General features: G+C 61.6%; 96 protein-coding genes, 1 tRNA gene and 1 pseudogene (1 of these 98 only partly in view). 62 read left to right on the forward strand and 36 right to left on the reverse strand.

The annotated features are described in order from the left end of the window. The 5 genes from GTP27_RS14215 to ltrA form a co-directional block, all read right to left on the reverse strand. Positions 1-209: the start of an FAD-dependent monooxygenase gene (locus GTP27_RS14215; RefSeq protein ID WP_229633909.1), read on the reverse strand. The gene continues 889 nt to the left of window position 1, outside the view; the window shows 209 of its 1,098 coding nt (coding positions 1-209); the start codon lies at positions 207-209; the stop codon falls past the left edge of the window. A 138-nt stretch (positions 210-347) separates the two neighbouring features. Next, entirely contained in the window at positions 348-1,682 is a 1,335-nt protein-coding gene (locus tag GTP27_RS14220) for an aminopeptidase P N-terminal domain-containing protein (protein WP_161039926.1), read from the reverse strand. A gap of 17 nt (positions 1,683-1,699) precedes the next feature. After that, positions 1,700-2,425 carry an N-acetylmuramate alpha-1-phosphate uridylyltransferase MurU gene (gene murU / locus GTP27_RS14225; protein ID WP_161039835.1) on the reverse strand — a complete coding sequence of 242 codons (726 nt, stop codon included), beginning with the start codon at positions 2,423-2,425 and terminating at the stop codon, positions 1,700-1,702. Between the two features lie 9 nt (positions 2,426-2,434). After that, a complete protein-coding gene (locus GTP27_RS14230) occupies positions 2,435-3,511 on the reverse strand; it encodes an aminoglycoside phosphotransferase family protein (protein ID WP_161039836.1) in 1,077 nt (358 codons plus the stop codon). 124 nt (positions 3,512-3,635) lie between these two features. Beyond that, positions 3,636-5,339, reverse strand: a complete 1,704-nt coding sequence (ltrA, locus tag GTP27_RS14235; protein ID WP_161039837.1) for a group II intron reverse transcriptase/maturase — start codon at positions 5,337-5,339, stop codon at positions 3,636-3,638. Between the two features lie 1,114 nt (positions 5,340-6,453). Between ltrA and GTP27_RS14240 the strand changes: the two genes are divergently transcribed. The 4 genes from GTP27_RS14240 (at position 6,454) to rsmA (ending at position 12,193) form a co-directional block, all read left to right on the forward strand. Next, entirely contained in the window at positions 6,454-8,727 is a 2,274-nt protein-coding gene (locus GTP27_RS14240; protein ID WP_161039838.1) for an LPS-assembly protein LptD, read from the forward strand. 87 nt (positions 8,728-8,814) lie between these two features. Beyond that, the gene (locus GTP27_RS14245; RefSeq protein WP_229633887.1) at positions 8,815-10,284 is read left to right on the forward strand and encodes a peptidylprolyl isomerase; all 1,470 of its coding nucleotides are present in this window, start codon (positions 8,815-8,817) and stop codon (positions 10,282-10,284) included. 63 nt (positions 10,285-10,347) lie between these two features. Further along, positions 10,348-11,418, forward strand: coding sequence for a 4-hydroxythreonine-4-phosphate dehydrogenase PdxA (pdxA, locus tag GTP27_RS14250; RefSeq protein ID WP_161039839.1), 1,071 nt, complete (start codon positions 10,348-10,350; stop codon positions 11,416-11,418). A gap of 7 nt (positions 11,419-11,425) precedes the next feature. Next, on the forward strand, positions 11,426-12,193 hold the full coding sequence (gene rsmA / locus GTP27_RS14255; protein ID WP_161039840.1) for a 16S rRNA (adenine(1518)-N(6)/adenine(1519)-N(6))-dimethyltransferase RsmA: 768 nt from the start codon (positions 11,426-11,428) through the stop codon (positions 12,191-12,193). 322 nt (positions 12,194-12,515) lie between these two features. Here the strand turns inward: rsmA and GTP27_RS14260 are convergent, their stop codons facing one another. From GTP27_RS14260 to GTP27_RS14270, 3 genes are all read right to left on the reverse strand, one after another. Then, a complete protein-coding gene (locus tag GTP27_RS14260; RefSeq protein ID WP_161039841.1) occupies positions 12,516-13,166 on the reverse strand; it encodes a hypothetical protein in 651 nt (216 codons plus the stop codon). A gap of 57 nt (positions 13,167-13,223) precedes the next feature. Continuing rightward, positions 13,224-13,829, reverse strand: a complete 606-nt coding sequence (locus tag GTP27_RS14265) for a hypothetical protein (protein ID WP_161039842.1) — start codon at positions 13,827-13,829, stop codon at positions 13,224-13,226. A gap of 169 nt (positions 13,830-13,998) precedes the next feature. Continuing rightward, a complete protein-coding gene (locus GTP27_RS14270; RefSeq protein WP_371865928.1) occupies positions 13,999-15,423 on the reverse strand; it encodes a metallophosphoesterase family protein in 1,425 nt (474 codons plus the stop codon). Positions 15,424-15,568: 145 nt separating this feature from the next. Between GTP27_RS14270 and GTP27_RS14275 the strand changes: the two genes are divergently transcribed. Together GTP27_RS14275 and hrcA are read left to right on the forward strand one after the other, a co-directional pair. Beyond that, the gene (locus GTP27_RS14275; RefSeq protein WP_161039843.1) at positions 15,569-16,273 is read left to right on the forward strand and encodes an HAD family hydrolase; all 705 of its coding nucleotides are present in this window, start codon (positions 15,569-15,571) and stop codon (positions 16,271-16,273) included. A gap of 111 nt (positions 16,274-16,384) precedes the next feature. Further along, positions 16,385-17,401, forward strand: coding sequence for a heat-inducible transcriptional repressor HrcA (gene hrcA, locus GTP27_RS14280; protein ID WP_161039844.1), 1,017 nt, complete (start codon positions 16,385-16,387; stop codon positions 17,399-17,401). 45 nt (positions 17,402-17,446) lie between these two features. Here hrcA and fur read toward each other — a convergent pair whose 3' ends face one another. After that, a complete protein-coding gene (gene fur, locus GTP27_RS14285; protein ID WP_161039845.1) occupies positions 17,447-17,875 on the reverse strand; it encodes a ferric iron uptake transcriptional regulator in 429 nt (142 codons plus the stop codon). 272 nt (positions 17,876-18,147) lie between these two features. On the opposite strand from fur, the gene GTP27_RS14290 reads away from it, so the two are divergent. The 5 genes from GTP27_RS14290 to GTP27_RS14310 are packed head-to-tail and all read left to right on the forward strand — an operon-like array spanning position 18,148 to position 21,010. Then, entirely contained in the window at positions 18,148-18,720 is a 573-nt protein-coding gene (locus GTP27_RS14290; RefSeq protein ID WP_371865929.1) for an outer membrane protein assembly factor BamE, read from the forward strand. Between the two features lie 11 nt (positions 18,721-18,731). Next, positions 18,732-19,541 carry a 4-hydroxy-tetrahydrodipicolinate reductase gene (gene dapB, locus GTP27_RS14295; RefSeq protein ID WP_161039846.1) on the forward strand — a complete coding sequence of 270 codons (810 nt, stop codon included), beginning with the start codon at positions 18,732-18,734 and terminating at the stop codon, positions 19,539-19,541. Continuing rightward, the gene (locus tag GTP27_RS14300; RefSeq protein ID WP_161039847.1) at positions 19,538-20,212 is read left to right on the forward strand and encodes a MotA/TolQ/ExbB proton channel family protein; all 675 of its coding nucleotides are present in this window, start codon (positions 19,538-19,540) and stop codon (positions 20,210-20,212) included. Before dapB ends, GTP27_RS14300 begins: the two co-directional genes overlap by 4 nt. Before the next feature lie 44 nt (positions 20,213-20,256). After that, positions 20,257-20,682: an ExbD/TolR family protein gene (locus GTP27_RS14305; protein WP_161039848.1), complete on the forward strand. Its 426-nt coding sequence runs from the start codon at positions 20,257-20,259 to the stop codon at positions 20,680-20,682. Position 20,683: 1 nt separating this feature from the next. Further along, entirely contained in the window at positions 20,684-21,010 is a 327-nt protein-coding gene (locus tag GTP27_RS14310) for a barstar family protein (RefSeq protein ID WP_161039849.1), read from the forward strand. 7 nt (positions 21,011-21,017) lie between these two features. Here GTP27_RS14310 and map read toward each other — a convergent pair whose 3' ends face one another. The 3 genes from map to GTP27_RS14325 all read right to left on the reverse strand — a co-directional run bounded on the left by map (position 21,018) and on the right by GTP27_RS14325 (position 23,170). Then, positions 21,018-21,875: a type I methionyl aminopeptidase gene (map, locus tag GTP27_RS14315; protein WP_161039850.1), complete on the reverse strand. Its 858-nt coding sequence runs from the start codon at positions 21,873-21,875 to the stop codon at positions 21,018-21,020. 45 nt (positions 21,876-21,920) lie between these two features. Then, positions 21,921-22,286, reverse strand: a complete 366-nt coding sequence (locus GTP27_RS14320) for a VOC family protein (protein ID WP_161039851.1) — start codon at positions 22,284-22,286, stop codon at positions 21,921-21,923. A 92-nt stretch (positions 22,287-22,378) separates the two neighbouring features. Next, positions 22,379-23,170 (reverse strand): helix-turn-helix transcriptional regulator, encoded by a 792-nt coding sequence (locus GTP27_RS14325; protein WP_161039852.1) that lies wholly within the window; start codon positions 23,168-23,170, stop codon positions 22,379-22,381. 140 nt (positions 23,171-23,310) lie between these two features. On the opposite strand from GTP27_RS14325, the gene leuS reads away from it, so the two are divergent. The 12 genes from leuS (at position 23,311) to GTP27_RS14385 (ending at position 39,754) form a co-directional block, all read left to right on the forward strand. After that, positions 23,311-25,953 (forward strand): leucine--tRNA ligase, encoded by a 2,643-nt coding sequence (gene leuS / locus GTP27_RS14330; RefSeq protein ID WP_161039853.1) that lies wholly within the window; start codon positions 23,311-23,313, stop codon positions 25,951-25,953. A 12-nt stretch (positions 25,954-25,965) separates the two neighbouring features. Next, complete coding sequence (locus tag GTP27_RS14335; RefSeq protein WP_371865930.1) at positions 25,966-26,517, forward strand: LPS-assembly lipoprotein LptE; 552 nt, start codon at positions 25,966-25,968, stop codon at positions 26,515-26,517. An 8-nt stretch (positions 26,518-26,525) separates the two neighbouring features. Further along, the gene (gene holA / locus GTP27_RS14340) at positions 26,526-27,542 is read left to right on the forward strand and encodes a DNA polymerase III subunit delta (protein ID WP_161039854.1); all 1,017 of its coding nucleotides are present in this window, start codon (positions 26,526-26,528) and stop codon (positions 27,540-27,542) included. Positions 27,543-27,561: 19 nt separating this feature from the next. Further along, on the forward strand, positions 27,562-28,833 hold the full coding sequence (locus GTP27_RS14345) for a glutamate-5-semialdehyde dehydrogenase (protein WP_161039855.1): 1,272 nt from the start codon (positions 27,562-27,564) through the stop codon (positions 28,831-28,833). A 9-nt stretch (positions 28,834-28,842) separates the two neighbouring features. Next, entirely contained in the window at positions 28,843-29,259 is a 417-nt protein-coding gene (locus tag GTP27_RS14350) for a CopD family protein (protein ID WP_161039856.1), read from the forward strand. Between the two features lie 76 nt (positions 29,260-29,335). Continuing rightward, positions 29,336-30,538, forward strand: coding sequence for a THUMP domain-containing class I SAM-dependent RNA methyltransferase (locus GTP27_RS14355; protein WP_371865931.1), 1,203 nt, complete (start codon positions 29,336-29,338; stop codon positions 30,536-30,538). A 9-nt stretch (positions 30,539-30,547) separates the two neighbouring features. Beyond that, entirely contained in the window at positions 30,548-31,783 is a 1,236-nt protein-coding gene (locus GTP27_RS14360) for a multidrug effflux MFS transporter (RefSeq protein WP_161039857.1), read from the forward strand. A 127-nt stretch (positions 31,784-31,910) separates the two neighbouring features. After that, the gene (locus GTP27_RS14365) at positions 31,911-34,058 is read left to right on the forward strand and encodes an HDOD domain-containing protein (protein ID WP_229633898.1); all 2,148 of its coding nucleotides are present in this window, start codon (positions 31,911-31,913) and stop codon (positions 34,056-34,058) included. A 7-nt stretch (positions 34,059-34,065) separates the two neighbouring features. Beyond that, on the forward strand, positions 34,066-36,327 hold the full coding sequence (locus GTP27_RS14370; RefSeq protein ID WP_161039933.1) for a putative bifunctional diguanylate cyclase/phosphodiesterase: 2,262 nt from the start codon (positions 34,066-34,068) through the stop codon (positions 36,325-36,327). Between the two features lie 13 nt (positions 36,328-36,340). Then, on the forward strand, positions 36,341-37,936 hold the full coding sequence (locus GTP27_RS14375) for an SEL1-like repeat protein (protein ID WP_161039858.1): 1,596 nt from the start codon (positions 36,341-36,343) through the stop codon (positions 37,934-37,936). Positions 37,937-38,007: 71 nt separating this feature from the next. Further along, complete coding sequence (locus GTP27_RS14380) at positions 38,008-38,178, forward strand: YgdI/YgdR family lipoprotein (protein ID WP_161039859.1); 171 nt, start codon at positions 38,008-38,010, stop codon at positions 38,176-38,178. A 118-nt stretch (positions 38,179-38,296) separates the two neighbouring features. Beyond that, positions 38,297-39,754 carry a flagellin N-terminal helical domain-containing protein gene (locus tag GTP27_RS14385; RefSeq protein ID WP_161039860.1) on the forward strand — a complete coding sequence of 486 codons (1,458 nt, stop codon included), beginning with the start codon at positions 38,297-38,299 and terminating at the stop codon, positions 39,752-39,754. 31 nt (positions 39,755-39,785) lie between these two features. On the opposite strand, the gene GTP27_RS14390 is transcribed toward GTP27_RS14385, so the two are convergent. Beyond that, positions 39,786-41,060: a M28 family metallopeptidase gene (locus GTP27_RS14390; RefSeq protein WP_161039861.1), complete on the reverse strand. Its 1,275-nt coding sequence runs from the start codon at positions 41,058-41,060 to the stop codon at positions 39,786-39,788. Between the two features lie 210 nt (positions 41,061-41,270). Between GTP27_RS14390 and GTP27_RS14395 the strand changes: the two genes are divergently transcribed. From GTP27_RS14395 to GTP27_RS14410, 4 genes are all read left to right on the forward strand, one after another. Then, a complete protein-coding gene (locus GTP27_RS14395) occupies positions 41,271-42,197 on the forward strand; it encodes a Gfo/Idh/MocA family protein (protein WP_161039862.1) in 927 nt (308 codons plus the stop codon). A gap of 348 nt (positions 42,198-42,545) precedes the next feature. Then, positions 42,546-42,863 carry a hypothetical protein gene (locus tag GTP27_RS14400; protein ID WP_161039863.1) on the forward strand — a complete coding sequence of 106 codons (318 nt, stop codon included), beginning with the start codon at positions 42,546-42,548 and terminating at the stop codon, positions 42,861-42,863. A gap of 13 nt (positions 42,864-42,876) precedes the next feature. After that, complete coding sequence (locus GTP27_RS14405) at positions 42,877-43,200, forward strand: hypothetical protein (protein ID WP_161039864.1); 324 nt, start codon at positions 42,877-42,879, stop codon at positions 43,198-43,200. A 167-nt stretch (positions 43,201-43,367) separates the two neighbouring features. Beyond that, positions 43,368-43,441, forward strand: a tRNA-Gly gene (locus GTP27_RS14410). 68 nt (positions 43,442-43,509) lie between these two features. Here the strand turns inward: GTP27_RS14410 and GTP27_RS14415 are convergent. Next, positions 43,510-45,093: a tryptophan halogenase family protein gene (locus GTP27_RS14415; RefSeq protein ID WP_161039865.1), complete on the reverse strand. Its 1,584-nt coding sequence runs from the start codon at positions 45,091-45,093 to the stop codon at positions 43,510-43,512. Between the two features lie 241 nt (positions 45,094-45,334). On the opposite strand from GTP27_RS14415, the gene GTP27_RS14420 reads away from it, so the two are divergent. From GTP27_RS14420 to GTP27_RS14430, 3 genes and pseudogenes are all read left to right on the forward strand, one after another. Beyond that, positions 45,335-47,761: a TonB-dependent receptor gene (locus GTP27_RS14420; RefSeq protein ID WP_161039866.1), complete on the forward strand. Its 2,427-nt coding sequence runs from the start codon at positions 45,335-45,337 to the stop codon at positions 47,759-47,761. Positions 47,762-48,045: 284 nt separating this feature from the next. Beyond that, positions 48,046-48,441: pseudogene (locus tag GTP27_RS14425) on the forward strand (type II toxin-antitoxin system RelE/ParE family toxin); the annotation flags it as partial. Beyond that, positions 48,374-48,676, forward strand: coding sequence for a helix-turn-helix domain-containing protein (locus GTP27_RS14430; protein ID WP_161039867.1), 303 nt, complete (start codon positions 48,374-48,376; stop codon positions 48,674-48,676). The pseudogene GTP27_RS14425 and the gene GTP27_RS14430, both read left to right, overlap by 68 nt. Before the next feature lie 16 nt (positions 48,677-48,692). Here the strand turns inward: GTP27_RS14430 and GTP27_RS14435 are convergent, their stop codons facing one another. Both GTP27_RS14435 and GTP27_RS14440 read right to left on the reverse strand, forming a co-directional pair. Next, positions 48,693-50,045 carry an MFS transporter gene (locus GTP27_RS14435; protein ID WP_161039868.1) on the reverse strand — a complete coding sequence of 451 codons (1,353 nt, stop codon included), beginning with the start codon at positions 50,043-50,045 and terminating at the stop codon, positions 48,693-48,695. Positions 50,046-50,148: 103 nt separating this feature from the next. Further along, complete coding sequence (locus tag GTP27_RS14440) at positions 50,149-51,477, reverse strand: GH1 family beta-glucosidase (RefSeq protein WP_161039869.1); 1,329 nt, start codon at positions 51,475-51,477, stop codon at positions 50,149-50,151. 239 nt (positions 51,478-51,716) lie between these two features. Here GTP27_RS14440 and trmB point away from each other — a divergent pair, with 239 nt between their 5' ends. Continuing rightward, positions 51,717-52,397, forward strand: coding sequence for a tRNA (guanosine(46)-N7)-methyltransferase TrmB (gene trmB / locus GTP27_RS14445; protein WP_161039934.1), 681 nt, complete (start codon positions 51,717-51,719; stop codon positions 52,395-52,397). A gap of 82 nt (positions 52,398-52,479) precedes the next feature. On the opposite strand, the gene GTP27_RS14450 is transcribed toward trmB, so the two are convergent. The 17 genes from GTP27_RS14450 to GTP27_RS14530 all read right to left on the reverse strand — a co-directional run bounded on the left by GTP27_RS14450 (position 52,480) and on the right by GTP27_RS14530 (position 70,848). Next, complete coding sequence (locus tag GTP27_RS14450) at positions 52,480-52,989, reverse strand: hypothetical protein (RefSeq protein ID WP_161039870.1); 510 nt, start codon at positions 52,987-52,989, stop codon at positions 52,480-52,482. A gap of 46 nt (positions 52,990-53,035) precedes the next feature. Further along, the gene (locus GTP27_RS14455) at positions 53,036-54,844 is read right to left on the reverse strand and encodes an amidohydrolase (protein ID WP_161039871.1); all 1,809 of its coding nucleotides are present in this window, start codon (positions 54,842-54,844) and stop codon (positions 53,036-53,038) included. Between the two features lie 94 nt (positions 54,845-54,938). Continuing rightward, the gene (gene recQ, locus GTP27_RS14460) at positions 54,939-56,762 is read right to left on the reverse strand and encodes a DNA helicase RecQ (protein WP_161039872.1); all 1,824 of its coding nucleotides are present in this window, start codon (positions 56,760-56,762) and stop codon (positions 54,939-54,941) included. A 28-nt stretch (positions 56,763-56,790) separates the two neighbouring features. Continuing rightward, positions 56,791-57,627, reverse strand: a complete 837-nt coding sequence (locus GTP27_RS14465) for an undecaprenyl-diphosphate phosphatase (RefSeq protein ID WP_161039873.1) — start codon at positions 57,625-57,627, stop codon at positions 56,791-56,793. Between the two features lie 124 nt (positions 57,628-57,751). Further along, complete coding sequence (locus GTP27_RS14470; protein ID WP_161039874.1) at positions 57,752-58,012, reverse strand: YkgJ family cysteine cluster protein; 261 nt, start codon at positions 58,010-58,012, stop codon at positions 57,752-57,754. A gap of 41 nt (positions 58,013-58,053) precedes the next feature. Further along, on the reverse strand, positions 58,054-58,818 hold the full coding sequence (locus GTP27_RS14475; RefSeq protein ID WP_161039875.1) for an alpha/beta fold hydrolase: 765 nt from the start codon (positions 58,816-58,818) through the stop codon (positions 58,054-58,056). Beyond that, entirely contained in the window at positions 58,818-59,822 is a 1,005-nt protein-coding gene (locus GTP27_RS14480; protein ID WP_161039876.1) for a M14 family zinc carboxypeptidase, read from the reverse strand. The genes GTP27_RS14475 and GTP27_RS14480 overlap by 1 nt, the downstream gene beginning before the upstream one ends. Positions 59,823-59,885: 63 nt before the next feature. Beyond that, positions 59,886-60,056 (reverse strand): hypothetical protein, encoded by a 171-nt coding sequence (locus GTP27_RS14485; RefSeq protein WP_161039877.1) that lies wholly within the window; start codon positions 60,054-60,056, stop codon positions 59,886-59,888. A 146-nt stretch (positions 60,057-60,202) separates the two neighbouring features. Further along, on the reverse strand, positions 60,203-61,453 hold the full coding sequence (locus GTP27_RS14490) for a sugar MFS transporter (protein WP_161039878.1): 1,251 nt from the start codon (positions 61,451-61,453) through the stop codon (positions 60,203-60,205). Between the two features lie 100 nt (positions 61,454-61,553). Beyond that, a complete protein-coding gene (locus tag GTP27_RS14495; protein ID WP_161039879.1) occupies positions 61,554-62,801 on the reverse strand; it encodes a beta-ketoacyl-[acyl-carrier-protein] synthase family protein in 1,248 nt (415 codons plus the stop codon). Continuing rightward, a complete protein-coding gene (locus GTP27_RS14500; RefSeq protein ID WP_161039880.1) occupies positions 62,798-63,049 on the reverse strand; it encodes a phosphopantetheine-binding protein in 252 nt (83 codons plus the stop codon). Before GTP27_RS14500 ends, GTP27_RS14495 begins: the two co-directional genes overlap by 4 nt. Before the next feature lie 11 nt (positions 63,050-63,060). Beyond that, positions 63,061-63,891, reverse strand: a complete 831-nt coding sequence (locus GTP27_RS14505; RefSeq protein ID WP_161039881.1) for an alpha/beta hydrolase — start codon at positions 63,889-63,891, stop codon at positions 63,061-63,063. A gap of 53 nt (positions 63,892-63,944) precedes the next feature. Then, positions 63,945-64,679 carry a MipA/OmpV family protein gene (locus GTP27_RS14510; RefSeq protein ID WP_161039882.1) on the reverse strand — a complete coding sequence of 245 codons (735 nt, stop codon included), beginning with the start codon at positions 64,677-64,679 and terminating at the stop codon, positions 63,945-63,947. Continuing rightward, the gene (locus GTP27_RS14515) at positions 64,672-65,067 is read right to left on the reverse strand and encodes a hypothetical protein (protein WP_161039883.1); all 396 of its coding nucleotides are present in this window, start codon (positions 65,065-65,067) and stop codon (positions 64,672-64,674) included. Before GTP27_RS14515 ends, GTP27_RS14510 begins: the two co-directional genes overlap by 8 nt. Further along, positions 65,064-66,575 carry an efflux transporter outer membrane subunit gene (locus tag GTP27_RS14520; RefSeq protein ID WP_161039884.1) on the reverse strand — a complete coding sequence of 504 codons (1,512 nt, stop codon included), beginning with the start codon at positions 66,573-66,575 and terminating at the stop codon, positions 65,064-65,066. Before GTP27_RS14520 ends, GTP27_RS14515 begins: the two co-directional genes overlap by 4 nt. Continuing rightward, positions 66,572-69,685 carry an efflux RND transporter permease subunit gene (locus GTP27_RS14525; RefSeq protein WP_161039885.1) on the reverse strand — a complete coding sequence of 1,038 codons (3,114 nt, stop codon included), beginning with the start codon at positions 69,683-69,685 and terminating at the stop codon, positions 66,572-66,574. The genes GTP27_RS14520 and GTP27_RS14525 overlap by 4 nt, the downstream gene beginning before the upstream one ends. After that, positions 69,682-70,848: an efflux RND transporter periplasmic adaptor subunit gene (locus GTP27_RS14530; RefSeq protein ID WP_161039886.1), complete on the reverse strand. Its 1,167-nt coding sequence runs from the start codon at positions 70,846-70,848 to the stop codon at positions 69,682-69,684. Before GTP27_RS14530 ends, GTP27_RS14525 begins: the two co-directional genes overlap by 4 nt. A gap of 101 nt (positions 70,849-70,949) precedes the next feature. Between GTP27_RS14530 and GTP27_RS14535 the strand changes: the two genes are divergently transcribed. From GTP27_RS14535 to GTP27_RS14570, 8 genes are all read left to right on the forward strand, one after another. Further along, positions 70,950-71,636 carry a response regulator transcription factor gene (locus GTP27_RS14535; RefSeq protein WP_161039887.1) on the forward strand — a complete coding sequence of 229 codons (687 nt, stop codon included), beginning with the start codon at positions 70,950-70,952 and terminating at the stop codon, positions 71,634-71,636. Continuing rightward, positions 71,633-73,045 (forward strand): sensor histidine kinase, encoded by a 1,413-nt coding sequence (locus GTP27_RS14540; RefSeq protein WP_161039888.1) that lies wholly within the window; start codon positions 71,633-71,635, stop codon positions 73,043-73,045. The genes GTP27_RS14535 and GTP27_RS14540 overlap by 4 nt, the downstream gene beginning before the upstream one ends. A gap of 787 nt (positions 73,046-73,832) precedes the next feature. Beyond that, positions 73,833-74,174, forward strand: coding sequence for a hypothetical protein (locus GTP27_RS14545; RefSeq protein WP_161039889.1), 342 nt, complete (start codon positions 73,833-73,835; stop codon positions 74,172-74,174). Then, complete coding sequence (locus GTP27_RS14550; protein ID WP_161039890.1) at positions 74,164-74,970, forward strand: DUF6036 family nucleotidyltransferase; 807 nt, start codon at positions 74,164-74,166, stop codon at positions 74,968-74,970. The genes GTP27_RS14545 and GTP27_RS14550 overlap by 11 nt, the downstream gene beginning before the upstream one ends. Positions 74,971-75,089: 119 nt before the next feature. Then, positions 75,090-75,734: a TetR/AcrR family transcriptional regulator gene (locus tag GTP27_RS14555; RefSeq protein WP_161039891.1), complete on the forward strand. Its 645-nt coding sequence runs from the start codon at positions 75,090-75,092 to the stop codon at positions 75,732-75,734. A 169-nt stretch (positions 75,735-75,903) separates the two neighbouring features. Beyond that, entirely contained in the window at positions 75,904-76,557 is a 654-nt protein-coding gene (locus GTP27_RS14560) for a protein-L-isoaspartate O-methyltransferase family protein (protein ID WP_161039892.1), read from the forward strand. Between the two features lie 17 nt (positions 76,558-76,574). Continuing rightward, positions 76,575-76,898, forward strand: coding sequence for a rhodanese-like domain-containing protein (locus tag GTP27_RS14565; RefSeq protein WP_161039893.1), 324 nt, complete (start codon positions 76,575-76,577; stop codon positions 76,896-76,898). A gap of 68 nt (positions 76,899-76,966) precedes the next feature. Further along, on the forward strand, positions 76,967-78,295 hold the full coding sequence (locus GTP27_RS14570; protein ID WP_161039894.1) for a TolC family outer membrane protein: 1,329 nt from the start codon (positions 76,967-76,969) through the stop codon (positions 78,293-78,295). An 85-nt stretch (positions 78,296-78,380) separates the two neighbouring features. Here the strand turns inward: GTP27_RS14570 and gloA are convergent, their stop codons facing one another. After that, positions 78,381-78,788 carry a lactoylglutathione lyase gene (gene gloA, locus GTP27_RS14575; protein WP_161039895.1) on the reverse strand — a complete coding sequence of 136 codons (408 nt, stop codon included), beginning with the start codon at positions 78,786-78,788 and terminating at the stop codon, positions 78,381-78,383. A gap of 65 nt (positions 78,789-78,853) precedes the next feature. Next, positions 78,854-79,111 (reverse strand): hypothetical protein, encoded by a 258-nt coding sequence (locus GTP27_RS14580; RefSeq protein ID WP_161039896.1) that lies wholly within the window; start codon positions 79,109-79,111, stop codon positions 78,854-78,856. Positions 79,112-79,273: 162 nt separating this feature from the next. Here GTP27_RS14580 and GTP27_RS14585 point away from each other — a divergent pair, with 162 nt between their 5' ends. From GTP27_RS14585 to hemH, 5 genes are all read left to right on the forward strand, one after another. Continuing rightward, a complete protein-coding gene (locus tag GTP27_RS14585; RefSeq protein ID WP_161039897.1) occupies positions 79,274-81,736 on the forward strand; it encodes a polysaccharide lyase 8 family protein in 2,463 nt (820 codons plus the stop codon). A 133-nt stretch (positions 81,737-81,869) separates the two neighbouring features. After that, the gene (locus GTP27_RS14590; protein WP_161039898.1) at positions 81,870-82,886 is read left to right on the forward strand and encodes a DUF3667 domain-containing protein; all 1,017 of its coding nucleotides are present in this window, start codon (positions 81,870-81,872) and stop codon (positions 82,884-82,886) included. Positions 82,887-83,041: 155 nt separating this feature from the next. Further along, positions 83,042-83,950 (forward strand): NAD kinase, encoded by a 909-nt coding sequence (locus GTP27_RS14595; protein WP_161039899.1) that lies wholly within the window; start codon positions 83,042-83,044, stop codon positions 83,948-83,950. A 14-nt stretch (positions 83,951-83,964) separates the two neighbouring features. Further along, positions 83,965-85,617, forward strand: a complete 1,653-nt coding sequence (recN, locus tag GTP27_RS14600) for a DNA repair protein RecN (RefSeq protein WP_161039900.1) — start codon at positions 83,965-83,967, stop codon at positions 85,615-85,617. Positions 85,618-85,702: 85 nt separating this feature from the next. Beyond that, positions 85,703-86,812, forward strand: a complete 1,110-nt coding sequence (gene hemH, locus GTP27_RS14605) for a ferrochelatase (RefSeq protein WP_161039901.1) — start codon at positions 85,703-85,705, stop codon at positions 86,810-86,812. A 12-nt stretch (positions 86,813-86,824) separates the two neighbouring features. Here the strand turns inward: hemH and GTP27_RS14610 are convergent, their stop codons facing one another. Further along, entirely contained in the window at positions 86,825-87,829 is a 1,005-nt protein-coding gene (locus GTP27_RS14610) for a TraB/GumN family protein (RefSeq protein ID WP_161039902.1), read from the reverse strand. Between the two features lie 294 nt (positions 87,830-88,123). On the opposite strand from GTP27_RS14610, the gene grpE reads away from it, so the two are divergent. From grpE to GTP27_RS14700, 18 genes are all read left to right on the forward strand, one after another. Next, entirely contained in the window at positions 88,124-88,666 is a 543-nt protein-coding gene (grpE, locus tag GTP27_RS14615; RefSeq protein ID WP_161039903.1) for a nucleotide exchange factor GrpE, read from the forward strand. Positions 88,667-88,759: 93 nt separating this feature from the next. Next, positions 88,760-90,703 (forward strand): molecular chaperone DnaK, encoded by a 1,944-nt coding sequence (dnaK, locus tag GTP27_RS14620; RefSeq protein ID WP_161039904.1) that lies wholly within the window; start codon positions 88,760-88,762, stop codon positions 90,701-90,703. Positions 90,704-90,864: 161 nt separating this feature from the next. Continuing rightward, complete coding sequence (dnaJ, locus tag GTP27_RS14625) at positions 90,865-91,989, forward strand: molecular chaperone DnaJ (protein WP_161039905.1); 1,125 nt, start codon at positions 90,865-90,867, stop codon at positions 91,987-91,989. A 92-nt stretch (positions 91,990-92,081) separates the two neighbouring features. Then, positions 92,082-92,759, forward strand: a complete 678-nt coding sequence (gene can / locus GTP27_RS14630; RefSeq protein WP_161039935.1) for a carbonate dehydratase — start codon at positions 92,082-92,084, stop codon at positions 92,757-92,759. A 65-nt stretch (positions 92,760-92,824) separates the two neighbouring features. Next, complete coding sequence (locus tag GTP27_RS14635; RefSeq protein ID WP_161039906.1) at positions 92,825-93,448, forward strand: ANTAR domain-containing response regulator; 624 nt, start codon at positions 92,825-92,827, stop codon at positions 93,446-93,448. 380 nt (positions 93,449-93,828) lie between these two features. After that, complete coding sequence (locus GTP27_RS14640; protein ID WP_308495287.1) at positions 93,829-95,037, forward strand: CmpA/NrtA family ABC transporter substrate-binding protein; 1,209 nt, start codon at positions 93,829-93,831, stop codon at positions 95,035-95,037. Positions 95,038-95,048: 11 nt separating this feature from the next. Further along, positions 95,049-95,930 (forward strand): nitrate ABC transporter permease, encoded by an 882-nt coding sequence (ntrB, locus tag GTP27_RS14645; RefSeq protein ID WP_161039907.1) that lies wholly within the window; start codon positions 95,049-95,051, stop codon positions 95,928-95,930. Positions 95,931-95,945: 15 nt separating this feature from the next. Continuing rightward, on the forward strand, positions 95,946-96,752 hold the full coding sequence (locus GTP27_RS14650; protein WP_161039908.1) for an ABC transporter ATP-binding protein: 807 nt from the start codon (positions 95,946-95,948) through the stop codon (positions 96,750-96,752). A 74-nt stretch (positions 96,753-96,826) separates the two neighbouring features. Next, positions 96,827-97,423 carry a methyl-accepting chemotaxis protein gene (locus GTP27_RS14655; protein WP_371865932.1) on the forward strand — a complete coding sequence of 199 codons (597 nt, stop codon included), beginning with the start codon at positions 96,827-96,829 and terminating at the stop codon, positions 97,421-97,423. A gap of 10 nt (positions 97,424-97,433) precedes the next feature. Beyond that, positions 97,434-98,201 (forward strand): uroporphyrinogen-III C-methyltransferase, encoded by a 768-nt coding sequence (cobA, locus tag GTP27_RS14660; RefSeq protein WP_161039910.1) that lies wholly within the window; start codon positions 97,434-97,436, stop codon positions 98,199-98,201. A gap of 261 nt (positions 98,202-98,462) precedes the next feature. After that, on the forward strand, positions 98,463-99,782 hold the full coding sequence (locus GTP27_RS14665; protein WP_161039911.1) for an MFS transporter: 1,320 nt from the start codon (positions 98,463-98,465) through the stop codon (positions 99,780-99,782). Positions 99,783-99,805: 23 nt separating this feature from the next. Further along, positions 99,806-102,337 (forward strand): nitrite reductase large subunit NirB, encoded by a 2,532-nt coding sequence (nirB, locus tag GTP27_RS14670; protein ID WP_161039912.1) that lies wholly within the window; start codon positions 99,806-99,808, stop codon positions 102,335-102,337. A 10-nt stretch (positions 102,338-102,347) separates the two neighbouring features. Next, positions 102,348-102,695: a nitrite reductase small subunit NirD gene (gene nirD / locus GTP27_RS14675; RefSeq protein ID WP_161039913.1), complete on the forward strand. Its 348-nt coding sequence runs from the start codon at positions 102,348-102,350 to the stop codon at positions 102,693-102,695. Further along, positions 102,692-103,909, forward strand: coding sequence for an NAD(P)/FAD-dependent oxidoreductase (locus tag GTP27_RS14680; protein ID WP_161039914.1), 1,218 nt, complete (start codon positions 102,692-102,694; stop codon positions 103,907-103,909). The genes nirD and GTP27_RS14680 overlap by 4 nt, the downstream gene beginning before the upstream one ends. Positions 103,910-103,930: 21 nt before the next feature. Then, entirely contained in the window at positions 103,931-106,654 is a 2,724-nt protein-coding gene (locus GTP27_RS14685; protein WP_161039915.1) for a molybdopterin-dependent oxidoreductase, read from the forward strand. 53 nt (positions 106,655-106,707) lie between these two features. Further along, on the forward strand, positions 106,708-108,078 hold the full coding sequence (locus GTP27_RS14690) for a glutamine synthetase family protein (RefSeq protein WP_161039916.1): 1,371 nt from the start codon (positions 106,708-106,710) through the stop codon (positions 108,076-108,078). A 146-nt stretch (positions 108,079-108,224) separates the two neighbouring features. Next, positions 108,225-109,364, forward strand: coding sequence for an ABC transporter ATP-binding protein (locus GTP27_RS14695; protein ID WP_161039917.1), 1,140 nt, complete (start codon positions 108,225-108,227; stop codon positions 109,362-109,364). A gap of 14 nt (positions 109,365-109,378) precedes the next feature. Continuing rightward, positions 109,379-109,955, forward strand: a 577-nt coding sequence (locus tag GTP27_RS14700) for an ABC transporter permease (protein WP_503826530.1), incomplete at its 3' end; no start/stop codon positions are given.

Below are 109,955 nucleotides of genomic sequence, written 5' to 3' on the forward strand. Positions count from 1 at the left end.
CCGAACTGGCCGCGGCGCGAAACGTGGATCTGTTCGATAGGCGTGGCCACGGCAGGCCAGGCGTGGATGGCATCGAGTATCTGCCGGCTGCCCCATGCCAGAGCCAGCGAACGGGGATCATCGCTGGCCTGTGCCAGCGAACGGGCGTCGATCAGCACGATGCGCCGGGCGGCCATGCCGCGCTGGTGCAGCAGCAGGGCCAGCGCCATGCCGGCCGGGCCGGCGCCGCAGATGGCGACATCATATTCAGGGCTGCCGCTTGCGGCGTGGCGTGTGCCGGTGTTACTGACGTTGCTGGAATTCGGGGTAGTGCTCATGATTGCTGCATTTCGGGTTGCTGCATCAGCTCAGGGGTGAGGGCGCTGCTGCATGAGGTGTTCGATGTCGGCCACGCTCTTGGGCGCGGCGGCGCTCAGGATGGTGTAGCCGCGGTCCGTCACCAGCACATCGTCTTCGATGCGGATGCCGGTGTTCCAGTAGCACTCGGGCACGTCCGGTGCGGGGCGCACGTAGATGCCCGGTTCCACCGTCAGCGTCATGCCCGGCTCCAGCGGGCGCGAAGGCTTGTCGCTGGCCGTGATGTCGCGGTAGTGGCCCACGTCATGCACGTCCAGTCCCAGCCAGTGGCCGGTGCCGTGCATATAAAACTTCTGGTGGTGCTGATTGGCGATCACGTCGTCCACCGTGCCGTGCACATGGGCCTGTAACAGTCCCAGATCGAGCATGCCCTGCGCCAGCACTCTGACGGCTGCCTGATGCATGTCGGCATAAGGGCGGCCCGGTGCAATGGCGCCCAGTGCCGCCGATTGCGCGGCCAGCACCAGTTCGTACAGGCGTTTCTGCGCAGCGCTGAAGCGGCCATTGACGGGATAGGTGCGCGAAATATCGGCGGCATAGCTGTTGTACTCGCAGCCAGCGTCGATCAGCAGCAGTTCGCCATCGAGGCAGGGACCATTGTTGGCGCTGTAGTGCAGCACGCAGGCACGCGCGCCGCTGGCGACGATGGAGTTGTAGGCCGGCGCCTGTGCGCCGCTGCGGCGGAAGGCATACAGCAGTTCCGCTTCCACTTCGTATTCGTACATGCCGGGGCGGGTGGCCAGCATGGCACGCAGGTGCGCTTGCGCGGAGATGTCGGCGGCGCGCTGCATGCAGGCCAGTTCTTCGGCGTCCTTGCGCAGGCGCAGTTCGGCCAGCAGGGGCAGCAGGTCGACTGCGCTATCGGGTGGCGTCACGCCTGTGCGGGCACGCGCGCGCAGGGCCGAGCGCCACACCTTGACCTGCGTATCGAGGCTGCTGCCCAGCGGGTAGTACAGGGCCGGGGCATCGGCCAGCAGGCGGCTCATTTCGCCATCGAGGTCTTCGATGGCGTAGGCGGCGTCCATGCCGAAGGCCACGCGGGCAGCTTCCGGCCCGTAGCGGTAGCCATCCCAGATTTCCCGTTCGGGGTTTTTCTGGCGGCAGAACAGGATGGCCTGTGCGGCGCTGCCGGCACGTGCGGACACCAGTACCAGCACGCTGTCCGGTTCGGTAAAGCCGCTCAGGTAGTAGAAATCGCTGTCGTGGCGGTAGGGGTATTCGTTGTCGGCGTTGCGCACCACTTCCGGCGCCGTGGCCAGCACGGCGATGGCGCCCGCCGGCAGCTGCGCCAGCAGCGCTGCACGGCGCGCCGCGCAGGCCGCCATCAGGCTGGCCGCGCTGCTCACTGGATGGACGCCGGCCGCAGCGACAGCGGGGCGTTCAGTTGTTCCAGCTGCTGCACGGTGCCGAGGTTGTGCCACGGTCCCGTGTAGATTTCGCCGCCCACCTGTCCGCGCTCGGCAGCTTCGCGCAGCAGCGGCCCCAGTTTGGCGTGGCTGCCCGGCGTGATCGCGTCGAACATCTCCATGCGGTACACGCCGATATTGCCGAAGGTGTAGCGCGGCGTGCCGTGGTTATTGACGGTGTACAGGGTCAGGCCGAAGTCGCCGTCCGGATGGAAGTCGGGATTGGGCACCAGATACAGCCAGCACAGGTCGCGTTTTTCGGCCGGATAGGGATTGCCCCACAGGTCTTTATCGTGCAGCACGTCGAGCACCTGGCTGAAGTCGAACTGCGGGATGAACAGGTCGGCCGAAACAGCGAGGAAGGGCTCTTCGCCCAGCAGGTGGCGCGCGGCGGCCACACCGCCCGCCGTCTCCAGCGCCGTGCCTTCGCGCGAGTACTGGATGTTGGCGCCGTACTTGCTGCCATCGCCGAGCAGGGCTTCGATCTGCTCGCCCAGATGGGCGTGATTGATGACGATGTCGGTGATGCCGGCTTTGACCAGATTGACCACGTGCCAGACGATCAGGGGGCGGCCGCGCACCACCAGTAGCGGTTTGGGGGTGGTGTCTGTGAGCGGGCGCATGCGCTCGCCGCGACCGGCGGCGAAGATCATTGCTTTCATGGCCGTCCCTTAGAAGGTGTAGCCGACTTGCGGCGCCTTGTTTTCCAGCGTGTCGAGCAGGCGCAGCAGCGGCTTCAGCTCGGGGTAGCGGCCTGCCGTTTTGCGCACATATTCGAGCACGGTAGGCAGGTCGTTCAGATACTGGGCTTTGCCGTCGCGGTAGTTGAGGCGGCAGAACAGGCCGAGAATTTTCAGATGGCGCTGCAGGCCCATGAACTCGAAATCCTTGTAGAAATCGTCGATGTCGGCCGCCACCGGCAGGCCCAGCGACTTGGCGTGCTGCCAGTAGCGGATTACCCAGTCCAGCACCAGTTCTTCATCCCACTGCACGTAGGCGTCGCGCAGCAGCGAGGCCAGATCGTAGGTCATGGGACCGTACAGGGCATCCTGGAAGTCCAGCACGCCGGGATTGCCCACGTCGATCTGCATCAGATTACGCGAATGGAAATCGCGGTGCACGAATACCTGCGCCTGCGCCGTCACATTGGCGAGGATGGCATCGAACACGCCCTGCAGCGATTTCTGCTGGGCTTCGGTCAGGCTGGCGTTCAGGTGGCGGCCGATATACCACTCGGGGAACAGCGCCATTTCGCGCTGCAGGAAGGCGCGGTCGTATTCGGGCAGCACGTCGGGCACGCTGGTGAGCTGGAAGCGGCTCAGGGCTTCCAGCGCTTCGGCGTACATGATGGAGGCGTTATCGTGGTCCAGCACCTGCAGATAGGTGGTGGTGCCCAGATCGGACAGCAGCATGAAACCCCGTTCGTAGTCGGTAGCGATAATGCGCGGTACGCTGACACCGGCCTGGCGCAGCATTTCCGCCACCTTGACATAGGCGAGCACGTTTTCGCGTTCCGGCGGCGCGTCCATGGCGATCAGGGTGCTGCCCAGCGTGGCTTGCTGTTCTGGCAATACGTCGAGACGGAAGTAGCGGCGGAAGCTGGCGTCGGCGGAAGCCGGGCGGGCACTGGCTGCTGCCACCACGTTCAGGCCGGCCAGCCACGCGGTGAGAGCGGCCAGACGCAGATCGGGGCTGTTGGCATCAGTGTTAGCAGGCGTATCAGATGGTAAATTCTGTAATAAAGACATGGAGCGGACGGCGGAAACCGGTATAGACTGAGGAGGGTAGGAGAGACCCATTACTGGAATCTCTCCCCCCTAAGAACCGTGCTTGCGACTTTCATCGCACACGGCTCAAGCATAATAAAAGTTCCTATTCAGGAACCGGCTTAACAACTTTTAAATTTCGGCTATGCACTTGAGCATGGCATGTTGGGTGTAATAATACGCGATTTCCAAGAGCATTGGACCCACCGTTGACTCTGTAGTCTAGGTGGTGGTCGTGCCATCCAGTGTCCATGTCCATCGCGTTACCACAAACCGCGCACAAGCCTTTCTGGTCTACGTACAGTCGAATCCACTCCTTCCGATAACTCATGCTTTCCAGCATGCGTTCCTGTCGAAGTGTCTCACCGTACATTTCCCATTGAGGGTCATAGGGGTGATACGTTCCTTTGATTTTCTTGTGGCGGACGATGGGAGTACTCTGTAGTGAGTACAGATCCAGTCTTCCTTTAGTGCCTTCCTGTGTGTCGATGTCCGCAGCAAATACCTGACTCCGCCCGTCGATTGGACGCCAGTACTTCCGGCTGATCCATGCGTCGTTCTTCTTCGGGTGTCTGCGTTTGGCCCATCGCCGTAAGCGCCAAAATAGCAGCGCTTCCATACGTGAGAATGCCTCTTTAGCTACGACGGGGCTGTGATACTGCGCCCAGCCTCGAAGCATCGGATTGAGTAACTGAATTAACTGTTCCTGTTTGATTCCGATGTTTTCGCTGATTGTCTTTCTGAGCTTTTCATAAAATGCCTGAGCATTCTTCTTATTAGGCTTGATTAGAAGTTTCCCTGAATATTTGCGGAAATTCCAACCCAAGAAGTCGAATCCCTCGTTGATATGTACGATACGCGTTTTTGCTTCGGATAATCGCAATCCTCTGGTTGCAAGGAATTGGATGATCCATGGTTTGATGACTTCTTCCAGTAACTCTCGCGAGCTACCGGTGATGATGAAGTCATCCGCGTAACGGACTACACCAACTTTGAGTTTCGAGGCTTTTGTCTTTCCGTATAACGTACCGAGATACGTTATTAGTTCTGACTCCAGCCCATTCAGCGTCCAGTTAGCTAAAGCAGGGCTGATAATGCCGCCCTGTGGTGTTCCCGCAGTAGTTGCTGTCAGTTGATCCCGGTCGACTACCCCGGATTTCAGCCACTTCCGGAGGATGGTCTTGTCCATTTGGACTTGATCTAACATCCAGTCGTGGTTGATGTTGTCAAAGAAGCCTTCGATATCCGCATCCAAAACCCATTCAGCCGAAACTTTCCGGCATGTTTGAAGAAATATTTGCGACATAGCGTCGGCGGTCGAGCGGTTCTTCCTAAATCCATAAGAATTCGGGTCGCTGACCGTTTCTAAGATCGGATCAAGAGCAAGCAGGTGTAGCGCTTGCATAGCTCTATCAAGCATGGTCGGTATGCCCAAGGGGCGTAACTTTCCATTCGACTTAGGGATATAGACCCGCCGTAAAGGGAGCGGGCGATATCCTCGTTTCTTTAACTGACCAATGGCAGAAATTTTCTGTGTAGGTGTGTCCCATAGTCTCTGGTCCACCCCGGCAGTGCGTTTGCCTTGATTTTCAGTCACTCGTTTTACTGCCAGTGCTTTGGCGCTATACGAGCGGGTTAGCCATCGTTGTAAGGATTTAACCTTACGCCAATTGCCTTCCTGCGTGGCCTTCGTTATGCGGTGCTGCGTTACTCTCACGTTCTTATGAACTAGCCGCCAGTTAATGTCGGCCCATTCTTTGGGAGCGTGCGAGGCCGCAGAACCGGTGAATTGCGTATCGGTTACTCTCATGCTGTACCTCGGGTGTTAATCCCTTGGGACGTAGCTCCCCGAAGGGCGCGTAAGTCCCTTTGGGATGAGTTGAGTTTATGCAGTCGTTAACGACTATTACACCAGATGGAAGTCTGCACCCTTTCAGGTTAGGACAAATCTCGAATCCCTATCCGGATCATTACAATTCGGCGTTCGCTTTTTCCATCCTCCCATACCCGCTTTCTCAATAGGTTCCCTTGCGAGTTCCCTGCCTTTTGATTCGATGTACTGAAATTTGAGGCGAGAAATCGGGCTTACCGTGTTCCCATCAATATCGAGGCGCCTTGAGAGGGCGCCACTGGCTGTTTAGGGTCCATCTTTCCCCCGGTGGTGTTATGACGACGTGTCCCTAGAATCCACAGAGACAACCGACCACGTACCGTTTTGGTTTAGGCCTGGCAGCAGTTTTGGCCTAGTTATAGTTACGAGGGTTCAAACGATGGTTCACATGACATTACCCTTGCAGCACTCACCTAGCCCCTCCACCGCATTACTGCTAGCAGTTTCTATACCGATCACTCGCGTGACGGTATACCGGATTTCCGGGGGTACATTGTTCTCAGAGCTTCACACCCCATTGTTACCAATGACGCATGTCTAAGTAGGTGACGGACGGTCGCGCGTCCGGTCGTAGCACTGACGTCTCCACGAGAGCGTTAGGTACGACAAGGTATTGATGAGCTTTTCGCGAATGTTATTGATACGGGCGATAGGCTGCCCGTTGGTTTGCACACTGGCCGGAGAGGCAGTGCTAATGCAGTGGAGTTCGGTAGGAGATACCGAAAAAATATTTGCAACCACTGTTGCTAACCAACAACGTGGACACAGTTTTTAATAATGCTTTCGCAATGTTTTCGATTGGATGGGCGAAATCAGATTTCACGCCATTTCAATCTAGACAACGACTGCAAATGTGACACTTTGTATCAGTGATAAAAAATAGCTCTTAAAATTCAAAGAGTTATTAAATACCTCGGTATGAACATCATTGCCATAGCTTGGCTGCATTCGCGACTCACGTCGCACAGATTCCCCTATAATAAGGGATTCAGATTAAAAAATCGCCTGTCATGGTGGTACGCCCTTATTTTTCATGAGTTGCCTGCGCTGGCTTTTGCCCCCCTCTACCTCGCCCCGCTGGGCCTATGCCCTGACTGCTATCGTGACGGTTTCGTCCGTGCCCGGCTACGCCCAGAGCCTGCCCGGCAAGACCCGCGCGCCTCGGGTGGAGAACAAGGCTGCCGTCACCGTGATCCAGGCGGAAGACATTACCGGCCGCCCCGAGCGCGAAATCACCCTGAACCGCGATGCGGAACTGGTCAAGGACCAGACCCGCGTCAAGGCCGATACGGCCTGCTACAAGCAGGTGGAAGATGAAGTGCAGGCGGAAGGCAATGTGCGCATCTGGCGCTTTGGCGACTACTTTACGGGCGATGCGCTGCAACTGAATATGGATACGGGGCAGGGCTATATGCTCAACCCGACCTACCGGCTGGAAGCCAACCATGCGCAGGGCAAGGCCGAGCGCATCAACTTCCTCAATGAAGACGAAGCGCTGGTGCTGAACGGCACCTACAGCACCTGCCAGAGCGCCAATCCGGACTGGTATCTGCGCTCGAACACGCTGAACCTCGATTCGGGGCGCGATGTGGGCACGGCCGGCAAAACCATCATCTACTTCAAGGACGTGCCGATACTGGGTACGCCGGCGCTGTCGTTCTCGCTGTCGGGCGCGCGCCGCTCGGGCTGGCTGTCGCCCATGCCGGGCTTCGGCTCGAAAGGCGCGGCCGAACTGACCGTGCCCTACTACTTGAATATCGCACCTAACCGCGATCTGACGCTGTACCCGAAAATCATTCCGCGCCGCGGCTTCCAGTTAGGCGCCAATGGCCGCTATCTGGGCGAAACGGATGGCGGGCTGTATCAGGGCGAAACCTATCTGGAATTCCTGCCGCACGATAAGCAGTACATTCCGGCCACGCCGGGCGGCTCCAGCGACCGCTGGAGCGTGCGTTCGCACCATACGCAGGAACTGAGCAGCGACTGGTCCTACGGCTGGCAGGTGCGCGCTGCGTCGGATAACAACTATCCCAATGATTTCTCCAAGACGGTGTCGAGCTCCACGGAACGCCAGCTGCTGCGCGAACTGCGTACCGACTACCATGGCGATTTCTGGACCCTGACGGCGCGGGTGCAGAAGTATCAGGTGCTGCAGGACCCGGAATCGGTGGTCGACCCCAGCCTGTTCGTGTCGCGTCCTTACGACCGCCTGCCGGCGATTAACTTCCACGCCGCCCAGTACGATGTGGCCGGTGGCTTCGACTGGGCCATGGATAGCGAACTGACGCGTTTCTATCACCCCACCCTGCTGCGCGGCACCCGCATGGTGGCGATCCCGCAGCTCAGCTATCCGATTATCGGCGCCAGCTATTTCATCACGCCCAAGGCCAGCGTCAATCTGGCCCGCTACGATCTCGATGCGAACGATGCCACCGGCAGCAAGGCCGAGCAGTTATCGCGTTCGGTGCCGACTCTGTCGGTCGACGCCGGGCTGGTGTTCGAACGGCCGCTGCAGCTGGGCGGCAAGGAAGTGACGCAGACACTGGAACCGCGCCTGTTCTATGTGAACACGCCGTACCGCGATCAGAGCCGTTTCCCCACCTTCGATACGGATGCCGCCACCTTCAACTTCAGCCAGATTTTCAGCGAAAACCGTTTCGTCGGTTCCGACCGTATCGGCGATGCCAACCAGCTGACGGCAGCGCTGGTGTCGCGCTTCCTCAACGAAGCGGGCGCGGAAGCCTTGCGCCTCGCCTTCGGCCAGCGTTTCTATTTCCGCGATCAGCGTGTGCAGCTCAATTCCTCCACCCCGGTGGTTGATGCGCGTTCCGACATGCTGCTTGCCGCCACCGGCCGCATCGCCGAAACCTGGGGCTTCGACAGCGCCGTGCAGTACAGCCCGAGCCAGAGCCGGGTGGTATCGGAAAGCTATACCGTGCAATGGCTGCCGGGCCAGAAGAAGGTGCTGAATCTGGGTTACCGCTATCTGCGTAACAGTTTTAAAAATATCGATGTGTCGAGCCAGTGGCCGATTTTCCAGCGCTGGTATGGGGTGGGCCGCGTCAGCTACTCCATGCAGGATAAAAAAGTGCTGGAAAGTCTGATCGGTCTCGAGTACAACAGCGATTGCTGGGTGTTCCGTATGGGGGCCCAGCGCTTCGTGACGACGTCCACCAAGGCGTCCACGCCGATCTTCTTCCAGCTGGAGCTGAACGGCCTGTCGCACCTTGGCGTGGGTAGTCCGCTCGAAGCGATGAAAAATAGTATTCCCGGTTACCAGCGTTTGAATGAAGGCTATGGCCGCTAAGGACTGATGCCTGCCCCCGGCGCCTGTCATCCCCTGTGGACGGCCGGCGCTGTTTGATTGATCACTACTGACTGTTGAGCTTCTACCATGCGTAATGCCCGTCCCATCCCGATGAAAGTTCTGGCGCTGCTGTTGTGCAGCAGCGCGCTGGCCGGTTGCAGCCTGTTCGGCAAAAAGCCGGCTGCCGCACCTGCTGCACCAGTCGCCGCTCCGGCTGCCACGGCTGCCTCTGCGGCCGCGCCGGTAGCTGCCAAGCCGGCCGTCAAGAGCGATGGCAAAGGTTTCCTGCCGCCCGGCGAATCGGGCAATGTGGCCATCGATTCCATCGTGGTGGTGGTCAATGACGATGTGATCACCCAGCGCGAACTGAATAACCGCATCAAGACCGTGACTGGCCGCATGAAGGCGCAGAACGTGGCCCTGCCTGATGCCGCCGACCTGCGTCGCCAGCTGCTCGAACGCATGATCGTGGAACGCGCCCAGCTGCAGATGGCCAAAGAGATGGGCGTGCGGGTGGACGACCTGCAGCTCGACCGCGCCATTGCCCGTATCGCCGAAGCGCAGAAAATGAATGTGCAGGATCTGCGCAACCAGATGGAAAAGGATGGCATGCCCTACGCCGCCTTCCGCGAAGAGATCCGCGAAGAGATCACCATGCAGCGTCTGCGCGAGCATGAAGTCGATGCCAAGATCCAGATTTCCGACGCCGAAGTGGATAGCTTCCTGGCGGCCGAAAAAGCTGCGGCAGCCGAGCAGTTCGAGCTGAATATTTCGCAGATCATGATCCGGATTCCGGACAATGCCACCGCCGAAGTGATCGCCCAGCGCCGTGCCCGCGCCGAGGAAGTGATGCGCCAGCTGCGCACCGGCGCCGATTTCGCCAAGATGGCCGGTACCTATTCCGATTCCAGCGATGCGCTGCAAGGCGGCGTGGTGGGCTGGCGTCAGCCCGAGCGTCTGCCGCCCGTGTTCGCGGAAGCGCTGGGCAAGCTCAAGCCGGGTCAGGTAACGCCTATCATCAAGAGCGTGGGCGCGTTCCACATTCTGAAGGTGTCCGAGCGGCGCAGTCTGGCCGAAGCACAGGCCGTGGCTGCCGTGCAGCAGACCCATGCCCGCCACATTCTGCTCAAGGTCACGCCGACCATGAGCGCCGCCGATGCCAAGCGCAAGCTGCTGGAACTGAAGGAGCGGCTGGATAACAAGGCGGCTAAATTCGAAGATCTGGCCCGTCTGGTGTCGAACGACGGTTCGGCGGCCAAGGGCGGCGATCTGGGCTGGCTGTATCCGGGCGATACCATGCCGGAGTTCGAAGCGGCCATGAACAACCTGAAGATCGGCGAAGTCAGCGAGCCGGTGGAATCGAGCTTCGGTATCCACCTGATCGAAGTACTGGAACGTAAGAGCGACGACGTCTCCAAGGAGCGCGAGCGCAATAACGCCCGTCAGGCCATCCGCGAACGCAAGATGGAAGAAGCGGCGGAAAGCTGGCAGCGCGAAGTGCGCGACCGTGCCTACGTCGAGTTCCGCACCGAAGACGGCAGCAACCCGGCCAAATAAGGACGGCTGGCCGCCCGCTGCGGACGGCCATCGAATAATCGCATCAGCAGGAAAGGGTCGCCCGTGGGCGCTAGCAATCAATCTGCGGGACGCCGGCCCGTGCTGGCCCTGACGGTCGGCGAACCGGCCGGCATCGGTCCGGAAATCGCCCTCCGCGCTGCGTGGCAGCGGCGTCACGAGGCTAACTGCGTGCTGCTGGGCGACGCTGCCTATCTGGCCATGCTGGCCCACGATATCGAACCGGCCATCCGGGTGTCGGCGCTGTCCTCGCAGGCGGTGCGCAATGCGGGCCTGCCCTATTTCGGGCCGGACCGGCTGATCGCCATCGACGTGCCGCTGGCTGCCCATGTGGTGGCTGGGCAGCTCGATCATCTGAACGGCCGCAGCGTGCTGGCCACGCTGGATCTGGCGCTGGAAGGGCTGAAGGCAGGCTGGTTCAGTGCCATGGTGACGGCGCCGCTGCAAAAGTCCACCATCAACGATGCCGGCATCGCCTTCACCGGCCATACCGAATATCTGGCCCTGCATAGCGGCACCGAGCAGGTGGTGATGATGCTGGCCGGTGTGCCTGCCCAGACACTAGGCGCAGCCGCAGCGCCAGCGCTGCGGGTGGCACTGGCGACCACCCATCTGCCTTTGCAGCAGGTAGCGGCGGCGCTCAGCGTGGATGGCCTGCTGCGCACGCTGACCATTATCGACCATGATCTGAAAACCAAATTCGGCCTTGCCGCCCCGCGCATACTGGTGTGCGGCCTGAACCCCCATGCCGGTGAAAACGGCTATCTGGGACGCGAAGAAATCGATGTGATCGCCCCCGCGCTGGCTGCGGCGCAGGCGGCCGGCATCGATGCGCGCGGGCCGTATCCGGCCGATACGGTATTCCAGCCCAAGTACCTGCAGGAAGCCGACTGCGTGCTGGCCATGTACCACGATCAGGGCCTGCCGGTGCTCAAGTATGCAACGTTCGGGCGCGGGGTGAATATCACGCTGGGCCTGCCGTTTATCCGTACCTCGGTGGACCATGGCACGGCGCTCGATCTGGCCGCACAGGGGCTGGGCCGGGCCGACAGTGGTAGTATGCTGGCCGCGATCGATAGCGCACTGGCGATGATCGCTGCCTCACCAACTTTATAAGAACATCATGAAACACGTTGCCCGTAAACGCTTTGGCCAGAACTTCCTGCACGATCAGCACGTTCTGGACCGCATCACTGATTCGATCGCTCCCGCCGCCGGCGATACCATGGTCGAAATCGGCCCCGGTCTGGGCGCCATGACGGACCAGCTGACGCGCAGCCTGCCGCATATGCATGTGGTGGAACTGGACCGCGATCTGGTGGCGCGTCTGCAGCAGCGCTATCGGCCGGAAAAGCTCACCGTGCACGCGGGCGATGCGCTGAAATTCGATTTCGCCAGCCTGCCCGTGCCGGAAGGCCAGAAGCTGCGCATCGTCGGCAATCTGCCCTACAACATTTCCAGCCCGCTGCTGTTCCATCTGGCGGCGTTTGCGCCCAAGGTCAAGGACCAGCATTTCATGCTGCAGAAGGAAGTGGTGGAGCGCATGGTGGCCGAGCCGGGCAGCAAGGTGTATGGCCGCCTGTCCGTGATGCTGCAATGGCGCTACGACATGACGCTGCTGTTCATCGTGCCGCCGGAAGCGTTCGATCCGCCGCCGAAAGTCGATTCCGCCATCGTGCGCATGATCCCGCTGGCCCAGCCGCTGGCCTGCGACGGTGCGCGGCTGGAAGCCGTGGTGCAGAAGGCGTTTTCGCAGCGCCGCAAAGTGATCCGCAACTGTCTGGCTGGCATGTTCACGGAAGCGCAGATCATCGAAGCCGGTATCGATCCCGGTGTGCGTCCCGAGACTATCAGTCTGGCGCAGTATGTGGCGCTGGCCAATCTGGCCTGATTCCGAGCCTGCAAGGCGTGCGGCCCGGCTGCACGCCGCGCTGAAACCGCAAAGCCGCTGAGTCTTTGCGGTTTTTTATGTCTGGCAAGTTTGCCCCCTTGCCCGAGCTGAGCCCGCAGGTAAAAAAAAAGCCCGCTACAGTGAGCGGGCTAAATCCAATTCCTTTGCAAGAAGTGGAGGAGACAGGTCTAGTATGCTGCGTTGCGTCATATAAGGCAAGTTTATTTTTCGCATATCAATTATTCATGTTTCGAATAATACTATGCATCTTGCCATACGGCCTGTCGCGGCGTCCTGTTCTCCTCTGCTCTGCCGGGCCTGATCAGGTTTTCGGTACGCAGGTCAGGACGATATTGCTGACGGGCGATTCGGGCATGATGCCGCTGCCATTGGTCAGCGTGCAGCTGACATCGCTAGGCTGGGACAGTATCGTCACACCGTAGGCATCGCCGAATTTGACGGCGGCGGCGAAGTTGAAGAAGCCGGCACCCGGCGTGTTGGTATCGGCCATGGCGCTGGAAACGGACAGCTGGCCGCCGGTACTGCCGTTGAGCAGTACCACGGTACGCGGCGTGGCGGCCGTGGTGGCGGTGGCATCATTATTGGCGTACAGGCCGCTGAATTTGCCGCCCAGCGCATAGCTATTCTGTACGCAGGTGATCTGTGCATTGATCGCCAGCGTGTGGCCGGCCGAACCGGACGAGGTGGCCACTACCGGCGTGCAGGTCTGGTGAGCTGGCTGGGTCTGTACCACCACATTGAAGCTGGCGCCGTAGTCGATCTGCTTGGGCATGGTGAAGGTGAGTGCACCGGCCGGCACGGGCAGGGTGTCGCTGCCGTTGGCCAGTACCAGACCGGCATTGTTAAGGCCCGTAATCGTGCCTTGCACGGCGAATTGCTGTTTGCCACCGCAGCCAGCCAGCGCCGCGCCCAGTACCAGCGCCGCTGCGGCGCCCATTAATTTGATGTTCATGTAGTGCTCCAGATCTCACAGGGAAGGGCGGCCGCCGTACGGGCGGCCCGGCCCGCATTATTGGCAGGTGACGACGACGCCGTTGTAGTTATCGGAAGGCATGTTGCCGACATTATTGCTGACGGTGCAGACCTTGCTGGTGTCCTTAGGCTGGGTCAGGATGGCGACGCCATATGGCGAACCATCGGCAACCTTGGTCGGGAAGGTGAAGCTGACCGGCGCGCCCGGCGTCGTGGGCGGCAGTACGCTGACGGTATCGGAACCGTTGGTCAGTACCAGTCCTTTGGTATCGAGACCGGTGACCGTGCCGCCCAGCGTGTAAGGGTTGGTGACGCAGTTGAACTGGATCTGGTAAGCCGTGTAGACGCTGGCTTTGCCTTTATTGGTGGTGCCGACAGGGGTACATTTGGCGCCGGTAGGCGGGGTTTGCACTTCGATGTCGAATTCCTCATCGGGTTTGACCAGCTTGGTGAACACGAAGGTGGCCTGACCGGAAGCAATCGCCAGCGTTTCGCCATTCTTGGTATTGATGAGCACCAGATCAGGTTTGTTCAGGGTGAAGATGGTGCCGCTCAGAGCCATACTGCCACCACTGCCGCCGCAGCCTGCCAATACCGCGCCGCACAACAGGGTCAGGCCTGCACGCTGATACAAACTTTTCATAAACTCTTCTCCAAAACGAAAGGGGGCTGGCGCGTTGGGGCACAGCCGGGGCATCTTACACGGAATCGCCCGTATTTTAGTGCATTTGGTAACACCGGGCGCACTTGCCGATGTAACAGCCTGTGACATGTCGTCCCGCCGGGAGCGCGCCGCAGGCTGGCAGGCCGGTTTATTTGACCTGATCGCGCTCGCAGCGCGAGTGGCGGCCCGTGATCTGGCAGCGGTTGCGGATCTGGCCCTGCAGATCATGGATTTGCACCAGCCACTGGTCCGCGCCCTGCCGTTCCATGGTCATGAAACCGAATCCGTCTATCCAGTGGCTAAAGGCTTCCACCACCGCACCGGGTGCCGGCGTCACGCCGTCTGGCAGTCTGGCGGGCAGGGGCACGATATCTTCCGCCGTACCGGAAAAGCCGGAAACAAACTGGCTGGGGTGGGGGCTGGAGAAGCTCATCTGCTCCCACAGGTGGACGTGGCCGGACAGCAGGGTCTGGACATTGTCCGGCAGGTAAAACGGGTTGAGCGAGCCGAAACTTTGCTGCAGGCCGGCATCGCCCTTGAGCAGCTGGATGGGGCCGTCGCCCTTGCGGTCGGCACCCATGGCCAGTAGCGGGTGGTGGATGACAGCCAGATTGCGCGGCGCCTGCGCGGCCAGACTGGCCAGCTCGCGGTAGTTGTCGCGGTATTGCTCCCAGCCCGTATCGCCCGGCTTGAAGCCGCGCCAGCTGGTGCTGGCGCTATCGAGCACCAGCAGCTGGGTATCCTGCCCGATCGGCACGGCGTACGGTGCGCTGTAGTTGCCCAGTTTGTCGTTGGCAGGATCGTCGCAGTCGCGCTGTGGCAGTAGCGGACGGGGATCGAGCCAGCGCCAGTAGCCCTGACCGGCACGGGCACAGTTTTCATGGTTGCCGCGTGCCATGATCCACGGCGCGGCTTGCAGCAGGCTGGCGCCGGGGTTGAAGAAATCGGCCTGCCAGGCGTCCCAGCCATAGCCCCACGGGCTGCCGGCACAGCCGGCGTTGCCGTCCGGGCAGGCGTTTTCACGGTAGTGGTAGTCGCCCACGTGGATTACCAGATCAGGCTTCCATGCGGCGGCGGCGGCCGCAATGCGGGCAAAGGGATAGGCATCCTTGTCGTTGCAGGCCTGATAGTTCTGTGCATGGTCGGCCAGCCGGCAGCCCGTGTCGCCCAGCACGACGATGCGCTGGGGTGCGGCGGACTGGCGCGGCAGCTGGCGGCCCAGCACGCTGGCGCTGGCATAGCTGCCCGGCGCAGGCAGTTCCGCTTCGCAGGTGAGCAGGGGGAACACGGCCGGTTTGGAGTCGGCCACCGGCGAAACGGTGGGCCGCAGTGCTACGCTGGCAGGCAGCGAGCGCACGCGCATGGCCACGCTGCGCTGGTCGATCTGTAGCGCTGGGCAGGCCGGCGCATCGATCAGCACGCGCGCGACGGCGCGGCCGTTTTCGCCCAGCACCACGTAGGAACTGAAGTCCGCCACGGGCGCAGGGGTCAGCGCGGCACAGCCGCCCAGCAGGGCAGCCAGCAGCGCGGCGGCAAGGGGAACGGCAAGGCGAGGCAGGGACAATCCGGACACGGTAACTCCACATAGGCAATCTGATAATTTACCACGCTCTGCGCTGATCCGGTTCAGCTGCGAACGTCAGGGGCGCCTATGAGGGCTGCGTCCCGCTCAGCGCCCGCTGTGCGACAATAGGCTTTTTGCCGCCTGTACTGTGACGATGAAGCGCCGCCCGCATGCCCTGCTGTTTGACCTTGACGATACGCTCTGGCCGATAGCGCCCGTAATTGCTAGCGCCGAGCAGAGCTGGCATGACTGGCTGAGCCAGCGGGTGCCGGCCCTGACCGAGCGCTACGGCATCGCCGAACTGCGCAGCCAGCGCATGGCCCTGCTGGAACGGCAGCCGGAGCTGATTGTCGATCTGTACAATCTGCGTCGGGTGGCGCTGGCGCAGGCCTTGCACGAGATCGGCGCCGATCACCGTCATCTCGATGGCGCCATGGCGCATTTTGCCCAGTGCCGCAATGCCGTGACGCCGTATGCCGACGTGGCGCCGGGCTTGCTGGCATTGCAGACCCTGCTGCCGCTGGGGGTAGTCACCAACGGCAATGCCGATCTTGCAGTGATAGGCCTGCAGCACCATTTCAAGGTCAATCTGGCGGCCAGCCGTTTCGGGCTGGCCAAGCCGGATCCGGCCATTTTCCATGCCGCCTGCGCGGCCATGGGGGTGGCGCCCGAACATGCCGTGTATGTGGGCGACGACCTGCGGCTGGACGTGCAGGGCGCCCAGCAGGCCGGCATGCGCGCCGTGTGGATGCGCCGCAGCGACGTCAAGCATGCCGAGCTGGCCGGCGTGGAACCGGATGCAATCTGCCACGATCTGCATGATTTGCGTCACTGGCTGGAAGGGCAGATGCAGCATTGATGCCACGCGGCATAGCCCTGTGGCCTGTCATCGGTGCATAATAGGAATTAAGCAGTCAACTCCGCAGCCAACTTAGTAGCCCAGTAAGCAGCCTTAAATCAACGACTCATCATGCAACTCGAACCCCGCGCGCAAACTTTGCTTAAAGCTCTGGTGGAGCGCTATATTGCGGACGGCCAGCCGGTCGGTTCGCGCGCTCTGTCCAAGATTTCCGGACTGGACCTGTCACCCGCCACCATCCGCAATGTGATGGCCGATCTGGAGGAACTGGGCTATGTGGCCAGTCCCCACACCTCGGCTGGCCGGGTGCCGACCCCGCGCGGCTACCGCATCTTTGTCGATACCCTGCTGACGGTGCAGCATCTGGACGAGCAGGCCGTGGAAGGGCGCCTGCGCCTGCAGGCGCCGCAGCCGCAGAAGATGATCAATAATGCGGCGCAGATGCTGTCCTCGCTGTCGCAGTTTGCCGGTGTGGTGCTGGCACCACGGCGCGAATCGGTGTTCCAGCATATCGAATTCCTGCGTCTGGGCGAGAAGCGCATACTGCTGGTGATCGTGGCGCCCGGCGGCGACGTGCAGAACCGCTTGCTGCTGACCGATGTCGATTACAGCCCGGCCCAGCTGGTGCAGTCGGCCAACTACATCAACCAGAACTACGGCGGGCTGGCCTTCGATGAAGTGCAGCGCCGCCTGCAGAGCGAAGTCAGACAGCTGCGCGACGACATGGGCCGGCTGATGCAGGCTGCGGTGGAAGCGGGCAGCGAGGCCATGGCCGACGATTCGGAAGACATGGTGATCGCCGGCGAACGCAATCTGCTGTCGGTCAGCGATCTGTCCTCGAATATGAGTTCGCTGCGCCAGATGTTCGATATGTTCGAGCAGAAGACGGGGCTGATGCAGCTGCTCGACGTGTCGAGCAAGGCCAACGGCGTGCAGATCTATATCGGCGGCGAATCGAGTCTGGTGCCTATGGACGAAATGAGCGTGGTGACGGCGCCCTACACGGCGCACGGCAAGATCGTCGGCACGCTGGGCGTGATCGGCCCCACCCGTATGGCTTACGAGCGGGTGATTCCTATCGTGGATATTACGGCCAAGCTGCTGTCGAATGCGCTGAGCCAGCAGTAAGCTGGCCGCTGCGGCAGGGCCATGCTGCGGGGCAGCCGGGCTGGTTTACTGGCGGTGCGGGCAGGCCGTCTTGGTGCAGTTGCCGTAGATCGCCAGTGCGTGTTCGGCTATCTTGAAGCCGCGCTCCTGGGCGATGACCTGCTGGCGCACTTCGATTTCTTCATCAAAGAATTCTTCCACGCGGCCGCAATCGAGGCAGACCAGATGGTCGTGGTGCGAGCCTTCGTTGAGTTCGAAAATCGCTTTACCCGTCTCGAAATGATTGCGGTTGAGCAAGCCAGCCTGTTCGAACTGGGTCAGCACGCGGTAGACGGTGGCCAGGCCCACATCCATATTGTCCGCCAGCAAGATCTTATAGACATCCTCGGCGGTCAGGTGGCGCACGTCGCTGTTCTGGAAGATGTCCAGAATTTTCAGACGTGGCAGCGTGGCTTTCAGGCCGCTGGCCTTCAGATCGTTAGGATTGTTACCCATGGTGGCGACTCTTACAGTGGTGTGATTTAGTGCTGGTGAGGCGACAGTTTAACGTACTCCGGCGCTAGCCGCAGCAAGGTTGACGCGGCGTGTGCGCTGCGCCGTGCAGCAATTTGCAATGTTTTACATTTTAGTTATATAAAACAAGGACATACTGGCGGAATTGGTGGATAATGCCTGCGCAAAGCGTGCCCGGCTAGCCCCATCTTGCATCATGTGCATTATGATATAGCGTTTTTCGGCACTTCCGCTCGAACCGATTGAGGACAACCATGCGCGTCACCCAGGCACAAATGCCGACCAAGTTGCAGTCTAAGTTGCATTCCACCCCGCATCGTTCCACTGGCCGTCTGCCCCTGCTGGCAGGCGCGGTCTGCTTCGCGCTGGCCCTGTCCGGCTGCGCCACCAAGACCACGCTGGGCGAGAAATCGACTGAAGTGAAAGAGACCGGCGTAACGCTGGACGCCAGCAAAGGTGCGCAAACTACGACGATTACCCAGCTGCAGAAGTTCATGTGGTTCTTCTCGCCGTATCGTCCCGACATCCAGCAAGGTAACTTCGTATCGGAAGAAATGCTGGCCCAGCTCAAGACGGGCATGACGCGCGATCAGGTGCGTTTCATCTTCGGCAGCTCGCTGCTGGAAGATCCTTTCCATGGCAATCGCTGGGACTACCCGTTCCGCATGGCCAAGGGTAATGGCGAGCTGACCACCAGCCGCGTGATCGTGTTCTTCGACAAGGAAGGCCGCGTCGAGCGCTGGGAAGGCGGCAATCTGCCGACCGAAAAAGAATACATTGCCCGGATTGCCGGCCCGGCGCCGCAAGTCAAGGCTAGCGACAAATAACTGAGGAAACCATGAGTGAGATGAATATCGCCATTGCTGGCGCTGGCGGCCGCATGGGCCGTATGCTGATCGAAGCCGTGCTGGCGGCGCCCGACGCGCGCCTGTCCGGTGCGCTCGATCGCGCCGGCGGCAGCAATATCGGCAGCGACGCTGCTGCGTTTCTGGGCCAGCCGGCCGGCGTGGCCGTGGCAGCCGATCTGGCGCAAGGCCTGGCCGGTGCGCAGTACCTGATCGACTTTACCCGTCCGGAAGGCACGCTCGAACATCTGGCCTACTGCGCCGAGCATGGCATCAAGATGGTAATCGGCACCACCGGCTTCGACGAAGCCGGCAAGGCCGCGATAGCCGAAGCGGCCAAGAAAACCGCCATCGTGTTCTCGCCTAACTTCAGCGTGGGCGTCAACGTGACCCTCAAGCTGCTGGAGCAGGCCGCCAAGGCACTGGCCGTGGGCTACGACATCGAAGTGATCGAAGCGCACCACCGCCACAAGGTCGATGCCCCTTCGGGCACGGCGCTGAAAATGGGTGAAGTGCTGGCCGGCGCACTGGGCCGCGATCTGAAAGATTGCGCCGTGTATGCGCGCGAAGGCGTGACGGGCGAGCGTGATCCATCCTCGATCGGCTTTGCCACCATCCGCGGCGGCGACATCGTGGGCGACCACACCGTGCTGTTTGCCGGTACCGGCGAGCGTATCGAAATCAGCCACAAATCCAGCAGCCGCGTGACTTACGCCCACGGTTCGCTGCGCGCCTGCCGCTTCCTGGCCGACAAGAGCACCGGCCTGTATGACATGTACGACGTGCTGGCGCTGAACGGATGATGCCCAATCAATTCACCCTGACCAGTTACTGGGAACAGGGCGACGCCATCAGCCACTGTGTGGCGCTGGTGTTGCTGGCGATGTCGCTGGTGAGTTGGTTTTTCATCCTGTCCAAAAGCCTGGCCGCGTGGCGTATCCGCCGCAGCGCGCCAGCCGTGCAGCAGTTCTGGCAGGCTCCCACGCTGGCCGACGGCGTGGCCGCCCTGAACGCTGCCGATCCCGAACAGATCTACGCGCCGCTGGCGCAGCAGGGCGCGGCCTTGCAGCAGGCCGCCAGGTCCGGCAGCCGTGCGCTCAGCGCCGAGCTGGCACCGGCCGCGCAGATCACCCGCGTGCTGCGCGATGCCATCCAGCGCGCCACCACCCAGCTGGAAAGCGGGCTGACGGTGCTCGCTTCGATCGGCGCTACCGCACCCTTCGTCGGCCTGCTCGGCACCGTGTGGGGCATCTACCATGCGCTGGCCAATGTATCGGCGCACGGCACGGTGCAGATCGATAAAGTGGCAGGCCCCGTGGGCGAAGCGCTGATCATGACGGCCATCGGCCTGACGGTGGCGATTCCTGCCGTGCTGGCGTATAACGGTTTTAACCGCGTCAACCGCCTGACGCTGGCCGAACTCGATGCCTTTGCCTACGATCTGCAAGCCTATCTGACGCGCAGTCCGGAATAAGGCAGGCACCAGCAGCCATCAATAGCCACCAGTAGGAGCAGAGCATGAGCTTCGGCGCATTCAATCACCACCGCAATCCCGGCCCCATGGCCGACATCAACGTTACGCCTATGGTGGATGTGATGCTGGTGCTGCTGGTGATCTTCATCCTGAGCGCGCCCATGCTGAGCAATGCCGTCAAGCTGGAGCTGCCCAGCGCCGACGCCGCGCCAGCCGGCAGCCAGCCGGCAGCCACCGTGCTGCTGGCCATCGATGGCGCAGGACGGATTTACTGGAACAATGATCCGGTCGATAGTGCAGCACTGGAAACGCGGCTGGAACAGGCCGCGGCGCTGTCGCCGCAACCGGAACTGCAACTGCGGGCCGATAAGAACACGCGCTATGAAGTGGTGGCGCAGGTGATGGCCGCCGCGCAGCAGCAGGGCTTAACCAAACTGGGGTTTGTTACCGCCCCCAAGAAAGAGAAATAATATGGCTACCGCCGAACTCAATGGTGGCGCGATCACCGACTTCGCCAGCTTCCACGCTGCCTGCAAGGCTGCGCTGGGCTTCCCCGATACCTATAGCAACACCATGGATGCGTGGGTGGACTGCCTGAGCTATCTGCGCGACGACGACAGCATGAGCAAGTTCCGTCTGAAGCCTAATGAAGTGCTGGAAATCGTCATCAAGGACGGCGCTGCCATGCAGGCCGCCGTGCCCGATATTCTGGAAGAAGTGACTTACTGCGTGGCCGGCCTCAATGAGCGCTACGAAGACTATGGCGAGAAGCCGGCCCTGAAACTGACCCTGCGCTGATCCTGCGCTAAGCTGCAGTGCTGGCGGCTGCCGGTGCTGGCTCTGCGCCAGCCGGTACGACGTTCGGAATCTGCGCCTTGGCGCCCGTCTCGCCCGGTGCCAGCGTCAGCACCTCGTAGCCCGTTTCCGTCACCAGCACCATGTGCTCCCACTGCGCCGACAGCGATTTGTCGCGCGTCTCCACCGTCCAGCCATCGGCCAGTTCGCGCGTCGGCGCCTTGCCGGCGTTGATCATCGGCTCGATAGTAAACAGCATGCCAGGCTTGAGTACTACGCCCTGACCGGGGCGGCCATAGTGGGCCACCTGCGGATCGTCGTGATAGATGGTGCCGATACCGTGGCCGCAGTAGTCGAGCACCACGCTGTAACCAGCTTTCTCGGCGATGGTCTGGATGGCGAAGCCTACATCGCCCAGCGTGGCGCGCGGCTTGACGGCACGGATGCCGGCCCACATGGCGGCATAGGTGGTTTCCACCAGTTTGCGGGCTGCCTTGGACGGCTCGCCCACGTAGTACATGCGGCTGGTGTCACCGAACCAGCCATCCTTGATGACGGCCACGTCGATGTTGATGATGTCGCCCTCTTTCAGTATCTGGCTTTCCGACGGTATGCCGTGGCACACCACATGGTTGACCGAGCTGCACACGGTGGCAGGGAAGCCGCCATAGCCCACGTTGGCCGGAATCGCTTGCTGTACATTGACGATGTACTCGTTGCACAGGCGATCCAGATAGGCCGTGCTGACACCAGCGCGGATGTGCGGGCCTATCATGGTCAGCACATCGGCCGCCAGCTGGGCGGCCACGCGGGCCTGGGCGATCTGTTCTGGCGTCTTGTTCTGGTTGCTGGGGCTACGGCGGGACATGGTGGGCCTTCTTGTTCAAATAAGCCCGATATTCTGCCACAAGCCTTAGCGCACCGCTGACGGATCGAAATGCGGGTTGTCGATCAGGCAAAGCAGATTGCCGTACGGGTCGGCCAGTTCCACTGTGCGGATGCCGCCGCCCACGTCCTGTATGGCGCCGTGGATGGTGGCGCCCAGCGCCACGATGCGGGCGACTTCCCCTTCGATATCATCGACGCCCCAGTAGACCAGACTGCCGCTGGTGCCGGGCGTGCCGTCGGGCAGCAGGCCCAGTTCGAAGCCGCCGACGGAAAAGCCCACATAAAACGGCTGGTCGAAATACGGCGCCACGCCGAATACGCTCTCGTACCATGCTTTGGCGGCGGCCAGATCGGCCACCGGATAAATTGCCGTGCGCAATCCTTTGATCATGCTGTTCTCCTGTCGGTGCTGCTAGCTGTTGTAGAAAACACCATCTTGGCACATTTGCTGTGCGCGCGATTGGAAAAATGGAAAGCGCCAGCCTAGGCGCTGAGCAGGAAGCGCTGCGGGGCAGCACCGGCGAACTGCTGGAAGTCGTGGATCAGGTGGGACTGGTCGAAATAGCCGCAGGCCAGCGCCAGTTCGCTCCAGTCGGGCGTGGCCGTGTGGCGCAGGGCGGCAGTGGCGCGGCGGAAGCGGCAGATGCGTGCATACATTTTGGGCGTGAGCCCCACGCGCTGGCGGAACAGGGCAGCCAGATGCTGGCGCGAGACGCCCAGCCGGGCCGCCAGATCATCGATACGCAGGCTGCCGTCGCTGTTTTCCAGTGCTGCCAATGCGTAGCGGATCAGGCCTGCGGCATGCTGCTCGGCCTGCACGGTTGCAGCAGGGGCGGCCTGTGCTGCACGCAGGCGCTGCAGCAGATAGGCTTCGATCAGGGCCAGCCGCTGGCGCTCCGGCCGTTCGCGTTCCCACAGGGCGTCGGCCAGCCGGGCTGCGTCGCCGTCGCCCCACAGCAGATCAATCTCGGCGCGCTGGTCGTTCAGCTCCTGCAGGGGCGTGCGCAGGAACAGGCCGGCCGCCCCGGCCTTGAAGCGCACGGCCAGTGTATGCCGTGCATCGCTGCCGGGCGCCAGTATCGGGCTGCTCATCATGCCGACCACAAAGGCGCTGCTGGGCGTGCGGCCGGACTGGCCGCCATCCTGCCACAGGATGTCCACGCAGTTATCGGGCAGCACCCTGTGCTGGCTGGCGTGGACAGGCGCCTGCGCCGCCCACAGGCAGTCGACATAGGCGGCCAGCGCCGGCTGGGGAGGATATTCACGGTAGAACATGGCCCCAGTATGCCACGGACTAGGGGCGGCAAGGGCGCGCCAGCTGGCCCGATACTGCTTTCAGCTGTGCCTAAGCCGCGCAGGAGGGGCCGGGGACGGTATAATGTTCGGTTCTTAGACAATTCTGGCCGTTGACCATCATGCAAGATAAATACAGTCCCGCTGACGTAGAAAAAGCCGCACAATCGCACTGGAAAGCCATCGACGCCTACAAAGCCGTCGAAAATGACCCGCGCTTCCCCAAGGGTAAATACTATGCCTGCTCGATGCTGCCTTACCCATCGGGCAAGCTGCACATGGGCCACGTGCGTAACTACACCATCAACGATGTGATGTACCGCTATCTGCGCATGAACGGCTACAACGTGCTGATGCCTATGGGCTGGGATGCTTTCGGTATGCCTGCCGAGAATGCCGCCATGGCCAACAACGTGCCACCGGCGCAGTGGACCTACTCCAACATCGCCCACATGCGCGAGCAGATGGAGTCCATGGGTCTGGCGATCGACTGGTCGCGCGAAATGACGGCCTGCAAACCCGAATACTACAAATGGAACCAGTGGATGTTCCTGAAGATGCTGGAAAAAGGCATCATCTACAAAAAAACCGGTACCGTGAACTGGGACCCTATCGACCAGACCGTGCTGGCTAACGAGCAGGTGGTCGATGGCCGCGGCTGGCGTTCCGGCGCGCTGATCGAAAAGCGCGAAATCCCCATGTACTACGCCCGCATCACCGACTATGCCGACGAGCTGCTGTCCTACGTGGACGACAAGCTGCCGGGCTGGCCGGAGCGCGTGCGCACCATGCAGACCAACTGGATCGGCAAATCGACCGGTGTGCGTTTCGCTTTCCCGCACGAGATCAAGGATGAAACGGGCGCGCTGATCGGCGACGGCAAGATGTATGTGTTCACCACCCGTCCCGACACGGTCATGGGCGTGACCTTCTGCGCCGTGGCGGCCGAGCACCCGCTGGCGATCCACGCGGCCAAGACCAATCCGGCGCTGGCTGCCTTCAACGCCGAGTGCAAACTGGGTTCCGTGATCGAGGCCGACATGGCCACCATGGAAAAGAAAGGCATGCCGACCGGCCTGTTCGTCACCCATCCTCTGACGGGCGAGCAGGTCGAAGTCTGGGTAGGTAACTACGTCCTGATTACCTACGGCGACGGCGCCGTCATGGGCGTGCCGGCGCACGACGAGCGCGATTTCGCCTTCGCCAAAAAATACCATCTGCCGATCAAGCAGGTGATCAAGGCCGAAGGCAAAGAATTCTCCACCGAAGCCTGGCAGGAATGGTATGGCGACAAGGAAGTCTCCATCGTCACCAACTCGGGCAAATACGATGGCCTGAACTACGCTGCTGCAGTCGATGCCGTGGCAGCCGATATGGCGGCTAAAGGTCTGGGCGAGAAGAAAATCACCTTCCGTCTGCGCGACTGGGGCGTTTCGCGCCAGCGCTACTGGGGCACGCCTATCCCGATGATCCACTGCGCCGATTGCGGCACCGTGCCGGTACCGGAAAAAGATCTGCCAGTGGTGCTGCCGGAAGACTGCGTGCCGGATGGCACGGGCAACCCGCTGAACAAGCACGAAGCCTTCCTCAAGTGCGACTGCCCGCAATGCGGCAAGCCGGCGCGTCGCGAAACCGACACCATGGATACCTTCGTCGATTCGTCGTGGTACTACATGCGCTATACCTCGCCGGGTGCTAACGACGCCATGGTCGATGCCCGCAACGACTACTGGATGCCGATGGACCAGTACATTGGCGGTATCGAACACGCCGTGATGCACCTGCTGTACGCCCGCTTCTGGACCAAGATCATGCGCGATCTGGGTCTGGTCAAGTTCGACGAACCGTTCGTCAATCTGCTGACGCAGGGTATGGTGCTGAACGAAACCTACTACCGTGAAGACGCTGCCGGCAAGAAGGTCTGGTTCAATCCGGCCGACGTGGATCTGACGCTGGACGACAAAGGCCGTCCGCAAGGCGCCGTGGCGAAGGCCGACGGCCAGCCCGTGCAGATCGGCGGCACCGAGAAGATGTCGAAGTCGAAGAATAATGGTATCGACCCTGCCGCCCAGATCGAGCAGTACGGCGCCGACACGGCCCGTCTGTTCACCATGTTCGCTTCGCCGCCGGAGCAGACGCTGGAATGGTCGGGCAGCGGCGTGGAAGGCGCCAACCGCTTCCTGAAACGGGTGTGGGCCTATGGCTACGCGCAGTCCGGCCGTATCGGCAAAGCCCTGCAGGGGGCTGATGCACCAGTGGCGACCGACGCGCAGAAAACCCTGCGCCGCGAACTGCACAAGCTGCTGCAACAGGCCGACTACGACCTGAAACGCATCCAGTACAACACCGTGGTATCGGCCTGCATGAAGATGCTCAATACGCTGGAATCGGCCAAGCTCGATGACAGCGCAGCATCGGATGCGCTGATCGCGGAAGGCTTCTCGATCTTTATCCGCCTGCTCAACCCCGTCGCGCCGCACATCACCCACGTGCTGTGGCAGGAACTGGGCTACGCCGGCAAGTTCGGCGATCTGCTTAACGCGCCTTGGCCGCAAGTGGATCCGGCTGCGCTGGAGCAGTCCGAAATCGAGATGATGATACAGGTGAACGGCAAGCTGCGCGGCAGCGTGGTGGTGCCGAAAGGCGCCGACAAGGCTGCTATCGAAGCAGCTGCACTGGCCAGCGAAGCGGTGCAGAAGTTCATCGAAGGTACGCCGAAGAAGGTCATCGTGGTACCGGGCAAACTGGTCAACATCGTGGTCTAAGCTAGGATAACTATGACGATGAATCTGGCATGGCGCCGCATGGCGAGTCTGATCGGCCTGTCGCTGCTGCTGACGCTGTCGGCCTGCGGCTTCCACCTGCGTGGCGAAGGCGGGCATTACACCCTGCCGTTCCCGACGATGTATGTGGGCCTGCCGGATGCATCGCCACTGGCGATCGACCTGAAACGGAATATCCGCGCCAATGGCGGCACCACCGTGGTGGCCGCTGCCAAGGATGCGGATGGCGTGATCGAGGTGCTGACCAATCCGGAAAAGACCCGTACCAAAACCATTCTGTCCCTGAACAGCAATGGCCGCGTGCGACAGTATCTGCTGTCGTACAACATCGTGTTCCGGGTACTGGACCGGCAGGGTAAGGAGTTGCTGGCGCCGACGCAGATTTTGCTGACCCGCCCGATCGACTTCAACGAAACCCAGCTGCTGGCCAAGGAGCAGGAAGAAGCCCTGCTGTACAAGGACATGCAGACCGATCTGGTGCAGCAGATGATGCGCCGTATCGCTGCCATCAAGCCGCCACAGGTTTCCGTGCCGGCCAGCCGCTAGGGTAAGCCATGCAATTGCGGCTAGAGGCACTGGACGGCCACCTGAGCAAGGCGCTGGCGCCACTGTATGTGATCACCAGCGACGAGCATCTGCTGGCGCTGGAAGCGGCGGACAAGATCCGCCGCACGGCGCGTGCGCAAGGCTATTCCGAGCGCGACGTGCTGACGGTAGAACGCAGCTTCAAATGGGGCGAACTGCTGGCGGCCAATCAGGCCCTGTCGCTGTTCGGCGACAAGAAGCTGATCGAGCTGCGCATCCCCACCGGCAAGCCGGGCAAGGATGGCGGCGCGGCTTTACAAAGTTATGTGCAAGACCTGAGTCCCGATAACCTGACCCTGATTACCCTGCCCAAGCTGGACTGGCAGACGCAGAAGGCGGCGTGGGTGGCCAGCCTGCAGCAGGCCGCCGTGTATATCGATATTCCGCAGGTGGAACGGACCCAGTTACCCAATTGGATAGGCCAGCGCCTTGCCGCACAAGGGCAGAGCGCTGACCGGCAGAGCATCGATTTCATCGCCGATCGCGTGGAAGGCAATCTGTTGGCGGCCCATCAGGAAATACAGAAACTGGCCCTGCTGCACGAGCCGGGCAAGCTGACCTACGAACAGGTGCACGATGCGGTGCTGAACGTGGCGCGTTACGACGTGTTCAAGCTCAGCGAAGCCATGCTGGCCGGTGATCCGGCGCGGCTGGTGCGCATGCTGCAAGGCTTGCAGGGGGAGGGCGAGGCTTTGCCGCTGGTGCTGTGGGCCGTGACGGAAGAAATCCGCACGCTGCTCAAGCTCAAGGCGGGCATGGCGCAGGGGCGGCCTCTGGGCGCGCTGCTCAAGGAGTACCGCATCTGGGGACCGAAGGAACGCATGATGGAGCCGGCATTGCGCCGCATTTCGCTCGCTACGCTGGAAGCGGCAATGCAGGACGCAGCGCAGGTGGACAAGATGATCAAGGGCTTGCGCGCCAAAGCGCATGCCGGCGACGCGTGGGACGCGATGCTGCAGCTGGCATTGAACGTCGCGCGCGGTTAGCACAGCGAAAGCAATCACGATGGATATCAAGCACTACATGGAACAACTGGGCCAGCAGGCACGCGCAGCATCGCGCGCCATGGCCCGCGCCGACAGCGCCACCCGCAATCGCGCCCTGACGCTGATTGCCGACGCCATCGAGCGCGATGCAGCGCAACTACGCGCTGCCAACCAGATGGATATGGACGCCGCCGCCGCCAACGGGCTGGCACCGGCCATGCTGGACCGGCTGGCTCTGTCGGACAAGGCGATTGCCACCATGGTCGAAGGCCTGCGCCAGATCGTGGCGCTGCCCGACCCTATCGGTGAAATCTCGGGCATGAAATTCCGCCCTAGCGGCATACAGGTAGGGCAGATGCGTGTGCCGCTGGGCGTGATCGGCATCATCTACGAATCGCGCCCGAACGTAACGGTGGATGCTGCCGGTCTGTGCATCAAGAGTGGCAACGCCACCATCCTGCGCGGCGGTTCGGAAGCCATCCATTGCAACCGCGCGCTGGCCAGGCTGGTCAAGGAAGGTTTGCAGGGCGCCGGCCTGCCCGCTGATGGCGTGCAGGTGGTCGATACCACCGACCGCGTTGCCGTGGGCGCGCTGATCACCATGCCGCAGTATGTGGACGTGATTGTGCCGCGTGGCGGCAAGAGCCTGATCGCGCGCCTGATGGCGGAAGCGACGGTGCCGATGATTAAGCATCTGGACGGCATCTGCCACGTCTACATCGATGCGCAGGCCGATGTCGAGAAAGCGCTGAAGATCGCCTTCAACGCCAAGTGCCACCGCTACGGCACCTGCAACACTATGGAAACGCTGCTGGTGCACCGTGCCATAGCGCCCACCGTGCTGCCGCAACTGGCGCAGCTGTATGCCACCAAACAGGTGGAACTGCGTGCCGATGCCGAAGCGCTGGCGATACTGCAGGCAGCGAACTACCCGCATCTGGTGGCGGCGACGGAAGAGGACTGGGCGACCGAATATCTGGCCGCCATCCTGTCGGTGAAGATAGTCGATGGCATCGACGCGGCGATGGAACACATCAACCATTATTCGTCCAAGCACACCGAAGCCATCGTCACGGAGAACTATAGCGACGCCATGCGCTTCCTGCGCGAAGTCGATTCCTCGTCCGTGATGGTGAACGCTTCGACCCGCTTTGCCGATGGTTTCGAGTATGGTCTGGGGGCGGAGATCGGGATTTCCAACGACAAGCTGCATGCGCGCGGCCCGGTCGGACTGGAAGGACTGACTTCGCTGAAATACGTGGTATTTGGCCACGGGGAAGTACGTAACTAGGAAACGCATATGCTCTGGTTTAAGGCGCTGCACATAATGCTTGTGATTTCGTGGATGGCAGGGGTGTTCTACCTGCCCCGCATCTTCGTCAATCTGGCGATGGAAACCAATGATGTGGCCACCCAGCGCCTGCTGACCATGGCGCGCAAGCTGTACCGCTTCTCGATGTGGATCTCCGTGTTTGCCGTAACGGCGGGCGCGATCCTGATCTATATGCAGTACGGCTGGCAGATGCCGCACTGGCTGCACGCCAAGCTGTTCGTGGCGGCGCTGCTGATCGGCTATCACCATTCCTGCGGCCCGCTGCTGCGCAAGTTCGAGGAAGGCCGCAACCAGCGCAGCCACAAGTGGTTCCGCGTATATAACGAGCTGCCCGTATTCATGATGCTGGCCATCGTGCTGCTGGTGGTGCTCAAGCCGTTCTGAGTGAGAACGGCAAGGTAGGACAGCATAGCGCCGGCTGGGACGGCGCAGTTTTTTTCAACGGACAAAAGGTACACCTATGGCATCCTATTTTTGCCCATGCCCGCGCGGCATGGAAGCGGCACTAGCCGAAGAACTGGGCGAAATCGCCCAGCAAAGCCGCACCATGAAAGTGCACAACCAGGTTCCGGGCGGCGTGCACTGCTCGGGCGATCTGCTGGACTCCTACCGCATCAACCTGCATTCGCGCATTGCTTCGCGCGTCCTGATGCGCATGGGCGTGAGCGGCTACCAGAACGAAAACGATATCTATGATCTGGTGCTGGCCCAGCCGTGGGAAGACTGGTTCACCTACGACCACACCATCCGGGTTGATGTAACGGCGGTGAAGTCGCCGCTCAAGAGTCTGGAATTCACCACGCTGAAGATCAAGGATGCCATCTGCGACCGCTTCCGCGACCAGTTCAACAAGCGCCCGTCGGTGGACACCCGCGAGCCGGACATGCGCATCGTCGGCTTCCTCGACAAGAGCCAGTTCATCATCTATCTCGATACCTCGGGCGAAGCGCTGTTCAAGCGCGGCTGGCGTACCGAAACGGGCGATGCGCCGCTGCGCGAAAATCTCGCTGCCGGTCTGCTGCGCGTGTCGGGCTGGAAGCCGGGCATGCCGCTGTTCGATCCCATGTGCGGTTCCGGCACCATCCTGTGCGAAGCGGCGCAGATGGTGCAGGGCGTGCCGCCCGGTGCGCGCCGCCGTTTCGCTTTCGAAGCGTTCAACGATTTCGATCCGGCGCCATGGCAGGCCATGAAGGCCGCCATCAAGCCTAATCCGCTGCCGGCCGAGCCGACGATATTCGGCTCCGATATTTCGGGCGACATGGTGGCTATGACGCGCCACAATCTGCGCAGCGCCGGCATCCTGTTCGAAGTGCCGCTCAAGCAGATCGAGGCGCAGGAAGTCAAAGCGCCCACCGAACAGCCGGGCATTTTGCTGACCAACCCGCCGTATGGCGAGCGTATCGGCGTGCGCGGCGACAGCACCCTGGCGGAAGACGAACTGGCCACCAGCTTCTACGCGGCCTTCAGCTCCACCCTGAAGCAGCGCTTTGCCGGCTGGACGGTGTTCCTGTTCACGGCCGATCTGGGCCTGCCCAAGCTGCTGCGCCTGAAAGAATCGCGCAAGACGCCATTCTTCAACGGCGCGCTGGAATGCCGTCTGTTCCGCTTCGATATGGTGGCCGGTTTCAACCGCCGCGAGGCCGCCAAGCCGAAAACGGAGTAAGCCCGCACTATGCCGTTCAAGTTGCCCGCGCCCGAGCGCGCCATCCCCGGCGCTACGGCGCTGGCGGCTCTGCTGGCCGCCCTGTCGATGCTGGGGCCATTCTCCATCGACGCCTATCTGCCAGCCTTCCCCGCTATTCAGGCCAGCCTGCATGCCAGCGAGATCGAAGTGCAGCAAAGTCTGGCGCTGTATCTGTTCTCGTTTGCCTGCATGGTGCTGTGGCATGGCGCCCTGTCCGACGCCTTTGGCCGGCGCCGGGTCATCCTGATTTCGCTGCTGGCGTTCGCCGTGGGCACGGCCGGCTGCGCGATGGCGCACAGCGTGCATGTGCTGTGGTTCTGGCGCATTGTGCAGGGCGTGTCGTCCGGTGCCGGAGTGGTGGTGGGGCGTGCCATCATCCGTGATCTGCACAGCGACGCCGCCGCAGCGCGTCTGCTGTCCATGGTCACCATGATCTTTTCCATTGCGCCGGCCATCGCGCCCGTGCTGGGCGGGCTGGTGGTGACGCAGTTCGGCTGGCGCGCCATTTTCATCGGCCAGCTGCTATACAGTCTGGGTTTGTGGGCCTACTGTTATCTGCGCCTGCCCGAAACGCTGGCACCGGCCCAGCGTCAGCCTTTCCATCCGCGCCAGCTGCTGCGCAATTATGGGGAAATCCTGCGTTCGCCCCTGTTCCATCTGAAGTCGGGCATCGTGGCGCTGAACTTTGCCGGCCTGTTTATCTATATCTCGGCGGCGCCGCTGTTCCTGCCCCGCCATCTGGGGCTGGGGCCGCATCAATTCGCCTGGCTGTTCATCCCCGCCGTGAGTGGGATATTCTGCGGTGCGCTGGCGGCGAACCGCATGGCCGGACGTATGGCTTTTTCGCGACAGATTGCACTGGGCTTTGGTGTGATCATTTCGTCCACACTAATCAATCTGGTTTATCACTACGGGTGTGCGCCGGCGCTGCCGTGGACGGTGCTGCCGCTGTTTAGCTATGCCTTCGGCATGTCTATGGTGTCTCCTGCCGCCACCTTGCTGGCGCTGGATCTGTTCCCGCATTTGCGGGGAACGGTGGCATCCTGCCAATCTTTTGCCACGACTTTGCTGTGCGCCGTCGTCGCCGGCGTAGTGGCGCCAGCCCTATCACAGTCGGTATTCTGGCTAGCCGCAGGACAGACGGCATTTAGTATATGTGCTCTCGTTTTGTGGTTGACTGCACGCAATTACCGGAGCATGCTACTACGCCATCCGGAGCATTAATGATTATCGGCAGGAAATTCAATTAGTTGAACCAGAAATCTTACCTATGGTAAATTTTTACCATAGGTTTATGTTAGTATAATTTTTTAAGACAATATTTCTTCGGCCCAAACAACCGCCCGATACGATGCATCAACCTGACCAAGATATACGCAATCGACTGCTGATCGCGCGTCTGCCGGCGATGCCGCAGATACTGATCAAGCTGATCGAGCACTTGCAGGCGGATGATGCAGGGATGCCGGAGCTGGCGGCCCTGATCGCCAAAGATGCGGCCATGACCAGCAAGATACTGACGGTGGCCAATAGCTCGGCCTACCACCGCGGCAACCGTGCCGTGGGGCTGGAGCAGTCGCTGGTGGCGCTGGGCACGGACATGATCAAGACGCTGGTGATCAGCGAATCGGTATTCCAGACCTTTAGCAGTTTCCCCCACTCGGGCAGCACCGATCTGCGCGGCTTCTGGAAAGGTTCCCTTACCACCGCCGTGATCGCGCGCGAAATCGCCAAGCAGATGGAATACCCCCATGTGGAGGAAGCCTATCTGGCCGGGCTGCTGCATAACGTCGGCCGCCTTGCGCTGCTGGCCACGGCGCCGAAAGAATACGCCTTCAATTTCATGGCGCGCGACGATGAAGCGCTGTGCGCTGTCGAGCAGCGCACGCTGCAGATTACCCACTCGGAAGCGGGTGCATGGCTGATCGAACGCTGGCATCTGGATTCCTTCCTGGCCGATAGCGTGCTGTATCACCACGAGCCGCTGGCGCGCCTCGAAGCGGCCCATCCGCTGATCCGTGCCGTGCGGCTGGCGCATCTGCTGTGCTTCCATCGCGAGGAAGATCCGGCCATCGAAGACGCCGCCCAGCTGTGCGGTCTGGAAGGCGAGGTACTGGAACAGATCAGCCTGAGCGCCGCGCGTCAGGTGGAGAAAGCGGCGGCCTATCTGGGCATCGATCTGGCCGGTGCCGACGAGATTCCCACGCCGGCTGCGTATGCGCCGCCGGTGGTCGATCCGGTGCAGCAGCGCCTGTCCGAAGAAGTGCGCAATATGGTGCTGGTGTCGGAAATGGGCCAGACCTTTGCACGCCAGCAGGGCGAAGCGGGGCTGCTGGAATCGATTGCCCGTTCGGCCCGCATCCTGTTCGATTTCGAAAATGCCGTAGTGCTGCTGGCCGATCCTACCGGCCATGCGTTGCATGGCGTGGCGACCGGCGAGCAGCAGCAGCGTCTGGCCGAGTTCAGCATCCCGCTCAACAAGGGCGGCGTCGTGGCGCAAGCGGCATTAAATGCCAAGCTGACTTATGTGAGCCGGCAGTCGCCCGAACTGAACGTGGCGGAAGAACAGCTGTTCCGCATGCTGGGTAGCGAGGGCATGGTATGCCTGCCGCTGGTCACCAACCATAATTGTCTGGCCCTGCTGATCGGCGGTGCGCCCAACTGGCAGATGGCCAGTTACGGCAAGCGCGAGCGCTTCCTGCAGTCGTTCGGCACGCAGGCGGCGGTGGCGCTGGAAACGGCCATCAGCGAGCGTGGCTACGCCAGGCGCCAGATTGCCCACGTGGCCGAGGAATACCGCGAAGCGTCGCGCCGCGTGGTGCATGAAGTGAATAACCCGCTGTCCATCATCAAGAACTATCTGTCGGTACTGGACGGCAAGCTGGCCAAACGCGAGCCGGTGGTGGGCGAGATGTCCATCCTGAACGAAGAGATCGACCGTGTTGGCCAATTGATCAACGGTCTGGCCGACCTGCAGCCTACCGAGGCCGCCCGCGTGACCGATGTGGGCCGCGTGGTGGAGGATGTGCTGCGCCTGTTCCGCGCCACCGATTTTGTGCCGGCCTCGGTGCAGATCGTGGTGCGCATGCAGGAAGAGCCGGCCGAGATCGACGGCGATGCCGACATGCTGAAACAGATACTCGTCAACCTGATCAAGAACGCCATCGAGGCGCTGGCAGGGGGCGGCAAGATCGAGATATCCAACCGCGGCCATGTGAACCGCGAGCGCAAGCTGTATCTGGAACTGGTGGTGAGCGACACTGGCCCCGGTCTGTCGACCGAAGTGCTGGCCAATCTGTTCTCGCCGGTCCGTAGCGGCAAAGACGGTGCCCACCATGGTCTGGGACTGTCGATCGTGCATAGTCTGGTGAAGAAGATGCAGGGCATGATTACCTGCCGCTCCGGCAAAGCCGGTACTACTTTCGAAATTCTGCTGCCTGCCCGTGGCAGCACCAGCCAAATCGCCGGCGTGAATGCGCGGGCGATGGATTCCGTGTAAGGTCATGATGAACCTCAGCCCTGCCAGTCTGAATGCGGTGACCCCGGCCAATGTCACCGTCGCTAAAGATTATTGTCCGCGTCTGTTGCTGGTCGATGACGAGCCGCGTCTGCTGTCCTCCCTGTACGAGTTGCTGCGCGACCGCGACTACGAACTGATTACCGCCACCAACGGTGCGGAAGCGCTGGCCCAGCTGACCCGGGTGAAATTCGATCTGATTCTGCTCGATCTGCGTCTGCCCGATATGAGCGGCCACGAGATCATGGACTTCATCAATTCGCGCGGCATCGAGGGCGACATCATTGTGATGAGCGGCGATGTGGGTATCGAAGCGGCGATCGGCGCGCTCAAGCGCGGCGCCTACGATTACCTGCGCAAGCCGTATAGCCGCGAAGAGCTGCTGAAAACGGTGGAGAATGCGCTGCAGAAGCGCCGGCTGGCCAATGACAACTCGCGCATCGCCTCGCAGCTGGAAAATTCGGAGCGCATGTACCGTTCGCTGGTGGATAGCTCGCCCGATATCATCTACACCCTCAACCACGAAGGCAAGATCACTTTCGTCAACGACCGCGTGCAGCAGCTGCTGGGCTTCAGCCGCGAAGAGCTGATCGGCAAGCACTACTCGGTGCTGGTGCATGAAGAAGATCTGGAGCGCGCCCGCTACGCTTTCAATGACCGTCGTGGCGAAGAGCGCGCGTCGCGCAACGTCGAGCTGCGCCTGAAGTCGAATCTTGGTAGCGGTATCGAACGTACCTTCAGTAATACGCTGATGACGATTTCGCTCAATGCCATCGGCATGCATGTGCCGGAGCAGGAAGTAAAGCAGGAAGTGTTCGGCACCTACGGCGTGGCGCGCGACATCACCGACCGCAAACGTGCCGAGGAAGTGATTTCGTATCAGGCCTATCACGACATCCTGACCGATCTGCCTAACCGCATGCTGTTCAAGGACAGGCTGGGGCTGGCCGTGATACAGGCCAAGCGCAAGCTGACCGAACTGGCCGTGATGTTCGTCGATCTGGACCGCTTCAAGCTGGTCAACGACACGCTGGGCCACGTCAAGGGCGACGAGCTGCTGCAGCAGGTAGCGCAGCGCCTGAAGGATTGTCTGCGCCGCGGCGATACGCTGGCGCGTCAGGGCGGCGACGAGTTCACCATCGTGCTGCCGGAGCTGCGCGACCGGCAGGATGCCAAGGCGATTGCCGATAAATTTCTCGAAAGCCTGCATCGCCCGTTCGACCTCGATGGCCACGAAGTGCATATCTCGGCCTCGATCGGCATCGCCATCTATCCGGGCGATGGCGAGACTATCGACGAACTGCTGCGCCATGCCGACATCGCCATGTATCAGGTCAAGGCGCTGGGCAAGAACGGCCACAGCTTCTATCACAACTCCATGCTCGATGTATCGCACCAGAAGATTGTGCTGGAGCAGAGCCTGCGCAAGGCGCTGGAGCTGAACGAACTGGAAATGTACTACCAGCCGCAGATCGATATGGCCACCGGCCGCATCATCGGCGCGGAAGGGCTGATGCGCTGGAACCATCCGCAGCGCGGCCTGCTGTCGGCCGGCGAATTCCTGCCGTTCGCCGAAGAGAATGGCCTGATGCTGCCGATTTCGGACTGGATGCTGGGCGCCCTGTGCCGCGATATGCTGCTGTGGAATGCCGCCGGTGGCGACAACATCCGTCTCTCGCTCAACCTGTCGCCGCAATATCTGGATCGCGGCGACTTCTTCGAGAAAATGCGCGGCGCGCTGACCCGCTACGGCATTTCGCCGGCCCAGATCGAAGTCGAGATCACCGAGAACATCTGCATCCGCAATCCGCAGTACGCCATCGAGCAGCTGAACAAGCTGTGCCAGCTGGGCGTATCGGTAGCCATCGACGATTTCGGCACCGGCTATTCCTCGCTGTCGTATCTGCACCGCTTCCCTATCCACACCATCAAGATCGACCAGTCCTTCGTCAAGGAGATCCACGACGAGAACGGCCACTATCCGGTGATTCTGGCGATAATCTCGATCGCGCGCGGACTGGGCCTGCATCTGGTGGCAGAAGGGGTGGAAACGGAAGTGCAGGCGCGCTACCTGCAGGCCAACGGCTGCAGCACCATGCAGGGCTATCTGTATCACCGTCCGCTGGCGCTGGCCAGCTTTATCGATGTGCTCAATGAGCAGAACCGTGCCAACGCACCGGCCGGCGCGCGCATCCTGCATGCAGTGCCCGCTGCTACGACTGCGCAGACCATGATTGCGATCCAGGCCTGAGCAGTATGATCAAATGACCAAATATAGTCCCAACGAAGCCGACGCGAAAAACGGCAGTACTTACACCGCCGAATTCCTGCGCGTGAAAGGTCTGGCCGAACGCGGTGTCGCCAATGCCCAGCATAGTCTGGGCTTTATGTATTTTAACGGGCAGGGTGTCGTACAGAGCTACGAGCTGGCCGTGGTGTGGTACCGGCAGGCCGCGCAGGCCGGGCTGGAACACGCACAATACAACCTCGGCGTGATGTACCAGAAGGGGCAGGGTGTGCAGCAGAGCTTCGAGGAAGCCGCAGCGTGGTACCGCAAGGCGGCCGAGCAGGGTTATGCCGCCGCCCAGTACAACCTTGGCTGGCTGTACGCCAAGGGACAGGGCGTAGCAGCCGATACCCAGCAAGCCATGTACTGGTTCAGCAAGGCTGCCGAACAGGGCGACGCCGGGGCGCAGAACAACCTGGGCATGATGTACGACACCGGCAAAGGCGTGCCGCAGGACTTCCGTCAGGCGATTGCATGGTACCGCAAGGCCGCCGAGCAGGGTTATGCGCGCGCCCAGTTCAATCTGGGCCTGCGCTACGACCACGGACAGGGCGTGCCGCAGGATGTGGGGCAGGCCATGTCATGGTACCGCAAGGCGGCCGATCAGGGCTATGCACCGGCCCAGTTCAATCTGGCGCTGCGCTTCGATAAGGGCGACGGCGTGGCGCAGGATAGCCAGAAAGCCATCCTGTGGTATCGCCGCGCCGCCGAGCAGGATCACGCCAGCTCGCAGTTCAATCTGGGTCTGATCTACGATAACGGTCAGGGCGTGCCGCGTGACGAGCAGAAGGCGCTGGACTGGTACCGCAAGGCCGCCGCTCTGGGCCATGCGGGAGCGCAGAACAATCTGGGTCTGCGCTACGAGCACGGCCAGGGTGTGGCGCAGGATTATGCGCAGGCGCAGCAGTGGTATCTGAAGGCCGCCGAGCAGGGCTTCCCCGGTGCCCAGTACCAGCTCGGTAATCTGTACGACGCCGGCCACGGTGTGCCGCAGGACCAGCAGGAAGCCGTATTCTGGTATCGCAAGGCGGCCGATCAGGGCCATCTGCGCGCCCAGTTCGATCTGGGCCTGCGCTACGAGACGGGTGGCGGCGTGCCGCGCGACGAGAAGAAGGCGCTGCACTGGTACCGCCGCGCCGCCGAACAGGATTACGTGGCGGCCCAGTATGCGCTGGCGCTGCTGCACGATAAGGATGACGGCCCGCTGCCGGACTGCGTGCAGGCCAATGGCTGGTATGCCAAGGCCGCCGAGCAGGGCCACGTGCAGGCCCAGTTCACGCTGGGGCTGCGCTTCGATAACGGGCTGGGGGCGGCGCAGGATTACGCGCTGGCCTATCACTGGTATCTGAAAGCGGCAGCGCAGGGCCATGCGCGTGCGCAGTTCAATCTGGGCCTGATGTTCATGTGCGGGCAGGGTGTGCCAGCCGATAGCGCACAAGCCTGGCTGTGGCTGGCGCTGGCCGAACGCAACGGCTTTAATTCCGCTAGCCGCTATCTGAAAAATGTGGCGGCGACGCTCGATAGCAGCCAGCTGGCGCAAGCGCGCGAGCGGCTGGAACTGCTGCCCAATTAATTTGTAACATTCATAGAAGTTAACATTTACTTCTTGATATTATTCAAAGCTTAATATCTCAAGGAGTTGCTATGAAATCGTTACTGGGTACCGCACTGGCACTGGCCGTTCTGTCTCTGAGCGGCTGCGCCTCCATGGAAGGTTCCGATACCACCGTGGCCGCGCGCGAAAAACCGCAATACGACGAACCTACCACCGGCAGCCGTCTGCCTACCCGCCGTAGCAGCACCGCTACCAACTAAGTTCCCCCCTGTTCCATTAGTTCTGTGCTGCTGATGCCGGCGCGCTCAAGTCGCGCCGGTTTGTGCCGTTATCCATAGCGACTGCCATGAATCCGTGGCAGCGTGACTTCGAAACGGCATGCAGCTCAACACCAACCTCTCCGCACTGAATGCGCAACGCAGCCTGAATGCTGCGGGGGAGGATATGCTCGTGCGTTACCAGAAGCTGGCCAGCGGGCAGCGTATCAATTCGGCACGCGATGACGCGGCCGGGCAGGCCATCGGCGAACGCATGACCGCCAGCGTCAACGGTCTGCGCCGCGCGCGGCAGAATATCAATGACGGTATCTCGCTGCTGCAGGTGGCTGATGGTGCGGCGGGACAGCTGCTCAACAACTTCCAGCGCATGCGCGAGCTGGCCGTGCAGGCCGCCAATGACATCAATTCGACAGTGGATCGTCAGGCCATACAGACCGAGGTGAATGCGCTGGCCGTGTCCAACCGCGACATCGTGGCCGGCGCCCGCTATAACAATGCAGCCCTGCTGGACGGGACTTTCTCCACCCAGCTGCAGATAGGCTCGGAAGCGGATCAGACCATGCTGGTAGCGATCAGCGCTGCGCTGGTCAAGGACGGCTATAACCGCGGTCTGGTGGATATGGCGCAGCAGCAGGCAACGTCTACCGGCACCACCGTGGTGGGCGCCATGCGCTTTGGCGATCTGGTGATCAACAACTCGGTCGTGCAGGCTTCCGTCGACGACGTGAAAGTCGGGCAGACGGCCGATAGCGCCTATGCCATCGCTGCTGCCATCAACACCTCTAACGTGGCCAACGTCACGGCTACTGCCAGCACCACGCTCGCTGGGGCGGTAGGCAATAGCGGCGGCCTGGCGGATGGCGATCTGATTATCAATGGCGTCAACATCGGCGCTATCAGCGGCAATACGGCCGCTGCCCGCGCTGCCAGTGCTGCCGGTGCGATCAGCGCTGCGGCGGGTAGCAGCGGCGTAAGCGCCAGCTCCGATGGCGGCACGCTAACGCTGACCGCTGCCGATGGGCGCAACATCATCATTAGCGAAGCCAATGCCGGTGCGGCCGCGTCGCTGGGCCTGACTTTGGGCAAGCAGCGCGGCAGCGTGACGGTAACGGAAGCGCCGCGCGCCGGCCTGCATTCGATGCGCATAGGCGGTACCAATCCTTCCGTGACCGGGCTGAGTGCCGGTGTGCAGGCTTCGGTACGGGTTGGTCCCGTCGATCTGCAGCCCAAGGATAGCTACATCGGCGGCGAGCCGCTGCAGGATATGCTGACCTTTAGTGGCGCCAGTGATGCGATGGACTACTTTGACGGCAAGATCGACGAAATCAGCACCATCCGTTCCCAGCTCGGTGCGCTGAGCAACCGGCTGAGTGAAGCGGCGGCCAATGCCGACAATGGTGCCACCAATCTGGCGGCGGCGCGTTCGCGTATCGTCGATACGGATTACGCCAGCGAGACGGCGCAGCTGACCCGCTCGCGCATACTGCGTGCGGCGAGCACCTCCATGCTGGCGCAGGCCAACACCCAGCCGCGCCGCGCCCTGCAGCTGCTGCGCTAGTGGCCGCTTTGCGGCCACTGTCTGATTGCCCCTATTTTTTTGCCGGTTCAGGCTGCGCCTTGACCGTCGCGCCTACCAGCCGGGCCACACCAGCCAGCGTGGTCTGCGCAGCGTTCAGGCCGAGCAGAAAATCCTTGTCCGAATAGGTGGCATAGACGTCGGAAGGCTGGTGCCAGTTAGGATCCCAACCCGCGCCGATCTGCTGTCCACGTTCGTTTTCGCGCAGCGACACAGCAGGCACCAGATCCATGAACGGCGTTGAATCCGTATTGGTCATATGGAAGCCCACGGTGGCCGGATAGTTGGTGGCGTATCTGTCGTTGGCAGCGCGCAGCGCCCATGCCAGCCTGGCCGAGGCCTCGGCGAATTTCGACACGCTCTGGTATTCGATATTCACGTCCGCTTCCGCCCGCTGTTCGGGCGGTGAAACATACTGGGTCTGGCCTTTGGCATCGAGCACCAGCTTGCCTTGCGCGTCGCGCAGCGGAATTGGCATGCCGTGATCCCACAGCATCATGTCGTGCTGGATCACACCCAGCCAGCGCGGCTCCGGATAGCGCCCCGAACCGGCCGGTGATTCTATGCCCTGCATATCCTTGCGCTGCATGGCGTAGGCGGTGGCGCCATTCAGTCCTGTCTCTTCGTTATTCCACAGGGCGAAGCGGATCGAGCGTTCGGTCTGTACGCCCGGCGCGCTGAAGATGCGCGCCAGTTCCATCACCAGCGCCGTGCCGGAACCATCGTCATTGGCGGCCTCGCCAAAGCCGATGCCATCCATGTGGGCGCTGACGATGTACATTTCTTCTGGGTGGGTGGTGCCCACCTTGGTGCAATACACGTTCTCGCGCTGCGAGGCGCCCACCGGCGTAGCTTCCGCATTCAGGGCGCGCAGCTTTTCGTCGGGCTGGCGCATAGGATCGGTATTCACGCCTATCGGGGCACGGTTGCCGAACAGCGTGCTGCCGCCCTGACCGGGCGGGCCGCCTGCGCCGCCGCTGGGCAGGCCTGCTGCACGCTTGGCCGGTGGGGCATCGGGCGCTGGCTGGGTGTACATATACTGCAGGCGCTCGGTGTTGCTGCAGCCGTAGGATTTAAGCTGGGCTTCTATCCAGTCCAGTGCATCGCGGTTGCGCTGGGTGCCCTGACGGCGGTCGCCGAAGCGGGTCAGGCTCTTGATGGTAGCTTTGTACTGTTCCAGATTCAGCTGGCCGACCAGTGTGCTGACCGGATCAGCATCTGCGTTCTGCGCTTGCGCCATAGGCGCCGCACAGGCCAGCGCCACACTCAGGGCTATCAGGGATTTCATGGGCTTCCTTGCAGGTGTTAAGGGGCAGTGTCATTCTGCATCAGGTTGAGCGCGCTGTGGCAGGAATGCGTGCATATCAGGCTCGGAATGCAACGTGCTAATGCCGATATCCGATTTCGGTATGTATCGCGCGATAAAAATGATTGGTGTAGCGGGCGGCGTTCGTCGTAGCATGGTTGCGCTCAATTACCCATTTACGAAAGACTGAGGATGTCAGCAATCAAACTTGCGATCGTAGGCGTCGGCAAGATCGTCCATGACCAGCACCTGCCCGCGATTGCGGCCAATCTAGACTACCAGCTGGTGGCTTCGGCCAGCCGCCACAATACGGTGGAAGGCTTGCCCGGCTTTGCCTCGATCGAGGCCATGCTGGCGGCAGTGCCGGAGATCGAGGCCGTGTCGCTGTGCATGCCGCCGCAATACCGCTATCAGGCCGCGCAGCTTGCGCTGGCAGCGGGCAAGCACGTATTTCTGGAGAAGCCACCCGGCGCTACTTTGTCTGAAGTGGCCGACCTGGAAGCGCTGGCTGCGGCTAAAGGCGTTACGCTGTTTACTAGCTGGCACTCGCGCTACGCGCCTGCCGTGCAGCCAGCCAAGGCATTCCTTGCGGCGCATGCGCCAACAGCGATGGAGGTGATCTGGAAGGAAGACGTGCGCCAGTGGCATCCCAATCAGGAGTGGATCTGGCAGGCGGGCGGGCTGGGCGTGTTTGATCCCGGCATCAATGCACTGTCCATCGTCACCGAGATACTGCCGGCAGCGATATTCCTCAACCGCGCCACGCTGGAGTTTCCCGATAATCGCGAGGCACCGATTGCCGCCGAACTGCATTTCCAGAATGCCGCCGGTATGCCCGTGCACGCGCAGTTCGACTGGCGCCAGACCGGCAAGCAAAGCTGGGATATCGTGGTGCACAGTAGCGGTGGCGAGGTCAAGCTCAGTGATGGCGGCGCGCGTCTGTGGCTTAATGGCGTCGAGCAGCCGCTGGCAAAGGAAGCCGAGTACCCGTCGCTGTATCAGCGTTTCGCCGAACTGGTGCGAAGTGGCCGTTCCGAGGTCGATCTGGCGCCGCTGCGCCACGTGGCCGATGCCTTCATGCTGGGCCGGCGCAAGGTGGTGGACGCCTTCTACGACTGATCCCTCCTGACCGGCAGCTCCGCACGGACTGCCGGCAAGCTTGTCAACCACACCAGAACCCGCATAAATAAAGGGACATGCTGGTGTAGTTCAAAGGCGGAACGGCAGCTTCCCAAGCTCCGCCATCACAGTTTCGACACCCCATCTAGTCGAAACAGGTGCTATTACGGTGACGTTTGTGTCGATGCGCTAAGCTGCTGTATCGGATTACACGTATAGTCATTCTTATCGCTTCCTCGTGGCTTGAGCTGTGCTAGCGCCAGATCAACGTTAGCCTGCAATGCTGGACGTACTCTTGAACTTCCTCGGCCATTGCTCTAATGCCGAAATTCTCGGAGGTTCGTACAGATGACGACCATATTCCAGAAGCCACGTAAAGCTAATTCAGCGATAGCGGTACGCGCAGCCGATCGAAACAACTATGAGCTGAGCGGCGCTAAGTGGGCTCAGCGCTTCATAGGCAGCAGTAGCACGAAAGACCTTTCGTCCACATTTCGCAAAGCTGTAGATGCCGTCAAGGAAGCTGATGGCAAGCTAGTGGAGGTGAAAACAGCGCCACGCTCTGGTATGAATAAGCAGATGAAAGCAATTGGTGCGAGCTACGGGGTAAAGAAATACATTGGTGGGGCGAAGGATAAACCCCATTGGTCATCGACTGGCCGATAGGTGAGGTGCAAATATGATCAGGCCTGCTGTTTTTCTGATGATTTTGTTGGCTGCAGAATCCGTATTGGCGGCGCCCCCGCTACCGAAGGACGTGCAGGCATTTGTAAAAAACGCCGAGGCTTGCGAGCATATGGCCGGAGAGTGGGATAGCGATTTGCCCAAAGCTCAGCGAAGAGCAATCACGCTGGCTATAAAAAAATACTGTGCACCCGCAAAGTTCCAGCTGCCGCTACTGATGGAAAAGTATAAGCAAAATCCACCGATACTTAGAACCATTTCCAGGCACGCATACGATTCAGTCAAATACTTCACGGAAGTAGACACTACCGATGACTAAGATGCGTAGTTCGACGCAGTCGTTATTGGGCTTTTGGAGGATCAAAAAAACAATAGGTTGAAGCATGGCCATCGCACCCGGATGAAATCCCCCTCCTCATTTTCCATTGCACTGGTGTCTGGGTAAGGTTGTCAACAGTGCTGAAACCCGCGTAAAATACGGCCCATGCGGGTGTAGTTCAATGGTAGAACGGCAGCTTCCCAAGCTTCATACGAGGGTTCGATTCCCTTCACCCGCTCCACAGCCTTCCTGATTTTTCTTTCCCCTTTTTTATTGATGTGGCGTGGCTGCGCCGGATGACGCACGCCGCTAGCGTCGCAGCATATGCTCGATCAGCGCGCGGTGGGTGGGCAGATCGGCCAGCGCCCGCTGCGATACCTGTTCGATCATGCGGAACTCTGCGCTTGCCTCGGCAGCACGCGGGTGGGTGCGCGCGTTGGCATATAGCGCGGTCGGATACTCCATCCCGTACAGCACATACTGCCAGCTGGTGGGCGGATACATCTCGTAATCGACCACAAAGTCCATACGGTGCGGCGGGCGCGTGCGCCACATGGCCAGCTTGTCGCGCAGCGTGGCGCGGATGCTGGCCGGATCGGTATTATCGATCCAGAACTGGCTGTCGGTGCGCTGAGTCAGGCAGTAGTGCAGCTTGACGAAATCGGCGATGCGCTCGTAGCGCGCCGTCATCATCTCGTTGTACAGCCGTGCTGCGGCGGCCAGTTCGCCATCGTGCGGGAACAGATAGCCGAGCAGATAGGCCGCCGTTTCGATCAGGCCGATGCCGGACGCTTCCAGCGGCTCGATGAAGCCGCCGGACAGGCCGATGGCCACGCAGTTGTGTACCCAGTGCTGCTTGCGGTAGCCAAGGTTGAGCGTGAGCTGGCGCGGTTCCAGCCCTTTGCTGGCAGGGCCGATGTAGTCGCGCAGTACCTGTTCGGCACGCGCGGCATCGGTATGCCGGCTCGAATACACATAGCCTATGCCGCGCCGCTGCTGCAGGCCGATATCCCAGGTCCATCCCGCTTCGCGTGCGCTGGAGATGGTGTAGGACGGAATGGGCGCATCGGCGCGTTCGTATGGTACTTGCATGGCCAGTGCGCGATCGACAAACAGCGTGTCGCTGAGGCTGTGGAATTCTGTGCCCATGGCGGCGCCTATCAGTGTGGCGCGAAAGCCCGTGCAGTCCACGTACAGGTCGGCTGTCAGGCGGCCTGCCTGCGGCGTATGGAGTGCGGCGATAGCGCCGCCGGCACCCAGCTCCACCCGTTCCACGGTGGCGGCAATGTGCTGCACGCCCAGCGTACGGGCATGGGTGGCCAGCAGCGCGGCGAATTTTCCGGCGTCGAAATGGTAGGCATAGTTGAGCGGCCCCATGAAGTCGGCGTCGCCCGTGCGCTTGGGCGCATGGCAGGCGTCAGCCACCCGCTTCTGCATGGTGGCAGCGGCCGCAAAGCCTGTACCTGCAGGCGCTAAGCCCTGCAGCCAGTAGGGCAGCAGCTCCGCTCCGCCGGGGCGCTGGCTGGGCAGGCTGAAGGGATGGAAGTAATGATCGTTGCCGGCGCTGCCCGGCGGCCGCACCCAGTCGTTAAAGCGTATGCCCTGTTTGAAGGTGGCATCGCACTCGCGCACAAAGCGCGCTTCATCGATCCCGATGGCCGCCAGCGTGCCGCGGATGGACGGGAAGCTGCCTTCGCCCACGCCGATGATGCCGATATCGGGTGATTCCACCACGCTGACGCGCACGCTCTGCTGGTCGGCGCCCGTGCCCAGCGTACGCGCCAGAAAGGCGGCGGTGAGCCAGCCGGCGCTGCCGCCGCCGACGATCATCACGTGTTTGACAGGGTGCGGGGCGGCGCCTTGCGCCGGTGTTGCGGGGCTGCTGATGGACATGCTGTCTGGTCTCCGTGGTGTGCGCTGTTTTCCCGCCTGACGTTGAGAACGATGTTGCGGAAACAACGCTAGCGATATTTTTCGTTTGACATCCGTGATTTGAATTATGTACCATGAAAACGATTTCACAAAGACCGAAAACGGTTTCATCAAGTTTGAAAACGTTTTCATACAACATGAGATCGTAATTTACGATAAATGTAGCAACGCCCCATTGCGTTTGCTACGACTAAGGAGACTTATGAACGTCCACGTACCGCGCACCGGGAAGCGCTTGTCGTCCCCGATCCAGCTGGCCATCCTCGCCCTGATGGCTGGTTCCGCCCATGCAGCCGTCGATGCTGCCGCCGAAACGACTGCCAAGGAGCAGGCTGCTGCTGACAAGAACAGCAGCGCCATCACCGAGGTGTATGTCACTGCCACCAAGCGTTCCACCTCGCTGCAGAAAACACCGGTTGCTGTAACCGCCATCAACGCCGCCGCGCTGGATGACAACCACGTGCAGACCTTGCAGGATGTGGTCAATCTGGTGCCGGGCTTTGCCGCCACCGGCCAGGGCGACCACGGTGTGATCACCATGACGCTGCGCGGTATCGGTAACGATAGCGCCAAGACCGAATACGCCGACCCTGAAGTAGCTACCTTCGTCGATGGCGTGTACTCGCCCCGTCCGGAAGGCGCTACCGCGCTGCTGTTCGATCTGGAAGCGATCGAAGTGCTGCGTGGTCCGCAAGGCACGCTGTGGGGCCGTAACTCCACCGTCGGCGCGGTCAACATGCAGACCGTGAAGCCTGAAATCGGCAGCAAGGCCGGTAACTTCGAAGCTGGCTACGGCAACTACGGCCGCCTCGGTGCCCGTGGCGCCGTCAATATCCCGATCAGCGATACCGTGGCAATGCGCGTGGCCGTGGTGCACGAGCAGCACGACGGCTATGTGAGCTATCAGCGCGCACCGGATGTGTCGCTGGCAGCCCAGCATGCAGCAGCCGATCCCGTCATCGCTGCATGGAACAAAGCCCATCCGGGTAACCCGATCGGCTTCCAGCCTATCAACCCTAACCAGTTCGTCAGCAATGGTCCCAAGTACAGCGCACAGGACCAGAGCGCAGCCCGTCTGAGCCTGCTGTGGCAGCCGTCGGCCGACCTGAAATGGAACGTCGCTTACGAACACTATATGGATCGCGGTACGCCTAGCATGAACCTGATGCAGACGCCGCGCGCCGGTCAGGACTTCTGGTCCGCGCTGATCGACACCGCGCCTAGCGTCAGCCGCGATTCGCATTCGGTACGCAGCCGTCTCGACTACAACATCAACAAGGACATCAGCCTCGCCTACATCGCCGGCTACTCGCGCTTCAACGGCTCGTCCACCTTCGATCAGGACGGCGGTGCCAACCTGCCGACCAGCTTCACCACGGGCGGCAACTTCCAGGCCAATAACACGGTCTGGTCCAAGTACAAGAACTATAGCCACGAACTGGAAATCCAGTCGACCGGCAAGCGTGACGTGGACTGGCTGCTGGGTCTGTACTACGCCAATGAAGACAACGGCATCCGCTTCGACATTCCTATCATGAACGGTACCGAGCATGGCACCGTGGGCTGGCAGGGCTCCTTCATCCAGCCGAAAGAAACCGTGGATTCCAAAGCCGTCTTCGGTCAGGCCACGTGGAATGCCAGCGATGCGCTGCACGTGACCGGTGGCCTGCGCTACACCTCGGATGAGCGTAAGAACATCGGTGGTACCAACAATGGCTGGAGCGATCTGACGGCGCCGCAAGTGCCGGTGAATCCGTCGATGGACCCGCTGGCTCCGGGCTCGGGCTTTGCGACCTACCAGCATAACGATGGCAGCTTCAGCGACCACAAGCTGACCGGCCTGCTGCGCGCAGGTTACGACATCGACAAGAACAATATGATTTACGCCAGCGTTTCGACCGGCTACAAGTCGGGCGGCCTGCAGGATGGCGGCAAACCATACGGTTCCGAAACCCTGACCAACTACGAGATCGGTTCCAAGAGCACCTTCCTCGGCGGTGCTGTGCGGATGAATAACTCGGCCTACTACGAGAAGTTCAAGGGCTTCCAGTTCAGCGCACCGGTCACCAATCCTGACGGTACCCGCGGTCTGGCGACCAGCAATGCGGAAGGCGCCAAGATCTGGGGTCTGGAGACGGAGATCGCCGCCAAGATCACGCCGGACGACCGGATCCAGCTGACGGCTGCCTACACCAACGCCACGCTCAAGCATCTGATCGGCGGCAGTAACGACTACGCGCTGCCAGCCTGCCCGGTGGCCGGCATCAGCACCTGTCTCGACGTGACGGGCAACACCATGCCGCACTCGCCGAAGTTTGCGGCGCAGGTGATGTACCAGCACCGCATTGCGCTGGCCGATGGCACGCTGACGCCGCGCATCAGCGCCCACTATGAAACCGCCAGCTGGCTGAGCGTGTTCAATCTGGGTGAGCCGGACAAGCAGAAATCGTACACCCGTACCGATCTGGGGTTGCGCTATGAAGCCCATTCCGACTGGTACTTCGACGCCTACGTCCGTAACGCGGAAGACGCCAAGATCAAGACCAGCGCCATGAACGCCAACGGCCCATGGCAGGCGCAATATCTGCCGCCGCGTACCTTCGGCATCAACGTCGGCAAGACCTTCTAAAGTAGTACCTCTCCCTTCGACACCCCGTCCTGCAAAGGCCGGGGTTTTTTTATTTCGGGTCGGGATTGGTGCTGCGTTGGGATCAAGCTTGGCCTTTGCTAAAACAAGCCAGCCTCCTCACTAATGCCCGACCTGGTCCCTGTTGATGCGGCACAAGCGTTTGGTTTTAAGAATGAGCTAGATTTGTTTCGAATTTTTCTTAGACAGCTGCAAACGGCAGGCTCTGGACGAATGATTTCGAATAGTTAGCGGAAAAATGGCGTATATATTGAAACGGTGCGACGCAGGCCAGTGCCAAACTTTCCGATGAGGTACTGTGCGTCGCCATGGGGGAAATGGAACGTGGACTGATCGATGCCGATCTTGGTGGCTTTCTTTATAAGAAACGTTTGGCTCGGAAAGGGGGAGGAAAACGTGGCGGGTATCGTACGTTGCTTGCCGCAAGAATAGGCTATCGTTATGTATTCCTGTATGGCTATGCAAAAAGCGAAGTGTCGGATATTAGGCCTGAAGAAAAGCGGGCACTGCAATTCGCGGGGAAATTATTTTTGGAATTGTCTGCGGAAGCACTAAAACTAGCATTGCATGCAGGTGTGTTACTGGAGGTTCATTGTGAGCAAGATCATTCAATCCCTGCGGGGAGAATTAGCGGAACTGCACGATGCAGGGAGCATCAGTAAAGCCAGCTTGCAGGAGTTTGATATGCTCTACCCAGCGCCTGTGCGGGATTTTAGTCCGGACGAGATCAAGCGTCTGCGCGATGCTTTGAAATTTAGTCAGGCTATGCTCGCGCGGCATCTGCATATTACTGCCGCAACGGTGCGTAAATGGGAGCAAGGTGTTGCCCAGCCTGCTGGCCCTGCGCTGAAATTATTGAACATCATTGCGGATAAGGGCCTGCAGGCTATTCTTTGACGGTACGCGAAGGGACTTAGTGCTTCTGGTGGAACGGCGCGTACCAGGTAATCAGGAAAGACGGGATGGTGGCCGCCATCACCAGCCAGAAGTAGTGCACATAGCCGAGCATTTGCTGCAGATGGCCGCTGACGACACCTGTCACCATCATGCACAGCCCCATCAGGCCGGTGCCGAAAGCGTAGTGGGTGGTGGTGTATTTACCCGGTGCCAGCTGCTGCATCAGGTAGATCATGAAGCCTACCGAGCCGAAGCCGAAGAAGAATTTTTCGATCGCCACACCGGCGCAGATCACCATCAGGTCCTGCGGCTGCCAGATGCTCATCAGCAGGAAGGTGACATTCGGGATGTTGACGGCACAGCACAGCAGGAAGAGAGTGGATTGCAGGCCCCGTTTCGCCACGAACATGCCGCCCAGCAGAGAGCCCACCAGCACCGCGATCAGCCCGTAGGTGCCGTAGATCAGGCCCAGCATCTCGTTCGACAGGCCCAGCCCGCCCTGTGCGACGGGGTCGACCATGAAGAAAGGACCGATCTTTTCCAGCAGGCCTATGCTCAGGCGGAACAGGAAGGCGAAGCCTATCATCAGCCACACATCGCGCTTCTGGAAGAAGGTGACGAAGGAGTCTTGCAGCAGAAAGGCTGCCTGTGCCACCGAGGTAGGCGCGTTCTCCGCTCTGGCGCCATCAGGCATCACGCGTGCATGCCACAGTGCGGCCACGATGATGATGGCGGCGACGAGGAAGAAGATCAGCCGCCATGCGTCTATCCAGTCAGCGCCGAAGCTGCCGGCGGCATGGTGGAAGTAGTGGGTGTGCAGCCAGCCGCTCAGGTACACCATGCCGCCCGATGCGACGATGGGACCGATGTTCCAGCTCAGGCTCTGAATGCCGCAGAACAGCGACTGGGTGGGGGCATCGAGCGAGGTGACGTACACGCCGTCCGAGGCGATGTCCTGCGTAGCGCCTATCAGCGACAGCACGCCGAACAGGAACACCATGATGACCATATAGTCCGGCAGCGACATGGCCAGTGCCACTGCGGCAAAGCCGACGGCGATGATCAGCTGGCTGCACAGCACGAAGAATTTTTTGGTGCGGTACATTTCCACGAAAGGCGCGAACAGCGGCTTGATGGTGTAGGCGAGGATCAGATAGCTGGCGTACTGCGCCGCCTGACCATTATCCATGCCGAGGTTCTTGAACATGATGGAGGTGACGCTGGTCAGCATCATGTAGGTCAGGGCCATGGTGAAATAGCCGCTCGGCACCCATAGCATGGGCGTGCCGCGCGCGAACATGGCGCGCAGCAGGGAAGGGGGCTGCTGCGCCTCGGCGGCGGCAGGCAGGGGGGATGGGGCAGTGGGCATGGTGTCGTCCTCAGGAAGCTGGTGAGATATATAGCACAGACTCTCTGGCCTGTTGAATGGAAAACGCCGGCTCGCAAGCCGGCGTGGTGAAAACGCGGTGGGGTCAGGCAGTGCCGTCGCGCTGCTGCTGAAGGTAGGCGCGGTACCAGTGGGCGCTGTGCTTGAGCGTGCGCTGCTGGGTGGCGTAATCGACATGCACGATGCCGAAGCGCTTGGCGTAGCCGGAATTCCATTCGAAGTTATCGAGCAGACTCCAGAGGAAGTAGCCCTGTACGTCCACGCCCTGCTGCATGGCGTCCTTGAGCGCTTTCAGGTGGCGCTGGACGAAGTCGATGCGCGCGGTATCGGCCACTTCGCCGTCGACGATGCGGTCCGGGCTAGCCATGCCGTTCTCGGTGATGTAGATGGGCGGCAGATCGTATTCGGCTTTCAGCTTGAGCAGCAGCTCGGTCAGGCCGTCCGGATAGATTTCCCAGCCCATGTCGGTTTTACCCAGTTTGCACTCGGGCAGGCGCGGCGGCGTCTCGGCGCTGCAGTAGGCGCGGAAGTAGTAGTTCACGCCGAGGAAATCGATCTTCTGCCGGATATCCTTGAAGTCTTCAGGATGCACCTCCGGCGCATGCTCGCCATGGCCCTGCAGGGCCAGTGCCGGATAGCGGCCTTTGAAGATGGGGTCCATAAACCACTGCACCGAACGGGCATATTCGAATTCGGCCATGGCCTTGTCTGCAGCGCTATCGGTGGCGGGATCGGCGGTCCACTGGTTCAGCACAATGCCCAGCTGGGCGCTGCAGCCGACGGCGCGCATGGCCTGTATCGCCAGTCCGTGCGACAGCAGCAGGTGGTGCGATACCTGGATCGACTGTTTGAGGTCGGCCACGCCCGGCGCAAACTGGGCATTGCCATAACCGAGGTTGGCTGTGCACCATGGCTCGTTGTGAGTTGAAATCGTTTTCACGCGATCGCCAAAACGGCGCGCCACTTCGGCGGCATAGTCGGCAAAACGGTAGGCGGTGGCGCGATTGAGCCAGCCGCCGTCGTCCTGCAGGCCTTGCGGCAAGTCCCAGTGGTAGAGCGTGATGTGGGCGCTGATGCCGTGCTTGTCGAGTTCCGTCAGCAGCCGGTCGTAGAAGGCGAAACCGGCTTCGTTCCAGTCGCCTTTGCCGGCCGGTTGCACGCGCGACCACGCCATCGAGAAGCGGTAGGCGTCTACACCCAGTCCTGCCATGATGGCCACGTCTTCCGCATAGCGGTGGTAGTGGTCGCAGGCGATGTCGCCGTTGCTGCCGTCGATGATGGTGCCGTTGCGGTGGCTGAAGGTATCCCAGATGGACGGTCCTTTGCCATCGGCGCTGGCCCCGCCTTCGATCTGGAAGGCACTGGTGGCCACGCCCCAGAGGAAAGTGGGCGGAAATTGGGTGAATTCGGTCATTATTGTGCCGTTTTGTGGGTGAACAGGGGTGCGTACGGTCTATTCCAACGTTTGAAAACGTTTTCATGTCTCCTGTTGCGATTAAACCCGAACTGCGTCGGGGTGTCAATCATTTGCTGAAAAGTGGCGATCAGCAGAAACAGAACGGGGCGGCCCGCCTGATATAATGCGCCCTCACTGAATTTCTGCCTGTTTATTCCATGTCTTCCGATACTCCCAAAGACGGCCCAGCGCGGCCCATGCTGTACGACCCGACCGAACACCGCATCCGCAGCTTCGTCACCCGTGCCGGTCGCCTGTCGACCGCGCAGGCGCGTGCGCTGGAAGAGCTGGGTCCTAAGTTCCTGATCGAGTACAGCAAGGCGCCGCTCGATTACGTGCAGGCCTTTGGCCGTAAAGCGCCCGTGGTGCTGGAAATCGGCTTCGGCATGGGCGGCACCACGGCGCACATCGCTGCCGCCATGCCGGAGAAGGACTTCATCGGGGTGGAAGTGCACACGCCGGGCGTAGGCAGCCTGCTCAAGCTGATCGGCGAGCAGGGACTGAGCAATCTGAAAGCCATCCAGCATGATGCGGTGGAAGTGCTGAACCAGATGATACCCGATGGCTCGCTGCATGGCGTGCACATCTTCTTCCCCGACCCTTGGCACAAGGCGCGCCATAACAAGCGCCGTCTGATTCAGGGCCCGTTCGTGGAACTGCTGGTGAAGAAGCTGGAGGTAGGCGGCTATCTGCACTGCGCTACCGACTGGGAAGACTATGCGGTACAGATGCTGGAAGTGCTGGGCGCGGAACAGGGCCTGCAAAACACGGCCGACGGCTATGCACCGCAGCCGGCCTACCGTCCGCTGACCAAGTTCGAGAACCGCGGCCTCAAGCTGGGCCACGGCGTGTGGGATCTGGTGTTCACCAAGAAGTAAGCCGGACTTGCCAGACTGGCGTTGTCGCGGGGCTGGTGGTAATCTGCTTATAAATCGGGCCGTGCAGCCCGACCTGCCGGAGCTAGCGTTCCAGCGGCTCCATATCCAGCACCACCACGTAGGCGAGGCGGCCGTTCTGCCATTTGCCGCCACCCCGTACCTGCGCGTCGCAGGTAGTAATCTGGCCTTCCACTTCCTTGCGTTTCAGATGTTCGCGGAAGGCGACAGAGGCCTTGGGCGACAGATAGCCCACCATGCGACCCGCCAGAAATACCGCTACCGCAGCGCTTTCGTAAGGATTGGCGTCGTCGGGCACCAGCGTGGCCAGATAGGATGCCGCCGCCGCCTGATCGCCATGTTCGCCCGCCAGTTCCTTCAGCGCAGGCAGGTAGCGCGATTCCGTCACTACTTCCACCAGATAGCGCCCATCGTCGGACCAGTGCAGTGCCGCTGGTCCTTCCGGCAGCGCGGGCTGGTAAGGGCGGGCGGGCATGGGCGGCAGCGCCATAGGCTGGGCCGGATTGGTCTTGATGATCGTGCGTATGGCAAAAGCCGCAGCGGCGATGATCAGCAGGGTGAGAGCAATTTCCATGACAGTGCCATTCAACTAAAGGCCGACATCTTAACCCATGCGCACATCAGTGCATGGCTTCGGACTGATACACGACTTTGCCGCCCACCATGGTCTGCAGCACGCGGATGTTGGCGATATCTTCGGCGTCGATACGGAAGAAGTTCCGGTCCAGTACGATCATATCGGCCAGCTTGCCCACTTCGAGCGAGCCAGTCAGCGCTTCCTGCCGCAAGGTGTAAGCGGCATTGATGGTGGCAGCGCGCAGCACGGCGGCGCGCGGCATGCCCGGCTGCGGACCCAGCGTACCGGCGTACTCCTTGCCTGCGTCCGGCGCCGCCGTGCGGGTTACGCCCACTTTCAGCGCAAACCAGATATCGAGCGGATCGACCGGCCAGTCGCTGCCATAGGCGATGCGTGCTCCGGCGTCGAGCAGCAGCGATTGCGGTTCGACGATGGCATAGCGCTGCGGGCCCATATAGTCTTTCAGCGCGCCCACCGTATCCGGCGCCGGCTTGCCCCACTGTAGCGACAGCACCGGCGTCACGTCGAGCTGGGCGAAGCGTCCATAATCGGCCGGGGCGACGATTTCATCGTGCGCCAGTGCCGGACGCACCAGCGCGCCGGCGGGCGTGCTGCGCAGCGCGGCGATAGCGTCGAGCGAGGCGCGCACGGCGCGGTCGCCGTCGACGTGGATGTGCGGATCGATGCGGGCTGCGGCCAGTTCATTCAGGGTGGCCGTCAATGCCTCCGGCGAGAAGTAGTTGGCCGGGCCGTTGTGCGGGCCCGGCTTCCAGTCTGGCTGCTGGGCCGTGCCCTGATTGACCAGATACGGTTCCAGCATGGCGCCGGTAAAGGCGGGTGCCGAGATCACGCCATCCATGAACAGCTTGGCGTGGCGCACCTGCATGGATGGCGCCACGCGGGTAGGGCCCTGATCGAACTGCTTCTGCTGTTTCAGCAGTTCGGCCACGGCGCTTTTCGGTGTGGCACCCTTGTCCAGATCGATCAGCACGGCGAAGTGGCCGCGTGCCGTCAGCTTGCCCTGTTTTTGCAGCGTGCCGAAGGCCGTCATGGTCTCCGGATCGGTGTAGGCATCGAGGAAGCTGGTGATGCCCTGCTTGCGCATGGCCGCCAGCGCTGCCCTGGAGGCAGCCAGATTCTCGGCCACCGTGAGCGGCGGAAGCAGGTTCATGGCGGCATCCTGCGCAGCGTCTTCCAGCAGGCCGGTGGCCTGGCCCTGCCCATCGCGCACGATCTTGCCGCCCGCTGGATCAGGCGTATCGGTCTTGATGCCGGCCAGTGCAATGCCTTTTGAATTCAGCAGCGAAGAATGGCCGAAGGATGAGCGGACGATGATGGGGCGCTCGGTTTTCAGGGCATCCAGCGTGGCGGCAGTGGTTGCTACGCCATCGGGCTGCATGCCTTGCTGGAACCAGTTGACCACCACCATCCAGCGCTTGCTGTCCGCTTTCTTGTCCTTGTCGAGGCAGGCCTGTATGCGTGCCTGAAACTGCGCTACGGTGAGATTTTCGTAATCGAGGCTGCAATTGAGCAGGCGGCTGCCGCCCGATTGCGGGTGCATATGGCCGTCGATCAGGCCCGGCATCAGCATGCGGCCCTGCAGATCGATGATGCGGGTTTGCTTGCCCGTGTAGGCCTGCGTGCCCGCATCGTCGCCCACATACACGATGCGTCCGGCGCGCACGGCCAGTGCCTGCTGCACGCTGTCCTTGGCGTCCACGGTGTAGACGTAGCCATTGCGGTAGATGGTGTCGGCAGGCGCGCTGCCTGCGGCTGCGGTTGCGGAGAAGGCAGCTGGTGCGCTGCTGGCTAGGGAAGCGAGAAGTGCTGCGGTAAGGCCGAATTTGATCATCAGACTGGCTCCGGTATGGCGCGGCGACGAAGGTCGCCCAGATGCTGCATGATACCGTGGAAGCGCCGTCCTGTAGCGTTATTCCGCGGCGGCTCTAGTCCATCTCGCGGATGATGGCGACGATTTCGTCGCCGTAGGATGCCAGCTTTTTCTCGCCCACGCCGGAAATGCCGCGCATCTCGGCCAGCGTCGTGGGGCGGGCTTTGGCGATCTCGCGCAGGGTGGCATCGTTGAAGATGATGTAGGCCGCCACGTCGTGCGCCCTTGCCGTCTCCACCCGCCACCAGCGCAGCTTGTCGAAGATGGCCTGCTCGCGCGGCGACAGGTCGCTCTCCACATAGCCCTTGCTGCGGCTGCTGGAGCTCTTCTGCTTGACGGGTTTCTGGTACTGGCGCAGCTGTACCTTCTGCCCGCCCTTGAGTACGGGGCGGGCTGCATCGGTCAGTTTGAGCGAGCTGTATTGTTCATGATCGACCGTCACCAGACCGAGCGCTATCGCCTGCCGCAATATGGCGCGCCACTCCTGCTCGCTGCGGTCCGCGCCTATGCCGTACACGGACAGCGAGTCGTGGTGCCAGGTCTTGATGCGCTCCGTTTCCATCCCGCGCAGCACTTCGATCACATGGCCTGCCGCAAAGCGCTGGTCGACGCGGTAGATGGCCGACAGCAGCTTCTGCACCGGTACCGTACCGTCGAACGAAACGGGCGGAATCAAGCAGGTATCGCAGTTGCCGCAAGGGCCGGCCTTTTCGCCGAAATAGTCGAGCAGGCGCACGCGCCGGCAGCTCAGGGTTTCGCACAGGCCCAGCATGGCATCGAGCTTGGTGCCCAGCACGCGCTTGAAGGTCTCGTCGGCTTCCGATTCGTCGATCATGCGCCGTTGCAGCACCACGTCCTGCAGGCCGTAGGCCATCCACGCATTGGCCGGGGCGCCGTCGCGGCCCGCCCGCCCCGTTTCCTGATAATAGCCCTCGATACTCTTGGGCAGATCGAGGTGGCAGACAAAGCGCACATCGGGCTTGTTGATGCCCATGCCGAAGGCGATGGTGGCGCACATCACGATGTTTTCTTCGCGCAGGAAGCGGGCCTGATTGGCGGCCCGCTTGGCGTGCTCCATGCCGGCGTGATAGGCCATGGCGCGCACGCCATTCTCGTTGAGGAATTCGGCGGTCTCTTCCACCTTCTTGCGCGACAGGCAGTAGACGATGCCGCAATCGCCGCCATGCTCGCTGGTGATGAAGTCCAGCAGCTGCTTGCGGCCATTGGTTTTCTCGACGATCTGGTAGCGGATATTCGGCCGGTCGAACGACGAGACGAACTGCATGGCGTCGTCCAGCTGCAGGCGATGGACGATTTCGGCGCGGGTCTGCGGATCAGCCGTTGCCGTCAGCGCGATGCGCGGCACAGCGGGGAACTGTTCGTGCAGCACCGACAGGCGGATGTATTCTGGCCGGAAGTCGTGGCCCCATTGCGATACGCAGTGGGCCTCGTCGATGGCGAACAGTGCGATCTTGGAATCCTGGAACAGATTCAGGCAGCGCTCCGTCATCAGCCGTTCCGGCGCCACGTAGACCAGATCGAGCTGGCCGGTGCGCACCAGCCGTTCGATGCGGCTGGCTTCTTCGTAAGTCTGGGTGGAGTTGAGGAAGGCAGCGCGCACGCCCACTTCGGCCAGTGCATCCACCTGATCCTGCATCAGCGCGATCAGAGGGGAAATCACCACGCCTACGCCGTCGCGCACCAGCGCGGGGATCTGGTAGCACAGCGACTTGCCGCCGCCGGTAGGCATCAACACCAGCGCGTCGCCGCCCGCACAGACATGGCTGACGATGTCCTCCTGCTGGCCGCGGAAGGCCGGATAGCCGAACACGGTTTGCAGCAGGTGGAGCGCTTGTTGCTGGTATTGCGTTTGAATCATCGAGACGTCAGGGTTTTACAGCTTGGGTTTAGTCCGCCCACACCACCATGCCGGTATAGCCGGTGACCAGTACCAGCAGGCCGAAGGCGATGCGGTACCACGCGAAAGCGGTGAAGGTGTGGGTGCTGATGTAGCGCAGCAGCCAGCGCACGCACAGGAAGGCGGAAATAAACGCCGCTACCGTGCCCACCGAGAACAGCGGCAGGTCGGCAGCCGACAGCAGCGCACGTTCCTTGTAGAGCGAATAGACGGTGGCGCCCAGCAGGGTAGGAATGGCGAGGAAGAAGGAGAATTCGGTGGCCACCTGACGCGACAGGCCGAACAGCATGCTGCCCATGATGGTGGCGCCGGAGCGGCTGGTGCCCGGAATCAGGGCAAAGGCCTGGGCGATGCCGATCTTGAGAGCATCGGCCGGAGTCATGTCATCGACCGAATGGATGCGCACCATGCCCGGATTCTGGCGTTCGCGTTTTTCCACCCACAGAATGACCAGACCGCCGATGATGAAGGCCAGCGCTACCGGCACCGGGGCAAACAGCTTGGCCTTGATGGCTTTGCTGAACAGCACGCCCAGCACGGCAGCCGGCAGGAAGGCGATCAGTACGTTGATGGCAAAGCGCTGCTGCTTGCGGTCACCGAGGCCGGTCAGTACGGCGGCAATGCGGGCGCGGTATTCCCAGCACACGGCGAAGATGGCACCGGCCTGAATGACGATCTCGAACACTTTCATTTTCTCTTCCATGCCCTGGAATCCCAGCAGATGCTCGGTCAGAATCAGGTGACCCGTGGACGAAATCGGCAGAAATTCCGTAAAACCTTCAACCAGACCCATGATCAGGGCTTTGAGTGCGAGAACGATATCCATGAGATAAAAAAGTGAGATTTTGATAGGGGGGTGCTGGCTATACAGGCCGGGGTCGAAGCTTACCATGCCCAGCTGCTAACCAGCTCAATCTCACGCAAGCGTAATGCAAAAAGTATGCGCGGGCTTACTGGCCGGGGCGGGTAGCCTCTTCTACTAGACCCAGCCAGCGCATGGCCTGTTCGCGATTCTCGCCGCAGAATTCGCTGGCCGGCTTGAGCGAGGCGCACACGGCTGGCCGCTCGGGCTGGCCGAAGATCTTGCAGCGCTCCTGCTCGTCGAGCTGGATGCAGCGTACGCCGGCCGGTTTGCCGTTGGGCATACCGGGTATCGGGCTGGAGATGGATGGCGCGATGCAGCAGGCACCGCAGTGATCGCGACAGTTCATGGCAGCAGGTGGCAAATCGATGGGGGCATAAGCCTAGCATACTATGGCGCAGCTGCGCTCGCTACCCAGCCGGCGATCTGTTGCGCCAGCCAGTCGCCCGCATCGAGCGGCAGGTCGTGGCCCGCCGTGGGGTGCAGCAGCACGGCAAGCTGCCACGCCTGTGCCAGCCGCAGCGTACAGGCGTGATCGACCAGCCGGTCGCCCGCGCTGGCAATCAGCAGCAGCGGCAGGGCTGGCTGATGTGGCGCGGCGCGGAAGCGCGCTGCCGCCCACAGCTGGCGCAGCGCGTTGCGGCGCGAAACAGGGTATTCCCGCTGATAGCCCAGCCACTGCTCGACCAGCGCGGCGCGCTGGGGTGCCGTGCCGGTATTGCTGGTCAGGCGCAGGATCAGCTGTTCCTGCGTGCGGGCGCCACCCAGCAGCAGCTGGCGCAGGATGGCGCCGTAGTTGCGCCAGCGCAGACGCTGATAGAAGGGGCTGTAGGGGCGCATGCTGGTGTTGACCAGCACGCAGCGGCGCAGCTCCTGCGGGTAGAGCTGGGCCCAGGTCAGCGCCACCATGCCGCCCAGCGATAATGCCAGCAGCGAGTAGGGCGGTGCTATGCCGGCCTGCTGCAGTTGCAGGCGGCAGGCTTCCACCATCTGCCGCACGCTGCTAGGGCTGGCTTCGCGGTAGCGGCTGCCGTTGCCGGGCAGGTCGGGCGTGTACAGCTGCGCGTCGGGCAGGGCTGCGGCCAGCGTGGCGGGGAAGCTGCCCCAGTGGCGCTGCTCGCGCACCAGCCCGCGCAGCAGTATCCAGCGTTCCATCAGCCGTACCACTGCGTGAGGGCGCGCTTGTGCTGCACCTTGCGCGCCATGCCGGACGGCAGCCACGACTGGTGGCTGATGGTGGCGCGCATGAGGAAATCGAACCACGTGAGGTGGCGCCGCAGCACGCGCTGCTGGCGGTGGCGCGCCGTGGGGTTGAACATGGCGATGCGGTCGAACAGCTGGCGCGGATTTTTCTTCACCCACAGCCACGAGCCCATTTCCAGCGTCAGCGGCAGGAATACCCGCTGGCCTGCGTTCAGATACAGGTAATCCCACAGATCGCCATGGGTGCGGTAGACCCGGCTCTGCGGCTCGAACACGTAGTTGTGGTTGGGGTAGCTGGCACTGAACAGCTGCTCCAGTGCGGCGATGTCGGGCAGATGCGGTATCGGCGTGCTGGTATGGGCATGGGGGAACCAGATGCGGTCGCGCAGGCCGAAGCCGGAATGGCAGTCGAGAGCAAGGCTGAACTGGCGTGACAGCAGTTCGCCCGTGACGAAATCGCATACGGCGCGGCTCTCGGCTTCCATCGGCGCACCGGCGGCGCCGCGATACCACGGCAGGTGGCGGCTATAGCGCTGGCCGCCCAGCAGGAAGGGCACGCTGTCGGTGGCGCTGACGGGAGCGTTGCGCATCAGGTCCACACCTTGCGGATTGCAGCGTGTGGCCTGCCACATGCCGCCCGGATTCACCAGCGGCATGAACACCAGCCGCAATGACGCCAGCTGCTGGTGCAGGGTGTGGTCCCAGCGCAGCCGTGCCAGCAGGCTTTCCAGAAACGCCAGCACGATCTGCGTGCCTATGCGTTCCAGCCCGTGGATGCCGCCGAAGAAGCCCAGCGCCGGTACTTGCGGATCGGGATTGCCCATGGCCACGGTGTAGACGGGAAAATCGCGTCCGTCCATGGCCACGCTGCAAGGGGTGCTCACTTGCAGATGGGCGCCGCCTTCGTCGATCAGACGTTTCAGGGTGATCAGCTCAGGCAGATTTTTCGCGGGCATAGCGGCCTACACATTGGATGGTGTTGCTAGTGTAGCCCAGTTGCTGCCCGCTGGCGCGCCGATTTATTCGCTGTGCATGCGCGGAATGGCCTGCTGGCGTGAGCGTGCGTATTCAGCCAGGATAGTGGCAGCATACGAAGCTTTGCGGGCGCGCTCGAGCGCATCGTGCAGCGCTTCTTTGGCGCGCATGGCGCGTTGCAGTGCTAGCTGTTCGCGGGAAAATTCAGGCTGCATGGACATCATCACCTCGCATGGTTGTGGCGAGCGGCCGAAAACAGCCGCTGATGTCCCGCATTATACAGAATTGAGCAAATATAGCAAATTAAACGAATTTATTTCAAATTTATTCAATTTGCCTTATTTGCATGGGGAGATACTCCCTAGTTTTTGCTGGCGTACACGCCGTAAGCGCCTATGCCCGCATAGCACAGCACCGGCACCCACAGCGCCGTTGCCAGACTGGCGTGATCGGCCACCGTGCCGACCAGCACGGGGATGATGGCGCCGCCCACGATGGCCAGACAGAGCAGGCCGGAAGCCTGTGGTGCCTGTTCTGCACTGTCTTCCAGTGCCAGCGTAAAGATGGTGGGGAACATGATGGAGTTGCACAGGCCGATGGCAAGGATGCTGGCCGCCGCCACGTAGCCGGAACTCGACAGCGAAATCACTGCCAGCAGGCCAGCAGCAGCGGCGCAACCGGCCAGCAGCAGGCCGGGCTTGCCCCGTTTGAGCAGGCCGGCGCCGATGAAGCGGCCCACCATGGCCAGACCCCAGTACACCGATACCATGGAACCGGCCGTGCGCACGCTGGCGCCCAGCACGCTGCTCTGCATCAGGTAGTTCACCAGCATGCTGCCGATTGCCACTTCGGCGCCCACGTAGAGGAAGATGCCGAGCACGCCCAGCATCAGGCGCGGACGGCCCAGCAGCGCCAGATAGCCGCCGCTCCGGGCTTCGTCGCTACTGGCCGGCGCCCAGCGACGGCAGGCCCAGCAGATGGCCGCCAGCACGCCCAGCGTCAGGCCTATCATCAGGAAGGGCAGTTGCACCGAGCGGCCGGCTTCGAGCCGCTGGGCGGCGGCGCTCAGGCCACTGGCGATAGGGGCAGCGCCTTCATCGCTGAGAATAAAGGCGGCACCGAACAGGGGGCCGATGGCGGTGGCCAGCGAATTGAACGCCTGCGCCAGGGTCAGCCGGCTGTGGGCGTGGCGCGGATCGCCAACCCGGGCGGCCAGCGGATTGGCCGCTACCTGCACGATGGTGACGCCGGCGGCCAGCACGAACAGGGCGGCCAGAAAGGCCGGATAGCTGCCATGCTCGGCTGCGGGGGTGAAGGCCAGACAGCCTGCCGCCATGATGGCCAGCCCCATGGTCACGCTTTCCAGATAGCCGAGCTGGCGGATCAGCCTTGCGGCCGGCAGCGAGACGATGAAGTAGGCGCCGAAGAAGCAGAACTGGGTCAGCATGGCCTCGGCATAGTTGAGCGCAAACAGGCCTTTGAGTTTGGGCACCAGCGTATCGACCAGCACGGTACAGAAGCCGAACGCAAAAAACAGCATCATCACCAGAGCGATGATGCGGCGGCCGGACAGGGAGGATTGCGCGCTGGCGCTGGCAGACGTGACGTTCAAGTTGTGCTCCGTTATTGTTGTGTCGCGCTAGTAGACCCGTGATTGCGCGTCCGGTCAAGCCGGACGCGCGCACCTGCTAGCGGGGAGCCGCGCGGTCCTGCTAGGCGTGGTGGAATTGCCGCACGATCAGCGAGACATTGCTGCCGCCGAAGGCGAAGGAATTCGACATCGCCGCGTCGATCTGCAGGCCGTGGCGTGCTTGCAGCGGCACCAGATCGAGCTGGCATCCGGCATCGGCCTGTTCGAGGAAGGCGGTGGGCGGCACTGAACCGGCACCCAGCGTCTGCGCGGTGAGGACGAATTCCAGCGCACCGGCAGCACCGAGCGTGTGGCCGTGCATGGACTTGGTGGAGCTGACCAGCAGCTGCCCGGTAGCAGGACCGAAAATCTGGCCGATGGAGACGGCTTCGGCCAGATCGCCTGCCGCCGTGCCGGCGCCATGGGCGTTAATATAGGCCACCTGCTGCGGCGCCAGACCGGCATGGCGCAGCGCCATCTGCATGGCGCGGGCCTGGCCGGCCGGATCGGGTTTGGTAATGTGGCTGGCATCGTTGCTGCTGCCGTAGCCCACCAGTTCGCCCAGTATGACGGCGCCGCGGGCACGCGCCGATTCCAGCGATTCCAGCATCACGGCAGCGGCCGCTTCGCCCAGCACCAGACCGTTGCGGTCGGCGGAGAACGGACGGCACGAGCGTTCCGGCCGGGCGCTATCGGCCGGCGCCAGCACGCGCATGGAATCCCAGGCCGTGACGACGCCGTAATTGAGCAGCGCTTCCGAGCCGCCAGCCAGTACCCGCTCGGCATAGCCGTGGTGGATGTGGCGGTAGGCTTCGCCTATCGCCTGCGCCGAGGAAACGCAGGCGCAGCTGTAATTGTTGACCGTGCCCTTGAACTGGTAGCGCAAGGCGATCTGCGAGGCGGCCGCATTGTTCATGCCGGCCACCACCGACATGGGACGGATGCGGGTTTTACCTTCGACGAACAGGTCGACATAACCCGCTTCCAGCGTGGTGGAACCGCCCATGCCGGTGCCCCAGAACACGCCGCTGGCTTCCGCTTCGGCCTCGTTCCGGACGCTAAAGCCGGACTGCGCCAGCGCTTCCTGCGCGACCACCATGCCGATGATGGCATTGCGGTCGAATAGCGGCTGTTCGGCCGTGCGGATGATGTCGGGCAGGGCGGCGCGGATCTGCGCTGCCGGCAGGCCGGGACGCTGGCGCTCGCCCTTGAGTTCCAGCAGGGCTATGCCGCTGTGGCCTTGCAAAGCCTGGTCGAAATTCTGCCGGGCGCCTATGCCCAGTGCGGAAACGGCGCCCAGTCCGGTGATGACGACACGGCGGCCGCTCATTGCGCTTCGCCGCGGCTGGCCAGATAGCGGTCGATGTGATCGGCGATGTCCTGCACCACTTTCAGGTCGGGACGCTCGTCACCGATCTGGATGTTGAATTCCTCTTCCAGATCGAAAATCAGTTCGATCACGGTCAGCGAATCGGCGCCCAGTGCTTCCAGTTCGGTAGCGCCGCTAATGGTGTCGGCAGGAACGTCCAGGCTCTTGGCCAGCAGACGGATAACAGCGGATAAAGATGAGGTGGTCATGACTAATATGCTTAAGCGATCTTGAGTTCAGGAATACGGACGGGCAGGTGCTGGTTAAAGAAAGCGATCGATTCGTCGGCGACGACTTCTTTTTCGTTATCCAGCGTAATAATATGATAACTGTTGTGCAGAATAATTTTGCGCTTGGACGCGGATTTAATTCGGCTTTCCACCAAGTCGGCGCTGGCCGTGCTGGCCACGTCGTCCTCTTCGGCGTGGATGATCAGCGCCGGGGTCGTGACCTTGTGCAGCTGGCTGCGCACCTGCTTAATCAGGCGGTGGGCCTGGAAGATGCCCTCGGCGGACAGGCGCGAGGCACCTGCTGCAGACGAACCGCTGACCTGCATTTCGCGGGCTATCCAGCGCTGCAGATTTTCGTTCTTCAGGCCGTAAGGATGGCGTTCGTGGTAGGCATACCAGCGCCGTGCCGGCGTGTAGTAGGCCAGCGGCAGCAGGAAGCGGTACCACGGCAGGCTCCAGCCGTCATAAGCCAGCGTGGTAGCCAGCAGCGACAGGGAGGCGACTTCTTCGCCGCGTTCGATGGCCAGTTTCAGCGCCAGCACGGCGCCTATGCACAGACCGGTAACGGAGACGGTTTTATAGTTGCGTTTGAGTTCCTCGAAATGGCGCAGCACTTCCTGATACCAGGCATCGAAGGTGGTGGTCTGGTAGGACTGGCCGGCGCCCGTGGCGTAGCCATAACCGGGAATCAGGGGAATGACGACGGTATAGCCGGCTTTCTGTAGCCGTTTGCCCAGATACTGCATTTCCAGCGGATTGCCTAGCAAGCCGTGCAGCGCGAGGACAGCGTGTTCGCCCCCGGGCAGCGTAATTGTCTTCATAATCTTCCTAAATTCAGCATACCGACGTGTATTCGGTAAATTAATTAAAACGCTTAATCTGTATTAAAGCGATAACTGATGGCGGCCAGAGCGGTAGTTGGGCTCGTGTGGACGACCAGTGGGCTGTTCCGTATGGATGGGCCCTGCCAGCTTTTGCGCAGATTGAGATTGAAATACCAACGTTGTCTCAGGTGGACTTCTGCAAACAGCGCAATGAAGGGGCTGCTTGCGCCACCGGGGCGGTAGGCTGACGTTCCGTCATAGTAACGCAGATATTGGCTATTACGGTATTCCAGTCCTAGCTGGGGGTAGACGGAAGCCGGCCCCAGCGGAAACTCGGCGGCATACAGCAAGCTGCCCAGCTTGCCGTGCGAAGCGCCCAGATCCTGCTGCAGGCTGGCCATCAGCGCGCCATACGGCGTGACTTGCAAAGTGCTCAGCCCCAGCGGCACGGACTCGCGTCGCCGCGCCAGCGTGCCATCGGCTGGCTGGTAGCCGTCGCCAACCACCCGCGTGCTCAGTTCCAGCTGGCCGCTGCCCAGCGGCAGCAAAGCCGCGCCGAAGGTATCCACCCGGGCAAACAGGGGGCCGCATTCGCCGTTCAGGTAGGGCACTGCGCTGGCCGGCTGCGCGCGCGCGGCCTGCGCCACGCGGTTGAAATTCAGGCCGGCGCCTAGATCCCCGTTGCAGACCAGTGTAGTGCCGGCCGACTGCGCCTGCAAAGGGCCGCAGCATAGTACTAATGCGAGAGCCAGCCAGTGCTGCCTCATGCTACTGCCATCAGTCATGCTGCGCCGGCTCCCTGCCCAGCACGCGGCTGATGTGCGCCAGTTGGCCCGCGTGGCAGTCGGCTGGCCAGATTTCCACTTCGCTACCCACGCCCGCAGCCACGCCGTCCGGCAGTGCGGCGACACTGCTGTGCAGCAGGCGGACGTGGTGGTAATGCACTTTGACGTAGCGGTGGCTGGCGTACTCATCTGCGGGCAAAGCGGCCAGACATGGCGGCAGGCTGCTGCGGCCGGCATCGGCGGCGTACTCGCTGACGATGGTGGCATGGTGGGCGCCGTGCTGCCAGTCGACGGCAGGGCGCTGCGGCGCGCTGCTGCAGGCGCCCAGCAGGCCTAGCGTGGCCAGTACGGCGCGGCGGTAGAGGCTAGGATGAATGGCGGATTTCATGGTTGCTCCTTGCTGCGCTGCGGACTTTGCCAGCTGCCGCCCAGCGCCTGATATAGCGCGGCAGCATTACCAAGCTGACTGGCGCGGGCCTGCGCCAGCTGCTGCTGCGACTGCCATTGATTCTGCTGTGCCAGCAGCAGCGCCGTCTGATCGAGCGCGCCGGCGGCATGCTGGCGCTGGCATAGCTGCAGCGTGGCCTGTGCAGCGCTGGCGGCATCGGTGGCACTCTGCACCGCCGCCACATCGCTATCGATGGCGTGCAGCACATCGGCGACGTTCTGCAGCGCGGTGGCAACGGCCGTACGGTAGTCGGCTGCTGCGGCCTGCAGGCTGGCTTCTGCGGCGCGCTCGCGGTGCTGCAGGGTGGCGCCGTCGAACAGGGTCTGGGTGATGCTGGCGCCAAGGGCAAAGAATTGGCCGCTGTTCCAGAACATCTGGCCGAATTCGCTGGCCGCGCCGCCGGCATTGGCCGACATGGTGAATTGCGGCAGCCGCGCGGCACGGGCCACGCCCACTTGCGCGCTGGCGGCTTTTAACTGGGCTTCGGCGGCGCGGATGTCGGGCCGCTGTTCCAGCAACTGCGACGGCAGCGCCAGCGGCAGTTGCTGCGGCAGGCGGAAGCTGGCCAGCCGGAACGCCGGCAATTCCTGTTCGACGCTGAGGCCGGTGAGCAGGCGCAGCAGATCGCGGTTCTGTTCCAGCTGGCGCCGCAACGGCGGCAGCGCCTGCTGGGTCTGTGCCAGCGCATTGCGCGCGCTGGCCAGTTCGAGCGCGCTGGCATAGCCTGCCTGATGCTGGCGCTGCACCAGCGCCAGCGTGCGCTGGGCCGCGGCCACGATCTGCTGATCGAGTTCCAGCAGTTCGCGCAGCAGGCCATCCTGAATGGCCGCAGCCACCAGATTCGAGGCCAGCGTCAGATAGGCAGCCTGCAGCTGATAGCGCTGGTATTCCTGCTGGGCCTGCACCGATTCCAGCTGGCGCCGGCTGGCGCCGAATACGTCCGGCGTGTAGGCCACGCTGAGCTGGGCCGTGTGGAAGTTGTAGATCACGGGCGCGTTATAGGGTGCCGTGCCGCCCTGACTGGCAGGTGTATTCTGGGTGGTGCTGATCACGCTGCCGTTACCCTGCACGCCGGGCGAGTTGCCGCCCTGATTGCCGGCCAGCTTGGTGCGGCTGGGGCTATAACCGAGCTGCACAGTGGGATAGAAATAGCCCTGCTGGGCCGCGACATTTTCCTGTGCCGCGCGCAGATTCGCCTGCGCCGAGGCGATGCCGGCGTTGTGCTGCCAGGCTTGCTCGATCAGCGCATCGAGTTCGGGCGAGCCGAATACATGCCACCAGTTCTGGCGGATCTGCTGCTGCAGTTGCAGCCGCCCGGCCAGCTGCTGGTCGTCCGCCGTATAGCGGGTGGGCAGTGCCAGTGCCGGACGCTGGTAGTCCGGGCCGGCGGCGCAGCCAGCCAGCAGCAGGACGCTGGCGGCAAGGAGTAGGTACAGGCGCGGTTTCATGGTGTTGTGGAGGCGTTGTCGCCCGGTTCAGAGAAGTTGCCAAACAGGCGTAGCGCAACGGGCAGCACCAGCAGCGTAAAGATGGTGCCGCTGACGATGCCGCCCACGATCACGCAGGCAAAGGGGCGCTGGGTTTCGCTGCCGATGCCGTGCGACAGGGCTGCCGGCAGCAGGCCCATGCCGGCCATCAGCGCTGTCATCAGGATGGGGCGCAGGCGCATCACGGCACCCTGTACTACGGCGTGCGGTACGGCAGCGCCTTCGCGCACTTTCTGCAGCACTTCTTCCACCATGATCACGCCGTTCTGCACCGAGATGCCGGCCACGGCGATGAAGCCCACCGCCGCCGACACCGACAGGTGCAGGCCGGCCAGTGCCAGTCCGCCCAGTCCGCCGATCATGGTGAACGGCACCATGCCCAGTACCAGAGCGGCCAGCCGCAGCGAACGGAAGGCCCAGAACAGCAGCGAGAACATCAGCAGTATGGTGAGCGGAATGATCACGGCCAGACGCTTGGCGGCGCGCTGGGAGTTTTCGAACTGGCCGCCCCAGCTGATGTCGTAGCCCGCCGGCAGGCTGACTTTTTCCTGCACGGTGCGCTGGGCTTCTTCGATGAAGCTGCCCTGATCGCGTCCCAGCAGATTCATTTTGACGATCACGCTGCGCGCGCCTGCTTCGCGCTGGATGCGCGAGACACCCTGGCGCAGTTCGATGCTGGCCACATCGCGCAGGGCGACAGTGGCGGGACCGTTGCCGGCCTGGCTGGCCGGTATGCTCAGTTGCAGGGCGCCGATGGCGTCCATGCTGTTGCGTGCCTCGGGGCGCACCTTGAGTACCACGTCGAAACGCCGTTCGCCCTCGAAATAGCTGGTGACGGCGCTACCGGACAGGGCTTGCGTCACCAGCGTGTTGACGTCGGCAATGCTGATGCCGTAGCGCGCCAGACGGGCGCGGTCGGGCGTCACCACGATTTCGCTCTGGCCGCCGATATGGGTTGCATCGACATCGATGGCGCCGGGGATATTCTGCAGGATATCGATCAGCTGCTGGGCCTTGTTTTCCAGTATATCGAGATCATTGCCGCTGACCTTGGCGACGATTTCGCCGCGGAAGCCGGACAGCGATTCTTCCACGTTATCCTGTATCACCTGCGAGAAATTGGCGTTGATGCCGGGGATTTTTGCCAGTTCGGCCGACATGCTGGCCACCAGCGCATCCTTGTCGGCAAAGCGCCATTGCTTGCGCGGCTTGAGATCGACCAGCGTTTCCAGATTGTTCGGGCCTTTGGGATCGGAGCCGTCGTCAGGGCGGCCCGCCTGGCTGATGATGTGCGCCACTTCCGGATATTTCTGCAAGGTCTGGCGCATCAGGCGTTCCACCTGTTTGGTGGTTTCCAGCGAGGCCGACGTGGGCAGGGTAATGGTCAGCCAGATATTGCCTTCATCGAGCTTGGGCATGAATTCGCTGCCTAGCCGGGTAGCCAGCAGCAGTGCCAGCAGCACCGGTACGGCGGACCATAGCAGCACGCTGCGCGAACGGCGCAGCGTCCAGTCGAGCAGACGGTGGTAGCGCTGCTGCAGGCCAGCCAGCCAGGCCTGATGTTTTTCCACCAGCGGCTGGCGCTGGATGGTCCACGACAGCAGGGTGGGCAGCAGGGTAAAGGTCAGCAGCACGGCACCAGCCAGCGCAAAGGTCAGGGTCAGCGCCACCGGCGTGAAGATCTTGCCCTCCACCCGCTGGAAGGTGTAGATGGGCACAAACGCCAGTATGATGATGGCCTTGGAGAACAGCACCGGATGGGACAGTTCGTTCATGGTCCGGTGCAGCACGTTGAGGCGGGTGCCGACGGGATTGTGCTCATGCAGCGGCATGGTCGCCATGCGCACCATCAGCGCTTCCACGATCACCACGGCGCTGTCGATGATGATGCCGAAGTCCACTGCACCGAGTGAAATCAGGTTGGCCGACACGCCGCGCGCATGCATCAGGATGAAGGCAAACAGCAAGGCCAGCGGAATCACGGTGGCGACGATCAGGGCCGCGCGCCAGCTGGACAGGAACAGCACTAGTATCACGATCACTAGCGTGGCGCCGATCAGCAGGTTTTCCGCTACCGTGGCCACAGTGTGGTGCACCAGGTCGGTACGGTCGTACAGCGCAATGATTTTTACGCCGGCCGGCAAGTGGGCCTGCAACTGGGCGATGCGGGCCTTCAGGTCGGCATTGATCTTGGACGGATTGCCGCCCTTGGTCATCGAGACTATGCCTTCCACCACGCTGTCGCGCTGGTCGGCCGCGACGATGCCATAGCGCTGGCGCTCACCTATCTTGATGCTGGCCACGTCGGCCACGGTGATGGCGCGGCCCTGACGGGCGGCCACCACCACCCGGCCCAGATCGGCCAGTTCTTTGTACAGACCGGCCGAGCGCACGATCAGGCTGGCGTCGCCCATGCGTACCAGACCGCCGCCGGCATTGCCGCTGCCGTTGGCGATGGCCTGACTGAGCTGGTCTAGCGTGAGCTGGTATTTGCGCAGCAGGAAAGGATCGGCTTCGATCTGGTATTCGCGGATGGCGCCGCCAAAGCTGCTCACATCGGCCACGCCGGGCGTCATGCGCAGGGCCGGACGGATGGTCCAGTCCTGCAGGGTGCGGATCTCGGCTTCGCTCAGGCCGGGCGCCTCGATGGCATAACGGTAGATCTCGCCCACGGCTGTCGACAGCGGCGCCAGCTGCGGCTGCACGCCGGCCGGCAGCGTCACGGTGGAGAGTTTTTCCGTGACCTGCTGGCGGGCGAAATAGTTATCGGTGTCGTCGTCAAACGTCAGCGTGACCACCGACAGGCCCGTCATGGTAACCGAGCGCACGTTGGTCAGGTGGGGTATGCCGCCCATTTCCCGCTCGATGGGCTGGGTCACGCTGCGCTCCATGTCCTCGGGTGGCTGGCCGGCCAGCTGCGAGATCACCCGCACCTGCACGTCCTGCACATCGGGGAAGGCTTCGATGGGCAGATTCGACAGCGCATACCAGCCATAGCCGATCAGGGCGGCCACCAGCACCATCACAAAGCCGCGCTGACGCAGCGCGAACATGATCAGGCGATCCATCATGGCGCTTTACCTGCGCGCGCGCTCAGATCGGCGTCGAGCAGCAGGGCGCCGCTGGTGACGATGCTGGCGCCATCGGCCACGCCGGCCACGTAGCTGGCTTCGGCGCCATGGGTCAGCATCTGCACGGACAGGCGGCGGAACTGGCCGGGGGCGCGCTGCACGAACACATAGGTATGCACGCCGCGGTTGACCAGCGCGCTGTTCGGCACCTGTACGGCGCTGCCGCTGTCCTGCAGCAGGGTGGCGCGCACATACATTTCCGGCAGCAGCTTGCCGTCGCGGTTATCGAGACGGGCGCGCACCAGCACGCGGCGCGTGTTCGGGTCGACGACCAGCCCCGGCTCGCTCAGGCTGGCGCTGAAGTGCCGGCCCGGCCAGGCATCGCTCTCGACGTCCACCCGCGCGCCCTTGCGCAGCTGGCCCAGCAGGCTTTCCGGCACATCGAGCTGCAGCCACAGGCGCTGCGGCTGGGTGATCACGAACAGGGGCGCGGCCATGCCCGGTGCCACGTCCAGCGCCGGCGACAGATTGCGTTCGCTGATCACGCCGCTGATCGGGGCGGTGAGCAGCAGCTGGCTGCCGGCGCGGCTACCGGCCGGCACCAGCGCGCGCAGGCGCTGTTCGGCCCGTACGGTTTCGGCACGGGCCTGCTGATAGTCGGCCTGGGCGGCTTCCATGTCGCGGCCGGCGATGGCTTCGCCCGGCACCAGCGTGCGGGCCCGCTCCAGTGCCTGCTGTTTGCGGGTTTCGTCGGCACGCGCCTTGGCCAGATCGGCCTGCGCAGCGCTGTAGTCGGGTGCATCAAGTTCGGCCAGCACCTGTCCGGCCCGCACATGCTCGCCCGCTGCGGCACGGATGGCTTTTACCCGCGCGGCCACGCTCACGCCTACGCGCGCGGTGACGTCGTCGTCATAGGTCACGCGTGCGCCCAGCGGCTCGCCTACCGGCATGGCTTGCGCTGTCAGGCTCGCCGTGCGTATCATGTCCAGCTGTGCGGCGCCGGCCGGATAGCTGACGCTATCGGGATCATTGGCGGGGGACTGGCTGCTGGTGGGGCTGGCAGGTGCTGCCGGTTTGCTAGCGTTGCCCAGCAGGGTGGTGGCAGTGGCGACGGCGACGCCGAGTACGGTCAGGCCGGGTAGCCATTTGGAGATGCGGCGCATGTTACGGGGACTCCCTTGATGGTTCCGGGTCAGTTACAATCAAACGAGCCGGTGATGATACGCAGGCTAGCTTGCCTGAACCTTGCCCAGAGTGATATGCCATGCGTTTTCTGCTAGTAGAGGATGACCGCGACCTTGCCCAGGGGCTCAGCAGCTCGCTGGCACAGTCCGACTATCCGACCGACGTGGTCTACAACGGCCGCGATGCGCTCAGCGCCTGTCTGCAGCACAGCTATGATCTGCTGATCCTCGATCTGGGTCTGCCCGACATGGATGGGCTGGAAGTGCTGCGGCGCTTGCGCAAGCAGGGGCTGGTGGCGCCGGTGCTGATTCTGACGGCGCGCTTCGATCTGGACGACCGCGTGTCCGGCCTTGATGCCGGCGGCGACGATTATCTGGCCAAGCCGTTTGCCCTGCCCGAACTGGAGGCGCGCCTGCGCGCCCTGCTGCGGCGTGGCGCGCCGGTGGAAGCGCGGCTGCAGTTCAGCGATCTGGTGTTCGAACCGGCTACCCTGCAGGCCAGCGTGGGCGGACGCGATCTGGGCCTGACGGCCGCCGAAGCCACTGTGCTGGAATTGCTGCTGCGCCGTCCGGGCCGGGTGGTCAGCAAGACCCAGTTTCTCGATGCGATCTATGACCACGCCGAAGAAAAGAATCCCACCATGATAGAAGTATTCGTCAGCCGCTTGCGCCGCAAGCTGGCCGATGCCGGATCGCAGACCCAAGTACGGGCTTTGCGCGGGCTGGGCTACCGCATCGAGCCCGATGCCGGCGGAGCGGCGGCGTGAATCTGCTGCCGCGCTGGCAGCCGCCGCAGGGCAGTCTGCGCCGCCAGCTGCTGCTGCAACTGGCCGCGCCGCTGCTGCTGGTGCTGGTGCTGGGCGCCGCCGGCGGCATGCTGATTTCGGGCCAGATCGGCTATATGGTGCACGACCAGTGGCTGCTCGATTCGGCCATGTCGCTGCGGGCACAGGTGCACGCGCGCGATGGCAAAGTCAGCCTGCAGCTGCCGCCGGCAGCCGTGCAGATGTTCGAGTGGGACGTGAGCGACCGTATCTACTGGCAGGCTAGCACGCAGCGCCAGGGCTGGCTGCTGGGGAATACGCCGATAGCGTCTGCGCCCTCGGCGGCCTCCGGCGACCAGCCGCAGTTCTACGATGCGCAGGTGGGCGGACGCAGCGTACGGGTGGTACAGCTGGAATTTGCCGCGCCGGGCGGGCTCGATGACCGGGTGCGCATCGCCGTGGCCGAGACCATGCACAAGCGCGATCTGGTAGCCTACAAATCGTTCTGGCAGTGGGCGCCGCTGCAGGTAGCCGTGCTGCTGCTGGTGGGCGTATCGGTCTGGCTGGCGGTAGCGCGCAGTCTGGCGCGGGTGGACAGCATCGCGGCCCGTCTTGGTAGTTACCGGCCTGATAGCCGCATGCCGATGTTCGATACGGCGCGCCTGCCCAGCGAAATTGTGCCCCTGATCGGTGCCATCAATGGCCTGATCGTCAGCCTGAGCGAAGAGCAGCAGACCCAGAAGCGCTTCATTTCCAATGCCGCCCACCAGTTGCGCACCCCGCTGGCCAGCTTGCAGGTGCAATCACAACGGGCCCTGCGCGAGCGCAATCCGCAGCTGCGCGAACAGGCTATGGAAGATGTGCACCGTGCTGTGACGCGGCTGCACCATGTGACCCAGCAGCTGCTCACGCTGATGCGCTCGGAGCAGGCCACCGAACAGCATCTGAAGCTGGTGCCGGTCGATCTGGCCAGGCTGGCACGCGAGGAAGTGGAGCGCTGGATGGATCAGGCGCTGCGCTGCGGCGTCGATCTCGGTTACAGCGGCCCGGAAGCGCCGTTAATGATAGATGGCGACCCCTATCTGCTGCATGAAATGATAGGCAATCTGCTTGATAACGCCATCAAATACAGCCGTCAGGGCGGCGGCATGGTGACGCTGGAACTGGCGGAAGAGCCACTGGCGCTGGCGGTGGTGGACGACGGTTCCGGCATCGCCGAGCATGAGCGCGCGCTGGTGCTGGAGCGATTCTACCGCGGCGGCAGCAGCGAGCTGGCCGGCGGCTGCGGGCTGGGTCTGCCGATTGCACGTGAAATTGCGGCCCGCCACGGCGCCACGCTGGAAATCGGCAGCGGCGAGCAGGGGCGCGGCACCCGCGTGACGATACGCTGGCAGGCCGACGGCGCGGTTTAGCGGGTGGTCAGGACGGATTAACAATCGGGATAAACTGACAAATCTGGCGCGAGGATGGGGCTGTGTGGAGCGGAACCTGTGTAATTTCTTGGTGTTATTGCTTACGCTGCTGCACGGAATTGCGGTGGTCGCAATCGGTTTTTGAGTGACTTCTCTTGGTGGCAAGTTGTTTCCTGCGTCATAGCGTCTGAGCCAGAAGTTTTAGGGACACTAGCAGCGCGGCGAGCGCAAGTCCATCCACAATATATTCGGGAAGGACGTCCGGGCATACCCGACCGAACACTATATAACCGAGCGTTAGTGCGAAATACAATGAAGATTGCCAATATCTATGCCAGCAGAACCAGACCATGCAATTGGCTGTTCCCAGAATTTCCAAAATAGTAATGATATTTAATTTAATTTCCAAGTTCCTATCCGGCTGATTCATAGTCGGCAGTGCGCTGCATTTGCATTAGCTATGCCAGCCGCGGCCAGCGTTCTGCCCTGTGCAGCAGCGCGATGCGGGTGTGGCAATGAGATCTTTCCAGTTGCAATTTCATAAAAAGCAAATTGGCCATTTATATAATTTGAGTAACTTTCAAACGAGAGAAGTTCACAAATTGCGGGCTTGCTGGGGATTCAGGAATCAGGCGCGATGCTGCGGACCACGAGGACGATAAGTATAGGCAAAGGAGGATTTTCCTGAGGGAATCTAACTCACCTTGACTTGCTCAATTTTTAAGCGGAATTATGATACGATAAGTGTACTGGATCTGCTTCTATCCTTGCACCGAAAAGCTTTCCGATGGAAAACCACCATTTCAATTCTATGCAAGCCGTAGTATCGGCCGCTGATGTTAATGAGCGTCGCCTCGACAAACATCGCCCGGTAGCTCGTGCCTTGCGCGGTGGCTCCGCAGCCGGTGCTGATGAGGTGCTGGTGCTCGCGCATGGACAGGTTGCGCTTTGGGAGCAAGGGCGTTTGTGTAGCCAGGACTATATAGATGCCTGGAAGGAGTTGCTACAGCACCCGCAGCGAGCAGCTGAGATTCTCGAAGAGCGCTCTTCCCATGCGGCAGCATTACGCCAGAACTCCCCCTTCGTTGCTTCTGTCCGCAAGTTCCAAGCATTAGCAAATGCGGCGTGAGCAGGTCCTGCTTGCCTTGAAAGAGGCCGCGAAATGCGGTCGACACACTGAATTCGTCATTGCCGGCAGCCTTTCAGTCTTGGGCCTCAAAGAGGTACCTCCCGAGCTGATGTCCATCTCGATCGACATTGACTTCTTCCCATTGCGTGATCCCACGCAGGTTCAAGATATCGTCGCTGAACTAGGTGAGGACTCGGCTTTTCACGAGCAGCACGGCTACTATCTCGACCCGATCAGTAGCAGCATCCTGGTGCTGCCTCCCGGTTGGATGGGGCGCCTGGTGATGCTGGAGTTCGGCGGCATTCACGCCTACTTCCTCGATGTCAACGACACCGCGATTTCCAAGTATGTGCGTAGTGCTGAGAATGATTTCCGATGGATAGATGCCGGTCTGGAGGCAGGTTTGCTCGACCTCGACATCATTGAAGGCAGAGCTCAGTTTGGCCTGGATTACCCTGGCGAAGACGATAAGCGCCGAGTTCTCAATGGCATCCGGTCACATCGCGCTGCACGCAATGAGGATGGCACGCTAAGGCATGAGTTGCTCGCAACCTTGCGCTCATATACTCAAGCGCGTATTGCCAATCTTTCGGACGACGATCACCAATACACTGGCGACATTCTTTACGCGGCGGTAAACCGCGTTGTGCAGGAAGTTGAACCTGATGTGTTCGTAATTCACGATTCATCCTGCTGGGACTACACCCCATTGGTCGGGCAAAAGGTCAGCGTGATCTATGCCGGGGGTGTGGCTACGGTGAAGGGGATGGCGCGCCCAAGTCCAGGAATGAGATAACTTTGACGATGTCCAACAGCCATCTATCAACTTGACGCTGGCAAAGCTTGCGATTATATTAATGACTAACAAGTAAGTTAATCGCCAGCCCAAATAAGTTAGTTAAATCAAGAGCCTCCATGCAAGCTTCTCAAGAAACCAAGCCTCGCTGGGAGCGGCGCAAGGATGCGCGGCCGCAGGAATTGCTGGCTGCCGCCCTGAACCAGTTCGTCGAGCGCGGCTATGCCGGCACGCGGCTGGAAGATGTGGCCAAGAGCGCCGGCGTGTCCAAGGGCACGCTCTACCTGTATTTCGCCAACAAGGAAGAACTGTTCAAGGCCGTAGTGCGGGAAAACATTGTCCACCCCATCGGCGAAGCGGAACTGGAAGCAGCCCAGCATGACGGCCCCAGCGGCGCGCTGCTGCGTACCATCCTGCTCAAATGGTGGCATCAGATCTGCGCCACTCCGCTGGCCGGTATCACCAAGCTGATGTTGGCCGAAGGCAACCATTTCCCCGAACTGGCGCAGTTTTACAACGAAGAAGTGGTGGCGCGCGGCAACCGCCTGATCGCCAGCGTGCTGGTGCGCGGCATCGAACGGGGCGAATTCCATCCCGTTGATCCGCTGGTGATGACGCCCGTGCTGGTGGCGCCCGTGCTGATGCTGATGATGTGGACCCACGCCTATATGCCCGATTGCGGCATGCCGCCTATCGATCCGGATGCCTTTATGGCGACCTTTACCGAGGTCAGCCTGCGTGGTCTGGAAGTGCAGCGGGCATGAGGTGGCGCGGCCCCGTCTGCGGTAAACTTGCCATTTTGGTAGGTTCAACCCCCTTAAACTGCAGACTGTCGCAATTTCCCGCGTAAACCCCGTCATGTCGTTAATATGTGCCTCGATGCCAGTTCAACGATAAAATGACGGTTTGTTTAATCCAGACCCGAGTCAAAAGATGAATATCGAACAAGCCCGCTTCAATATGATCGAACAGCAAATCCGTCCATGGGACGTCCTCGCCGCGGACGTGCTGGACCTGCTGCAGGTGGTGAAACGTGAGAATTTCGTGCCGGAAGCTTATAAAGCGCTGGCGTTTGCCGATGTGGAATTGCCGCTGCCGGGTGGTGCTTACATGCTGGCGCCCAAGATCGAAGCCCGTCTGCTGCAGGATCTGAACCTGAAAAAGCATGAAAACGTGCTGGAAATCGGCGCCGGTTCGGGCTATATGGCGGCGCTGCTGGCGCACAAAGCCCGTCATGTGACGACGGTGGAAGTATCGCCAGCGCTGAAAGCGCTGGCAGAAAAGAATCTGGCCGACAGCGGCGTGAGCAATGTGACGGTGGAACTGGGCGATGCAGCCCAGGGCTGGAGCACTGGCGCCCCGTTCGATGTAATCGTGGTGTCGGGCTCGCTGCCGGAACTGCCACAGGCCCTGTTGCAACAACTGAGTATCGGTGGCCGTCTGGTCGTCATCATCGGCGCATCGCCAGCGATGAAGGCACAGCTGATCACCCGCACCGGTGAAGCTGGTTACGACACCCGCACCCTGTTCGAAACCGACGTGAAACCACTGGCTTCGGCTGTGGCGCCATCGAAGTTCACGTTCTGAGCGGAGCGGAGTCGTCAATGCAGCATCTGAGTGCTCTGGAACTGGCGGACTGGCTGGCCGATAGCGGCCGGCCCGATCCGGTCCTGCTGGACGTGCGTGAGCCGTGGGAATTCGAGACCTGTCATATCGCCGGGGCTCAGCATATTCCCATGCACACCATCCCGGCCCGTATCGATGATCTCGATGAAGATGCAGCCATCGTCTGCATCTGCCATCACGGTGCGCGCAGCCTGCAGGTGGCCGACTATCTCGAGCATCATGGATTCGGCAAGCTGTACAACCTGACTGGCGGCGTCCATGCCTGGGCGCTGCAGGTCGATAGCACGATGGCAAAATACTGAGGTGCTGGCACGGCGTCAGCACTGGTGTGAAAGGCCGTCTTTTTTTGATGACTCCCGTGGAGAAAGCAATGCAGAAACCCCTTATCGCCGTGCTGATCACCAGCGCCCTGTTGACGCTGAATATCGCTACCGAGGCACAGGCGGCTGACCTGATCCAGATCTACCAGCAGGCACTGGCCAACGACGCGACCTATGCCAGCGCCCGTTCGTCGCTGAGCGCCGGTCAGGAACGCATCATCCAGGGGCGTGCCGGCCTGCTGCCGAATATTTCGGCTAGCGGCAGCAATCTGCGCAACAGCGGCGACGTCACCGCGCCCAACATACTGGGCATCCGCACCAAGAGCGATACCGATTACCACAGCAATGCCTACACGGTGTCGCTGACCCAGCCCCTGTTCAACTGGGCCAACTGGGAAAGCTACCAGCAGAGCAAGCTGGCGCAAGCCACGGCCGAAGCGGCATTTGCCCAGGCCCAGCAGGACCTGATCACCCGCGTGGCGCAAGCTTATTTCGACGTGCTGACGGCGCAGGATAATCTGACCTCGACGCGGGCCCAGAAAGTGGCGACCACGGAGCAGCTGGCATCGGCCAAGCGTAACTTCGAAGTGGGTACCCAGACCATTACCGATACCCACGAAGCGCAGGCGGCCTACGATCTGGTGGTGGCAGCAGAATTTGCCGCCATCAACGATCTGGATAACAAGCGCGCCGCGCTGCAGGTGATCATCGGCCAGATGCCGGGCGAACTGGCGCCGCTGCGTACCGGCGTGACGATTACGCCACCATCGCCAGCGGCTATCGAGCCGTGGGTCAGCTCGGCAGAAACCCAGAACTACGGCGTGGTCGCGGCCAATCTGAACGTGGAAATCGCCAAGCGCGAAATTTCACGTAACCGCGCCAGCCACATGCCGACCCTGAATCTGGTTGCCAGCTCCTCGCACCAGATGCAGACGGCCGGCCAGACCATCAACAATAACGCCATCGGCGTGAGCTGGAGCGTGCCTATCTTCAGCGGCTTCGCCGTCACCAGCAAAGTGCGCGAAACCATCGCCCTGGAAGACAAGGCGCGCAACGATCTGGAAGCCACCAAGCGCGCAGCGGCGCAGGGCGCCCGTGCTGCCTATCTGGGCATGAACAGCGGTCTGGCACAGGTGAAAGCGCTGGAAGCGGCGGAAGTATCGAGCAAATCCTCGCTGGAATCGAACAAGCTCGGTTATCAGGTCGGCGTGCGTATCAATATCGACGTGCTGAATGCGCAGAAGCTGCTTTACTCGACCCAGAAAGATCTGTCCAAAGCCCGTTACGACACCATCGTCAACGGTCTGCGCCTGAAGTCGGCGGCAGGTTCGCTCAAGGAAGAAGATCTGGCTAGCGTCAACGCCATGCTGGTGCACTGATTAGCAAGACCAAGCATGCGCCGGTGTGTACCGGCTGGCCATGAAGAAGCCGCCCCTCGGGGCGGCTTTTTGTTGCTCGCAGCGCTTACAGGCCGGCGCCGGCGCCGTCGAAGCTGCGTTCGATCAGCTCGATCTTGTAACCGTCCGGATCGGTGACAAAGGCAATCACGGTGCTGCCGCCTTTGACCGGGCCCGGTTCGCGCGTCACCGTGCCGCCGTTGGCTTTGACGGCCTCGCAGGCGCGATAAATGTTATCGGCCGAAATGGCGATGTGGCCGTAGGCCGTGCCCAGCTCGTAGCTGCTCACGCCGTAGTTATAGGTCAGTTCCAGTTCCGCGTGCTCGGGGTTGGAGCCGTAGCCGAGGAAGGCCAGCGTGTACTGGTATTCGGGATTATCGCTGGTGCGCAGCAGCTTCATGCCCAGTACGTTGGTGTAGAAGGCTATCGAACGTTGCAAGTCGCCGACGCGCAGCATGGTGTGCAGAATACGCATAGTGGTCTTTCGTGTGAGTACGGGAAAGACAGAATTCTATGCGTTTTGGCGCCAGCCTGCCCGACTCAGTCACGTTTGCTGCCGGGCTGGGGGCGGGCCTGCCCCGACGGCGGCTTGCCGTGTTCGTCGCGGGTGGTTTCGGCGCCGGGCTGGTTGTGGCGGTCGGTATCGACCAGTCCTTCCTCGATGTCGCTGGCGGCTTGCCGGATCACGCTACGGTTGGGCGTCAGCTCGCCTTCGGGCGACTCGTCGCGCTCATGCGGCATGCGCTGCACGCCGTCGTTGCGGCGTTTGGCGCGGGTGTTGATTTTAGTGTCGTGCATGCTGTCCTCCCGTGGTGGATTACCGGATCATGCTAGCTCCGGGCCGCATAGTCTGTCGCCCGATAGGCGGAAGATGGAAGGCAGCAGTGCTGAAAAATGTTGCAACTTGCAATTTTGAGTGATAACGTTAACTCATCATTATTCAGCAAAAAGGAGGAGACAGTGGCGAAGATCAAGCAGACCTGGCTGGCCGTGGCGCTATGCGCACTGGGCTGGCAGACGGCGGCGCAGGCGGATGTGTACGACGATATGCGCTTGCGCTGGCAAAACCGCACTGGCAGCGTGGCGGCATTGCCGCCCGATGATCCCGACTTGCTGATGCAGCAGGCCGCGCAGGCCGACGCGCCCGACCACTATGTCACGCTGAAAAGCTCGGCTGGCATGGGCTTGCCTGCGGGGCAGCTGTGGAGCGATCTGCCGCTCGATAAAGTCTCGGCCAATCTCACCAGCACGGTGGAGCGTCTGCAAAGCATCGCTGATGCCTATGCTGATCCCCGTTCGCCCTACTACCATCAGGCCGAAGTGATGCAGCGCCTGCAGGCCGGCCTCGACGCTTTCATTGCGGCACGCTATACGGCCACGGCCACCGCTTTCGATAACTGGTGGGACTGGCAGATCGGCACGCCGCAAGGCCTGAACAAGCTGATGCTCAGTACCTACGCTGCGCTCACGCCAGCGCGCATTGCTGCCGTCTGTGCCGCCATCGACCGCTATGTGCCGGATCCCACGCGCCGCACGGCCGCCAATGGCAGCGTCACGACGCTGCCGGAAACGGGGGCCAATCTGCTCGATAAAGCGTTTGTGGTAGTCATGCGCGGCATCGTCGGCAAGAACGGCGACAAGATCCGCGCCGGGCGCGATGCCATACCGGCGGCGCTGCCCGAGGTGAGTAGCGGCGATGGTTTCTATGCCGACGGTTCCTTCATCCAGCATACCTATGTGCCGTATATCGGTGGCTACGGTTCGGTGCTGATCAACGATATTGCGCGGCTCTACTACGTGCTGGCAGGTTCCAGCTGGCCTATCGACGGCACGCCGCTGTACAACAACCCCTACCACTGGGCCATCAATTCGTATGCGCCGTTTATCTACAACGGCGCGCTGATGGATAACCAGCGTGGCCGTTCGATCAGCCGCTGGGCTGCCACCGACCACGTAGCCGGACGCAGCACCATCATGGCGCTGGCCGAACTGACCCAGAGCCTGTCTGCTGCCGATGCCCGCGAACTGAAAAGCCTGATCAAAGGCTGGGTGCAGCGCGACAGCAGTTTTGGCAGCAGCTATTTCACGCCCGTAGCTGGTAACGGTAACAAGCTGCAGACTGTCAGCACGCTCGATCTGGCGCTGGTTAAAGCCATCCTCAACGACGGCAGCATCGTGGCGCGGCCCGAGCCGGAAGAAACCCGTATTTTCGCTTCGGCCGACCGCGCCGTGCAGCGGCGCGACGGCTATGCCTATGCAGTTGCGCTGTTCTCGCCGCGCATCAGCGCTTTCGAATATGGCAATGGCGAAAATCTGCGCGGCTGGTGGACCGGCATCGGCATGACCCAGTTGTACAACGCTGATCTGGGCCAGTATGGCGGCAGCTACTGGGCCACGGTGGACCCGCTGCGGCTGGCCGGCACCACCACCGACCGCAGCGGCAGCGGCACGCCGGGCGGCTTCAAAAAATATCCGAATGCGCGCAATCTGGTGGGTGGCGCCGAGTTGAACCGGCAGTTCGCTACGCTGGCCATGGACTTTGCCATGAGTGGCGTGACGGGAACTACCCTCAGTGGCAAGAAGGCCTGGTTCCTGTTCGGCGACCGCATCGTCGCGCTGGGTACGGGCATTAGTAGCAGCGATAACGTGGAGATCGAAACCATCGTGGAGAACCGCCGTCTGACGGGGGCCGGTGAAAATGTGCTGACGGTGAACGATGCCAGCAAGCCTGTCACCGCGGGCTGGCGCGAGAGTATGGCGGCCACGCGCTGGGCGCATCTGGCAGGTAATACGGCCAGTGGTTCCGACACGGGCTATGTCTTTCCCGCCAGTCCTGTGGTGAACGGCCTGCGCGAGAGCCGCAGTGGTAGCTGGAGCCAGATCAACACGGGCGGTCCCGCCACTGTGCAGACCGAGCGCTACCTGACGCTGGCCCTGAGCCATGGCAGTAATCCGTCCGCCGCCAGTTATAGCTATATTGTGCTGCCCAATCGCAGCGTGGCGGCCACGGCAGCTTTTGCGAGCGCCAATCCGGTGACGGTGGTGGAGAACTCGCTGGCGGCCAGCGCAGTGCAGGATAGCGAGCAGGGACTGACCGGCGTGGTGTTCTGGGCCGATGCCAGCAAGACGGTGACCATCGCAGGCCAGTCTTATCTGAGCAGCGATAAAAAAGCGGTGGTGACCTTGCAGCAGCAGGGCACAGATGTGCAGCTGGCGGTGGCCGATCCTACCCAGAGCAATACCGGGCAGATCCGGCTGGAACTGTACCGCAGCGCCACCACACTGCAGGCCTGCGATCCGGCCATCACGGTCCTCCAGCGCAGCCCCACCATCAAGCTGGCGGTGAATGTGAATGGCAGTGCAGGCAAGTCGTTTGCCTGCCACTTTAGCATCAAAAAGCCGGCCCTGACGCCGCTGCGTTAGCGCTGATTTGCCACGCTGGCAGCCGTCTGCATCGTGACAACCGCGCGGGGATGCGGTTATCATTTAGGCCACACAGGTGCCGGCTGTCGCGGCCCCGTTCCGGTCTACCGTTTCCCTTTTTTGGATAGCCTGCATGAATACAGCCGTTACGCCGGTCGACCACGCCCACGCGGCGCCCGTCAATTGCCCCAATTGCGACACCGTGCTGACGGGGCATTTCTGCTCCCACTGCGGGCAGGAAGCCATACTGCACCACGCCAGCGTGGGTGAATTCCTGCACGAGTTCATCGGCCATTACGTGGCGCTGGAGGGCAAGCTGTGGGGCACGGTGATGCGGCTGCTGTTCCGCCCCGGCGCGCTGACGCTCGAATACATCCGTGGCCGCCGCGTGCGTTTCGTCCAGCCGCTGCGGCTGTATCTGACACTGAGCCTGCTGTTCTTCGCGCTGCTGAAATTCTCCGGTACGTTTGCGCCGAATATGACGGAGGGCAGTGAAGCGCCGCAGGAGCACAGTGCCGCAGCGAGTAAAGCGCAGGACAAAGCCAGCGAGAAAGCGGCGCTGAAAGCGGCCATCAAGTCTGCGGCTGGCGTGCCGCCGCGCAGCGCTTCTAGGCCAGACGATGGCGCGTCAGCTGAGGCGGATCAGCCGGCGGATCAGGGAAATAATATCGACATCGACGGCAATGAAAAGCTGAAGAGCTATCTGGATGGCTGGCCTGCCGCCCGCCATCAGCTCGATGCCTTCGACAAGCTGTCCGGATCTGAAAAGATCAAGGTGTTCCAGAACGGCTTCTATCACTATGCGCCCTACGCCATTTTCGCCCTGATGCCGGTATTCGCACTGCTGCTGAAAGTGCTGTATCTGGGCTCGGGCCGGCGCTTTGGCGACCATCTGCTGTTCGCCCTGCACACCAATGCTTTTGCCTACTTCATCTTCATCCTGATGCTGCTGGTATCGTGGGGCTTGGCCCACTTTGTGCTGTGGTGCTGGCTGCTCGGCTATCTGCCGTGGGCCATGCGGCGCGTGTACAACAGTGGCCGCGGCACGACGTTGGTGCGCTGGCTGCTGCTGATGTTCTTCTACTCCATCCTGATCGGACTGGCCGTGGGCGGCTCCATGCTGGCCGGGATCATGACCATAGGCCACTAAAACGGCAGGGCCGCCGTCTTGCAGTCTGGCGGCGGCCACACTATACTGCGTGCAATACTGTTTAAATATACAGTCCAAGGGCGGATCATGGCACAAGCAGTCGATATGGGTTACTCTCCTGCGTGTCGCCGATTCACCCCTAAGCCGAGACTTCTATGACTGCCACGCCAGCCGCCTTTCCTACCATTGCTCTGGTCGTGCGCCAGAATACGGACGGTATTGCCGCTCCCGTACGCAGCGTGGTGGAATTTCTGCAGAACGCAGGCCATGCCGTGGTGTTCGAGGCGCAGACGGCGCAACATCTGGCACTGAGCCTGCCGCAGGTGCGGGTGATGACGCCAGCCGAAATCGGCGCCCACTGCGATGCTGCCATCGTCATGGGCGGCGACGGCACCATGCTGGGCATCGCGCGCCAGCTGGCGCCGTTCGATGTGCCGCTAATCGGTATCAATCAGGGCCGGCTCGGTTTCATGACCGATATTCCGCTCGACGGCATGCTCGACGTGCTGGCGCAGATACTGGGCGGGCGCTACAAGGCCGACCGTCGCACGCTGCTGGAGGGCCGGGTGATGCGCGATGGCGCAACCATCCATCTGGGGCTGGCCGTGAACGACGTGGTGGTGGCGCGCGGCGCCGGTGCCGGCATGGCCGAACTGCGCGTCGATGTGGATGGCCACTTCATGTACAACCAGCGCTCCGATGGGCTGATCATTTCTACCGCTACCGGTTCCACCGCCTATGCCCTGTCGGCAGGCGGGCCGCTGCTGCACCCCAGTCTGGGCGGCATCGTGATGGTGCCGATTGCGCCGCACGCGTTGTCCAACCGGCCTATCGTACTGTCCGAAACCAGCGAGATCGTGGTCGAGATCGTGCGCGGCCGCGACATCAGCGTGAATTTCGATATGCAGACCTTTGCCAGTCTGGCGTGGCAGGACCAGATCGTGATCCGGCGTTCGCCGCACACCATCACCTTCCTGCATCCGGAAGACTGGAGCTACTACAACACGCTGCGCGAGAAGCTGCACTGGAACGAGCATCCTTCGCACGACGGCAAACTCAATTAATCTCATCCACCGCTATGCTGCGTACCCTGTCCATCCGTGATTTCGTTATTGTCGACACCATCGAACTGGAGTTTTCCGCCGGTTTTACCGTATTCACAGGCGAAACAGGGGCCGGTAAATCCATTCTGATCGATGCGCTGACGCTGGCGCTGGGTGGCCGCGGCGATGCTTCGGTGGTGCGCGAAGGCGCGGCCAAGGCCGACATCACGGCCGATTTCGCCGCTAACGCAGCGGCCGACGCATGGCTGGCCGCCAACGAGTTTGCGGTGGAAGAGGGCGGCGCGCTGCTGCGCCGCGTGATCGATAATGCCGGCCGCAGCAAGGCCTACATCAACGGCATCGCCGCCACCGCCACGCAGTTGCGCGACCTTGGCGACCTGCTGGTGGATATCCACGGCCAGCATGCCCACCAGTCGCTGCTGAAAACCGATGCCCAGCGCGGCCTGCTCGACGGTCAGGCCGGTGCCGATGGGCAGGTGCGTGCCGTCAGCGCGGCCTACAAGGCGTGGCGCGCACTGGCCAGACAGGTGGAGGAATTCGAAACCAATGCGGCCAATGTGCTGTATGAGCGCGAACGGCTGGAATGGCAGGTGAACGAGCTGGAAAAGCTGGCCGTGAAAACGGGCGAGTGGAGCGAAGTCAGTAACGAGCATAGTCGTTTGTCGCACGCGGCCAGCCTGCTGGAAGGCGCGCAGGAAGCGCTGGCGCTGCTGTCGGAAGCCGACGAGCAGCCCATCATTTCCCAGCTCTCCGGCCTGAACCAGAAGCTGGGCAAGCTGGCGGGTGTCGATAGCGGTTTGCAGACCATTGTCGACCTGATCGAACCGGCGCGCATCCAGTTGCAGGAAGCCGTGTACGCACTGAACGATTATCTGGACCGGGTCGATCTCGATCCCCAGCGCCTGCACACGGTGGAAGCGCGGATGGAGGCTATCCACTCGGCGGCGCGCAAATTCCGCGTCAGCGAAGAGCAGCTGCCGCAGGAATACGAACAGCTGTCGGCGCGGCTGGCGCAGATGGCCGACGCCAGCGATATCGACGGCTTGCGCCAGCAGGAGCAGCAGCTCAAGGCACAGTATATGACGCAGGCGCAGCGGCTGTCGGCCACGCGCAGCGTGGCTGCGCGCCAGCTGTCCGACGCGGTAACCCAGGCCATGCAGGACCTGAGCATGACGGGCGGACGCTTCGAGATCGCCCTGCACGCGGGCGAACCTAGCGTGCACGGACTGGAGCAGGTGGAGTTTCTGGTGGCCGGCCACGCCGGTGTGGCGCCCCGTTCGCTGGCCAAAGTGGCCTCCGGCGGCGAGCTGGCGCGCATTGCGCTGGCGATTTCCGTGATAACCTCCAATGCCACCACCGTGCCGACGCTGATCTTCGATGAAGTCGATAGCGGCATCGGCGGCGGTGTGGCCGAAGTGGTGGGGCGTTTGCTGCGCCGTCTGGGCCAGCAGCGTCAGGTGCTGTGCGTGACGCACTTGCCGCAGGTAGCCAGTCAGGCTGGCCAGCACTTCCAGGTGGCCAAAGGCACGCTGGAAAACGGCAAGACCGCCTCGCGCATCGAAGTGCTGGACGCCAAAGCACGGGTGGAAGAAGTGGCCCGTATGCTGGGCGGGCTGGAAATTACCGCCACCACGCGCAAACACGCGCGCGAACTGCTGGCATCCTGAAGCGAAAGACGCAGTGCCCGCAGACAGGCGCTGCACTTCTTCTCTATAATCCAATTTTGTCCTAGACATCTCGAGCACAAGGCCCATGAGTTTTCAGACCGAACCTTCTTACCAGCACGGTAGTGCCAGTCGCAGTGCCATCGTCTTAGTCAATCTGGGCACGCCCGATGCGCCCACCCGTTCCGCCGTGCGGCGCTATCTGAAGGAATTCCTGTCTGATCCCCGCGTGGTGGAAATTCCGCGCGCCGTCTGGTGGTTCATCCTCAACCTGATCATTCTGCCGTTCCGCTCCGGCCAGTCGGCCGCCAAATACCAGACCATCTGGACGCCGGAAGGTTCGCCGCTCAAGGTCTACACGGCGGCGCAGGCGAAACTGCTGGAGGCGGCGCTGGCCCAGCGTGGTCACCGCGATCTGAAAGTGGTGATGGCCATGCGCTACGGCTCGCCCGCGCTGCCGGAGGTGCTGAAACAGCTGAAGGCAGAAGGCATCCACCGTATCGCCGTGCTGCCGGCCTATCCGCAGTATTCGGGCACCACCACCGGCTCGATCTATGATGCCGCCTTCCAGCATTACGGCACGGTGCGCAATATTCCGGAACTGCGCTTCGTGCGCAACTACCACGACAACGAGGCGTATATCCATGCGCTGCGCGATAGCGTGCTGGCACACTGGGATCAGCATGGCCAGCCGGATAAACTGGTACTGAGTTTCCATGGCGTGCCCAAGCGCACCCTGATGCTGGGCGACCCCTACCACTGCGAATGCCTGAAAACGGCGCGCCTGCTGGCAGCAGCGCTGCAACTGACGCCCGATCAATATATGGTCACCTTCCAGTCGCGCTTCGGCAAGGCCGAGTGGCTGCAGCCCTACACGGCACCGACCGTGGCGCAACTGGCGCGCGACGGCGTGAAACGGCTCGACGTGCTGTGCCCGGGTTTTACCAGCGACTGTCTGGAAACGCTGGAAGAAATTTCGCTGGAAGTGCGCCACGAGTTCGAGCAGGCCGGCGGCCAGCAGTTCCATTACATCCCCTGCCTGAACGCTAGCCCGGCCTGGATCGCCGCCATGGCCGACATCATCGAACCGCACCTGATAGGCTGGCCTACCCGTCTGGCCGCTTCGGAACGCGACGCGCAACAGAAAGATGCGCAGGTATCCCGCGCTGCCGCGCTGGAGCGGGGCGCCACCGACTAGTTCGCCGCCCGCTTATTCGGGCGCTACCACCTTGTAGCCTTGCGTCTGCAGGCGCGCGAGCAGTCCCGTCGGCGACAGGATTTCCTTCAGGGGCAGCATGGCAAAGGTGGTGGCATTGTTTTCCAGCGCCTGCTGTGCATTGTGCAGCCACATCTCGCGCGTCTTGGCGCGGGCCTCGCGCAGATCGCTGCGACTCTGGAATGCTGCGCTATTTTCGATGGCGGCACGGCAGGCGCCCTCATGGTCGGTATAGTCCAGCTTGCGGATCTTCTCGATATCGCCTATCGCCCAGGCATTGGCGCGCACGCGCATGTGGTCGATATCGGCTTCCAGCCGTGCCAGTATGCTGGAGAAACAGGCCGCGTCATCCAGACCGGATTTGCTGAATTCCTTAATCAGCTTGCTGGCATCGGACATGTCGATTTCCACCGTCGCTGGCGTGACCTTGAGCTTGTAGCGCTTCACCAGTTTGTCGATGGCAGGACCCACTTCGTCCTTATTCGACAGACCGATATGCTGCAGTCCGGAGGCGTACAGCTTGTTGGCGGCAAAAATGGGACGGTAACGTTCCACCTCTTCATCCTTGCGCATAAATTTATCCTTGAGCGCAGCCCAGCGCTGGTAGGTCTCCGGCGGCACCACATCTTTCAGCACCGCACCGTCCGGATTTTTCTGGAAGTCCCAGATTTGCGGCAGTGATGCCGCCAGTTTGATCCCGCCCCAGATGCCTACCCGGGCCGACGCTTCGGGTTCCGCCAGATATTCTCCGGCCTTGGCCAGCACGGCTTCCACCTCGTGCGAGCGCCATTCCATTTTCGAGGGCAGCGGGCCGTATTTGCCAAACACCCACAGCACATGGTCGTCTTTCGAGACTTGCCACATGCCGGGGCCGGGGCGCTGGCCCAGCACCAGAACTTGTCCCGCTTCCGGATCGGATTCAGGCGCGACTTCCTGCGCCCCGGCGGCACCTACGGCAAAGCAGAACGCGAGGGCGGTGAGGAGAGATGTGAGTTTCATGGTCAGTCTCTTAGGCTGTCAGGAATAGTTAAGAGAAAAGCAATGATAATTCAAATCTGCCGCAACTGCGTAATCAGCACTTGCCGACGGTGAGTGCTAGCCTGTTAAAATAGCCGGTTGATGGGAGTGGCGCAGGCGGTTTTGCGGTTGATTTTTCCTCCCGGAAACGGTGCTGAGAATGCCAGATTGGCATCGCTATTCCGTACGCCCCCTTGAAATCAGGGCGCTACGCCCCATTTGCGATCAGTGCCGTTAGCAGTTTTGTCAAACAAATACGATAGTAGGAGTCTTTAGATGCAAGATCAGGAAAATCAAGCAGTCCCTAATCCAGAAGCGGCAGAAGCCGCTGCACCGGTTCCGCCATCGACTCCTGACCAGCCATCTCTGGAAGAGCAGCTGGCCAGCGCCGAAGCCCGTCTGGCAGAAATGCAGGACGCCTTCATGCGCGCCAAAGCCGAAGGCGAGAACATCCGCCGCCGGGCGCAGGAAGATGTGGCCAAAGCCCACAAATTCGCCGTGGAAAGCTTCGCCGAAGCCATGGTACCCGTCAAAGACAGTCTGGAAATGGCGCTGAAAGTCGAAGCGCCGACGCTGGAATCGCTCAAGGAAGGCGTGGAAATGACGCTGAAACAGCTCAATTCCGCTTTCGAGAAAAACCGTCTGCTGGAAATCATGCCGGCACAGGGTGAAAAACTCGATCCGAACAAGCATCAGGCCGTTGCCGTGGTGCCAGCAGAGCAGGAAGCTAACACCGTTGTTTCCGTGTTGCAAAAAGGTTATATGATCGCTGACCGCCTGCTGCGCCCAGCTATTGTGACCGCGGCGCAAGCCAAATAATTTTTTCCTGAAGCCAATGTAGGCTCTTGAAAACAAACAGTCATTCCACATATTCGTAGCATCTGAAACTTTAAGCATAATAGGAAGAACATCATGGGCAAAATTATCGGTATCGATCTGGGAACCACGAATTCCTGCGTTTCCATCATGGAAAACGGTCAGCCAAAAGTGATCGAAAACGCGGAAGGCGCGCGTACCACGCCATCGATCATTGCTTATCAAGAAGATGGCGAAATTCTGGTGGGTTCCCCTGCCAAACGTCAGGCGGTGACCAATCCTAAGAACACCCTGTTCGCGGTCAAGCGTCTGATCGGTCGTAAATTCGAAGAAAAAGAAGTGCAGAAAGACATCGGTCTGATGCCTTACTCGATCATGAAAGCCGACAATGGCGACGCATGGATCGGCGTGCGCGACAAGAAACTGGCGCCACCACAGATTTCCGCAGAAGTGCTGCGCAAAATGAAGAAAACGGCAGAAGACTACCTCGGTGAAGAAGTCACCGAAGCCGTGATCACCGTGCCAGCCTACTTCAACGACTCGCAGCGTCAGGCTACCAAAGACGCCGGCCGTATCGCTGGTCTGGACGTTAAACGTATCATCAACGAACCAACCGCTGCTGCGCTGGCTTTCGGTCTGGACAAGACCGACAAGGGCGACCGCAAGATCGCCGTGTATGACCTGGGCGGCGGTACCTTCGACGTATCGATCATCGAAATCGCTGACGTGGACGGCGAGAAGCAGTTCGAAGTGCTGTCGACCAACGGCGACACCTTCCTCGGCGGTGAAGACTTCGACCAGCGCGTGATCGACTACATCATCGAAGAGTTCAAGAAGATCAACGGTCTGGATCTGAAAAAAGATCCTATCGCCCTGCAGCGTATCAAAGCTTCGGCCGAGCGCGCCAAGATCGAACTGTCGTCGTCGCAGCAGACCGAAATCAACGAGCCGTACATCGCCATGGCGAACGGCGCACCGGTCCACCTGACCCTGAAGATGACCCGCGCCAAGCTGGAATCGCTGGTGGAAGAGCTGATCAACGCCACCATCGAGCCATGCCGCACCGCCATCAAGGATGCAGGCGTGAAGGTGTCCGACATCGACGACATCATTCTGGTCGGCGGTATGACCCGTATGCCTAAGGTGCAGGAAAAAGTTAAAGAGTTCTTCGGCAAAGACCCGCGTAAAGACGTGAACCCTGACGAAGCCGTGGCCGTTGGTGCTGCGATCCAGGGCTCGGTGCTGTCGGGCGACCGCAAAGACCTGCTGCTGCTGGACGTGACCCCGCTGTCGCTGGGTATCGAAACCCTGGGCGGCGTGATGACCAAGATGATCCACAAGAACACCACGATTCCTACCAAGTTCTCGCAAGTGTTCTCGACCGCTGACGACAACCAGCCAGCCGTGACCATCAAGGTGTATCAGGGCGAGCGCGAAATCGCCGCCGGTAACAAGGGTCTGGGCGAGTTCAATCTGGAAGGTATCCCGCCAGCAGCACGCGGCACCCCGCAGATCGAAGTGACCTTCGACATCGACGCCAACGGCATTCTGCACGTGGGCGCGAAAGACAAGGCCACCGGCAAGGAAAACAAGATCACCATCAAGGCTAACTCCGGTCTGACCGAAGAAGAAATCCAGAAGATGGTGAAGGACGCCGAGCTGAACGCCGAAGAAGACAAGAAAGTGAAAGAGCTGGCCGAATCGCGCAATCAGGCGGATGCCCTGGTGCACTCGACCCGCAAATCGCTGACCGAATACGGCGACAAGCTGGAAGCGGGCGAGAAAGAGAAGATCGAAGCGGCCATCACCGAACTGGAAGGTGCCATCAAGGCTGGCGATAAAGCCGACATCGACGCCAAAGTGGCTGCCCTGTCGACCGCTTCGCAGAAGCTGGGCGAGAAGATGTACGCTGACATGCAAGCCCAGCAAGCTGCTGGCGGCGCTGGTGCCGAAGGCGGCGCCCACGCTGGCGAGCAGGCCAAGCCACAGCAGGACGACGTGGTCGATGCGGACTTCAAAGAAGTAAAAGACAGCAAGTAAGATCGCCATCCCCGCCTCGGTGCGGGGGCGACGAGCGCCGAGCCATCGGCCGTGCAAGCGGTACCGGCTCGGCTTTTTAGCATAATCAGTAGAGCGTTTTTCCGGCGCCTGTACGCGCCGGAGGTCTACACCCGTAATAACTACAGCAAGGTGCCGACAAGATGGCAAAGCGAGATTTCTACGAAGTACTAGGCGTCGCCAAGAACGCGTCGGAAGACGAGATCAAAAAGGCTTACCGCAAGCTGGCGATGAAGTACCATCCGGACCGTAATCCGGATAGCAAAGAGTCGGAAGAAAAATTCAAGGAAGTCAAAGAAGCCTACGAGATGCTGACCAATCCGGAGAAGCGCGAGGCGTACGACCGCTATGGTCACGCTGGCGTCGATCCGAATATGGGCGGCGGTGGCGGCTTTGGCGGTGCAGGCGGTTTCGGTGACGCGTTCGGCGATATCTTCGGCGATATCTTCGGCGGCGGCCGTGGCCGCAGCTCGGGCCCGCAGGTCTACCGTGGCGCCGACCTGCGCTACAACCTGGAAATTACGCTGGAACAGGCAGCGCACGGTTTCGATACCACCATCCGCGTGCCTTCGTGGGACAAGTGCGATACCTGCAGCGGTACGGGCGCCAAGCCCGGCACTGCGCCGGTAACCTGCTCGACCTGTGCCGGCCACGGTCAGGTGCGTATGCAGCAGGGCTTCTTCAGCATCCAGCAGACCTGCCCGAAATGCCACGGCACGGGCAAGATCATTCCGGAACCCTGCGCAGCCTGCTCGGGCCAGGGCCGCATCAAGCGCAACAAGACGCTGGAAGTGAAGATACCGGTCGGTATCGACAACGGCATGCGTATCCGTTCGTCCGGCAACGGCGAGCCGGGCACCAATGGCGGGCCGTCGGGCGATCTGTATGTGGAAATCCACATCAAGCCGCACGCCGTGTTCCAGCGCGAAGGCGACGACCTGCATTGCGAAATGCCGATTTCGTTCGCCAAAGCGGCCCTGGGTGGCGAAATCGAAGTACCTACCCTGAATGGCAAGGTGGCGTTCACCGTGCCCGAAGGTACCCAGTCGGGCAAGACTTTCCGCCTCAAAGGCAAGGGTATCAAGGGCGTGCGTTCGGGCTTTGCCGGCGATCTGTTCTGCCACGTGGCAGTGGAGACCCCGATCAAGCTGACCGACAAGCAGAAAGAACTGCTGCGCGACTTCGAAAAATCGACCACGGAAGGCGGTGCAAAACACAGCCCGCAGACCAAAACATGGCGTGACAAGGTGAAGGATTTCTTCGAGTAAAGGAAGCGCTGGCTTTACCCGTCCTGCTAAAATCGGACCGCCGTACTGCTAAGGTGCAGTACGGCGGTCTTCTTATGTACGAGAGGAATATGATGAGTGATCTGGACATTAGTACGTCGCCCCTGAGTGGCCTGTTAGCCAACAACCGCCGCTGGGCCGAATCGGAAATCGAACGTGATCCCGAATTCTTCAAACGTCTGGCGCAGCAGGCCTCGCCCGAATATCTGTGGATAGGCTGCTCCGATAGCCGCGTGCCGGCGAATGAACTGCTGGGGCTGGCGCCGGGCGACGTGTTTGTGCACCGTAATATTGCCAACGTGGTCGTACATACGGACCTGAACTGTTTATCTGTACTGCAGTTCGCCATCGACGTGCTGAAAGTCAAGCACGTGATCATTGTGGGCCATTACGGCTGCAAGGGCGTGCATGCGGCCATGGTGGGCACCCGCGTGGGGCTGGCCGATAACTGGCTGCGCCACGTGCAGGACGTGAACCAGAAGCACGAGCGCTATCTGGGCGAGATCGTGGAAACCAACAAGCGCTCCGAACGTCTGTGCGAGCTGAATGTGGTGGAACAGGTGCAGAACGTGTGCCAGACCACCATCGTGCAGGATGCGTGGGAGCGCGGCCAGCCGGTAACGGTGCACGGCTGGGTGTATGGCCTGAAAGACGGCAAGCTGCACGATCTGCAGATGACTGTTGCGGGCAGCGATGAACTGGCGCCACGGGTGGCTGCACGGCTGGCCAAATATGCCGCAGCAAGCGTCTAATCGGGCGTTTGCATGATTCTTGCTTCATTGTGGGGCATGAACCAACTTACGCACCACTACCGACCATGAAACATTTACGCATCGTGGTTGTCAATCCCGTCATTCTGGCGGGAGACGAAGATGATCCGGCCCTGCAGGCCCAGTCCGAGCGCGCCCGCGCGCTGCGCATCGGCCTGCTGGAAGCCGGTTATGACATCATTGCCTCGCTGCCGCCCGACATGTATCTGCCGGAGCGCATTGCTCAGCTGCAACCCGATATGATCATCGTCGATGCCGAGTCCGACGCGCGCGATGTGCTCGAACATATCGTCATCGCCACCCGCGACGAGCGCCGCCCCATCGTGATGTTCACCGAAAGCGAGGATACGGCCAGCATGGAGGCGGCCGTGGCGGCCGGCGTGTCGGCCTATATCGTGGCCGGCCTGCACAGCGAGCGCATCAAGCCGGTGCTGCAGGTGGCGCTGGCCCGTTTCAAACGCGAGCAGAAGCTGCTCGACGAGCTGTCCGATACCAAGAGCAAGCTGGCCGAGCGCAAGCTGATCGAGCGGGCCAAGGGCTTGCTGATGTCGCGCCAGAACTTCAGCGAGGAGCAGGCCTACCAGCGCCTGCGCAGCATGGCCATGAGCAAGAACCTCAAGCTGTCCGAAGTGGCCCAGCGCATCCTCGACGTGGAAGACCTGCTGGGCTAAGCGCCCCGGGTCAGGCTCCCGCAAATGATGCACTGCGCAATAGCGGTGCGTTTTTTGCGCCATGCTGCGGCACGGCGTGCTCATCCGCAACTCCTTTCCCTTTGCTAATCCCTCTGGATAGCCTCTGCGGCATGGCTGGCACAGTCATTGCATAGTCTAGGACAAGCGCAACGATGCGCTTATGCACTCTGCCAACGGCGGTGGAGTACACCAGACAACGACGTCTACCGTACACCGAGCTTGAGGCTTGCGTGTGGGTGGACGTTTTTTTTTGTGCAGACACGGACCAGACGAGGATAGCCATGGAAAACAAGCAGACACCAATCGACGCAGCTCCCAAGACCGAAGTGAACGTCAAGCGGCGGGCAGTGGTGCAGAGCATGATTCATGGTGCAGGACTGGTAGCGGGAGGAAGTATGCTGGGATTGGCAACAGGCGGCGTGTGGGCAGCCGGTTCGGATAAACCGGAAAAGGAAGAAGTCAAAATCGGCTTCATACCCCTGACCGATTGCGCTTCTGTGGTGATGGCCTCGGTGCTGGGGCTGGACAAGAAATATGGCGTGAAATTCGTGCTGAGCAAGGAAGCCTCGTGGGCCGGCGTGCGCGACAAGCTGGCCAATGGCGACCTCGACGCGGCCCACGTGCTGTATGGCCTGCTGTATGGCGTGCAGATGGGCATAGGCGGCCAGAAGAAGGATATGGCCGTGCTGATGAGCCTGAACAACAATGGTCAGGCGATTACCCTGTCGAAAAAGCTGGCCGATAAGGGTGCGGTCGATGGCGCCTCGCTCAACAAGCTGATGCAGACCGATAAACGCGAATATACGTTTGCCCAGACCTTCCCCACCGGCACCCACGCCATGTGGCTGTACTACTGGCTGGCCGCCAACGGCATCAATCCGCTCAAGGACGCCAAAGTCATCACCGTGCCGCCGCCGCAGATGGTGGCGAATATGCGGGTAGGGAATATGGACGGCTTCTGCGTAGGCGAACCATGGGGCCACCGTGCCATCATGGATGGCGTGGGCATTACCGCCACCACCACGCAGGATATCTGGCGCGACCATCCGGAGAAGGTGCTGGGCACCACGCTGGAATTTGCCAAAAAATACCCGAATACCTGCCGCGCCATGATGGCCGCCATACTGGAGGCAGGCAAATGGATAGACGCTTCGCTGGCCAACAAGAACCGCATGGCGGAAGTCATCGCCGATAAGTCCTACGTCAACACCAGCAAGGATGCGATCGACCAGCGCATCATGGGCCGCTACCAGAACGGTCTGGGCAAGACCTGGGATGACCAGAACTACATGAAGTTCTATAACGACGGGCTGGTCAACTTCCCCTATCTGTCGGACGGTATGTGGTTCATGACCCAGCATCGCCGCTGGGGCCTGCTGAAAGACGATCCGGATTATCTGGCGGTGGCAACTGCCGTCAACCAGATCGATCTGTACAAGGACGCTGCCACCATGACCAGGACGCCGCTGCCGAAAAGCCCGCTGCGCAGCTCCAAACTGATGGATGGTTCCGTGTGGGACGGCAAGAACCCGAAAGCCTACGCCGCCTCGTTCAAAATCAAAGCCTGAAAGGGAATGCCATGAACGCCATGCTGAAACCCGAAACCGCACTACCCGTGGAGGTGCCGGTGCGCCGTCCGCGCACTGCGCTCAAGGTCAACTCGGTGGCCCGCGCACGCGAGCAGATGTCGGCAGCAGCCATCAAGGTGATTGCGCCGCTGCTGGGCGCGGCCTTGCTGGTGCTGGTCTGGCAGATCATCACCATCAAGAACACCAGCTTCCCTACGCCGCTGGCGACCTGGCACGAAGCGGTGACGCTGTTCTCCGACCCGTTCTACCGCAACAGCCCGAACGATCAGGGCATAGGCTGGAATATCCTCGCCTCGCTGCAGCGCGTGGCGGTGGGCTTCGGTCTGGCCGCGCTGGTGGGCATACCGCTGGGCTTTCTGATCGGACGTGTGCCTTTCGTCGGCAGCATGGTAGGCCCGATGATCAGCCTGCTCAAGCCTGTCTCGCCGCTGGCCTGGCTGCCTATCGGCCTGCTGGTGTTCAAGTCGGCCAATCCGGCGGCCATCTGGTCGATCTTCATCTGCTCGATCTGGCCGATGATTATCAACACTGCCGTGGGCGTGCAGCGCGTGCCGCAAGACTATATGAACGTGGCGCGCGTGCTCAATCTGTCCGAGTGGAAGGTGCTGACCAAGATACTGCTGCCATCGGCCCTGCCATACATCCTCACCGGCGTGCGCCTGTCCATCGGCACTGCATGGCTGGTGATCGTGGCGGCGGAAATGCTGACCGGCGGCGTAGGTATCGGCTTCTGGGTATGGGACGAGTGGAATAACCTGAATGTACCGCACATCATCATCGCGATTGTGGCGATCGGCGTGGTGGGCTTGCTGCTGGAGCAGGCACTGGTCGCACTGGCACGCGCATTCAGCTACGAACAGGTAGCCAACTAAGGAAAGGCGGACATCATGGACGACGCAAAATTCATCGATATCGAAGGCGTGGAGATGGTGTTCCACACCAAGAAGGGGGTATTCCATGCCCTGCGCGAGATTAACCTGAAAGTACGCAAGGGCGAGTTCATTACGCTGATCGGCCACTCGGGCTGCGGCAAATCCACCCTGCTCAATCTGATCGCCGGTCTGACCCGCCCCACGGAAGGCGTGCTGCTGTGCGCTAATCGCGAGATCGCCGGTCCCTCGCCCGAGCGTGCCGTAGTGTTCCAGAACCACTCGCTGCTGCCGTGGCTGACCTGCTATGAAAACATCCATCTCGGCGTGGAGCGCGTGTTCGGCAAGACGGAAACCCCGGCCCAGCTGCGCGAACGCACCATGCGTGCGCTGGCGCTGGTGGGGCTGACGGCGGCCGAAAGCAAACGCCCGCACGAGATTTCCGGCGGCATGAAGCAGCGCGTGGGCATAGCCCGTGCGCTGGCGATGGAGCCGAAAGTATTGCTGATGGACGAACCGTTCGGCGCACTCGATGCGCTGACCCGCGCCCACCTGCAGGATGAGCTGCTGAAGATTGTGGCCGCCACCCAGTCCACCGTGGTGATGGTAACGCACGATGTGGACGAAGCCGTGCTGCTGTCGGACCGCATCGTCATGCTGACCAATGGCCCGGCTGCCACCATCGGCGAAATCGTCGATGTGCAGCTGGCGCATCCGCGCGACCGCGTGGCGCTGGCGCAGGATGCGCGCTATGCCGAATACCGCAGCGCGGTACTGGAATTCCTGTATCGCAAACAGGCCCACCCTGCCAAAGAGGCAGCATAATGGGCGCGCCGGATTATGCTGCAGCGCTGGCAGCTAAATCAGCGCGGCCGCTGTCGGGAGAAGTATTTGGTGCGATGATCAACCTGTCCGGCCGCCGCCGCTTTACTTCGCAGCGTATCGTGCTGTATGCGCTGCTGGCATTGCAGGGGGAAGAGGCCAGTCTGGCCGTGGCACGCGAAGCACTGGGCCTGTTCCGTAAAGCCCACTTTGCCTTGCTGGAGGAGGCCGATGGACTGCCGGGCGTATTCTGTCCCGAGCTGTATAAGGCCTATTTCGGTCAGGACGAAGGCGACCGCAAGATCCGCGACTTTGCCGATCTGGCCGAGCGCACCTTGCGCGCCATCGAAGCCGGCGCGGTCGAGGCGCAGGCCCTGCAGGCCGAACTGGTGCAGCAGACCACGCCCACGCTGGCGGTGCTGAACCACATCACTGGCATCTACGAGGAGCAGTCGCGCCTGCACGCGCGCCAGATGAAGCGCCAGCTGCGCAGCGTGATCAGCGATATCGAAACGATCAACCGCGAAGCGCGCATGGTGGCTTTCAATGCCCGCATCGTGGCAGCAAGGGCCGGGCGGGCAGGGGTGGAGTTTTCCGTGGTGGCGGGCGTGATGTCCAACATCTCGGGCGAAATCGACCAGATGATCGCGACGGCGCTGGCCGCAGCAGAATAGGGAGAGCAGCATGGGCAAAGTGACACTGGTAGGCGCAGGGCCGGGCGATCCGGAGCTGCTGACCATCAAGGCGGTGCGCGCCATACAGCAGGCCGATGTGGTGCTGATCGATGATCTGGTCAATCCGGCCATCATGGATTACGCACCGGCCACGGCGCGGGTGATACAGGTGGGTAAGCGCGGCGGCTGTGCTTCCACGCCGCAGGAATTCATCGAACGGCTGATGGTGGCCGAAGCGCGCGCCGGCCAGCAGGTCGTGCGCCTGAAGGGGGGCGACCCGTATCTGTTCGGGCGTGGCGGCGAGGAGCGCGCCACCCTGCAGGCGCATGGCATACAGGTCGAAGTAGTGCCCGGCATTAGCAGCGGTGTGGCAGCACCGGCCAGCATAGGCGTGCCGCTGACCCACCGTGACTGGAGCCAGGGCGCGATTTTCGTTACCGGCCATGGCAAGGATGAACAGTCCGAACCCAACTGGGCGGCGCTGGCTCAAAGCGGTTTGACGCTGGTGATCTATATGGGCGTGGCGCGGGTGGAGTCGATACAGGCAGGCCTGCTGGCCGGCGGTGCGGCGCTCTCGCTTCCTGTCGCAGTGGTGCAGTCGGCCACGCGCGCGCAGCAGCGCCAGATTGTGACCACGCTGGGCCAGCTGCCGCAGGCGCTGCGCGATAGTGGCCTGGGTAGTCCCAGCATCATCGTCATCGGCGATGTGGTGCGCTGTGCCGAGGCATGGCAGGAACTGGTACAGGCGCCTGCCTGCACCGCGGTAATGCACCGATAAAGTGCGCGCCTGCACCGCCAGCTAGCAGTTGCGGTGCAGTGGCAGGGCTGAATCAGGCCGCAGCGCCTGACTTCCCTCTGAGACCGTGGTTCTGCGAAGGTGGCACGGCTCTTGCAATACTCAGGGTAAGGGATCAACGGCGATCCCCCCGAATACAACGCTGGCCTAAAGACGGGCTGGCAGGACAACGGCGTCCGCCCAACCCGGTCTTGGTGACCGTGGTTGCGCGGGCGCCTTTTTGTTTTCTGAACGGGATAGAAAATGGCCAGCAAAGCTCACAGCATCCAACTCTTCACCATGTCGTCGCCTTCGATGCGGGCGTTCCATCTGACGTGGATGGCATTCTTCGTCTGCTTCTTCGCGTGGTTTGCCTGCGCACCGCTGATGCCGGTCATTAAAGGCGAATTCGGTCTGAGCGTGGCCCAGATTGCCAACATCAATATCGCTGCCGTGGCTATTACCATCCTCGTGCGTCTGATCGTCGGCCCCTTGTGCGACCACTTCGGCCCGCGTCTGACCTATACCGGCCTGCTGCTGGTCGGCGCCATCCCTGTAATCGGCGTGGCCTTCGCCCAGAGCTACGAGAGCTTTTTGTTCTTCCGTCTCGGTATCGGCGCGGCCGGTGCCAGCTTCGTCATCACCCAGTACCACACCTCGGTGATGTTCGGTCCTAAAGTAGTGGGCACGGCCAACGCGGCGGCTGCCGGCTGGGGCAATGCAGGCGGCGGTGTAGCGCAAGCCGTGATGCCGCTGCTGATGGCTGCCATGATCATGCTGGGCGTGAGCGAAACGCTGGGCTGGCGCGCGGCCCTGATCGTACCGGGTGTACTGATGATCATCATGGCGGGCGTGTACTACCGCTATACGCAGGATTGCCCGCAAGGGAACTATCTGGAACTGCGCGCTGCCGGCATCGCCATCGAAGGCGGCAAATACGGCGATGCCAAAGGCGGTGCCTGGGATAGCTTCAAGCGTGCTGCCGGCAATCACCGCGTCTGGCTGCTGTTCATCACCTACGGTGCCTGCTTCGGCATCGAGATATTCATCCACAACATCGCCGCTATCTACTACGTCGATCACTTCAAGCTGTCGCTGGCGCAAGCTGGCATGGCAGCCGGCAGTTTCGGTCTGCTGGCGCTGTTCGGCCGTGCGCTCGGCGGCTGGGCGTCGGACAAGCTGGCCGCCAATGGCTCGCTGAACAAGCGCATCACCCTGCTGTTCGTGCTGATGCTGGGCGAAGGCGCAGGCCTGCTGATGTTTTCTCATGCTGGAGAAGTAACGCTGGCAATTGCCGCCATGCTGGTATTCGGCCTGTTCACCCACATGGCTTGCGGCGCTACCTACGCCATCGTGCCTTTCGTCGACAAGCGCGCTCTCGGCGGCGTGGCCGGCATCATCGGCGCTGGCGGCAATGTGGGCGCGGTGGCGGCAGGCTTCCTGATGAAAGGTCTGGGCAATACCCAGCAGACCCTGACGGTGCTGGGCATGCTGGTTGCCGCATCGGCCGTGTGCGCACTGGCCGCGCGCTTCAGCGCAAGCACGGAAGAAGCATCCATCGTCGCCGCCAAGCTGGCAGCCTGAAACACATTAGAGGAACGGGAATCATGAAAATCATCGTTATCGGTCACGGCATGGTGGGCCACAAGTTTCTGGAAACGCTGGCACAGAGCGACATCGGCAATCTGCAAGTGACGGTGCTGTGCGAAGAGCCGCGTCCGGCCTATGACCGCGTGCACCTGTCGGAATTCTTCTCGGGGAAATCGGCGCAGGACCTGTCGCTGGTGAAGCCGGGCTTCTTCGAACGCGACAACATGGCGCTGCGTCTGAACACCCGCGCTACCCAGATCGATCTGGTCAACCAGAACGTCACGACGGCAGACGGCAATGTGCTGGACTACGACAAGCTGGTGATCGCTACCGGTTCCTATCCTTTCGTGCCGCCGTTGCCGGGCAAGGAGCGCAAGGACTGCTTCGTCTACCGCACCATCGAAGATCTGGAAGCCATGCTCGAATGCGGCCAGCGCGCCAAGACCGGCGTGGTGATCGGCGGCGGCCTGCTGGGGCTGGAATGCGCCAAGGCGCTGCGCGACATGCAGCTGGAAACCCATGTAGTGGAGTTCTCGCCACGCCTGATGGCAGTGCAGGTGGATGATGGCGGTGGCCGCGTGCTGCGCCGGAAGATCGAAGAGCTGGGCGTGACGGTCCATACCGGCAAGAACACCACGGCGATTGTGGATGGCGTGGATGGAACCCATCGCATGGAATTCGCCGACGGCAGCCATCTGGATACCGATATGATCGTGTTCTCGGCCGGCATACGTCCGCGCGACATGCTGGCACGCGAGAGCGGCCTGACCATAGGCCCGCGCGGCGGCATCGAAATCAACAACAACTGCGTCACCTCCGACCCGAATGTGTATGCGATCGGCGAGTGCGCGCTGTGGGGCGGCCTGACCTTCGGCCTGGTAGCCCCCGGCTATGAAATGGCGCGCGTGGCGGCCAAACACATCCTCGGCGAAGCTGCCGAATTTTCCGGTGCCGATATGAGCACCAAGCTCAAACTGATGGGCGTGGACGTGGCCAGCATCGGCGACCCGCACGGCAAGGTGGCAGGCAGCCGTTCCTACCAGTTCACCGACGAGCGCAAACAGATCTACAAGAAGATCGTAGTGTCCGACTGCGGCAAATACCTGCTCGGCGGCGTAATGGTGGGCGATGCCAGCGAATACGGCACGCTGCTGCAAATGATGCTCAACAAGATAGAGCTGCCGGAATCGCCAGAATTCCTGATTCTGCCGCAGTCCGATGGTGCGGCCAAACCGGCGCTGGGTGTGGATGCGCTGCCGGAATCGGCCCAGATCTGCTCCTGCAACGACGTCAGCAAAGGCGCGCTGTGCAAGGCTGTAGCGGGCGGCGTGACCAATGTGGGCGATCTGAAAAGCTGCACCGGCGCCGGCACTTCCTGCGGTGGCTGCGTACCGCTGGTAACGCAGGTGATGAAGGCCGAGATGAAGAAGCAAGGCATGGAAGTCAACAACCATGTGTGCGAACACTTTGCCCATTCGCGTCAGGAACTGTTCCACCTGATTAAAGTCGGCCAGATCAAAACCTTTGCCGATCTGCTGGACAAGCATGGCAAAGGCCTGGGCTGCGACATCTGCAAACCGCTGGCCGCGAATATGCTGGCCACCGTGTGGAACGACTTCGTGCTGAAGAAGGAGCACGCCAGTCTGCAGGATACCAACGACTACTTCCTCGGCAATATCCAGAAGGATGGCACCTACTCCGTGGTGCCGCGCATGCCCGGTGGCGAAGTCACGGCCGACGGCCTGATCGCAGTCGGCATGGTGGCCAAGAAGTACCAGCTCTACACCAAGATCACGGGCGGTGCGCGGGTCGATCTGTTTGGCGCGCGGCTGGAACAGCTGCCGCTGATCTGGGAAGAGCTGATCGCCGCCGGTTTCGAATCCGGCCACGCTTACGGCAAATCGCTACGTACGGTGAAATCCTGCGTCGGCTCGACCTGGTGCCGTTACGGTGTGGATGATTCCATCGGTCTGGCGATCGAACTGGAAAACCGCTACAAGGGTCTGCGTACGCCGCACAAGATCAAGTTCGGCGTATCGGGCTGCACCCGCGAGTGCGCCGAAGCGCAGGGCAAGGATGTGGGCGTGATCGCCACCGAAAAAGGCTGGAACCTCTACGTTTGCGGTAATGGCGGTATGAAGCCGCGTCACGCCGAACTGCTGGCGACCGAACTCGATAAAGCCACGCTGGTGCGCTACATCGACCGTTTCCTGATGTTCTATGCACGCACGGCAGACCGTCTGCAACGCACCAGCGTATGGCGCGAGAACCTCGAAGGCGGCCTCGATTATCTGAAGCAGGTAGTGGTCAGCGACAAGCTGGGCATAGGCGCCGAGCTGGAAGCGGACATGCAGCACGTGGTCGATACTTACGCCTGCGAATGGAAGGAAGCGGTGGAGAATCCGGAAACCCGCAAGCGTTTCCGCCACTTCGTCAACAGCGAGCAGGGCGATGCCAACGTCTTGTTCATGGAAGAGCGTGGCCAGATCCGGCCCGCCACGGTGGAAGAGCGCCAACGCGTGATTCCGATTGCAGTCAACGCAGCCTGAGGAGAACCTTATGCATCGCGATATTCAAACGGATAACTGGATTAGCGTCTGCCAGCTGGACGACATCGTGCCGAATACCGGCGTGTGCGCTTTGCTGAACCAGCGCCAGATCGCCGTGTTCCACGTGCAGGCAGGCGAAGCGCGCGTGTTCGCCATCGATAACTACGACCCTAATTCGCAGGCGGCCGTGCTGTCGCGCGGGCTGGTGGGCAGTGTGGGCGAGCGCATCGTGGTGGCTTCGCCCATCTACAAGCAGCATTTCGATCTGCAGACGGGCGAATGTCTGGAAGCGCCCGAACATTCGGTCAACACCTATCCGGCCCGTATCGAAGACGGCAAAGTGTGGGTGGGGCTATGAACAAGCCCGCGCTGGTGGTAATAGGGAACGGCATGGCAGGGATGCGCACTGTCGAGGAACTGCTCAAGCTGGCGCCCGAGATGTACGACATTACCGTGTTCGGCGCCGAGCCGCACGGGAATTACAACCGCATCATGCTGTCGCCGGTGCTGGCCGGTGAAAAGCAGATGGACGACATCATGATCAACAGCCGCGAATGGTATGTGCAGAACGGGATTACCCTGCACGCCGGCGATCCGGTCGAGCATATCGACCGGCGCAACCGCGTGGTGCGGGCACGTTCCGGCCTGAGCGTGCGCTACGACCGCCTGCTGATTGCTACCGGCTCCAAACCCTTTATCATTCCCGTGCCGGGGCATCAGCTCAAGGGCGTGCTGGCCTTCCGCGATATTCAGGATGTGGAAAGCATGCTGGCCATGGCGCGCAATCACCGCCATGCTGTGATCATCGGTGGCGGCTTGCTGGGGCTGGAGGCGGCTAATGGGCTGCAGCGTCAGGGCATGTCCGTCACGGTGGTGCATGTGTCGGACGCGCTGATGAACCAGCAGCTCGACAAGCCTGCAGCCCAGTTGCTGCAGAAGGCACTGGAAGCCAAGGGCCTGAAGTTCCTGATGAACGCCCAGACCGAAGAAATCCTCGGGCCGGACCGCGTGACGGGGGTGCGCTTCAAGGATGGCAGCGTGATTCCCGCTGATCTGGTGGTGATGACGGCGGGCGTGCGGCCGAATATCGAGCTGGCCAAAGCTGCCGGCCTGCATTGCGACCGCGCCATCGTGGTGGACGACACCCTGCAGACTTACGATCCGCGCGTGTATGCCGTGGGCGAATGCGTGCAGCACCGCAGCGCCACCTTCGGTCTGGTGGCACCGATCTGGGATCAGGCGCGTGTGTGCGGCGCCCATCTTGCCGGTGCCGGTGTGCGCCGCTACGTGCAGCAGACCTCGCCCACCCGCCTGAAAGTGACGGGCGTGGAGCTGTATTCCGTGGGCGATTTTATCGGTGGCGAAGGCAGCGAAGACCTGGTGCTGCGCGATGCCCGCCGTGGCGTGTACAAGCGGCTGGTGCTCAAGGGAGGGCGTCTGATGGGGGCCGTGCTGTATGGCGACGTCAAGGATGGCCCGTGGTACTTCAAGCTGATACAGAGTGGTGCCGACATCGCCGCCATGCGTCCTACCCTGCTGTTTGGCGAGGCGCTGTGCGCCCGCGCCGCCTGAACTAGACATTGCGAGTTTAAAGTGAACCTCTCTTCCGACCATCTGGCGATCCGAACCACCTGTGCCTATTGCGGCGTTGGCTGCGGCGTGCAGGCCACACCGAAAGGCGATGGCACGGCCACCATCAGCGGCGATACGCTGCATCCGGCTAATCGTGGCCGCCTGTGCGTGAAAGGTTCGGCACTGGGCGAGACGCTGGGGCTGGAAGGGCGGCTGCTGTATCCGCAAGTGCGCGGCGAGGACGGCCTGCGCCGCGTGTCCTGGGATGCCGCGCTCGATCAGGTGGCGGATCGGTGGCGCAGCATCATCGCCGAGCACGGGCCGCAAGCCGTGGCGCTGTATGTATCGGGCCAGCTGCTGACGGAAGACTACTATGTCGCCAACAAGCTGATGAAGGGCTATGTAGGCAGCGCCAATATCGACACCAATTCGCGTTTGTGCATGTCGTCCGCCGTGGCGGGCTACAAGCGCGCTTTCGGCGAAGATCTGGTGCCGCTCTGCTACGACGATCTGGAACTGGCCGATCTGGTGGTGCTGGTGGGCTCGAATACGGCGTGGTGCCATCCCATCCTGTTCCAGCGCATACTCAAGGCCAAGGAGCAGCGGCCGGACATGAAGCTGGTGGTGATCGATCCGCGCCGCACGGCCACTTGCGAACTGGCCGATCTGCATCTGCCCGTCAAGGCTGGCACCGATGTGTGGCTATTCAACGGCCTGCTCAGCTATCTGGCCCGCATCGGCGCGATGGACCCGGCTTTCGTCGAGCAGCATACCAATGGGCTGACGGCGGCACTGGAAACCGCCAACATCGATTGCGCCGATCCTGCTGCCGTGGCGCGTATCTGCCGCATCGATCCGGCGCTGCTGCTGGAGTTTTACGAACTGTTTGCCGCGACCGGCAAGACCATTACCGCCTATTCCATGGGCGTGAACCAGTCCTCGGCCGGTACCGACAAGGTCAACGCCATCATCAACTGCCACCTGATAGGCGGGCGCATAGGCCAGCCCGGCATGGGGCCGTTCTCGATTACCGGCCAGCCCAATGCCATGGGCGGGCGCGAAGTGGGCGGGCTGGCGAATATGCTGGCCGCCCACATGGATCTGGAAAACCCCGAGCACCGCCACGTGGTGCAGACCTTCTGGGATGCGCCGGTGATGGCCGATCAGGGCGGGCTGAAAGCCGTCGACCTGTTCAAGGCGATCGAACAGGGCAGCGTCAAGGCAGTGTGGGTGATCGCCACCAACCCTGTGGTCAGCATGCCGGACGCGGATCAGGTGCGGCGTGCCCTGTCGCGCTGCGAGCTGGTGGTGGCTAGCGATATCATGCAGAACACCGATACCAATGACTATGCCCACGTGCTGCTGCCAGCGCTGGGCTGGGGCGAGAAGGATGGCACGGTGACCAATTCCGAGCGCCGCATTTCGCGTCAGCGCGCCTTCCTGCCTGCGCCGGGCGAAGCGCTGCCGGACTGGAAAATCCTCTCCCTGTTTGCCCAGCGCATGGGCTACAGCGGGTTCGACTTCCGCAGCGCTCACGGCGTGTTCGCCGAACATGCGCGCCTGAGCGGCTTCCGTAACACGCCGGCCGATGTGCCGCGCATGTTCGATATTTCCGGTCTGGCCGGCCTGAACGCGCGCGAATATGATGATCTGGAACCGACCCAGTGGCCGGTGCGGCGGCTGGCTAGTGGCCAGCTGGAAGTTGAAGAGCGCCTGTTTGCGGATCGCCAGTTTGCCCATGCCGATGGCAAGGCGCGCTTCGTGCCGACGGCGGCAAGAGCGCCCGTGAATGCGGTCAGCGCAGATTTCCCGCTGGTGCTCAACACTGGCCGCGTACGCGACCAGTGGCACACCATGACGCGTACCGGCAAAGCGCCCACGCTGGCCGATCACACGGCGGAATCGTTTGTCGATATCCACCCGCAGGACGCGCTGCTGCATGGCGTGCGCGAAGGCGAGCTGGCCCGCATCAGTTCCGCATGGGGCGCCATGGTGGCGCGGGTGCAGCATGGCGGCGGCATACCACGTGGTAGTGTGTTCATTCCCATCCACTGGAATAACCAGACCGCTTCCGACGCGCGCGTGGGCGCGCTGGTCAATCCGGAAGTGGACCCCGTTTCGGGCGAGCCGGAATTCAAACACACGCCGGTGCGCATCGAACAGTTCCGCGTCAACTGGCATGGCTTCATCCTGAGCCGCAGCAGCAAGGCGCTCGACAGCGTGGCGCACTGGACCCGCATACAGGGGCGCAGCTTCAACCGCTATGAACTGGCAGGGCGCAATGTCATTAAGGATTACAGCGGCTGGGCGCGCGCTCTGCTGGGTGTGCATGATGGCGAGGCCGACTGGCTGGAATACGAAGACCGTACAGCCGGGGTGTACCGTGCCGTGCACATCGTCGATGACCGCATCGAGCAGTGCATCTTCCTCTCGCCACGGCAGGACATGCCTTCGCGTGCCTGGCTGGCCAGCCTGTTCAGCAAGGAGGTGCTGAGCGAGATCGATCGCGTCGGTCTGCTGGTAGGCATGCCGGTGGAGAAGGGGGCGGACGCCGGCCCTACTGTTTGCTCGTGTTTCGGCGTGGGGCGCAACACCATCTGCCAGTCCATCGTCGAGAAGGATCTGAAAACCGTGCAGGAAGTGACAGCCTGCCTGAAAGCCGGTGGCAACTGCGGTTCCTGCGTCCCCGAAATCAAGAAAATACTGGTGCAAACCCGGGTGGAGGCAGCGGAAGAAAAGTTGTAGATATGGTAAATTAAGGCTGCGATATCGCGCGTATTCACAATGAGAGCTTAAGCATGTCTATCCGCGAGAATTTTTCCGATGCCGATATGGAGCAGTGGCTCAACGAGCACCGCGTCACTGAAATCGAATGTCTGGTGCCTGACCTGACGGGCGTGGCGCGCGGGAAGATACTACCGCGCGCCAAATTCAGCAAGGAACGCGGCATGCGCATTCCCGAGGCTGTGCTGGGCATGACGGTGACGGGCAACTACCCCACCGACGATGTGGCCTATAACCGCGCCATTTCTTCCACCGACCGCGACATGATCCTGCGAGCCGACCCGGGCAGCATTACCCGCGTGCCGTGGGCGATAGATCCGACTGCGCAGGTGATACACGACTGCTATTTTGCCGATGGCACGCTGGTGGATTTTGCGCCCAGATCCGTGCTGCGCCGCGTGCTCAAGCTGTATGCCGAGCGTGGCTGGCGCCCTGTGGTGGGGCCGGAGCTGGAATTCTATCTGACCGAAAAAAGCGTCGATCCCGATCTGCCGCTCAAGGCGCCGGTAGGCCGCAGCGGCCGTGCCGAGACGAGCCGGCAGGTTTACAGCATCGATGCCGTCAACGAATTCGATCCTCTGTTCGAGGATATCTACGATTACTGCGCGCTGATGAACCTCGACGTGGATACGCTGATTCACGAAACGGGTGCGGGCCAGATGGGACTGAACTTCCAGCATGGCGATCCGCTGGCACTGGCCGACAATGTGTTCTACTTCAAGCGCACCCTGCGCGAAGCGGCGCTCAAGCATGGCATGTATGCCACATTCATGGCCAAACCCATGGCCAACGAGCCGGGATCGGCCATGCATGTGCACCAGAGCGTGAGCGATGCCAGCACGGGGCAGAATATCTTCAGCACGGACGACGGTGCGCCATCTGCCCAGTTCCGCCACTACATCGGCGGCCTGCAGCGCTACACGCCGGCCGGCATGGCCATCCTTGCGCCCTATGTGAACTCCTACCGCCGCATCGTGCGCCACACTTCTACACCTATCAATATCCAGTGGGGCATGGATAACCGCACGGTGGGTTTCCGCATTCCGATTTCCGGCGTGGCGCAGCGGCGGGTGGAAAACCGCATCATCGGCGCCGATGCCAACCCCTATCTGGCCATGGCCGTCACGCTGGCCTGCGGCTATCTGGGCATGGTCGACCAGCTCGAACCGACGCCGGCCACCACCAGCAGCGCTTATCCGGATCTATTCGAACTGCCGCAAAGCCTGTCGCAGGCGCTTACCATGCTGCGCCGTGAAGACCGTCTGCGTGACGTGCTGGGCGAGCGTTTCGTCGATGTCTACAGCGCCATCAAGGAGGTCGAGCATCAGGAATTCATGACCGTCATCAGCCCGTGGGAGCGCGAGCACCTGCTGTTACATGTCTGATACTGTTGCACATCGGCCCCGCGACTACATTGGGGCCGCGGAGTGGCTATATAATCATGGGTTCTGTATTGAAAAGGCGGCCTGCGGATGGCCGCCTTTTTGCACCTTTTTTAATGTGTTAAACATATCATTTCCATTTAAATTATATGAGCAAAGAGCGAGCTGCTGCCGGTGCGGGCCAACCATTTCTGCTGATCCGCGATCTCGTCAAGGATTTTGACGGCGTGCGCGCCGTGAATGATGTATCGGTCGAAATCAACAAGGGCGAGATTTTTGCTCTGCTGGGCAGCTCCGGTTGCGGCAAATCGACGCTGCTGCGCATGCTGGCCGGCTTCGAGACGCCCACTTCGGGCCAGATCCAGCTGGCGGGCCAGGACATCATCGCCGTGCCGCCTTATCAGCGCCCGATCAATATGATGTTTCAGTCGTATGCGCTGTTCCCCCACCTGTCGGTATGGGACAACATCGCCTTCGGCCTGCGCCGCGACGGCCTGCCGAAAGACGAAATCGCTGCCCGCGTGGAGCAGATGCTGAAACTGGTACAGCTGTCCACCTATGCCAAGCGCAAACCGCACCAGCTATCCGGTGGCCAGCAGCAGCGCGTGGCGCTGGCGCGCAGTCTGGCCAAGCGCCCGCAGTTGCTGCTGCTGGACGAGCCGCTCGGCGCGCTCGACAAGAAGCTGCGCGAACAGACCCAGATGGAACTGGTGGGCATCATCGAAGAAGTGGGCGTGACCTGCGTGATGGTGACGCACGATCAGGATGAAGCCATGAGCATGGCCACCCGTATTGCCGTGATGAGCGAAGGCCGTATCCTGCAAGTGGGCGCGCCTGGCGAAATCTACGAAACCCCGAACTGCCGCTTTGTGGCCGACTTTATCGGCAGCGTGAATATGTTCGAAGGCAGCGTCAGCGCCGACCAGCCGGACCACGTCATCATCGATACGCCGGAAGGCCAGCACTACATCACCCACGGCATTACCGGTACGCTGGGCATGCCCGTCTCGGTGGCGGTGCGTCCGGAGAAAATCAGTCTGCAGCAGCAGGCGCCTACGCAGGAGCAGCGCGCGCACGCGGTCGAACATGGCTATAACTGCGTGCAGGGCGTGATTACGGCGCTGGCCTACTTCGGCAACGAAACCCATTACCACCTGCGCCTCGACAGCGGCAAACTGCTCAAGGTGTCGCGTACCAATGCGGCGCGCCATGAAGACGCGGTGCTGGAACGCGACCAGCGCGTGTTTGCGTGGTGGGATGGCGCCGACGTTGTCGTGCTGACCAGCTAAGGCGGAGTGCAGCCATGAATTTCCTCAAACAGCTAGTGACACTGCGCTGGCTCACCGGAAGTACGGCGGTGATTGCCGTGCCTTTCCTGTGGCTGACCTTCGCCTTCCTGGTGCCCTTCCTGATCGTGATGCGCATCAGCTTCACCGAGGCCGATGCGGGCGGCAATCCCTTCGGTACGCTGATGACGCTGGTGGATGGCGTGATCACCCTGAAGATCAAGATCGCCAATTACCTGTTCATCGCGCAGGATGACCTGTATGTGCTGACTTATCTCAGTTCCATCAAGTTCGCCGCGATTACTACGGTACTGTGCCTGATCATAGGCTACCCGTTCGCCTACTTCATGGCGCGCTCGCGCAGCACCGTGCGGCCCGTACTGATGATGATGGTGATGCTGCCGTTCTGGACGTCCTTCCTGCTGCGTATCTATGCATGGAAGGGCATCCTTGCCAACAACGGCATACTCAATCACATCCTGATGAGCATGGGCGTGATCAGCGAACCGCTGCACCTGATGAACACCCAGTTCTCGCTCATCATCGGCATGGTGTACGCCTATCTGCCGTTCATGATCCTGCCGCTGTATGCCA

This window comes from Duganella qianjiadongensis (genome assembly GCF_009857915.1).
Classification (GTDB): domain Bacteria; phylum Pseudomonadota; class Gammaproteobacteria; order Burkholderiales; family Burkholderiaceae_D; genus Rugamonas; species Rugamonas qianjiadongensis.

Bases quoted from the DNA above. Each gene is read 5' to 3' on its own strand.
- GTP27_RS14220 (WP_161039926.1), bottom strand. From the start codon at position 1,682: ATGGCGGCCTGCGCGGCGCGCCGTGCAGCGCTGCTGGCGCAGCTGCCG.
- murU (WP_161039835.1), bottom strand. From the start codon at position 2,425: ATGAAAGCAATGATCTTCGCCGCCGGTCGCGGCGAGCGCATGCGCCCG.
- GTP27_RS14230 (WP_161039836.1), bottom strand. From the start codon at position 3,511: ATGTCTTTATTACAGAATTTACCATCTGATACGCCTGCTAACACTGAT.
- ltrA (WP_161039837.1), bottom strand. From the start codon at position 5,339: ATGAGAGTAACCGATACGCAATTCACCGGTTCTGCGGCCTCGCACGCT.
- GTP27_RS14240 (WP_161039838.1), top strand. From the start codon at position 6,454: ATGAGTTGCCTGCGCTGGCTTTTGCCCCCCTCTACCTCGCCCCGCTGG.
- GTP27_RS14245 (WP_229633887.1), top strand. From the start codon at position 8,815: ATGCGTAATGCCCGTCCCATCCCGATGAAAGTTCTGGCGCTGCTGTTG.
- rsmA (WP_161039840.1), top strand. From the start codon at position 11,426: ATGAAACACGTTGCCCGTAAACGCTTTGGCCAGAACTTCCTGCACGAT.
- GTP27_RS14260 (WP_161039841.1), bottom strand. From the start codon at position 13,166: ATGAACATCAAATTAATGGGCGCCGCAGCGGCGCTGGTACTGGGCGCG.
- GTP27_RS14265 (WP_161039842.1), bottom strand. From the start codon at position 13,829: ATGAAAAGTTTGTATCAGCGTGCAGGCCTGACCCTGTTGTGCGGCGCG.
- GTP27_RS14275 (WP_161039843.1), top strand. From the start codon at position 15,569: ATGAAGCGCCGCCCGCATGCCCTGCTGTTTGACCTTGACGATACGCTC.
- hrcA (WP_161039844.1), top strand. From the start codon at position 16,385: ATGCAACTCGAACCCCGCGCGCAAACTTTGCTTAAAGCTCTGGTGGAG.
- fur (WP_161039845.1), bottom strand. From the start codon at position 17,875: ATGGGTAACAATCCTAACGATCTGAAGGCCAGCGGCCTGAAAGCCACG.
- GTP27_RS14290 (WP_371865929.1), top strand. From the start codon at position 18,148: ATGCGCGTCACCCAGGCACAAATGCCGACCAAGTTGCAGTCTAAGTTG.
- dapB (WP_161039846.1), top strand. From the start codon at position 18,732: ATGAGTGAGATGAATATCGCCATTGCTGGCGCTGGCGGCCGCATGGGC.
- GTP27_RS14300 (WP_161039847.1), top strand. From the start codon at position 19,538: ATGATGCCCAATCAATTCACCCTGACCAGTTACTGGGAACAGGGCGAC.
- GTP27_RS14305 (WP_161039848.1), top strand. From the start codon at position 20,257: ATGAGCTTCGGCGCATTCAATCACCACCGCAATCCCGGCCCCATGGCC.
- GTP27_RS14310 (WP_161039849.1), top strand. From the start codon at position 20,684: ATGGCTACCGCCGAACTCAATGGTGGCGCGATCACCGACTTCGCCAGC.
- map (WP_161039850.1), bottom strand. From the start codon at position 21,875: ATGTCCCGCCGTAGCCCCAGCAACCAGAACAAGACGCCAGAACAGATC.
- GTP27_RS14320 (WP_161039851.1), bottom strand. From the start codon at position 22,286: ATGATCAAAGGATTGCGCACGGCAATTTATCCGGTGGCCGATCTGGCC.
- GTP27_RS14325 (WP_161039852.1), bottom strand. From the start codon at position 23,170: ATGTTCTACCGTGAATATCCTCCCCAGCCGGCGCTGGCCGCCTATGTC.
- leuS (WP_161039853.1), top strand. From the start codon at position 23,311: ATGCAAGATAAATACAGTCCCGCTGACGTAGAAAAAGCCGCACAATCG.
- GTP27_RS14335 (WP_371865930.1), top strand. From the start codon at position 25,966: ATGACGATGAATCTGGCATGGCGCCGCATGGCGAGTCTGATCGGCCTG.
- holA (WP_161039854.1), top strand. From the start codon at position 26,526: ATGCAATTGCGGCTAGAGGCACTGGACGGCCACCTGAGCAAGGCGCTG.
- GTP27_RS14345 (WP_161039855.1), top strand. From the start codon at position 27,562: ATGGATATCAAGCACTACATGGAACAACTGGGCCAGCAGGCACGCGCA.
- GTP27_RS14350 (WP_161039856.1), top strand. From the start codon at position 28,843: ATGCTCTGGTTTAAGGCGCTGCACATAATGCTTGTGATTTCGTGGATG.
- GTP27_RS14355 (WP_371865931.1), top strand. From the start codon at position 29,336: ATGGCATCCTATTTTTGCCCATGCCCGCGCGGCATGGAAGCGGCACTA.
- GTP27_RS14360 (WP_161039857.1), top strand. From the start codon at position 30,548: ATGCCGTTCAAGTTGCCCGCGCCCGAGCGCGCCATCCCCGGCGCTACG.
- GTP27_RS14365 (WP_229633898.1), top strand. From the start codon at position 31,911: ATGCATCAACCTGACCAAGATATACGCAATCGACTGCTGATCGCGCGT.
- GTP27_RS14370 (WP_161039933.1), top strand. From the start codon at position 34,066: ATGAACCTCAGCCCTGCCAGTCTGAATGCGGTGACCCCGGCCAATGTC.
- GTP27_RS14375 (WP_161039858.1), top strand. From the start codon at position 36,341: ATGACCAAATATAGTCCCAACGAAGCCGACGCGAAAAACGGCAGTACT.
- GTP27_RS14380 (WP_161039859.1), top strand. From the start codon at position 38,008: ATGAAATCGTTACTGGGTACCGCACTGGCACTGGCCGTTCTGTCTCTG.
- GTP27_RS14385 (WP_161039860.1), top strand. From the start codon at position 38,297: ATGCAGCTCAACACCAACCTCTCCGCACTGAATGCGCAACGCAGCCTG.
- GTP27_RS14390 (WP_161039861.1), bottom strand. From the start codon at position 41,060: ATGAAATCCCTGATAGCCCTGAGTGTGGCGCTGGCCTGTGCGGCGCCT.
- GTP27_RS14395 (WP_161039862.1), top strand. From the start codon at position 41,271: ATGTCAGCAATCAAACTTGCGATCGTAGGCGTCGGCAAGATCGTCCAT.
- GTP27_RS14400 (WP_161039863.1), top strand. From the start codon at position 42,546: ATGACGACCATATTCCAGAAGCCACGTAAAGCTAATTCAGCGATAGCG.
- GTP27_RS14405 (WP_161039864.1), top strand. From the start codon at position 42,877: ATGATCAGGCCTGCTGTTTTTCTGATGATTTTGTTGGCTGCAGAATCC.
- GTP27_RS14415 (WP_161039865.1), bottom strand. From the start codon at position 45,093: ATGTCCATCAGCAGCCCCGCAACACCGGCGCAAGGCGCCGCCCCGCAC.
- GTP27_RS14420 (WP_161039866.1), top strand. From the start codon at position 45,335: ATGAACGTCCACGTACCGCGCACCGGGAAGCGCTTGTCGTCCCCGATC.
- GTP27_RS14435 (WP_161039868.1), bottom strand. From the start codon at position 50,045: ATGCCCACTGCCCCATCCCCCCTGCCTGCCGCCGCCGAGGCGCAGCAG.
- GTP27_RS14440 (WP_161039869.1), bottom strand. From the start codon at position 51,477: ATGACCGAATTCACCCAATTTCCGCCCACTTTCCTCTGGGGCGTGGCC.
- trmB (WP_161039934.1), top strand. From the start codon at position 51,717: ATGCTGTACGACCCGACCGAACACCGCATCCGCAGCTTCGTCACCCGT.
- GTP27_RS14450 (WP_161039870.1), bottom strand. From the start codon at position 52,989: ATGGAAATTGCTCTCACCCTGCTGATCATCGCCGCTGCGGCTTTTGCC.
- GTP27_RS14455 (WP_161039871.1), bottom strand. From the start codon at position 54,844: ATGATCAAATTCGGCCTTACCGCAGCACTTCTCGCTTCCCTAGCCAGC.
- recQ (WP_161039872.1), bottom strand. From the start codon at position 56,762: ATGATTCAAACGCAATACCAGCAACAAGCGCTCCACCTGCTGCAAACC.
- GTP27_RS14465 (WP_161039873.1), bottom strand. From the start codon at position 57,627: ATGGATATCGTTCTCGCACTCAAAGCCCTGATCATGGGTCTGGTTGAA.
- GTP27_RS14470 (WP_161039874.1), bottom strand. From the start codon at position 58,012: ATGAACTGTCGCGATCACTGCGGTGCCTGCTGCATCGCGCCATCCATC.
- GTP27_RS14475 (WP_161039875.1), bottom strand. From the start codon at position 58,818: ATGGAACGCTGGATACTGCTGCGCGGGCTGGTGCGCGAGCAGCGCCAC.
- GTP27_RS14480 (WP_161039876.1), bottom strand. From the start codon at position 59,822: ATGCCCGCGAAAAATCTGCCTGAGCTGATCACCCTGAAACGTCTGATC.
- GTP27_RS14485 (WP_161039877.1), bottom strand. From the start codon at position 60,056: ATGCAGCCTGAATTTTCCCGCGAACAGCTAGCACTGCAACGCGCCATG.
- GTP27_RS14495 (WP_161039879.1), bottom strand. From the start codon at position 62,801: ATGAGCGGCCGCCGTGTCGTCATCACCGGACTGGGCGCCGTTTCCGCA.
- GTP27_RS14500 (WP_161039880.1), bottom strand. From the start codon at position 63,049: ATGACCACCTCATCTTTATCCGCTGTTATCCGTCTGCTGGCCAAGAGC.
- GTP27_RS14505 (WP_161039881.1), bottom strand. From the start codon at position 63,891: ATGAAGACAATTACGCTGCCCGGGGGCGAACACGCTGTCCTCGCGCTG.
- GTP27_RS14510 (WP_161039882.1), bottom strand. From the start codon at position 64,679: ATGACTGATGGCAGTAGCATGAGGCAGCACTGGCTGGCTCTCGCATTA.
- GTP27_RS14515 (WP_161039883.1), bottom strand. From the start codon at position 65,067: ATGAAATCCGCCATTCATCCTAGCCTCTACCGCCGCGCCGTACTGGCC.
- GTP27_RS14520 (WP_161039884.1), bottom strand. From the start codon at position 66,575: ATGAAACCGCGCCTGTACCTACTCCTTGCCGCCAGCGTCCTGCTGCTG.
- GTP27_RS14525 (WP_161039885.1), bottom strand. From the start codon at position 69,685: ATGATGGATCGCCTGATCATGTTCGCGCTGCGTCAGCGCGGCTTTGTG.
- GTP27_RS14530 (WP_161039886.1), bottom strand. From the start codon at position 70,848: ATGCGCCGCATCTCCAAATGGCTACCCGGCCTGACCGTACTCGGCGTC.
- GTP27_RS14535 (WP_161039887.1), top strand. From the start codon at position 70,950: ATGCGTTTTCTGCTAGTAGAGGATGACCGCGACCTTGCCCAGGGGCTC.
- GTP27_RS14545 (WP_161039889.1), top strand. From the start codon at position 73,833: ATGGAAAACCACCATTTCAATTCTATGCAAGCCGTAGTATCGGCCGCT.
- GTP27_RS14550 (WP_161039890.1), top strand. From the start codon at position 74,164: ATGCGGCGTGAGCAGGTCCTGCTTGCCTTGAAAGAGGCCGCGAAATGC.
- GTP27_RS14555 (WP_161039891.1), top strand. From the start codon at position 75,090: ATGCAAGCTTCTCAAGAAACCAAGCCTCGCTGGGAGCGGCGCAAGGAT.
- GTP27_RS14560 (WP_161039892.1), top strand. From the start codon at position 75,904: ATGAATATCGAACAAGCCCGCTTCAATATGATCGAACAGCAAATCCGT.
- GTP27_RS14565 (WP_161039893.1), top strand. From the start codon at position 76,575: ATGCAGCATCTGAGTGCTCTGGAACTGGCGGACTGGCTGGCCGATAGC.
- GTP27_RS14570 (WP_161039894.1), top strand. From the start codon at position 76,967: ATGCAGAAACCCCTTATCGCCGTGCTGATCACCAGCGCCCTGTTGACG.
- gloA (WP_161039895.1), bottom strand. From the start codon at position 78,788: ATGCGTATTCTGCACACCATGCTGCGCGTCGGCGACTTGCAACGTTCG.
- GTP27_RS14580 (WP_161039896.1), bottom strand. From the start codon at position 79,111: ATGCACGACACTAAAATCAACACCCGCGCCAAACGCCGCAACGACGGC.
- GTP27_RS14590 (WP_161039898.1), top strand. From the start codon at position 81,870: ATGAATACAGCCGTTACGCCGGTCGACCACGCCCACGCGGCGCCCGTC.
- GTP27_RS14595 (WP_161039899.1), top strand. From the start codon at position 83,042: ATGACTGCCACGCCAGCCGCCTTTCCTACCATTGCTCTGGTCGTGCGC.
- recN (WP_161039900.1), top strand. From the start codon at position 83,965: ATGCTGCGTACCCTGTCCATCCGTGATTTCGTTATTGTCGACACCATC.
- hemH (WP_161039901.1), top strand. From the start codon at position 85,703: ATGAGTTTTCAGACCGAACCTTCTTACCAGCACGGTAGTGCCAGTCGC.
- GTP27_RS14610 (WP_161039902.1), bottom strand. From the start codon at position 87,829: ATGAAACTCACATCTCTCCTCACCGCCCTCGCGTTCTGCTTTGCCGTA.
- grpE (WP_161039903.1), top strand. From the start codon at position 88,124: ATGCAAGATCAGGAAAATCAAGCAGTCCCTAATCCAGAAGCGGCAGAA.
- dnaK (WP_161039904.1), top strand. From the start codon at position 88,760: ATGGGCAAAATTATCGGTATCGATCTGGGAACCACGAATTCCTGCGTT.
- dnaJ (WP_161039905.1), top strand. From the start codon at position 90,865: ATGGCAAAGCGAGATTTCTACGAAGTACTAGGCGTCGCCAAGAACGCG.
- can (WP_161039935.1), top strand. From the start codon at position 92,082: ATGAGTGATCTGGACATTAGTACGTCGCCCCTGAGTGGCCTGTTAGCC.
- GTP27_RS14635 (WP_161039906.1), top strand. From the start codon at position 92,825: ATGAAACATTTACGCATCGTGGTTGTCAATCCCGTCATTCTGGCGGGA.
- GTP27_RS14640 (WP_308495287.1), top strand. From the start codon at position 93,829: ATGATTCATGGTGCAGGACTGGTAGCGGGAGGAAGTATGCTGGGATTG.
- ntrB (WP_161039907.1), top strand. From the start codon at position 95,049: ATGAACGCCATGCTGAAACCCGAAACCGCACTACCCGTGGAGGTGCCG.
- GTP27_RS14650 (WP_161039908.1), top strand. From the start codon at position 95,946: ATGGACGACGCAAAATTCATCGATATCGAAGGCGTGGAGATGGTGTTC.
- GTP27_RS14655 (WP_371865932.1), top strand. From the start codon at position 96,827: ATGATCAACCTGTCCGGCCGCCGCCGCTTTACTTCGCAGCGTATCGTG.
- cobA (WP_161039910.1), top strand. From the start codon at position 97,434: ATGGGCAAAGTGACACTGGTAGGCGCAGGGCCGGGCGATCCGGAGCTG.
- GTP27_RS14665 (WP_161039911.1), top strand. From the start codon at position 98,463: ATGGCCAGCAAAGCTCACAGCATCCAACTCTTCACCATGTCGTCGCCT.
- nirB (WP_161039912.1), top strand. From the start codon at position 99,806: ATGAAAATCATCGTTATCGGTCACGGCATGGTGGGCCACAAGTTTCTG.
- nirD (WP_161039913.1), top strand. From the start codon at position 102,348: ATGCATCGCGATATTCAAACGGATAACTGGATTAGCGTCTGCCAGCTG.
- GTP27_RS14680 (WP_161039914.1), top strand. From the start codon at position 102,692: ATGAACAAGCCCGCGCTGGTGGTAATAGGGAACGGCATGGCAGGGATG.
- GTP27_RS14690 (WP_161039916.1), top strand. From the start codon at position 106,708: ATGTCTATCCGCGAGAATTTTTCCGATGCCGATATGGAGCAGTGGCTC.
- GTP27_RS14695 (WP_161039917.1), top strand. From the start codon at position 108,225: ATGAGCAAAGAGCGAGCTGCTGCCGGTGCGGGCCAACCATTTCTGCTG.